At 70.3% G+C, this 115,343-nt stretch carries 104 protein-coding genes, 1 tRNA gene, 1 pseudogene and 1 riboswitch (1 of these 107 running past the window's edge); of the genes and pseudogenes, 52 read left to right on the forward strand and 54 right to left on the reverse strand.

All coding sequences use genetic code 11. From position 1 onward, the window contains the following. Both VF557_13465 and VF557_13470 read right to left on the reverse strand, forming a co-directional pair. Window positions 1-1,000 (reverse strand): inositol-3-phosphate synthase (locus tag VF557_13465; protein ID HEX8081213.1); only part of this gene is annotated, 1,000 nt, incomplete at its 3' end. 63 nt (window positions 1,001-1,063) lie between these two features. Beyond that, on the reverse strand, window positions 1,064-1,627 hold the full coding sequence (locus tag VF557_13470; GenBank protein HEX8081214.1) for a PadR family transcriptional regulator: 564 nt from the start codon (window positions 1,625-1,627) through the stop codon (window positions 1,064-1,066). 400 nt (window positions 1,628-2,027) lie between these two features. On the opposite strand from VF557_13470, the gene VF557_13475 reads away from it, so the two are divergent. From VF557_13475 to VF557_13485, 3 genes are all read left to right on the forward strand, one after another. After that, window positions 2,028-4,379 carry a transglycosylase domain-containing protein gene (locus tag VF557_13475; GenBank protein HEX8081215.1) on the forward strand — a complete coding sequence of 784 codons (2,352 nt, stop codon included), beginning with the start codon at window positions 2,028-2,030 and terminating at the stop codon, window positions 4,377-4,379. A gap of 78 nt (window positions 4,380-4,457) precedes the next feature. Further along, the gene (locus VF557_13480; protein ID HEX8081216.1) at window positions 4,458-5,972 is read left to right on the forward strand and encodes a glycosyltransferase 87 family protein; all 1,515 of its coding nucleotides are present in this window, start codon (window positions 4,458-4,460) and stop codon (window positions 5,970-5,972) included. Between the two features lie 163 nt (window positions 5,973-6,135). Beyond that, a complete protein-coding gene (locus tag VF557_13485) occupies window positions 6,136-7,893 on the forward strand; it encodes a proline--tRNA ligase (protein HEX8081217.1) in 1,758 nt (585 codons plus the stop codon). Window positions 7,894-7,937: 44 nt separating this feature from the next. Here VF557_13485 and VF557_13490 read toward each other — a convergent pair whose 3' ends face one another. The 3 genes from VF557_13490 to VF557_13500 are packed head-to-tail and all read right to left on the reverse strand — an operon-like array spanning window position 7,938 to window position 10,640. Beyond that, window positions 7,938-8,717, reverse strand: a complete 780-nt coding sequence (locus VF557_13490) for a deoxyribonuclease IV (protein HEX8081218.1) — start codon at window positions 8,715-8,717, stop codon at window positions 7,938-7,940. A gap of 52 nt (window positions 8,718-8,769) precedes the next feature. Further along, on the reverse strand, window positions 8,770-10,095 hold the full coding sequence (locus VF557_13495; protein HEX8081219.1) for a DUF4232 domain-containing protein: 1,326 nt from the start codon (window positions 10,093-10,095) through the stop codon (window positions 8,770-8,772). After that, window positions 10,092-10,640 carry a SigE family RNA polymerase sigma factor gene (locus VF557_13500; protein ID HEX8081220.1) on the reverse strand — a complete coding sequence of 183 codons (549 nt, stop codon included), beginning with the start codon at window positions 10,638-10,640 and terminating at the stop codon, window positions 10,092-10,094. The genes VF557_13495 and VF557_13500 overlap by 4 nt, the downstream gene beginning before the upstream one ends. Before the next feature lie 232 nt (window positions 10,641-10,872). Between VF557_13500 and VF557_13505 the strand changes: the two genes are divergently transcribed. The 7 genes and pseudogenes from VF557_13505 to VF557_13535 all read left to right on the forward strand — a co-directional run bounded on the left by VF557_13505 (window position 10,873) and on the right by VF557_13535 (window position 16,855). Beyond that, the gene (locus VF557_13505) at window positions 10,873-11,952 is read left to right on the forward strand and encodes a hypothetical protein (GenBank protein ID HEX8081221.1); all 1,080 of its coding nucleotides are present in this window, start codon (window positions 10,873-10,875) and stop codon (window positions 11,950-11,952) included. 201 nt (window positions 11,953-12,153) lie between these two features. Beyond that, window positions 12,154-12,432 (forward strand): annotated as a pseudogene (gene rpsF / locus VF557_13510) (30S ribosomal protein S6). 77 nt (window positions 12,433-12,509) lie between these two features. After that, window positions 12,510-12,998 (forward strand): single-stranded DNA-binding protein, encoded by a 489-nt coding sequence (locus VF557_13515; GenBank protein ID HEX8081222.1) that lies wholly within the window; start codon window positions 12,510-12,512, stop codon window positions 12,996-12,998. Between the two features lie 39 nt (window positions 12,999-13,037). Continuing rightward, entirely contained in the window at window positions 13,038-13,274 is a 237-nt protein-coding gene (gene rpsR / locus VF557_13520; GenBank protein HEX8081223.1) for a 30S ribosomal protein S18, read from the forward strand. A gap of 13 nt (window positions 13,275-13,287) precedes the next feature. Beyond that, on the forward strand, window positions 13,288-13,737 hold the full coding sequence (gene rplI / locus VF557_13525; GenBank protein ID HEX8081224.1) for a 50S ribosomal protein L9: 450 nt from the start codon (window positions 13,288-13,290) through the stop codon (window positions 13,735-13,737). A gap of 676 nt (window positions 13,738-14,413) precedes the next feature. Beyond that, a complete protein-coding gene (gene dnaB, locus VF557_13530) occupies window positions 14,414-15,805 on the forward strand; it encodes a replicative DNA helicase (GenBank protein HEX8081225.1) in 1,392 nt (463 codons plus the stop codon). A gap of 96 nt (window positions 15,806-15,901) precedes the next feature. Further along, entirely contained in the window at window positions 15,902-16,855 is a 954-nt protein-coding gene (locus VF557_13535) for a hypothetical protein (protein HEX8081226.1), read from the forward strand. 70 nt (window positions 16,856-16,925) lie between these two features. Here VF557_13535 and VF557_13540 read toward each other — a convergent pair whose 3' ends face one another. Both VF557_13540 and VF557_13545 read right to left on the reverse strand, forming a co-directional pair. Next, window positions 16,926-17,429: a GNAT family N-acetyltransferase gene (locus VF557_13540; protein HEX8081227.1), complete on the reverse strand. Its 504-nt coding sequence runs from the start codon at window positions 17,427-17,429 to the stop codon at window positions 16,926-16,928. 10 nt (window positions 17,430-17,439) lie between these two features. Next, window positions 17,440-17,703 carry a DUF1778 domain-containing protein gene (locus VF557_13545; GenBank protein HEX8081228.1) on the reverse strand — a complete coding sequence of 88 codons (264 nt, stop codon included), beginning with the start codon at window positions 17,701-17,703 and terminating at the stop codon, window positions 17,440-17,442. Window positions 17,704-17,834: 131 nt separating this feature from the next. Between VF557_13545 and VF557_13550 the strand changes: the two genes are divergently transcribed. Both VF557_13550 and VF557_13555 read left to right on the forward strand, forming a co-directional pair. After that, on the forward strand, window positions 17,835-18,482 hold the full coding sequence (locus VF557_13550; protein ID HEX8081229.1) for a nitroreductase family protein: 648 nt from the start codon (window positions 17,835-17,837) through the stop codon (window positions 18,480-18,482). 7 nt (window positions 18,483-18,489) lie between these two features. Continuing rightward, window positions 18,490-19,101: a GNAT family N-acetyltransferase gene (locus tag VF557_13555; GenBank protein ID HEX8081230.1), complete on the forward strand. Its 612-nt coding sequence runs from the start codon at window positions 18,490-18,492 to the stop codon at window positions 19,099-19,101. Here VF557_13555 and VF557_13560 read toward each other — a convergent pair. The 4 genes from VF557_13560 to VF557_13575 are packed head-to-tail and all read right to left on the reverse strand — an operon-like array spanning window position 19,060 to window position 25,315. Beyond that, window positions 19,060-22,224, reverse strand: coding sequence for a CHAT domain-containing protein (locus VF557_13560; GenBank protein ID HEX8081231.1), 3,165 nt, complete (start codon window positions 22,222-22,224; stop codon window positions 19,060-19,062). The two genes, VF557_13555 and VF557_13560, sit on opposite strands and share 42 nt — an antisense overlap. Continuing rightward, window positions 22,217-23,140, reverse strand: a complete 924-nt coding sequence (locus tag VF557_13565; protein HEX8081232.1) for a hypothetical protein — start codon at window positions 23,138-23,140, stop codon at window positions 22,217-22,219. The genes VF557_13560 and VF557_13565 overlap by 8 nt, the downstream gene beginning before the upstream one ends. Next, entirely contained in the window at window positions 23,133-24,044 is a 912-nt protein-coding gene (locus tag VF557_13570) for a MoxR family ATPase (GenBank protein ID HEX8081233.1), read from the reverse strand. Before VF557_13570 ends, VF557_13565 begins: the two co-directional genes overlap by 8 nt. After that, window positions 24,041-25,315 carry a toll/interleukin-1 receptor domain-containing protein gene (locus tag VF557_13575; GenBank protein HEX8081234.1) on the reverse strand — a complete coding sequence of 425 codons (1,275 nt, stop codon included), beginning with the start codon at window positions 25,313-25,315 and terminating at the stop codon, window positions 24,041-24,043. The genes VF557_13570 and VF557_13575 overlap by 4 nt, the downstream gene beginning before the upstream one ends. 176 nt (window positions 25,316-25,491) lie before the next feature. Between VF557_13575 and VF557_13580 the strand changes: the two genes are divergently transcribed. Further along, the gene (locus tag VF557_13580) at window positions 25,492-27,171 is read left to right on the forward strand and encodes a patatin-like phospholipase family protein (protein HEX8081235.1); all 1,680 of its coding nucleotides are present in this window, start codon (window positions 25,492-25,494) and stop codon (window positions 27,169-27,171) included. Window positions 27,172-27,183: 12 nt separating this feature from the next. Here the strand turns inward: VF557_13580 and VF557_13585 are convergent, their stop codons facing one another. From VF557_13585 to VF557_13595, 3 genes are all read right to left on the reverse strand, one after another. Beyond that, entirely contained in the window at window positions 27,184-29,163 is a 1,980-nt protein-coding gene (locus VF557_13585; protein HEX8081236.1) for a translation factor GTPase family protein, read from the reverse strand. A gap of 222 nt (window positions 29,164-29,385) precedes the next feature. Further along, window positions 29,386-29,967, reverse strand: coding sequence for a hypothetical protein (locus tag VF557_13590; GenBank protein ID HEX8081237.1), 582 nt, complete (start codon window positions 29,965-29,967; stop codon window positions 29,386-29,388). 327 nt (window positions 29,968-30,294) lie between these two features. Continuing rightward, window positions 30,295-31,185, reverse strand: a complete 891-nt coding sequence (locus VF557_13595; GenBank protein HEX8081238.1) for a TIGR01777 family oxidoreductase — start codon at window positions 31,183-31,185, stop codon at window positions 30,295-30,297. 87 nt (window positions 31,186-31,272) lie between these two features. On the opposite strand from VF557_13595, the gene VF557_13600 reads away from it, so the two are divergent. The 3 genes from VF557_13600 to VF557_13610 all read left to right on the forward strand — a co-directional run bounded on the left by VF557_13600 (window position 31,273) and on the right by VF557_13610 (window position 34,721). Continuing rightward, window positions 31,273-31,929, forward strand: a complete 657-nt coding sequence (locus tag VF557_13600) for a GNAT family N-acetyltransferase (GenBank protein HEX8081239.1) — start codon at window positions 31,273-31,275, stop codon at window positions 31,927-31,929. Window positions 31,930-32,160: 231 nt separating this feature from the next. Beyond that, window positions 32,161-33,435, forward strand: coding sequence for an ATP-grasp domain-containing protein (locus tag VF557_13605; protein HEX8081240.1), 1,275 nt, complete (start codon window positions 32,161-32,163; stop codon window positions 33,433-33,435). Continuing rightward, a complete protein-coding gene (locus VF557_13610) occupies window positions 33,432-34,721 on the forward strand; it encodes an MFS transporter (GenBank protein HEX8081241.1) in 1,290 nt (429 codons plus the stop codon). The genes VF557_13605 and VF557_13610 overlap by 4 nt, the downstream gene beginning before the upstream one ends. On the opposite strand, the gene metC is transcribed toward VF557_13610, so the two are convergent. The 4 genes from metC to VF557_13630 all read right to left on the reverse strand — a co-directional run bounded on the left by metC (window position 34,688) and on the right by VF557_13630 (window position 39,716). After that, window positions 34,688-35,896 (reverse strand): cystathionine beta-lyase, encoded by a 1,209-nt coding sequence (metC, locus tag VF557_13615; protein HEX8081242.1) that lies wholly within the window; start codon window positions 35,894-35,896, stop codon window positions 34,688-34,690. The genes VF557_13610 and metC overlap by 34 nt on opposite strands. A gap of 57 nt (window positions 35,897-35,953) precedes the next feature. Then, entirely contained in the window at window positions 35,954-37,153 is a 1,200-nt protein-coding gene (locus VF557_13620; protein ID HEX8081243.1) for a hypothetical protein, read from the reverse strand. A gap of 17 nt (window positions 37,154-37,170) precedes the next feature. Further along, a complete protein-coding gene (locus tag VF557_13625; GenBank protein HEX8081244.1) occupies window positions 37,171-38,436 on the reverse strand; it encodes a hypothetical protein in 1,266 nt (421 codons plus the stop codon). A gap of 110 nt (window positions 38,437-38,546) precedes the next feature. Further along, the gene (locus VF557_13630) at window positions 38,547-39,716 is read right to left on the reverse strand and encodes an ATP-grasp domain-containing protein (protein HEX8081245.1); all 1,170 of its coding nucleotides are present in this window, start codon (window positions 39,714-39,716) and stop codon (window positions 38,547-38,549) included. Window positions 39,717-40,049: 333 nt separating this feature from the next. Between VF557_13630 and VF557_13635 the strand changes: the two genes are divergently transcribed. Both VF557_13635 and dinB read left to right on the forward strand, forming a co-directional pair. Further along, window positions 40,050-41,033: an aminoglycoside phosphotransferase family protein gene (locus tag VF557_13635; protein HEX8081246.1), complete on the forward strand. Its 984-nt coding sequence runs from the start codon at window positions 40,050-40,052 to the stop codon at window positions 41,031-41,033. Between the two features lie 50 nt (window positions 41,034-41,083). Next, window positions 41,084-42,274 carry a DNA polymerase IV gene (gene dinB, locus VF557_13640; protein HEX8081247.1) on the forward strand — a complete coding sequence of 397 codons (1,191 nt, stop codon included), beginning with the start codon at window positions 41,084-41,086 and terminating at the stop codon, window positions 42,272-42,274. 117 nt (window positions 42,275-42,391) lie between these two features. Here the strand turns inward: dinB and VF557_13645 are convergent, their stop codons facing one another. Beyond that, complete coding sequence (locus VF557_13645) at window positions 42,392-43,327, reverse strand: HNH endonuclease (protein HEX8081248.1); 936 nt, start codon at window positions 43,325-43,327, stop codon at window positions 42,392-42,394. Window positions 43,328-43,579: 252 nt separating this feature from the next. Between VF557_13645 and VF557_13650 the strand changes: the two genes are divergently transcribed. Both VF557_13650 and VF557_13655 read left to right on the forward strand, forming a co-directional pair. Continuing rightward, window positions 43,580-44,146, forward strand: a complete 567-nt coding sequence (locus tag VF557_13650; protein ID HEX8081249.1) for a hypothetical protein — start codon at window positions 43,580-43,582, stop codon at window positions 44,144-44,146. A gap of 163 nt (window positions 44,147-44,309) precedes the next feature. Further along, complete coding sequence (locus VF557_13655) at window positions 44,310-45,965, forward strand: alpha-amylase family protein (protein ID HEX8081250.1); 1,656 nt, start codon at window positions 44,310-44,312, stop codon at window positions 45,963-45,965. Between the two features lie 45 nt (window positions 45,966-46,010). Here VF557_13655 and VF557_13660 read toward each other — a convergent pair whose 3' ends face one another. Genes VF557_13660 through VF557_13670 form a run of 3 tightly spaced genes read right to left on the reverse strand, consistent with a single transcriptional unit; the run spans window position 46,011 to window position 49,729 of the window. Further along, window positions 46,011-47,072, reverse strand: a complete 1,062-nt coding sequence (locus tag VF557_13660; protein HEX8081251.1) for an ABC transporter ATP-binding protein — start codon at window positions 47,070-47,072, stop codon at window positions 46,011-46,013. Further along, the gene (locus VF557_13665) at window positions 47,069-48,697 is read right to left on the reverse strand and encodes an iron ABC transporter permease (protein HEX8081252.1); all 1,629 of its coding nucleotides are present in this window, start codon (window positions 48,695-48,697) and stop codon (window positions 47,069-47,071) included. Before VF557_13665 ends, VF557_13660 begins: the two co-directional genes overlap by 4 nt. A gap of 9 nt (window positions 48,698-48,706) precedes the next feature. Next, on the reverse strand, window positions 48,707-49,729 hold the full coding sequence (locus VF557_13670; GenBank protein HEX8081253.1) for an iron ABC transporter substrate-binding protein: 1,023 nt from the start codon (window positions 49,727-49,729) through the stop codon (window positions 48,707-48,709). A gap of 195 nt (window positions 49,730-49,924) precedes the next feature. Between VF557_13670 and VF557_13675 the strand changes: the two genes are divergently transcribed. Both VF557_13675 and VF557_13680 read left to right on the forward strand, forming a co-directional pair. Next, window positions 49,925-50,473 carry a sigma-70 family RNA polymerase sigma factor gene (locus VF557_13675; GenBank protein ID HEX8081254.1) on the forward strand — a complete coding sequence of 183 codons (549 nt, stop codon included), beginning with the start codon at window positions 49,925-49,927 and terminating at the stop codon, window positions 50,471-50,473. Continuing rightward, window positions 50,470-51,720, forward strand: a complete 1,251-nt coding sequence (locus VF557_13680) for a hypothetical protein (protein ID HEX8081255.1) — start codon at window positions 50,470-50,472, stop codon at window positions 51,718-51,720. Before VF557_13675 ends, VF557_13680 begins: the two co-directional genes overlap by 4 nt. A 55-nt stretch (window positions 51,721-51,775) precedes the next feature. Here VF557_13680 and VF557_13685 read toward each other — a convergent pair whose 3' ends face one another. Beyond that, the gene (locus VF557_13685) at window positions 51,776-52,069 is read right to left on the reverse strand and encodes a hypothetical protein (protein HEX8081256.1); all 294 of its coding nucleotides are present in this window, start codon (window positions 52,067-52,069) and stop codon (window positions 51,776-51,778) included. A gap of 106 nt (window positions 52,070-52,175) precedes the next feature. On the opposite strand from VF557_13685, the gene VF557_13690 reads away from it, so the two are divergent. Next, window positions 52,176-52,670 carry a SigE family RNA polymerase sigma factor gene (locus VF557_13690; GenBank protein ID HEX8081257.1) on the forward strand — a complete coding sequence of 165 codons (495 nt, stop codon included), beginning with the start codon at window positions 52,176-52,178 and terminating at the stop codon, window positions 52,668-52,670. After that, on the forward strand, window positions 52,667-53,839 hold the full coding sequence (locus VF557_13695) for a hypothetical protein (GenBank protein ID HEX8081258.1): 1,173 nt from the start codon (window positions 52,667-52,669) through the stop codon (window positions 53,837-53,839). Before VF557_13690 ends, VF557_13695 begins: the two co-directional genes overlap by 4 nt. 42 nt (window positions 53,840-53,881) lie before the next feature. Here the strand turns inward: VF557_13695 and VF557_13700 are convergent, their stop codons facing one another. The 4 genes from VF557_13700 to VF557_13715 form a co-directional block, all read right to left on the reverse strand. After that, window positions 53,882-54,172, reverse strand: a complete 291-nt coding sequence (locus VF557_13700) for a hypothetical protein (protein HEX8081259.1) — start codon at window positions 54,170-54,172, stop codon at window positions 53,882-53,884. A gap of 118 nt (window positions 54,173-54,290) precedes the next feature. After that, window positions 54,291-54,749 carry a VOC family protein gene (locus VF557_13705; GenBank protein HEX8081260.1) on the reverse strand — a complete coding sequence of 153 codons (459 nt, stop codon included), beginning with the start codon at window positions 54,747-54,749 and terminating at the stop codon, window positions 54,291-54,293. Window positions 54,750-54,812: 63 nt separating this feature from the next. Next, complete coding sequence (locus tag VF557_13710) at window positions 54,813-55,310, reverse strand: GNAT family N-acetyltransferase (GenBank protein HEX8081261.1); 498 nt, start codon at window positions 55,308-55,310, stop codon at window positions 54,813-54,815. Window positions 55,311-55,313: 3 nt separating this feature from the next. Continuing rightward, window positions 55,314-55,718: a hypothetical protein gene (locus VF557_13715; GenBank protein HEX8081262.1), complete on the reverse strand. Its 405-nt coding sequence runs from the start codon at window positions 55,716-55,718 to the stop codon at window positions 55,314-55,316. On the opposite strand from VF557_13715, the gene VF557_13720 reads away from it, so the two are divergent. After that, a complete protein-coding gene (locus VF557_13720) occupies window positions 55,717-55,920 on the forward strand; it encodes a hypothetical protein (protein ID HEX8081263.1) in 204 nt (67 codons plus the stop codon). The genes VF557_13715 and VF557_13720 overlap by 2 nt on opposite strands. Window positions 55,921-56,066: 146 nt before the next feature. Beyond that, a complete protein-coding gene (locus VF557_13725) occupies window positions 56,067-56,606 on the forward strand; it encodes a methylated-DNA--[protein]-cysteine S-methyltransferase (GenBank protein ID HEX8081264.1) in 540 nt (179 codons plus the stop codon). Between the two features lie 31 nt (window positions 56,607-56,637). Here VF557_13725 and VF557_13730 read toward each other — a convergent pair whose 3' ends face one another. Continuing rightward, complete coding sequence (locus VF557_13730) at window positions 56,638-57,150, reverse strand: DUF309 domain-containing protein (protein ID HEX8081265.1); 513 nt, start codon at window positions 57,148-57,150, stop codon at window positions 56,638-56,640. 107 nt (window positions 57,151-57,257) lie between these two features. Between VF557_13730 and VF557_13735 the strand changes: the two genes are divergently transcribed. Beyond that, a complete protein-coding gene (locus VF557_13735; protein ID HEX8081266.1) occupies window positions 57,258-58,805 on the forward strand; it encodes a UDP-N-acetylglucosamine 1-carboxyvinyltransferase in 1,548 nt (515 codons plus the stop codon). A 79-nt stretch (window positions 58,806-58,884) separates the two neighbouring features. Further along, a complete protein-coding gene (locus tag VF557_13740; GenBank protein HEX8081267.1) occupies window positions 58,885-60,408 on the forward strand; it encodes a wax ester/triacylglycerol synthase family O-acyltransferase in 1,524 nt (507 codons plus the stop codon). Between the two features lie 61 nt (window positions 60,409-60,469). Here VF557_13740 and VF557_13745 read toward each other — a convergent pair whose 3' ends face one another. After that, window positions 60,470-61,006, reverse strand: a complete 537-nt coding sequence (locus VF557_13745) for a GNAT family N-acetyltransferase (GenBank protein ID HEX8081268.1) — start codon at window positions 61,004-61,006, stop codon at window positions 60,470-60,472. Window positions 61,007-61,098: 92 nt separating this feature from the next. Here VF557_13745 and VF557_13750 point away from each other — a divergent pair, with 92 nt between their 5' ends. Then, the gene (locus VF557_13750) at window positions 61,099-62,043 is read left to right on the forward strand and encodes an aminoglycoside phosphotransferase family protein (protein HEX8081269.1); all 945 of its coding nucleotides are present in this window, start codon (window positions 61,099-61,101) and stop codon (window positions 62,041-62,043) included. 92 nt (window positions 62,044-62,135) lie between these two features. Here the strand turns inward: VF557_13750 and VF557_13755 are convergent, their stop codons facing one another. Then, complete coding sequence (locus tag VF557_13755) at window positions 62,136-62,984, reverse strand: alpha/beta fold hydrolase (protein ID HEX8081270.1); 849 nt, start codon at window positions 62,982-62,984, stop codon at window positions 62,136-62,138. Between the two features lie 124 nt (window positions 62,985-63,108). On the opposite strand from VF557_13755, the gene VF557_13760 reads away from it, so the two are divergent. The 4 genes from VF557_13760 (at window position 63,109) to VF557_13775 (ending at window position 68,486) form a co-directional block, all read left to right on the forward strand. After that, window positions 63,109-63,474, forward strand: a complete 366-nt coding sequence (locus tag VF557_13760; GenBank protein ID HEX8081271.1) for a nuclear transport factor 2 family protein — start codon at window positions 63,109-63,111, stop codon at window positions 63,472-63,474. A 25-nt stretch (window positions 63,475-63,499) separates the two neighbouring features. Next, on the forward strand, window positions 63,500-65,005 hold the full coding sequence (locus VF557_13765; GenBank protein HEX8081272.1) for a TldD/PmbA family protein: 1,506 nt from the start codon (window positions 63,500-63,502) through the stop codon (window positions 65,003-65,005). After that, window positions 65,005-66,417: a metallopeptidase TldD-related protein gene (locus tag VF557_13770; protein HEX8081273.1), complete on the forward strand. Its 1,413-nt coding sequence runs from the start codon at window positions 65,005-65,007 to the stop codon at window positions 66,415-66,417. Before VF557_13765 ends, VF557_13770 begins: the two co-directional genes overlap by 1 nt. 245 nt (window positions 66,418-66,662) lie before the next feature. Further along, complete coding sequence (locus VF557_13775) at window positions 66,663-68,486, forward strand: phosphoenolpyruvate carboxykinase (GTP) (protein HEX8081274.1); 1,824 nt, start codon at window positions 66,663-66,665, stop codon at window positions 68,484-68,486. A 79-nt stretch (window positions 68,487-68,565) separates the two neighbouring features. On the opposite strand, the gene VF557_13780 is transcribed toward VF557_13775, so the two are convergent. From VF557_13780 to VF557_13800, 5 genes are read right to left on the reverse strand one after another with little or no spacing between them, the layout of a single operon-like run. Then, window positions 68,566-69,099, reverse strand: coding sequence for a tail fiber protein (locus VF557_13780; protein ID HEX8081275.1), 534 nt, complete (start codon window positions 69,097-69,099; stop codon window positions 68,566-68,568). A gap of 15 nt (window positions 69,100-69,114) precedes the next feature. Then, window positions 69,115-69,624, reverse strand: coding sequence for a tail fiber protein (locus VF557_13785; protein HEX8081276.1), 510 nt, complete (start codon window positions 69,622-69,624; stop codon window positions 69,115-69,117). A gap of 22 nt (window positions 69,625-69,646) precedes the next feature. Further along, entirely contained in the window at window positions 69,647-70,147 is a 501-nt protein-coding gene (locus VF557_13790; GenBank protein ID HEX8081277.1) for a tail fiber protein, read from the reverse strand. Window positions 70,148-70,156: 9 nt separating this feature from the next. Beyond that, on the reverse strand, window positions 70,157-70,522 hold the full coding sequence (locus tag VF557_13795) for a hypothetical protein (protein ID HEX8081278.1): 366 nt from the start codon (window positions 70,520-70,522) through the stop codon (window positions 70,157-70,159). Beyond that, window positions 70,519-71,049 (reverse strand): N-acetyltransferase, encoded by a 531-nt coding sequence (locus tag VF557_13800; GenBank protein HEX8081279.1) that lies wholly within the window; start codon window positions 71,047-71,049, stop codon window positions 70,519-70,521. The genes VF557_13795 and VF557_13800 overlap by 4 nt, the downstream gene beginning before the upstream one ends. A 373-nt stretch (window positions 71,050-71,422) precedes the next feature. Here VF557_13800 and VF557_13805 point away from each other — a divergent pair, with 373 nt between their 5' ends. Further along, window positions 71,423-76,948, forward strand: a complete 5,526-nt coding sequence (locus tag VF557_13805) for a putative Ig domain-containing protein (protein HEX8081280.1) — start codon at window positions 71,423-71,425, stop codon at window positions 76,946-76,948. Window positions 76,949-77,140: 192 nt separating this feature from the next. After that, the gene (locus VF557_13810; GenBank protein HEX8081281.1) at window positions 77,141-79,216 is read left to right on the forward strand and encodes an AAA family ATPase; all 2,076 of its coding nucleotides are present in this window, start codon (window positions 77,141-77,143) and stop codon (window positions 79,214-79,216) included. Here the strand turns inward: VF557_13810 and VF557_13815 are convergent. Further along, window positions 79,198-79,626 carry a CBS domain-containing protein gene (locus VF557_13815; protein HEX8081282.1) on the reverse strand — a complete coding sequence of 143 codons (429 nt, stop codon included), beginning with the start codon at window positions 79,624-79,626 and terminating at the stop codon, window positions 79,198-79,200. The two genes, VF557_13810 and VF557_13815, sit on opposite strands and share 19 nt — an antisense overlap. 355 nt (window positions 79,627-79,981) lie before the next feature. Between VF557_13815 and VF557_13820 the strand changes: the two genes are divergently transcribed. From VF557_13820 to VF557_13830, 3 genes are all read left to right on the forward strand, one after another. Beyond that, window positions 79,982-81,100, forward strand: coding sequence for a thiamine pyrophosphate-dependent dehydrogenase E1 component subunit alpha (locus tag VF557_13820; protein HEX8081283.1), 1,119 nt, complete (start codon window positions 79,982-79,984; stop codon window positions 81,098-81,100). After that, entirely contained in the window at window positions 81,100-82,074 is a 975-nt protein-coding gene (locus VF557_13825) for an alpha-ketoacid dehydrogenase subunit beta (GenBank protein HEX8081284.1), read from the forward strand. Before VF557_13820 ends, VF557_13825 begins: the two co-directional genes overlap by 1 nt. A gap of 91 nt (window positions 82,075-82,165) precedes the next feature. Next, window positions 82,166-83,605: a dihydrolipoamide acetyltransferase family protein gene (locus VF557_13830; GenBank protein HEX8081285.1), complete on the forward strand. Its 1,440-nt coding sequence runs from the start codon at window positions 82,166-82,168 to the stop codon at window positions 83,603-83,605. 84 nt (window positions 83,606-83,689) lie between these two features. Here VF557_13830 and VF557_13835 read toward each other — a convergent pair whose 3' ends face one another. Continuing rightward, a complete protein-coding gene (locus VF557_13835) occupies window positions 83,690-84,214 on the reverse strand; it encodes a glutathione peroxidase (protein ID HEX8081286.1) in 525 nt (174 codons plus the stop codon). Window positions 84,215-84,481: 267 nt separating this feature from the next. On the opposite strand from VF557_13835, the gene VF557_13840 reads away from it, so the two are divergent. Beyond that, window positions 84,482-84,628: a hypothetical protein gene (locus VF557_13840; protein HEX8081287.1), complete on the forward strand. Its 147-nt coding sequence runs from the start codon at window positions 84,482-84,484 to the stop codon at window positions 84,626-84,628. 171 nt (window positions 84,629-84,799) lie between these two features. Here the strand turns inward: VF557_13840 and VF557_13845 are convergent, their stop codons facing one another. Then, a complete protein-coding gene (locus VF557_13845) occupies window positions 84,800-85,522 on the reverse strand; it encodes an MOSC N-terminal beta barrel domain-containing protein (protein ID HEX8081288.1) in 723 nt (240 codons plus the stop codon). A 63-nt stretch (window positions 85,523-85,585) separates the two neighbouring features. Here VF557_13845 and VF557_13850 point away from each other — a divergent pair, with 63 nt between their 5' ends. Continuing rightward, window positions 85,586-87,388, forward strand: coding sequence for a thioredoxin-like domain-containing protein (locus VF557_13850; GenBank protein ID HEX8081289.1), 1,803 nt, complete (start codon window positions 85,586-85,588; stop codon window positions 87,386-87,388). Window positions 87,389-87,551: 163 nt separating this feature from the next. Here the strand turns inward: VF557_13850 and VF557_13855 are convergent, their stop codons facing one another. Both VF557_13855 and VF557_13860 read right to left on the reverse strand, forming a co-directional pair. Continuing rightward, window positions 87,552-88,370, reverse strand: a complete 819-nt coding sequence (locus tag VF557_13855; protein ID HEX8081290.1) for a tyrosine-protein phosphatase — start codon at window positions 88,368-88,370, stop codon at window positions 87,552-87,554. 63 nt (window positions 88,371-88,433) lie between these two features. Continuing rightward, a complete protein-coding gene (locus tag VF557_13860; GenBank protein ID HEX8081291.1) occupies window positions 88,434-90,353 on the reverse strand; it encodes an acyl-CoA dehydrogenase in 1,920 nt (639 codons plus the stop codon). Between the two features lie 201 nt (window positions 90,354-90,554). On the opposite strand from VF557_13860, the gene VF557_13865 reads away from it, so the two are divergent. Next, window positions 90,555-91,484, forward strand: a complete 930-nt coding sequence (locus tag VF557_13865) for a TIGR03560 family F420-dependent LLM class oxidoreductase (GenBank protein HEX8081292.1) — start codon at window positions 90,555-90,557, stop codon at window positions 91,482-91,484. A 695-nt stretch (window positions 91,485-92,179) separates the two neighbouring features. Here VF557_13865 and serA read toward each other — a convergent pair. Then, the gene (serA, locus tag VF557_13870; GenBank protein ID HEX8081293.1) at window positions 92,180-93,391 is read right to left on the reverse strand and encodes a phosphoglycerate dehydrogenase; all 1,212 of its coding nucleotides are present in this window, start codon (window positions 93,389-93,391) and stop codon (window positions 92,180-92,182) included. Between the two features lie 296 nt (window positions 93,392-93,687). Between serA and VF557_13875 the strand changes: the two genes are divergently transcribed. The 7 genes from VF557_13875 (at window position 93,688) to VF557_13905 (ending at window position 99,165) form a co-directional block, all read left to right on the forward strand. Beyond that, the gene (locus tag VF557_13875; protein ID HEX8081294.1) at window positions 93,688-94,167 is read left to right on the forward strand and encodes a MarR family transcriptional regulator; all 480 of its coding nucleotides are present in this window, start codon (window positions 93,688-93,690) and stop codon (window positions 94,165-94,167) included. A gap of 135 nt (window positions 94,168-94,302) precedes the next feature. Then, on the forward strand, window positions 94,303-95,517 hold the full coding sequence (locus tag VF557_13880; GenBank protein ID HEX8081295.1) for an ATP-binding protein: 1,215 nt from the start codon (window positions 94,303-94,305) through the stop codon (window positions 95,515-95,517). Window positions 95,518-95,709: 192 nt separating this feature from the next. Beyond that, window positions 95,710-95,979 carry a hypothetical protein gene (locus VF557_13885; GenBank protein ID HEX8081296.1) on the forward strand — a complete coding sequence of 90 codons (270 nt, stop codon included), beginning with the start codon at window positions 95,710-95,712 and terminating at the stop codon, window positions 95,977-95,979. A gap of 110 nt (window positions 95,980-96,089) precedes the next feature. Then, window positions 96,090-97,061, forward strand: a complete 972-nt coding sequence (locus VF557_13890) for a hypothetical protein (GenBank protein HEX8081297.1) — start codon at window positions 96,090-96,092, stop codon at window positions 97,059-97,061. Between the two features lie 122 nt (window positions 97,062-97,183). Beyond that, a riboswitch (cobalamin riboswitch) is annotated at window positions 97,184-97,258 on the forward strand. Between the two features lie 57 nt (window positions 97,259-97,315). Then, window positions 97,316-97,537 (forward strand): CbtB-domain containing protein, encoded by a 222-nt coding sequence (locus tag VF557_13895; GenBank protein ID HEX8081298.1) that lies wholly within the window; start codon window positions 97,316-97,318, stop codon window positions 97,535-97,537. A gap of 25 nt (window positions 97,538-97,562) precedes the next feature. Continuing rightward, window positions 97,563-98,387, forward strand: coding sequence for a CbtA family protein (locus tag VF557_13900; protein ID HEX8081299.1), 825 nt, complete (start codon window positions 97,563-97,565; stop codon window positions 98,385-98,387). A gap of 43 nt (window positions 98,388-98,430) precedes the next feature. Further along, the gene (locus VF557_13905) at window positions 98,431-99,165 is read left to right on the forward strand and encodes a (2Fe-2S)-binding protein (protein HEX8081300.1); all 735 of its coding nucleotides are present in this window, start codon (window positions 98,431-98,433) and stop codon (window positions 99,163-99,165) included. A gap of 16 nt (window positions 99,166-99,181) precedes the next feature. Here the strand turns inward: VF557_13905 and VF557_13910 are convergent. Both VF557_13910 and VF557_13915 read right to left on the reverse strand, forming a co-directional pair. Next, window positions 99,182-99,252: transfer RNA gene (locus VF557_13910), tRNA-Gly, on the reverse strand. A 77-nt stretch (window positions 99,253-99,329) separates the two neighbouring features. Then, the gene (locus VF557_13915; GenBank protein HEX8081301.1) at window positions 99,330-99,572 is read right to left on the reverse strand and encodes a helix-turn-helix transcriptional regulator; all 243 of its coding nucleotides are present in this window, start codon (window positions 99,570-99,572) and stop codon (window positions 99,330-99,332) included. Between the two features lie 323 nt (window positions 99,573-99,895). Between VF557_13915 and VF557_13920 the strand changes: the two genes are divergently transcribed. Next, entirely contained in the window at window positions 99,896-100,420 is a 525-nt protein-coding gene (locus tag VF557_13920; GenBank protein ID HEX8081302.1) for a hypothetical protein, read from the forward strand. Window positions 100,421-100,466: 46 nt separating this feature from the next. Beyond that, window positions 100,467-101,045, forward strand: a complete 579-nt coding sequence (gene dcd, locus VF557_13925; protein HEX8081303.1) for a dCTP deaminase — start codon at window positions 100,467-100,469, stop codon at window positions 101,043-101,045. Window positions 101,046-101,081: 36 nt separating this feature from the next. Here the strand turns inward: dcd and VF557_13930 are convergent, their stop codons facing one another. The 4 genes from VF557_13930 to VF557_13945 all read right to left on the reverse strand — a co-directional run bounded on the left by VF557_13930 (window position 101,082) and on the right by VF557_13945 (window position 104,249). Further along, window positions 101,082-101,831 carry a maleylpyruvate isomerase family mycothiol-dependent enzyme gene (locus VF557_13930; protein HEX8081304.1) on the reverse strand — a complete coding sequence of 250 codons (750 nt, stop codon included), beginning with the start codon at window positions 101,829-101,831 and terminating at the stop codon, window positions 101,082-101,084. Then, a complete protein-coding gene (locus VF557_13935; GenBank protein HEX8081305.1) occupies window positions 101,832-102,920 on the reverse strand; it encodes a branched-chain amino acid aminotransferase in 1,089 nt (362 codons plus the stop codon). A gap of 125 nt (window positions 102,921-103,045) precedes the next feature. Next, window positions 103,046-103,636, reverse strand: coding sequence for a TetR/AcrR family transcriptional regulator (locus VF557_13940; protein ID HEX8081306.1), 591 nt, complete (start codon window positions 103,634-103,636; stop codon window positions 103,046-103,048). Between the two features lie 124 nt (window positions 103,637-103,760). Further along, a complete protein-coding gene (locus VF557_13945) occupies window positions 103,761-104,249 on the reverse strand; it encodes a GNAT family N-acetyltransferase (GenBank protein HEX8081307.1) in 489 nt (162 codons plus the stop codon). 138 nt (window positions 104,250-104,387) lie between these two features. Here VF557_13945 and VF557_13950 point away from each other — a divergent pair, with 138 nt between their 5' ends. Beyond that, entirely contained in the window at window positions 104,388-105,014 is a 627-nt protein-coding gene (locus VF557_13950; protein ID HEX8081308.1) for a hypothetical protein, read from the forward strand. A gap of 22 nt (window positions 105,015-105,036) precedes the next feature. Here VF557_13950 and VF557_13955 read toward each other — a convergent pair whose 3' ends face one another. From VF557_13955 to VF557_13970, 4 genes are all read right to left on the reverse strand, one after another. Further along, window positions 105,037-106,431, reverse strand: coding sequence for a HAMP domain-containing sensor histidine kinase (locus VF557_13955; protein HEX8081309.1), 1,395 nt, complete (start codon window positions 106,429-106,431; stop codon window positions 105,037-105,039). Further along, complete coding sequence (locus VF557_13960; protein ID HEX8081310.1) at window positions 106,428-107,249, reverse strand: response regulator transcription factor; 822 nt, start codon at window positions 107,247-107,249, stop codon at window positions 106,428-106,430. Before VF557_13960 ends, VF557_13955 begins: the two co-directional genes overlap by 4 nt. Before the next feature lie 113 nt (window positions 107,250-107,362). Continuing rightward, on the reverse strand, window positions 107,363-107,800 hold the full coding sequence (locus tag VF557_13965; protein HEX8081311.1) for a nitroreductase family deazaflavin-dependent oxidoreductase: 438 nt from the start codon (window positions 107,798-107,800) through the stop codon (window positions 107,363-107,365). Between the two features lie 18 nt (window positions 107,801-107,818). Further along, on the reverse strand, window positions 107,819-109,747 hold the full coding sequence (locus VF557_13970) for a penicillin-binding transpeptidase domain-containing protein (protein ID HEX8081312.1): 1,929 nt from the start codon (window positions 109,745-109,747) through the stop codon (window positions 107,819-107,821). 26 nt (window positions 109,748-109,773) lie between these two features. Between VF557_13970 and VF557_13975 the strand changes: the two genes are divergently transcribed. Next, window positions 109,774-110,598 carry a sulfite exporter TauE/SafE family protein gene (locus tag VF557_13975; protein HEX8081313.1) on the forward strand — a complete coding sequence of 275 codons (825 nt, stop codon included), beginning with the start codon at window positions 109,774-109,776 and terminating at the stop codon, window positions 110,596-110,598. On the opposite strand, the gene VF557_13980 is transcribed toward VF557_13975, so the two are convergent. From VF557_13980 to VF557_13990, 3 genes are all read right to left on the reverse strand, one after another. Continuing rightward, window positions 110,524-111,507 (reverse strand): AAA family ATPase, encoded by a 984-nt coding sequence (locus VF557_13980; GenBank protein ID HEX8081314.1) that lies wholly within the window; start codon window positions 111,505-111,507, stop codon window positions 110,524-110,526. The genes VF557_13975 and VF557_13980 overlap by 75 nt on opposite strands. A gap of 96 nt (window positions 111,508-111,603) precedes the next feature. Continuing rightward, window positions 111,604-113,838, reverse strand: coding sequence for a (Fe-S)-binding protein (locus VF557_13985; protein ID HEX8081315.1), 2,235 nt, complete (start codon window positions 113,836-113,838; stop codon window positions 111,604-111,606). A gap of 110 nt (window positions 113,839-113,948) precedes the next feature. Next, window positions 113,949-115,343, reverse strand: partial view of a hypothetical protein gene (locus tag VF557_13990; GenBank protein ID HEX8081316.1) — the 3' portion only. 1,071 nt of this gene lie beyond the right edge of the window; only the last 1,395 of its 2,466 coding nucleotides appear in the window; its start codon lies off the right edge, out of view; it ends in the stop codon at window positions 113,949-113,951.

Raw genomic sequence — 115,343 nt, forward strand, 5'->3', positions numbered from 1 at the left:
TGGGGCCGCCGACGCCCCGGTCCATGGCGATCTTGGCCGCGCGCAGGGCGTCGATGATGATGCCGGCCGAGTTCGGTGAGTCCCAGACCTCGAGCTTGTACTCCAGGTTCAGCGGCACCTCGCCGAACGCGCGGCCCTCGAGCCGGACGTAGGCCCACTGGCGGTCATCGAGCCACTGGACGTAGTCCGACGGGCCGATGTGGACGTTGCGGGCGCCGAGGTCGTGCTGCATGTTCGAGGTGACGGCCTGGGTCTTGGAGATCTTCTTCGACTCCAGCCGGTCGCGCTCGAGCATGTTCTTGAAGTCCATGTTGCCGCCGACGTTGAGCTGGTAGGTGCGGTCCAGCACCACGCCGCGGTCCTCGAACAGCTTGGCCAGCACCCGGTGGGTGATGGTGGCTCCGACCTGGGACTTGATGTCGTCGCCGACGATCGGCACGCCGGCCTCTTCGAACTTGGCCGCCCACTCCGGGGTGCCGGCGATGAACACCGGCAGGGCGTTGACGAAGCCGACCTTGGCGTCGATGGCGCACTGGGCGTAGAACTTCGCGGCGTCCTCCGAACCCACCGGGAGGTAGCAGATCATCACGTCGACGGCCTGGTCCTTGAGGACCTTGACCACGTCCACCGGCTCGTAGTCGGACTCGTCGATGGTCAGGCGGTAGTACTTGCCCAAGCCGTCCAGGGTGGGCCCCCGCTGCACCGGCACGTCCAGCGGGGGGACGTCGCAGAGCTTGATGGTGTTGTTCTCCGAGGCGACGATGGCCTCGGACAGGTCGCGGCCGACCTTCTTGGCGTCGACGTCGAAGGCGGCGACGAAGTCGATGTCGCTGACGTGGTAGTCGCCGAACTTGACGTGCATCAGCCCGGGAACGTTCCCCGAGGGGTCGGCGTCACGGTAGAAGTGCACGCCCTGCACCAGCGATGCGGCACAGTTGCCGACGCCGACGATGGCGACGCGGATGCGACCGGCGGCCGACGTTGCGTTTTCCGAACCCATCGGGTTCCTCCTTGTTGTTAGGTGCTTGGCCTGGCTGGTGCTCAACTCGGCGCGGGCGGTAGGTCAGTGTTGAGTGGGGCCGGTGTTCGGGCTCCGGCGCTCGGTCTCGATCAACTCGGTCAGCCACCGGACTTCCCGGTCCGCCGATTCGAGCCCGTGCTCTTGCAACTGCAGGGTGTAGCGGTCCATTCGCTCCCGGGTCCTGGCCAGCGAGCTGCGCATGCCGTCGGCCTGCTCGGTCATCCGCTGCTTGCGACCCTCCAGGATCTGCAGCCGGATGTCGGAGCGGGTCTGGGCGAAGAAGGCCAGCCGGGTGCCGAAGCCCTCGTCGTCATAGGCGTCGGGTCCGACTTCGGCCAGCAGCTCGGCGAAGTGCTCCTTGCCCTCAGCGGTCAACCGGTAGACCCGCTTGCCGCGCCGGGACCGGCCGCTGAAGCCGCCGGCCGGCTCTTCCAGCGGCGCCTCCTCGTCGATCCAGCCGGCTTCCTGCAACCGCCGCAAGGACGGGTACAGCGAACCGTAGGAGAAGGCCCGGAACGCTCCCAGCAGGGTGGACAGCCGCTTGCGCAACTCGTAGCCGTGCATCGGAGCCTCGCTGAGCAGGCCCAGGATGGGGATCTCCAACATGGGTGTGTCCTCCCCTCCGAAGTTCGACGAACGCGCTGACCCTGCCGGCTGGCACTCTGGAAGTGCTGGCCGATATATCAGCACGATACATCAGGTTGAGATAGTGACTACACTGAGTCGGAGGTGAGTCGTCGCCCACACCCCCATGACCTGCCGCGGTTTCTGGGGCTTTTAGTGGGGCTTGGACGGCTCTGCCGGCGGCCGGCGCCCAAAAAGTGCCCGTACCCTGCGATGGGTGGCCCGGGAGGGTCGCGCGCCGAGCAGCCCGGCCGATTGGGTGAGGTAACCGGCCGGGCTGAGCGGCGCCGTTCGACTGCGGCGCCGTTCGACTGCGGCGCCGTTCGACTGCGGTGCTGTTCGACTGCTTGATATCGACGTAGTGCTGAGTGAGGAGTTCTTCGTGGCGGGTCCCTCCGCGCCTGGTCAGTCCCGGTCCGCCTCCGGCGGCGGCCCCAGACGCCCGGCTTCGAGCCCGGGCCAGCCGAGCGGTTGGAAGCGCCGGCGGGCGGCCAAGAAGCGCCGGCTGGCCAAGATGAGCACCCGCAAGCGGGTGCTGCGCCGGATCGGCCTGCTGCTGACCTGGTTGCTCGGCATCGTGGCGCTGCTGTCGACCGTGCTCGCGCTCAGCGTCTATTCCCTCGTCAAGGTGCCGAGCCCGCAGCAGCTCAAGACCAACCAGGCCGCCATCGTGCAGTACGCCGACGGCTCCACCATGGCCACCATCGACGGCGGCGAGAACCGGATCATCGTGCCGCTGTCCAAGGTCCCGGTGCACGTGCGCGACGCGGTGCTGGCCGCCGAGGACCGCGGCTTCTACTCCGAGCCCGGCGTGTCGGTGCGGGGCACCGTGCGGGCCGCCGTCAACGACGTCCGGGGCGGCCCCGTCCAGGGTGGCTCGACCATCACCCAGCAGTACGTGAAGAACGCCTACCTCAACTCCGACCAGACCCTGAGCCGCAAGCTCAAGGAGCTGGTGATCGCCCTGAAGATCAGCCGCCAGTTCTCCAAGGACGAGATCCTGGAGAGCTACCTGAACACCATCTACTTCGGCCGCGGCGCCTACGGCATCGAGGCCGCCGCCAAGGCCTACTTCGGGGTCTCCATCGACAAGGTCAACACCGCCCAGGGCGCGCTGCTGGCGACGGTGATCAAGTCGCCGGAGTACTACGACCCGGCGGTCACCCCGTCGGAGTCCAAGGGTCGCTGGGAGTACGTGGTGGACGGCATGGTCGGCACCGGCAAGCTGACCCAGGCGCAGGCCGACCGGTTGAAGTTCCCGACCACCATCAAGACCCGCAACACCAGCTCGGTGCTGGACGGCCCGCTCGGCCTGGTCTGGCGCCAGGTGAAGTCGGAGCTGGCCGCCGACGGCGTCGACCCGGCCAGCATCAACCCCCGGGGCCTGCGGATCCAGACCACCATCGACCGCGGCGCCCAGGTGGCCGCCCAGGAGGCCATCAAGGCCAACTACTCGAACCTGACGCCCAAGCAGCGCAACCTGCGCCCGGCCCTGGTCGCGGTCAATCCCGCCAGCGGCGCGGTGATCGCCTACTACGGCGGGCGCAACGGGGGCGGGCTGGACTACGCCCAGTCCTGGCGTCCGCCCGGCTCGAGCTTCAAGCCCTACGTGACGGCCACCGCGCTCACCCAGAACCTGCAGGGCGTCAAGCCGGCCTACACCATCCAGTCCGTCTTCGACGGCTCGTCGCCGCAGGTCATCGACAACCTGCCGTTCGCCAACGACCCGTCGGACCCCGACTTCGGCAATTACACCCTGCGCGAGGCGACCCGGCTGTCGCTGAACACCGTGTTCGGCAGGCTGACCTCGCTGGTGAAGCCGGCCAACGTGGTCAAGACCGCCCGGGCCGTGGGCATCCCGGCGGTGGAGTCGGCGTCCGGGGCCAACCCGGGCGCGCCGACCCTGATGCGCAACGGGAACCCCGACAACTACGTCGGCATCGGCAACTACCCGGTGCGGATCATGGACCAGGCCGTCGGCTTCGCCACGCTGGCCAACGGCGGGCTGTACCGGCCGGCCTACTTCATCGAGAAGATCACCGACAGCAAGGGCAACCTGGTCTACCAGCACAAGGACAAGGCCAAGCGGGTGCTGGACAAGCGGGTCGCCAACGACACCACCCTGACCATGCAGGAGGTGGCGCAGCGCTCGCAGATCGCGCCGTCCGACGGGCGACCGGTGGCAGCCAAGACCGGCACGGTCGGCATCCAGGACTCCGGCGACTCCAGTGACGGCTGGACGGTCGGGTTCACCCCGCAGGTCAGCGTGGCGTCCTGGGTGGGCTCGGACAAGGTCGAGCCGATCTATGACGCGAACGGCAACTCTGAGTACGGCCGCGGCATGGCCGGCCACACCTGGCAGGCATTTATGAACGGCTACCTCAGCGGCAAGCCGGTGCAGCCGCTGGCCACCACCCAGCAGATCGGGCTGCCGGCCCCGACGCCCACCACGGCGGCCACCTCCAGCGCCGCCCCGTCACCGACCGAGTCCAGCACGGCGCCGAGCACCAGCGCGCCGCCCACCACCAGCGCGCCGCCCACCACCAGCGCGCCGCCGCCCAGCACCTCGGCCGAGCCCACGCCCACGCCGAGCACCAGCTGCGGCCTGCCGGTCTGCCCGTCCACCTCGCCGTCCAGCCAGTCACCGGCTCCCAGCGCCAGCTCCAGCTCCAAGGCCGCCGGCCCGGCGGCGGTGACACCCGGCCCACCGACGGCCAGCTCCAGACGTCCGTGATCCTCCAGCGGTCCGGAATGGCCAGGTCGCCGGTGATCTCCGGGTGTGGGTGAGCGACAGCGTGCGAGGATCGTCGGCGTGACCGAGCTGAGCAGCCCCGCGGCCGGCGGCGCGCCGGGTCCGGACAAGGTTCCGCTGCCGCGCGAGGCGCCGCTGTCTCCGCTGTCCTGGGACGAGGTGCCGCCGCCGTCGCGGCAGGACCCGACGGCCGCCCGGGCCAGCGCCCTGGTGGGCGGCCCGCTGGGGCGCTACGCCCGCCTGGACTCCGGCTGGTGGACGCCGCTGCGGGCGCTGCTGGCGCTCGGGGCGTTCACGTTGCTGCTGGGCTACGCCGAGAAGTCGCCGTGCGCCGACGGCCAGTGGGTGGCGTCCAAGCAGTACACCCACGTCTGCTACTCCGACGTCATCCCGCTGTGGGGCGCGGAGGGCCTGTCCTCGGGCGCGGTGCCCTACCGCGACCACGCCGTGGAGTATCCGGTGCTCACCGGCGGCTTCATGTGGGTCACCGCCGAGCTGACCCGGGCCTGGAGCTCGCTCGCCGAGAGCGGGCTGCTGCCCGGCAGCAACCAGGGCGTGATGTTCGGCGTGCTGACCTGCGTGCTGCTGGCGATCTGCGGACTGTTCACCATCGCGGCGACCGCCGCGGCGGCGGGCCGGCGGCGGCAGTGGGACGCGGCGATCCTGGCGCTGAGCCCGCTGCTGGTCTTTCACGCCTTCTCCAACTGGGACCTGCTGGCGATGGCCTTCGCCTCCGCCGCGCTGTGGGCCTGGGCCCGCGAGCGACCGGTGGCGGCCGGGGTGCTGATCGGGCTGGGTGCGGCGGCCAAGCTGTATCCGGCGCTGCTGTTCGTGCCGCTGGCGCTGCTGGCCTACCGAACCCGCACCTGGCGGCCGGTGCTGTGGGCCGCGGTGGCAGCGGCCGGCGCCTGGTTGGCGGTGAACCTGCCGGTGGCGCTGACCTGGACGGCCGGCTGGAAGGAGTTCTACTCCTTCTCCGAATCCCGGCCGGCCGAGGCCAGCACGTTCTGGGCGATGCTCAAGCACTACTTCCCCAGCACCTTCGGCTCGGCCACCGACTCCGGCTGGTCACCGCCGGGCCTGGCGGTGGCGCTGTTCCTGCTGGCCGCGCTCGGCGCGATCGGCTGGCTGGCGTTGAGCGCGCCGGTCCGGCCCCGGCTGGCGCAGCTTGCCTTTCTGACGGTCACCGCCTTCCTGCTGACCACCAAGGTGTGGAGCCCGCAGTACTCGATCTGGCTGGTGCCGCTGCTGGCGCTGGCCCGGCCGCGCTGGCGCAGCGCGCTGCTCTGGCAGGCCACCGAGATCGCGGTCTGGATCGCCACCCTGCTCTGGCTGCTCGGCGGCAGCGACCCCAACAAGGCCCTGCCCTACGAGGGGCTGACCTGGGTGCTGCTGATCCGCGACGCCGCGCTGCTGGTGCTGGTGGCCCTGATCGTGCGTGACATCCGCCGTCCCGAGCTGGACGTGGTGCGCTCGGCCGGCGAGCCGGACCCCGGCGCCGGGGTGTTCGCCGCGGCGCCGGCGGACCGGCTGATCGGCGCCCGGGCTGCCTCGCCGACCCTGACCGGGCCGTGACCGCCGGGGCGTGAGCCGCCTTGCCGTGATCGGCGGGGCGTAATTGGCTCGGGCCGCCGGCGGGGCTTGGGTAACCTTGCCCTTCTCGGCTCGCTCATGCCGGACGAACGCGTCCGCCGGCCGGTGAGCCGCATCGACGGTTGGAGTTCTTGTGCTGCTGCGGATGTCCACGCTGTTCCTGCGCACCCTGCGCGACGACCCGGCCGACGCCGAGGTGCCCAGCCACCGGCTGCTGGTCCGCGGCGGCTACGTCCGGCGGGTGGCGCCGGGCATCTACTCCTGGCTGCCGCTGGGCATGGCGGTGCTGGCCAATGTCGAGAAGGTCGTGCGCGAGGAGATGGCCTCGATCGGCGCGCAGGAGGTGCACTTCCCGGCGCTGATCCCGCGCGAGATCTTCGAGGCCAGCGGGCGGTGGGCGGACTACGGCGACTCGCTGTTCCGGCTGAAGGACCGCAAGGGCGGGGACTACCTGCTCGGCCCGACGCATGAGGAGCTGTTCACGCTGCTGGTCAAGGGCGAGTACTCCTCCTACAAGGACTACCCGCTGGCGCTCTACCAGATCCAGACCAAGTACCGCGACGAGGCCCGGCCCCGGGCCGGGGTGCTGCGCGGCCGCGAGTTCATCATGAAGGACTCCTACTCCTTCGACCTGTCCGACGAGGGGCTCGAGCAGGCCTACCGGGCGCACCGCGACGCCTACGAGCGGATCTTCAGCCGGTTGGGCTTCGACTACCGGATCGTGTTCGCGATGTCCGGGGCGATGGGCGGCTCGGCGTCGGAGGAGTTCCTGGCGCCGACGCCCTCGGGCGAGGACACCTTCGTGCAGTGCACCTCGTGTGACTACGCGGCCAACACCGAGGCGGTCGAGATCGCCGGGCCGCCGGCGCAGGACGGCTCCCAGCAGCCGGCCAGCGTGGTGCTCGACACCCCGGACACGCCGACCATCGCCACGCTGGTGGACCGGCTGAACAGCCTGGACTGGGCCGAGTACGGGTTGCAGCCGGGACAGTTCAGTGCGGCCGACACCCTGAAGAACGTGGTGCTCAAGACCCGGCAGCCCGGCGCGGACCGCTGGGAGCTGCTGGTGGTGGGCGTGCCCGGTGACCGCGAGGTCGACCTCAAGCGGCTGTCCGGCCAGCTGGAGCCGGTCCAGGTCGAGCAGGCCGACGAGAAGGACCTGGCCGCCGAGCCGGAGCTGGTCAAGGGCTACATCGGACCGCAGCTGCTGGCCGACCTCAAGGTGCGCTACCTGGTCGACCCGCTGGTGGTGTCGGGCAGCGCCTGGGTCACCGGGGCCAACGAGGCCGGCAAGCACACCGCGTTCGTGGTGCGCGGGCGGGACTTCGACCCGGCCGGTGAGATCGGCGCGGTCGAGATCCGCGACGGTGACCGGTGCGCCCGCTGCGACTCGCCGCTGCAGATCGCCCGCGGCATCGAGCTGGGCCATGTCTTTCAGCTGGGGCGCAAGTTCGCGGAGGCGTTCGGGTTGACGGCGCTGGGGCCCGAGGGCAAGCCGGTGACGATCACGATGGGCTCCTACGGAGTCGGCATCACCCGGGCCGTGGCCGCGCTGGCCGAGCAGACCCACGACGAGGCCGGCCTGGTGTGGCCGCGGGTGGTGGCCCCGGCCGACGTGCAGGTGGTGCCCACCGGAAAGGACGTCGCCGCGGTGGCCGAGGCCGAGCGGATCGCCACCGAGCTGGTGTCACTGGGCGTACGGGTGCTGCTCGATGACCGCAAGGCCTCACCGGGGGTGAAGTTCAAGGACGCCGAGCTGCTCGGGGTGCCGACGATCCTGGTGGTCGGCCGGGGGCTGGACAACGGTGTGGTGGAGCTGCGCGACCGCAAGTCCGGCGAGCGGCGCGAGGTGCCGGTGGGTGACGCGGTGAGCGCCGTGCACGCCGAGGTGACGGCGGTCTGACCTCAGCCGGCCCGGGCGGTTCTGGCTCGGCCGGCCGGTGGGACTCAGCTGGCCTTGTTGCGCAGGAAGCTGATGTCCTCGGCCTGGCCATCGGCCGGCGTCTCGACCACCACGTCGCAGCCGGCGGCCCGCACGATGGCCGCGATCGCCTCGGGCTCGATGAAGCCGGTGCCGAAGTTGGCGTGCCGGTCGGCGCCGGAGTCGAAGGTGTCGCGGCTGTCGTTGGCGTGCACCAGGTCGATCCGGCCGGTGATGGCCTTGACCCGGTCGACGATGCCGGTCAGGTCCTCGCCGCCGGCGTGGGCGTGGCAGGTGTCCAGGCAGAAGCCCGGGTCGTACTCGCCGATCGCGTCCCACAGCTGGGCGATCCGGTCCAGGTGCCGGGCGATCGCGGAGGTGCCGCCGGCGGTGTTCTCGATCAGGATCGGCAGCGGGAAACCACCGCTGTCGGCCTGGTAGGCGAAGGTCTTGCGCCAGTTGTCGATGCCCACCGCCGGGTCGTCGTTGGCGCCCACGTGCCCGCCGTGCACGATCAGCGCCTTGGCGCCGATCGCGGCGGCCGCCGCGGCGTGCTGGCCCAGGATCTTGCGGCTCGGGACCCGGATCCGGTTGTTGGTGGTGGCCACGTTGATCACGTACGGCGAGTGCACGTAGACCGTCAGGCCGCTGGCCCGGATGGCCTCGGCGTGCGGATGCTCCTTGGGCGCCTTCCAGCCCTGCGGGTCGGCGAGGAAGAACTGAACCGCCGCGGCGTCGACCCGGGCGGCCGCGGCCAGCGGGTCGGCGGAGTCGACGTGGGCGCCGATGACGAGGTTGTCAGCCATGCTTGTCAGATTACGTCCGGCTCCCGACAGCAGTCATCACGGCGGTGCGAGGTCAGGGGTCGACGGGCTGTTGGCTGCCGGTGTCGCCGGCCACCACCGGATGCACCTGCAGGTCGCACACCAGGGCCTGGGGGCCGAAGGTGTCGGTGTCGGTGGCTCCCGGCGGGGCGAACAGCAGCTCGGCCTGCGGGTGACACCGGGAGCCCTCACGCTGCACGGTGCTCCATTCGATCACGGCCGACGCCGGGGTGGCGGAGCCGGACAGCACGACCCGCGGGGCCTCGCCGCCGGTCAGGCCGCCGAGCGGGCCGGCCGGGGTCCGGGCCGCGTCGGCCAGCAGCTGGCCTGCCGCGTCGACGATCCGCGCCACGGGGTAGCCGGTCAGCGTGCAGGGCTGCTCGCCGTTGTTGACATAGCTCAGCAGGACGCCGCGGACGTCACCGTCCGGACCGGCCACGGCCGAACCGGTCATCGCCAGCTGGTCACCGGCGCAGGTCGGCGCCGTGTCGACCCGCGGCCCGGCCACGAAGCGGGACTCGGCGGTGCTCCAGGTGAAGTCCTGGCTGAACCGCAGGCTGCGGCAGCACGGCGGGTCGGCCGGTGAGTAGCCCTTCTCGGTCAGGACGAGGCGCGAGCCCTCGACGTTGATCGCGGTGACCGTGATCGCGCGCGGGTCGCCGGGCTGGTAGGCCAATGTCTGCACCAGCTGCGGGCCCTGCGGGCTGTACCGGAACACCTCGACCGGCATCGGGTGGGAGCTGTCGCCGCCGAAGCAGGTCATGGTCAGCAACCACAGCGGGGCCGGTTCGCCGGGCACCGAGATGGTGGGGGCGCCCATGTCCCTGGGGTGGCCGGCCGTCAGGCCGTCCGGGCACAGCCCGGCGGTGTGCGGCAGCGCGGCGACCTTGAGTCCCAGGTACCAGTCCTGCGGCACGGGGGAGCCGGGCGCCGGGTTGGGCGGGGGGTCGGCGGGCCTGGGCCCGGTGCTGGACGGGGTCGTCCTGGTGGCGGGCGTGGGCTTGGCGGTGGGCTTGGCGGACGCGGTGGGCTTGGCCGACGGCGACGGAGCCGGCGAGATCGCGCTGGCGCTCGGGGTGGGCGAGGGCGAGGTCGAGCTGAGGGCGGGCGGGGTGCGGTCGGCGCCGTCCGAGCGCAGCAGCTTGGGGCCGGCTGTGACGCCGAGGGTCACCAGCAGCACGGCCGCCGCTGCCAGCATCGGGACCATCCAGGCCCGCAGGCCGCGTGGCTGCCCCGCCTCCGGCGGCAGGGCGCGGGTCGCCACCAGCACCCGGGCCTTGATCGGCGCGGCGGCCGGGGCGAGCCGGGCCTGGGTTCTGAGCTCGTCCCGGAGGGCGGTGTCGAGTTCGTCGGGCGTCATCGAATGGCTCCCTGCTGGTCGGACTGGCCGTCGTGGCCGGTGAGGGCGGCGTCGCCGCGCAGTGTGCTGAGCGCTCGGCTGATCAGGCTGCGCACCGTGGTGGCGCGGCAGCCCATCGTCTCGGCGATCTGCTGGTCGGACAGGTCATGGAAGTAGCGCAGCACCACGGCGGCCCGCTGCCGGGGCGGCAGCGTGCCCAGCACCCGGCGCAGCTGGTCGCGGTCATCGACCCGGAGCGCGAAGTCCTGGCCGGCGCGCCGCTCGGGCGCCCGGGCGGCGGTGAAGTCGGTGACCAGCTCAGCGGCCGCGGGGCGCCGCTGCTGGTTGAGGTAGCGGTTGATCAGCGACCGGCGGACGTAGGCGATCGGCGACTGCGCCTCGGCCACCTTGGACCACCGCGGGTACAGCGCCACCAGGGTGTCCTGGACCAGTTCCTCGGCGGCCTGCCGGTCCCGGGTGAGCAGGTAGGCGGTGGCGAGCAGCGAGTCGGTGCGGTCCTCCACGAACCGCGCGAAGTGGGCCGCCGCCCGCGCCAGGACCTCCATGTCTGTCAAGACACCCGAGCCGGGCGAAACATTGCTCGCCGGCGCGATTCGGCCGGCGATTCGCCGGCTCTTCCGGCCGGCCCGGCTGACCGGTGGTTGAGCGCGCGTGACCAATGGGAGCCCGCTTCGTTGAGTTCCTGGGACGGCGCCAACCGGGCGGGCACGCTAGGATGGCGCTTTTCGGACGTTCAGGACGCTACGCGGTACTCGCCGCCTCGCCTAGGGAGTGTTGATGAGCCTTCGTCGCATCGCCGGCGTCGCCGTCGCCGCCGCGATCGTGGCCTCCGGCGCCGGCCTGCTGCTGTCCGGCCCCAGCGGCGCGGTGACGCCCCCGACGCCGATCACGCTCGAGCCGACGGGGATGACCTCTCCCAACTGCCCGGCGGTGCCGCTGGGGGTCTATGACTCCATCGCGCTCAAGCCGGCGACGGTGGTGCAGTTCAAGCGGGGAGCGCTCCTTGCCGGCGCCACCAGCCAGAGCCTGACGATCAAGCCGGCCCCCAACTCCGCCGATCCCAACAGCACGGCCGTGATCGCCAAGGTGCCCACGACCGGCAGCACTCCTATCACGTTCAGCAGGGCGACGACCTACAGCCTTACCTGGCAGTCCAAGGCCGATGGCCCGCTCGGAGCCATCGCTGTCGGTGCCAGCCGTACCGGCAAGCTGGTTCTCAACGCCAACGCCCGGGGTTGCGTCATCGCGGTCCAGATCCCGGTGCCGAGCGTGTCGGCGTCGGCGGTGCCCAGCCCGATCATCAGCGGGATCAACGGCGCGATCGGCGGGGTGGTGAGCAGCGCCAACGGCGCGCTCGGACCGGTCAACAGCGCGCTGCCGACGCTTCCTCCGGCGCCGACGCTGCCGGGGGTCAACCCGCCGGTCCTCAGCCCGCCCGCGATCAACCCGCCGGGCGCCAGCGCGCCGGGTGGCGACCAGGGCCCGGGCACCAACTACAAGCCGACCGGACCGACGGTCGCCGACCGCACCGTGCCCAAGGGCTACGGCACCGGCAGCGGGCTGGGCGGGCTCTACGTCCCGGGCGGCGGCGACTCGGGCGCCGGCGGCTCGGCCACCGGCGGCTCGATCACCGCACCCGGCCAGCAGCCGGGCGCCGGCAACGCCCAGCCGGCCGGCTCGGCCCAGCGGCAGGCCAAGCCCGGCGGCTCTCCCGAGACCGTCGAGCTGGCCACGAGCCGGCCCCGGTCAGCCCTCGGCGCGCTGCCCACCCTCGCGGTGGTCCTGGCCATCCTGGCGCTGTCGGGCGCGACCGCGTTCTACGCCCGCACCTTCTTGCTGCAGCCGGCCCAGCGCTGACCTCGGCACCGGCCGGCCCAGCGCTGACCGGCCGATTTCCTTCGCCGGGCGCCAGCCGGTAACCTGTCAAGGTTGCTGTCTGGGCATCGAACGTCAGGTGTTCGCGCCCGCGACCTGCTCGGCAGGTGGCGAACAGACCGCGCACCCTCCTGCCACGGAACGTCCGTGGCCGCATAGTCCACAGGAGGCTGGGTTAATCCCATGCGCCATTACGAAGTCATGGTCATCCTCGACCCCGAACTCGACGAGCGGACCATCGCCCCGTCCCTTGACACCTTCCTCTCCGTCATCAAAAAGGGCGGCGGTTCGGTGGACAAGGTCGACGTCTGGGGCAAGCGCCGGTTGTCCTTCGAGATCAACAAGAAGTCCGAGGGCATCTACGCCGTCATCGACATCCACGCCGAGCCGGCCTCGGTGATCGAGCTCGACCGGCAGCTGAACCTCAACGAGTCGGTGCTGCGCACCAAGGTGCTGCGACCCAATCTGCAGAAGGCCAAGTCGAAGAAGGCCCAGGTCAAGGCTCAGGCCAAGAAGTCCGAAGCGAAGAGGTCAGCCTGATGGCCGGCGAGACGGTCATCACCGTCGTCGGCAACCTGACGGCTGACCCCGAGCTGCGGTTCACCCCGTCGGGCGCGGCGGTGGCCTCCTTCACGGTGGCCTCCACCCCGCGCAACTTCGACAAGAACACCAACGAGTGGAAGGACGGCGACGCGCTGTTCCTGCGCTGCTCGATCTGGCGCCAGGCGGCCGAGAACGTCGCCGAGTCCCTGCAGCGCGGCATGCGCGTGGTGGTGACCGGGCGGTTGAAGCAGCGCTCGTTCGAGACCCGCGAGGGTGAGAAGCGCACCGTCATCGAACTCGATGTCGACGAGGTCGGCCCGTCGCTGAAGTACGCCACGGCCAAGGTCAACCGCACCCAGCGCGGCTCGTCCGGCGGCGGCTTCGGCGCCGACAACTCCGGCTCGGCCCCGGCCGATGACCCGTGGGCCTCGTCCGGCCCGGCCGCCTCCTCCTCCGGCGGCTTCTCCGACGAACCGCCCTTCTAAAACCTCGCTCACTGATCTCACTACGGAGTCTTCAAGAAGATGGCCAAGCCACCGTTACGCAAGCCCAAGAAGAAGTCGAACCCGCTCAAGACCTCACGGATCGAGGCGATCGACTACAAGGACACCGCCATGCTGCGCAAGTTCATCTCCGACCGGGGCAAGATCCGCGCCCGGCGGGTGACCGGCGTCAGCACCCAACAGCAGCGCGAGATCGCCAAGGCGGTCAAGAACGCCCGCGAGATGGCGCTGCTGCCCTACACCTCGACCGCGCGCTAAGGCAGGACGAGATATGAAGATCATCCTGACTCGTGAGGTGACCGGCCTCGGCGTTCCCGGCGACATCGTCGAGGTGGCCGACGGCTACGGCCGCAACTACCTGGTGCCGCGTGGTTCGGCGATCAACTGGAGCAAGGGCGCCGAGAAGCAGATCACCCAGATCCGGCGCGCCCAGAACTCGCGGGAGATCCGCGGCCTGGACCACGCCAAGGAGATCAAGGCCCAGCTCGAGGGGCTGTCCGTCACGCTCAAGGCCCGCGCGGGCGAGGGCGGCCGGTTGTTCGGCTCGGTCACCCAGGCCGATGTCGCCGACGCCGTGAAGGCCGCCGGCGGCCCCACGGTGGACAAGAAGCGGGTGCACCTGCCCGGTCACATCAAGACCACCGGGGCGCACACCGTGACCATCGAGCTGCACCCTGACGTGGTGGCCAACGTGGCCGTGACGGTGGCGGGAAACAAGTAGCTCCCGGCCACGTCGGGCTGACCCGAGCCGGCTGTCGGCGCGGGCCTGCCCAGCACCTGATATTGCCCTGATCGAGGACCCGGAACCGCCGTTGCGCGGTCCGGGTCCTTGGCCTGCCCGGCTCGGCCGGCCGTTGGTCGGCGGTGTCTGAGGCGGTGTTTGAAGTGCTGTCTGAGGCACTGTCTGCGGCGGTGCCTGAGGCGCTGTCTGCGGCCCGATGGGCAGCTCGTCCAGATTCCTAGATCGACTCGCGCGGCCTGTGGATATGTGGTAGCCAAACGTGAGCGGGGTGTTACCGACTGAACACAGTTCGGTCCAGTAGTAAACCCGACGCACACAGTTGCCTGAGCGCTCACCTTCTTCAAAATTACTTTTCTTCCACAGGCTGAGCACAACCTAGCCCAATGATTACGGGCTCTCCGGCCTGCTCGGCGGAGTTATTCACAGGCCTGTCCCCAGCTCGTGAACAACTCCAGGCGGCGTTGCCCACACTGTCGTCCACAGGTGTGTGCACAGGCGTGATTGCCGTGGCGTCCCGGCCTCTCTAACGTCAGCGCGGGCTCGGCGCGAAAGGCGCGTGACGGGCGAGCCAGCCAGAACTGTCGGAGTGTTGCGGTCCAATCTGCACACGACCGATTAGCCGCCCGCCACGGGTTGGCAGACGATGGGTGACGGTGTGACTTCAGGTCCAGGGCTGCGCGCGATCGCGGGCGATCCGGATACGTCCGGCCCCAAGTTCGACCGCACCCCGCCGCAGGACATCGAGGCCGAGCAGTCCGTGCTCGGCGGCATGCTGCTGTCCAAGGACGCCATCGCCGACGTGATCGAGGTGCTGCGCGGCGGCGACTTCTACCGCCCGGCCCACCAGCTGATCTACGACGCGATCCTGGACCTGTACGGCCGCGGCGAGCCGGCCGACGCGGTCACCGTCGCCGCCGAGCTGAGCCGGTCCGGGGTGATCGGCCGGGTCGGCGGCCACCCGTACCTGCACACCCTGATCTCCGGGGTGCCGACGGCGGCCAACGCCGGCTACTACGCCGAGATCGTGGCCGAGCGCTCGATCCTGCGCAGGCTGGTCGAGGCCGGCACCCGGATCGTCCAGATGGGTTACGGGGCGGCCAGCGGCGAGGGGATGGCCGGCACCGTCGACGACGTGGTCGACCGCGCCCAGGCCGAGATCTACGAGGTCACCGAGCGGCGCACCACCGAGGACTACGTCCGGATCGAGGACCTACTCGAGGGCACCCTGGACGAGATGGACCGGATGACCTCCAACGGCGGGGTGGGCACCGGCATCCGGACCGGGTTCGAGCACCTGGACGAGATCACCCACGGCCTGCACCCGGGGCAGATGATCGTGGTGGCCGGCCGGCCGGGTTCGGGCAAGTCGACGTTGGCGATGGACTTCGCCCGGTCGGCGGCGATCAAGCAGCACGCCTCGACGGTGATCTTCTCGTTGGAGATGTCGAAGCAGGACATCATGATGCGGCTGTTCTCGGCCGAGGCGCGGGTGAAGCTGAATGACATCCGGTCCGGGCGGATGACCGATGAGGACTGGCGCAAGATCGCGCTGCGGTCCTCCGAGCTGGCCGAGGCGCCGCTGTTCATCGACGACTCGCCGAACCTGACCATGATGGAGATCCGGGCCAAGTCGCGCCGGCTCAAGCAGCGCCACGACCTGAAGCTGATCGTGATCGACTACATGCAGCTGATGACCTCGGGCAAGCGGGTGGAGTCGCGGCAGCAGGAGGTGTCGGAGTTCTCCCGGGCGATGAAGCTGATCGCCAAGGAGCTCGAGGTGCCGGTGGTGGCGCTGTCCCAGCTCAACCGCGGGCCCGAGCAGCGGACCGACAAGAAGCCGATGCTGTCTGACCTGCGCGAGTCGGGCTCGATCGAGCAGGACGCCGACGTGGTGCTGCTGGTGCACCGCGAGGACATGTACGAGCGCGAGTCACCACGGGCCGGCGAGGCCGACATCATCATCGCCAAGCACCGCAACGGGCCGACGGGGCAGGCGACGGTGGCCTTCCAGGGTCACCTGTCGCGCTTCGTGGACATGCCCTCGTGATTAGCAGCAATGCAAGTTTTGCGTAATTACTGCGTTAACACCTATGTACGGTTAAGGTAAGTCCCTGGCCCCATCACTATGCTCAGGGAGAACTCGATGTCGTTGCGCACATCTATCGCCGGCGTGGCGGTCGCCACCCTCGCGGTCGGCCTGACCGTCGCCGTCAGCCCGCTCACCGCGAGCCCGGCCGCCGCCGCGGAGATCTCCTGCTCGACTGCGGCCAGCAGCGGCTCGGGCCCGTTCTACCCAGGTCCCGATGCCTCGATCGCCTACGACCGGGCCTTCAGCCGCAGCTTTCCGTTGCCAGGCCTGGACACCCATATCCCCCAGGGCGTCGCCACCTGGCGAAACTGGGACGGTAAGGGCCACAACATGTTCCTGATGGCCTCCTATCACCCCGGTCAGAACGCGCGGATCTATGGCATCGCACCCGGTGGCGGCCTGGTCGGCACCGTGGAGATCGCAGACACGCACGCCGGCGGCATCGCCGTCGTGGGCAACTGGATCTACGTCCAGCACACCAGCACCAGCATCCGCAAGTACCGGACCTCTGACATCCGCCGGGGCATGAACCACCGCCGCGGCTACCTCTACGTCGCGTCGGTCGGTACGCCGCGCACCGTCTACGGGGCGTCCTTCATGACCGCGTCTGGCAATTACCTCTTCAGCGGCAAGTTCAACGAGGATGACCGGGACAGGATGTATGCCTACCGGGTGAACCGCAACGGCTCGCTCACCACGCTGAGGAACGGCGGCTATGAGGTGCCGAAGAAGACCCAGGGTGTCGCGGTGCTGGGTGATCGGTTCCTCTTCAGCACCAGTTACGGCCGGGGCGACCGCGGCAACATCTACGTGGTCAAGCGGGGCTACTCCAGCCTGGACACCGCCAGGCTCCGATGCTTCCGCGCGCCTAGCATGAACGAGGGCATGACGATCTACGGCAACTACGTCTACGTCGTGTTCGAGGGCGGCTCCTACGAGTATCGCAGCGACTCGCAGAACCCCATCACTCACGCTCACAGGGGAGATCTCAGCAAGCTGAGGATCTGAGGCGCGCCACCCGCAGCAGGAACGGCAGGGCCCGAAGCCATCTCGAAGCCGATCATCGCCTCGCGTTGTATTAATCCGCAGATAAGTCAGCGGCGATGCTCTTGAGCCGCCGCAGAAGGCGGACTGGCTCGGTGTCCGGCACCGGCGTGAAGCCGTACTTCTCGTAAAAGCCAACGGCGTTCTCGTCGAGCGCGTCGACCACCACGAATCGTGAGACGACTATCTCGCCGGCTCGCACGCACCGGGTCAGGGCGTCGAGCAGCAGCTCGCCACCCAGTCCCTGCCCATGCAGGCTGGCATCCAGAGCGAGCTTGGCCAGCAGGATCGGCGGCACCTCGGCAGGCAGCGAATGAGCCTGCTTTCTCGACAGGCTTCCACGGTGCAGAGCGTGACCAGTGAGCGTGAAGTAGGCGAGGATCTCGCCGTCGCCGACATGCCACACAAAGGTACGGCCGGTGTCTTGGAGTTGTCCCCGCCCAGCGGACTGGCGCAGCCAGCGGTCCAGCGGTTCCTTGCCGCTGTCAAATGAGGTGAGAATGTGCGAGTCGTTGAGTGGCTCAGAGGTGAAGTTCACAGCGCTGCGGCTAGGCCTGCTTTACGCGGCGAGGGCGTCGCGCCAACGTGCGCAGCGCCTCGTTCGGGGTGACGGGTTCGTCAAGTGCCGCGATGAGCTGGTCGAAGTAGTCCGCCGGGACCAGGGTGCGCGAGGCGAGCACCTCCTCGGCGCGAGCTTCCGCCGAGGAGATCACGAAGTCGGTCAAGGATTGGTCGGTTGCCGCAGCCGCAGCCCGAAGCCGATGCTCGGTGTCTGGTCGAACTCGAAAGTTGAGCCGAGCAGCCGTAGCCATGTTGAACTCCTAACCGTATGTACATCGTATGTACACGATGGCTCGTCGGAATGGCATAGTGCCCCACGTGGCATCCTCGGCGTAGTCAATGTGACCATCAGCTAGTCAGCCCGCTTTGCCAGAATGCAGGCATGGCCTTCACCATCCCGCTGAACCCGGACGAGCTGCTGACCACCACCCGGACCGTGCGCAAGCGGCTGGACCTGACCCGACCGGTTCCCGAAGAGCTCATCAAAGACTGCCTGCAGGTGGCGCTGCAGGCGCCGTCCGGCTCCAACCGGCAGGGTTGGCACTGGATCGTGGTGACCGACGCCGACCAGCGGCGCGCCATCGGCGAGATCTATCGCCGGTCCACCGAGCAGTACCTGGCCTCCGCGGGTGCGGCCGGCAGGCTGTTCGCCGACGATCCGGCGCGGGCGCCGGTGCAGCAACGGGTGAGTGACAGCATCGCCTACCTGGCCGATCACATGGCCGAGGCGCCGGTGCTGGTGCTGCCCTGCCTGAAAGTCGAAAGCCTGCCCACCGGAAACCAGGCCGGCCTCTGGGCGTCGCTGCTTCCCGCCGTCTGGAGCTTCATGCTGGCCGCTCGGGCCCGCGGGCTAGGCACCGCCTGGACCACCCTGCACCTGGTCTACGAGGACGAGGTCGCGGCGGTCCTCGGCCTGCCGGACGGTATCCGCCAGGCCGCGCTGATCCCGACCGCGTACTACACCGGAACGGACTTCCGGCCGGCCGCGCGCCAGCCACTGGACGAGGTTCTGCACTGGGATCGCTGGTGATCACTCGATGACCAGACAGGCAACACTGCGCACCCGCCGGCTCACCCTGGTGCCGCTGGCCGAGGAGCACCTGGACCACGAGGTCGAACTCGACTCCGACCCCGAGGTGATGCGCTATCTCGGCAACGGCAAGGTGCGCGCCCGGGACGAGGTGCAGCGCCACCACCGCCACCGGCTTGCCGTCGCCGACCTGGTGCCCGGGTTGGGCTTCTGGGCCGGCTTCCACGAGGGGCAGTTCGTCGGCTGGTGGCTGTTCAGCCCGCCGCAGCACGCCGACCAGGGGCCGGTCGAGGGCCAAGCCGAACTCGGCTACCGGCTGCTGCGCCGCTACTGGCGGCAGGGCCTGGCCAGCGAAGGCTCCCGCGAGCTGATCCGGCACGGCTTCGAAGACCTGGGGCTGCACCGGATCTTCGCCGAGACGATGGCGGTCAACGAAGCCTCCCGGGCGACCATGACCTCGATCGGGCTGCGGCACGTGCGCACCTTCCAGGGCGACTGGGACGAGCCGATCCCCGGCGCCGAGCACGGCGAGGTCGAGTACGCGATCACCCGAGATGAGTGGCTCGCCGGGCGAGCCTCAGGCGGAAGGAACCGCTCGGTCGCCGCGGACGACCAGTGATGGGTGACCGAAGAAACGGTAGGCCAAGGCGCCGATTCCGTCGGCGCCACGCCGGTACCCGCACCGCAGCCGTCGCAGCATCTCCGCCGGCGGTACCTCCTCTTCCAGGACGCCGGCGTAGAACCGGCTCGCGAACTCCGCAGCCGCCTCGTCCGAGACTTGCCACATCGCAGCGATGACCGCGGCGGCGCCGGCCCGGAGGAAGGCCGCCGCCAAGGCTGTTGACCCGGCGGTGTTGAGGACCACCAGCGGCGCCGAGGCTAACCGGACGTAAGTGAGTTCCCTTGAGGTCAAGCGGGAGCCGTCATCGAGTAACAGGCCGGGTTCGATGTCGTCGCCGCTTCTGACGCTGTGGCCGGTGAGGTGCAGGATGCCGATCCGGTCATCACCGCGCAGCGCGCCCAGCACGCCACCCAAGTCAGTGGGGAGCCGCCGCGCCCCGTAATGCTGCACCAGCTCCGCCGCCTCCGCTTCAGCGCCCCGGAGCGTCGACGATCTGCCTCCGCCGTAGCCAGGTCCGATCACCGCTATGTCGCCACCGACGGTCAGCTCGAGCGAGGAGACTCTGCCCGGCAACTGCGCCACCACGGCATGGCACCCCAGAAATGGCGGAAGAGAAATTTTCGACGGCAGGCGGGCTTCGGCCAGTTCCCACGGCACGTCCAGGTCGGACCGGAACGTGATCATGGGACGCCCACCGGACTCAGCGTCAACACTGGCCAGGTCGGACCAGAATTGTGCTGGGAACGCGGCCGCGATCTCCCGGGACACATCCTCGATGACCCCGGGCGGGAAGCTGGGAAAGGCGGTCCGCGCGAGTGTTCGGGCGAACTCGGCTGAGTCTCCCCTTGCCCTCGTCACTACCCGGGTCAGTCCGGCTGAGCCTCCCCTCGTGACGACCTGGGTCAGCTCGGCGCCGGCGTTGCCCAGAGTCCAACGAAGCTCGTCGCTGTCCGACCCCGGTTCCACTGTGACGATCAGGTGGATCGAGTCGGGCGTCGTAGGTACCTGCTGCTGCCTCCGCGCCGCCCGCTGGGCGGCCTCGGCTTCGACCGCGGCGAGCACCGGCGCGGCAAGTGCGGTGATCAGCTCCGGCAGGTGAGCCCGCTCGATCGGATAGACAGTCCTCGGGGGAGGCTCCATCTCCCTCGGTCGATCCCGCGACTCCGATGGGTGAGACGACCCTGGTTCGAAAAGGCCCCCGGACATGTAGGGCATGTAAGGCAGCACCTCGTCGCTCCCTAACGGCAAGGCCGCCGTGCCAATGGCGAGCCGGGCGGCCTCCAGGTCATCCATGGCCACCGAGTAATCGTTGAGGATCAGTCCGGCGCCCAGCCGGTCGCGCAGCATCCGCGCATACGCCTGCCACTGCTGCGTGAACCACGAGAAGTAGGCCTCGAACGAGGCCCAGCGCTCCCCGCTCGGCGACCACCCGACGCTGGTGTAATCCCGGCCCATCTCGTCGACAAGGAGACCGGTCTGGGGCTCTCGCGGCTCGACGGGCACCTGCGTGGGGTCGTCCTGGCCATCGAGATACCCGCGCACTGGACCCGCGAAGATCCACTCACACATGCCACGGACGTGGTGGAACGTCGCGGTGGCGACATCGGGCGCGTCCGGGTCCTCCTCCGGCGGCAGGTCGAAAAGCGCCTGCTCGGCCTGCTGATCCTCGACTTCGGCTCTATGGAAGAGCCGCACGTGAAAGGCCACCGCGACGGACTGGAGCACGTTCAACGCATGGCGCACGTCCAGGGTGTAGAGCCGTCGCGGATTCGCCACGATCCTGCCCACGGCGGCCGCGACCGTCCCCTCGGGGTCGTTGGTGTCCCCCAGCCATATGGGCACCTCAACCCCCCGCAGCGTGGGACGCATCACGTCCGCCAGGACTTCATTACCCAGGGGCGAGAAGTCGATCACTATCGCGGGGACTTCGCCCTCACCCACCCCGGTATGCGCGACGGCCCGGGCAAGGCCGCTCATGACGGCGTTGAGCGCCGGGCCTGACCGGCCGAGGTCGACCTGATCGCTGACCACGAGAATCTCGGGACGGGCATAGACGTCCGGCGGCTCACGGACCACCTGGACGGTCACCTCCGGAGCGCCATGGGCAGCGGTGACGCGGCGGGAGATCTCGCTGTCGCTCAGGCTCGTCCAGCCGGGCACCGTGCCGAACAGCGCGACGACCACTCGTCGTGAGCGTGTCGACTCGACGTGATAGCGCTGGCCCGAGATGGTCCGCAGCACGGCCCTGCCGGCCAGCCCGTCCAGAGCGGCGGCCAGGCCGGCGTCGGCCCGCACGACCGCGACATGCTCGTCGCCACCGGGGTCCTGCCAGCTGGCCTCCAGCGCGAGCGGGCGGGTGTGCGGCAGGGTCAGCACACCGGCGTCAGGGTCCGAGGGTGGGACGAAGCGCAGGCCGCCGGGGATAACCTGGACGCCGACCGTGGTCACCGGCAGGCTGAGCGGCGCCAGGTCCGCCAGCCCGTCCGGGAACCGGTCCCCGGCTAGGATCTCCGGAGCGATCACCCGGTCCACGTGCATCGCCACCGCGGCCAGCAGCCGCCGCCCGGCGTCGTGCGCCAGCGCGCTCGCAGGGAGCCTGCGGCGGGCCTGCAGGAACCAGCGGACCACCTCGGCGGCACGTTCGGGATGCAGCTTCAAGGTGGCCAGCGCGCGCTCGAAGGCGTCGCCGACGTCTGATGCGTCGCCGATCATCGACGACCAGATGATCCGCTCCTCGAGTCGGACCATGTCGGTGTGCTCCCGATGCGCGGCGACCACCAGCCGGCGGGCCGCCCCGGCCGTCGCACGGTGGGCCGGCCCGCCGAGCTGGCCACGCAACACCTCGAGCACCGCCGGGCGGAGCGTCAGCTGGCCGGCGGTGGCGACGTGGGCGAGGTCGCTGAACCACAGGTCCGCCTCGGTGCCGGCATGCCAGCCTCCAGCTGGATGGCCGCCGGCCTGCTCGGCCCGGACCCGGCCACCCAGCTCCAGGCGGAGCCGGCGCAGCAACGGTGGCTCGATGATCGTCGCCACGCTCGCCAGCCGGGCCAGTCCCACGATGTCGGGACGTCGCCTCTCCAGCGCCGCCAGGCCGGCTGCCTCGTCGGTCGGCTCAGTCACGGCCACGGCCCACCCGTGGCAGGTCGTCCCAGGCCACCAGCCGGATGGCGCGGGCAAGGTCGTCCGGCCAGGACCGCAGTCGGTGCGGGACGAGCGCGAGCACGTCGGCGTCGTGCTGCCGCGCCGCCTCCGCGAACTCCAGCCAGCGCAGCCGGCCGATCGCCGACGAGCCCGGCGCCCGGGCCGCGCCGAGCGTGGAGATCACCAGCACCGGACGGCCCGAGGCGAACAGCTCCTCCGGATCGACGGCGTCGTGGGGGCCGTGCTGATCGTGATCGACCCACTCCACGGTGGTGTTCGACTCCCCAACCACGTGCTCGACCTCGCCCACGAAGGCCCGCACGTCAGCCAGGTAGGGCAGCATGCTGGCGCCGACGTCGGCGACGATGGCGACGCCCCGCTGGGTGCTCGGCTCGACGACCCGCGGCAGCGTGACCAGCGGCTGCTGCTCGGCGATCGACTCGATGACCTGATCGAGGTCGATGTCGTCGGAGCGGTGGTCCCGGCGCACCAGCATGGTCATCGCCGCGCGCAGCAGGGTCGCGGGGATCGGCGGCTCGTACGGGACAGCGGCGGTCAGCGAGGTGATCGGCGCCAGCGGCGCGGCCGTGCTGCCGAACACGTCGACGGGCAGATCGCTGAGCGCCTCGACGAAGGTGCGCTGGTCCTGCGCCATCGGCAGGTCGTCATAGCCCGGCGGCAGCGTCGCCCATGCCGGCCCGGCCGGCTCGACGTCGACCGGCTGTTCGACCTGACCGGGCTCAGGCAGCGGGTCGTCCTCGGGCCCGGGCGCCGGCGCCCTGAGTCCCAGCAGCTCCACGAGCTCGTCGAGGTCCTCCGCCGCGGTCAGGGCAAGCTCGGCGGCGGCGGTGATCGCGTCGCCCCAGCCGACGGTGCCGCGATTCTCCTCAGACACGGTGCTCGCTTGCGGGCTTGGCACGGGTCTTGCGCAGTGCCGCCTCCTCGATCGCGTCCCACAGGTCGGTTCCGGGACCGTCGGCGGTCGGTGGCCGCTGCCCGTAGGCAAGGCATGCCTTGACCGTGTCGAGGTATTCGGCCATCGAGGGTGGCCGGCGGCGCTCGTGGGTGGCCGCCTTGCCGAGTTCGAGCGTGCGAGCCGCGATGTCGGCGTACAGGGTGTCCTGCCGCGCCCCGAAGTGTGAGGTCGCGACCGCCGTGAAGAAGCCGGGTTCGGTGTCTGCCAGTTCGAGCTGGATGCACCGGCGCAGGAACGCCGGAGGCATCGAGCGCTCGCCGTTGCTCGTGATGATGATGAGCAGGGGCGCCTGCGCCGTGATCGCGCCGTGGCCCGGCACGTTGATCACCGAACGCTCCAGCGGCTCCAGCAGGTCGTTGGGCAGGTCAGGCTCGGCCTTGTCGATCTCGTCGAGGAGGACGACCGTCCCGTGGCCGCTGCGCTCAGGTTTCGTCCGGTGGTCCTGGGCCCTGACCATCGCTCCCGCTGATTCCGGATTGAATGCCCACCACAGGACTCCGGGCACGGCGTAGTGGGCGGCGTCCTTCGCCTTGTGCTCCTGCGCGTCACTGAGCCGGGCGACGGCGTCGAAGCGGGCGCTGAGGTCCTCCAGCCGGGTTCGGGAGGTCACCGTCGTGGCGACGTAGGCCCAGTCGAGGCGCTCGGCGACATCGGCCGCGAGCGTCGACTTGCCCGAGCCCGGAACGCCGGTGATCAGCAATGGCCGCCTGGTCGCAAGGGCCACGTTCACGGCCAGCACGATCCGCTTGTCGTGATAGACGTAGGACTTCTTTCCCGGAACCGCGTCAGTGTCGGGACGGAACGGAGCGGCGTCGAAGTTCATGCTGAGTCTCCCTCCAGCGCCTGGATTGCCGCCAGGTAGTCGAAGTAGATCCGGCGCTCGTCCTGGGAGGTCAGAGTCGGGGTGACCGGAAGCAGTTGGGCAGGCAACGTCGGGGGCGCCGCACTCGCCTGGTGATGCACGAGAAAGGCCACCCGCGGGTAGGTCTCGTCCAAGAGCTCGAGAACCTCTTCGTCGATGGGACCAGGAACCCAGACGTAGAGGTCCGGGGTGCTCGTCGCGAGCAGTTCGTCGACGTCCTCATCGGTGAGCGACTGCGCCATGGCCGATCCGTGGCGCGCGCGCCAGCCGTCGCGCAGGTTCGCGCGGAGCTCCTCGAAGGCGCCGTGAGTGTTGGCTATCGCGAAATGCGGAGGTGGTTCCTGGGCCAGATGAGCCCGGCGGATGTAGCGCGGAACCGTGTAGCCCGGCCGTTCGGAGCACAGGCTGGCGTGCGCGTAGCCGCCCCGACTGCGGCGGCGGCGCAGCATCGCAGAGGCGCCCGCGGCGACCACCAGCGGCGAGAGCTCCTCCAGAATTCTCAGGCGTAGCGGATTCGGGAACGCCGTGCCGAAGTCCTTCATGAGATCGCGGGTCTCGGTCAGGCATTCCGAGCGCAGCATCGCCTCGATGATCGCGAGGGCCGCGAGGTTCTCTGCGTTGTCGGCGAGGTAGCCGGCGCGGGCCGACAAGCCGTCGGCCAGCTCGCGCAGCGCGGGCTGGGACGCCCGGTCGAGCAGCGGCGCCAGCTGGTTGGCGAGCTGGGCCGCGGGGGTCTCGCCGGGCCCGAGAAGGCCACGGTCGCGCAGGGCGGTCACGATGCTCGTGGCCACCTCGGTGACGCCCTTGCCACGGACGAACTGGATGCCGGGCAGGTTCACGACCTTCCACGACGTCTCGGCAAAGGCCTGCCGCTGGGCGGCCCGGGCCTGCCTGGCCCGCTCGAGGTCCGGCTCGTCGAGGAAGGACACCGGGACGAAGGCGAAGGCCTCGTCGTAGGAGTGCCGGAGGGACAGGAACAGGGCTTCGGCGTGCACCCATTGCGAGGCCAGCGCGGCCTCGTCGAGAAGCACCACGCCGCCGTGGCACACGTGCAGCATGAAGGCGATCCGCCGGCGCCAGTCATCCCCGCCCGTGATCTGCTCCTGGTCATAGAGGACCCGGATCCCCCCATGCGGCTCGGCCGCTTCCTCGATGCTCGCCGCAAGCTCGCGCAGGCGCTCCTTGCTGGCCGAGGAGGGCGAGCTGTGGCTGAGGAACAGCCGGTACACCATGACGACCCCCGCCCCGCGAAAGACCACGTCACTCGTAGCACCGGACAGCTGCCCGCAGCGGCGGTCTCGCCGATAAACATAGCGTTCGGCCGGCTCCGGCGCCGAGGCGACGCCGCCGGCCCGCTGAGCGGCTTTCGACCCTCGTCTGCCGGGCCGCGTTGTGGTTCGCTTGGGAGATGGCCGATGCACCCGAGGTCGTCGTCGCGAGTGGCCATATGGTGGACGCCGCGGACCGGAGCACGCCGCGTTTCCCCGCCGGCGAGGTCGAGCGGGTCACCCGGGAGGTCGCCGCGACGCTGCGCGGGTGGAACGTCGGGCCGTCCACGACCGTCGTCTGCGGCGGAGCGCGCGGCGCTGACATCATCGTGGCCGAGCAGGCGCGGGAGCTCGGCGCCCGGGTGCGGCTCTGTCTCGCCGCGCCTGCCGAGCAGTTCGAACAGACCTCGGTCGCCCTGCCCGGCACGGACTGGGTGGCCCGGTTCCGCGCGCTGTCCGCGATCGCCGACGTGGAGGTCGTGCCGCCGGCCTCTGATCCGGCAGATGACGTCTATTCCCGCACGAATCAACGACTGATCGAGATCACCAGGTCCTACGGCGGCCACCCGCACGCGGTGATCGTGTGGAACGGCGCGGAGGGCGACGGCCCCGGCGGCACCCGGAACTTCGTCCGGCAGCTCGCCGGGGGTGGCAGGACGGGCCCGGTTCACGTGATCGACCCGACGCCGCGTGCCTATGAGAGCAGGCAGAGCGCGCCCGGCCCGAAGAAGCTGCTCGCCCTGGACGGCGGAGGCATCCGCGGGGTCCTGTCACTGGAGATCCTGCGCTCGATGGAGGCCCAGCTGCGCCAGCGGCGCGGGAGCCCGGACCTGGTGCTAGCCGACTACTTCGACTACGTGGGCGGCACCAGCACCGGCGCGGTGATCGCGGCGGCGCTTGCGATGGGCCGCTCCGTCGCCGAGGTCCAGGACCGGTACATCTCCCTCGCGTCCACCGTCTTTCGAAAGCGTTTCCTGCCTTTCCGGCTCCGGTCGTTCTACCCCGATGACCAGCTTCGCTCGGAGTTGGAAGACTTCTTCGGGCCCGGGCGCACGCTGGGCGCTCCCGAGTTCCGATCGCTGGTCCTGCTGGTCCTGCACAACACGGTGACCGACTCTGCCTGGCCGCTGAGCAATTGCACCCAAGCCAAGTACAACCGGGCCGATCGCTGCCTTCAATCACCCTCTGACCGCAATCTGGACCTGTCCCTGACCGAGCTGCTGCGGGGCAGCACGGCCGCGCCGGTGTACTTCGCCCCGCAGACCATCCGGGTCGGGTCACACGAGTTCGTCTTTCAGGACGGCGGCCTCACCCCATTCAACAATCCCGCCCTGTTGATGTACGTCATGGCCACGCTTCCTGAATACGGATTGAACTGGCGCGCCGGACCGGAGGACCTGCTGGTGGTCTCGGTGGGCACCGGATCGGCCGCGTCCGTGCACCCCGGCCTGCGGCCGGGCAAGGTCTGGCTCGGGTTCAACGCCAAGAACTTCCCGTCGGTGTTCATGCGCGGCGCATCGGTCGGCCAGGACCTGCTTGCCCGCGCCTTCGGCAGCACCCGCGCGGGCGAGGAGATCGATCGGGAGTTCGGCGCCCGCCTGAACCCGGCGCCCGCTCCGGGTGGCAGCCGGTTCAGCTACGTCCGCTACGACGCCAACCTGTCAAAAGAGACGCTGCAGGAGTACGGAATAACATCCAGCCGAGCCCAGAAAACGATTCGGAAGCTCGACGCGGTAGGCGAAATGGCGCAGCTACGGGCCATCGGCGAAAAGGTCGGCCGGACGGTGGACGTGGCCGATCACTTCAGGGGATTCCTCTGAAACCAGCCGGGCTTACACCCGCCGCTGGACGTGCAGCAGGTAGACAGCCCGGTCCAGCGGGTTGGCGTCGGTCCGAGGCCGGCTCGGAAGCCCTTCAGCCAACTCGTAATGCGAGAAAGCCGATTCCAGCACGCCCTCGCCGCTAGTGAGACCAGGCAGCCGCTGCTGCAGCTCGTGCACCCGGGCCGCTGGGATAACCCCGGTCAGCAGGTACGTCCCGCCGTGCGCGGCAGGCGCCGACGGGACCGCCCGCAGCTGGCCGAGCACCGGCAGCACCGCGCCATAGCTGGCCGCCGGCAGCTCCAGCGTGAAGGTGTGCACCGGCTCGCACACCTGAGTGCCGGCCCGGCGCAGCGCGGTCATCAGCACCAGCGGCGTCAGGTTGCGGAAGTCACCCGCTGTGCTGGACATGCTCTTGTCGAAGCTGCCGTGCATGTGGCTCTGCCGCGGCCAGTACCCGGTGTGGGTCAGCACCACCACGCAATCGGGAATCTGCCAGCCGTACAGGCCCTGCCGCAGCGTCAGGTGCACCGTCTCCTCGATCGCCCGCATCAGGGCGTACGGCATCGACCCGAGCTCGACCTCCAGGCGGTACTGGACACCGGCGCCGACCGGGGCCGGCTCGACCCGCAGGCCGACCGTCGCCAGGAACGGGTTCGGCACGACGTCGATGAACTCCACCGCCGCGCCGCAGCCGACCAGGCGTTCGATGCAGATGACGGTCGTCTCGCGGAACCGGACCTCGACGTCGAATTCCCTTGTCAATGTTGCCGAAACCACCTCCTTCTGCACTTCGCCATACAGCGACACCGAGATCTCGCCGCGCAGGTCGTCCTGGCGCAACCCGATCAGTGGGTCCTGCTCGGCGAGCTGGGTCAGCGCGGCATGCAGCAAGCCCTTGTCAGCCGGATCCACCGGCGCCACCACGGTTTCCAGCGTCGGCGGCGCGAACACCTGACCACCGCCCGAAGCAACGGGCACCCCGATCGGGTCGCCGATCCGCGCGCCCGCCAGGCCCCACAGTTGGGCGATCTCACCGGCGACGACGCAGCCGCGCGGCTCCACCCCGGCCGAGGTGAAGACGCCGATGCCGGTGACCTTCTCCCGGATACCGCGCAACTCCACCCGGTCGCGCACCGCCAGCGCGCCGGCGAACAGCCGGACGTAGGCCACCTTCTCACCGGCCCGGACACGCTCGATCTTGAACACCGTGCCTGACAGCGGCCCGTCGACATCCCCGTCAGCCGCGGGCAGCAGCCGGGCGATGCCGGCCAGCAGCTCGGCCACTCCCGCCCCGGTGATCGCCGAGCCGAAGAACACCGGATGCACCAGGCCACGCCGGGTCCGGTCGGCGAGGGAGTCCAGCAGCCGGACGTAGGAGACCGCCGACTCGTCCTCGACGTAGGCAGAAAGCAACGCGTCGTCGTCGGAGCTCAGCAGGTCGAGCAGCCGCGCGCTGAACGCAGAATCATCCGCCCCGTACGGCTGAAAGTCCGCGCCACGGCTTCCGAGGCCGGTCACCGAGCCCATCGCTGTGATCCGGGGCGTCAACCGGTCGGCGATGCCGGCGAGCACGCCGTCGTCCCGGGCGCCGCGGCGGTCGATCTTGTTGACGAAGATCAGCGTCGGCACCCGCAGCCGGCGCAGCGCGCGCATCAGCACCAGGGTCTGCGGTTGCACGCCCTCCACCGCCGAGATCACCAGCACCGCCCCGTCGAGCACGCCGAGCACCCGCTCGACCTCGGCGATGAAGTCCGGATGCCCAGGTGTATCCAGCAGGTTGACGCTGACGTCGTCGATCACGAAGGACGCGACGGCCGCCCGGATGGTGATGCCGCGCTCGCGCTCCAGGGCCAGCGAGTCGGTGCGGGTGCTGCCGGCGTCCACGCTGCCGATCTCGTCAACAGCGCCGGTGTTGAACAGCAGTCGTTCGGTCAGGCTGGTCTTTCCGGCGTCAACATGCGCCACCACCCCGAGGTTCAATCTCTTCACAAAGCGCCATGCCCTCACGTCGGTTGACAGGTGTCAGCTGGGTGGACGTGAACGCTTGGCGCATCTGGGGGCTCCTTTGATCGGCGAAACAGGACGCCCGCATCGGGCGCAGCTCAGTGCAGCACCCATGCAGGAGCAAGGCAACCGAAATACTGGGGTGAAGTTCGACGCTAGCTGCGGTAGTAAGAACGTCCTGGTAACGAAGTCCGATGCCGCGCCTTATCAGAAGGATTCGTGGTACCGAGTGCTCCACTCAACGACGGCTCGCGCGCGCTGCCAGGTCTTGCTGGATGTGAGGCGTTGCGCTTCAGTGAGGGAGTCTCGGGCTTCTGAGTACTTCGTATAGCCCGTGCCCATGACGATGCCGATCGCCGCGACGATGAAGAGTGCGAGGAAGTGGGTGTCGGCGGCGGATCTGATTGAGTCGACTTCGTTGGACAGACCGATGTGCAGAGCCAGCAGGATGATCCATCCGGCTGCGAGTGTGCGGCCTGGCTCGGAGCCCTTTGCCCGATTCAAAGGAGTTCCCAGACGGCTTCGCCACGACCACCAACCTGCCACTGCGGTGCAGATACCGTGAACGACTAGAAGCGTGATTATTAATCGCCGGTGCGAGATCGGAGCCCACGCAAGCAGCGACGCCAAGCCGAGGTCGAGTGTTGCCACCGTGTAGATCGCTGCCCACTCGCTTGCCGTCGTCATCGTCAGGCCGACGGTGAACAAAGTCGCGCTTGCCAGGAGGAGCCACATCGCGAGGTCAATTCCCGGGCCGGTCAGCTGGCCGCACTGGTCCCGTTGCGTCAACCCAACGGCGTAACTAACTGCGGAACCGATGAAGCACGGTGTGGCAAGACTCTGCAGAATTCCGCCGAAGCGTATGACAAGGGGGTGAGGATGCGCTGGAGCCCTCCGCGCGCAATATGCGATCCAATACATGACCGCACCTATCGCGATCGTGATGATAAGAGTCGCCCACGAAAAATCTGCTGACGCCGACGCGCAGCCGTCGGCAGCGGCTGCACTCACCTCCCATGGTGAACCGGTCCATGGCACTGACACGGGGGCAACGCTCTCACAGACCTCAGCCTTAGCCTGGACGGCTTGCTGGTGTACTGAGCCTGGCTTGGCAGATCAGCGCAGCAGGTCGCGCAGCGCTTCCTCGATGTGCGGATGCCGGAACGAGAACCCCTCGGCCAGCAGCCGCTTCGGAACCGCGCGCCGGCCGGTCAGCGCCAGCGCAGGGTCTGATCGCAGGACGAGAGCGCCGAGCCGCACCGCGAAGGTCGGGGTGGGCGGCGCGGGCGGGCGGTGCACAGCGCGGCGCAGCGCCGCCATCAACTCGGCGTTGCGCACCGGGTTCGGAGAGCTGGCCACCAGGACGCCGGCGCCGCCTTCCAGCACCCGGCGCACGATGGCCAGCCAGTCCTCGATGTGCACCCAGCTCACCCACTGCCGGCCGTCGCCGATCCGCCCACCCAGCCCCCAGCGGGCCAGGCCGGCCAGCCGGTCCAGGGCAGGGGTGTCGCGATCGAGCACGATGCCGGTCCGAAGCAGCACCGCGCGGTCGGCGTTGACCTGCGCGGCCGCCGCCTCCCACGCCCTGGCCACCCCGGCCATCTGCGGCGGGCCGTCCGCCGGCGGGGAATCCTCGTCCAACAGCTGCTCGCCGGCATCGCCGTGGATCGCCAGGGTGGAGGCCTGGATCCACACCGGCAACGGGTCATCGAGAGCCGCGGCCGCGGCGGCCAGCGCCCGGGTCGGCTCCACCCTCGAGCTCGTCAGCAACGCGATCCCGGCCCGCGTCGGCGGCCGGTCGACCAGCTCGCCCGCCAAATTCACCAGCGCCGCACCCGGCAGCTCGGCCGCCCACGCGCCGACACCGCGGCCGTCCCAGCGCACCTGCCGGTGGCGGCCCGAGCCAGGCGAGCGGGTCAGGATGACCACCTCATGCCCCCTCGCCGCGAGGTCATCGGCCAGCCGACGTCCCAGCGCGCCGGTGCCGCCCGCGATCACGACCTTCACGTGGCGACGTTTCGGCTGACGAGGGCGGCGGGTCGTCGGTTCCTCACCCGGCTCATCATGCCTGGTCAGCCCATTACGATCGCTGACATGATCGGCGGCAACCCTCTTCTCAGGGACGCCGTCATCAGGGACGCCCGCGAGAGCGACGCCGCGGCCTGCGCGGCGATCTACCGGCCCTACGTCACCGACACCGCCATCTCGCTCGAGACCGAACCGCCGTCGCCGGCCGAGATGGCCGAGCGCATCGCCAGCGCCGTCCGCAGTCACGCCTGGCTGGTGCTGGAAGCTGAGGGAGCATCGCAGCGAGGCACGAGCGAGGAGCAGACCGAAGTGGCGACCGCTGAGGGAGCATCGCAGCGAGGCACGAGCGAGGAGCGGACCGACGTGGCGACCGTCGGCGGGCGGGTGGTCGGCTACGCCTACGGCGGGCCCTTCAGTCCCCGGGCGGGTTACCGGTTCTCCTGCGGGGTCAGCGTCTACCTCGAAGTCGGGCTGCGCCGCGGCGGCGCCGGCCGGGCCCTGTACGAGGCGCTGTTCGCCCGGTTGGCCGAGCGCGGCTACCGGATGCTGCTGGCCGGTATGACCCTGCCCAACGACGCGAGCGAGGGGCTGCACCGCGCGCTGGGATTCGAGCCCGCCGGGATCTACCGCCGGGTCGGCTGGAAGCACGGCAGCTGGCACGACGTCGCCTGGGTGCAGCGCGGAATCGGCGACCAGCGGGAACCACCCGCCGAACCACGCTGAACCGGCCCTGCCGAACCACGCTGAACCGGCTTGCCGAACCACGCCGAACCGGCCTGCGAACCACCCTGAAACCGGCGGCCGAACCCTGCCGCGGCCCTCTTCCGGCGGGCGTCACCGCTGGGTAGGATCGCTGGCACCCATGGCCCCTCGGGTGGTTCGAGTTGCCCAGGAGAACGCCTTGCACCACACGCTCTCGGCCGAGTTCCGAACCACACCGGCCAAGCCCGAATCATGACCGGGTTCGACCTGTCCGGGCTGGGTCCCGGCGCCATCGTCCTGGTCGGCTACAGCCGGACCCTGCTGGAGCCGCTGGCCGAGCGGGTGCCGGCCGGCGGCGTCCTGGTGATCGAGGATCCGGTGGTCGCGGCCAACCGTGAGGTCGCCAAGGCCACCGACGCCGATCCGCTGGTCGGGCGGCTGATGCTGACCGAGTACCAGGAACTGCCGAACATCGACGCGCTGGTCGCGGCCGAGCCGGCGCTGCGGGCGGCCCGGGCGGTACTGCCGGGCAGCGAGTACGCGGTCGAGCCGGCGGCCCGGCTGGCGGCCCTGCTGGGGTTGCCGGGGGCCGGCCCAGAAGCCGCCGCGGTGTTCCGGAACAAGGCCCGGCAACGCCGGACGGCCGCCGCGGCGGGACTGCGCAACCCCCGGTTCGCGGTGGTGTCCAGCGCCGCCGAGGCAGCTGCCTTCGTCGACGAGGTCGGCGTCCGGTGCGTGGTGAAGCCGACGGCCCGCCAGGCCAGCCTGGGCGTCCGGTTCGTCAACCCGCACACCGGTGAGGCGGCCGCCGCGTTCGAGCACGCCAGCGCGGTCGACGAGGCGAAGCTGGTTCCGGCCTCGGGAATCCGATCGGAGGTGATAGTCGAGGAAGCCATCTCCGGACCGGAGTACAGCGTCGAGATGCTGGTCCGCCAGGGCCGCCGGTGCTTCGCCAACGTGACGGCCAAGCAGCTGGTGCCCGGTGAGCACCCCGTGGAGCTCGGCCACACCGTGCCTGGGGCGCGCACCGGTGAGGACTACACCAGCCTGATCGAGTCCACCACCCGGCTGTTCACCGCGGCCGGCTTCGACACCGGCGTGCTGCACTGCGAGTGGATCGTCAGCGAGCAGTGCCCCGTCCTGGTCGAATGCGCCGCCCGGGTGCCCGGCGACGAGATCGCCACGCTGATCTCGCTGGCCTTCGACCGGTCCTTCGTGCTGGCCTACCTGACCCTGATGCTGGGCGCTGACCCGCAGCTGCCTGTCGAGCCGCCCTACGGCGCGACCGTCCGGTTCCTGACCACCGCGCCGGGAACGGTGACCGAGGTGGCCGGCGCCGAAGAGGCCGCGACGCTGCCCGGCGTCCAGCGGGTCAGGATCACCGCCCAGCCGGGTGACCGGATCGGGCCGATCCGGTCGTCCTGGGACCGGGTCGGTTATCTGGTGCTGCGGTCAGCCGATGCCGCGCAGGCACGTCAGGACGCCGACCGCGCCGCGAACGCGATCGTGGTCACCACGGCGTCATGAGTCTGGGGACCACCGGCAGCCCGCCGGCGCCGAGCCGGCACTGGGCGATGCGGGCCCTGCACGGCCAGCTGATCCCGGGGTCGAAGGCCGGCCGCCAGCTGTCGGTGGTGGCGCTGGTCGACGCCATCGGCTCGGGCATGTACCTCACCGGCTCGGCGCTGTACTTCGTCACCGTGGTGGGCCTGTCCCCGGCCCAGGTGGGCGCGGGCCTGTCCATCGGCGGCGTCGTGGGCCTGCTCGGCGGCGTCCCGGTGGGCATCCTGGCCGACCGGATCCCGGCGGGCCGGGTGCTGATCGGCATGCAGGTGCTGCGGGGCATCTGCTACACGGCGTTCTGCTTCGTCACTGACTTTCCGCTGTTCGCCCTCACCGCGGCGTTCATCGGCCTGACCGACGCCACCATCCCGCCGGTGCACCAGGCGGTGGTCAGCTCGTCGGTGCCGGCCGCCGACCGGGTCGACACGCTGGCCAAGATCCGGGCCGTCCGCAACATCGGGTTCAGCCTCGGCGCGGTGGTCGCCACCGTCTCCATCGGCACCGGGTCCCGGACGGCGTTCCTGATCCTGATCGGCGGCAACGCGCTGTCCTACTTCGTCGTCGCCGTCCTGCTGCGGCGGATCGGCATCCACCGGGTCACCGCCGGCCCCGGCGGGGTGGCCCGGCGCAAGCTCCGGCTGGTCGCCGACCCCCGCTACCTGGCCGCCGCCGCCCTCAATGGCGTGCTGGTCGTCCACATGACCCTGCTGGCCATCGCGTTCCCGCTCTGGTACACCGAGCACACCACCCTGCCGGCGGTGTTCGTCGGCGTGCTGGTCACCGTCAACACGGTGCTGGCCGTGCTGCTGCAGGCCCGGTTCGCCAGGACCAGCCAGACCTTGCCCGGCGCGGTGCGCGCGGCCCTGTGGGCCGGGCTGGCGCTGGCCGGCTTCGGCGTGGCCAGCCAGCTCGCGCACCTCACCGAGCGGGTCTGGGCGGTTCTGGCGCTGGCGACTCTCGCCATCCTGCTGCTGACGTTCGCCGAACTCTGGCAGGCCGGCAGCAGCTGGACGATCTCCTACGACCTGGCCGACCCGCACCGCCGGACGGAGTACCTGTCGACCTTCCAGCTCGGCAACTCCATGCAGTCCATCGTGGGGCCGTGGCTGATCACCAGCCTGCTGTTCCCGACGCCCAACGGCTGGCTCTACTTCGGCGCCGTCACCACCGCGGCCGGTGTGCTGACCGCGGTGGTGCTCAGACCGCTGCTAACTGCTCAGACCGCTGCCAGCTCAGAGCAGCAGTCCTGAGACAGCTGTCGAAGCCCCGCCGCCAGATCCCGCTTGAGGTCCTCGACGTCCTCGAGCCCGACGTGCACCCGCAGCACGATGCCGGGCTCCTGCCAGGAGCCGGGCAGCCGGTGCGCGGACGGGTCGGCCGGCACGATCAGGCTCTCGTACCCGCCCCAGCTGTGCCCCAGCCCGAACAGCCGCAGCCGCTCCAGCATGGCGTCCACCTCGGCCTTGCCGTACCAGGGGTTCAGCACGATGCTGAACAGCCCGGCGGCGCCTGAGAAGTCCCGGCGCCACAGCTCGTGCCCGGGGTCACCGGGCAGCGCCGGGTAGAGCACCTGGCTGACCTCGTCCTGCTCCTGCAGCCAGCGGGCCAGCTCCAGCGCCTGCTGGTGGTGCTGGCGCAGCCGGACCCCCAGGGTGCGGATGCCGCGCAGGCCCATGTAGACGTCGTCGGCGCCGGCGGTCTGGCCCAGCCGGATCGCGGCGCTGCGGACCGGGCCGTAGGTGTCCTCGGTGCAGACGATCGCGCCCAGGATGCTGTCGGCGTGACCGGTGAGGTACTTGGTCGCCGAGTGCACGACCACGTCGGCCCCCAGCTCCAGCGGCCGGCAGAACACCGGGGTGGCCCAGGTGTTGTCGACGATCGTGACGACGCCGCGGTCCCGGCACACGCTGGTGATCGCCGGCACGTCCTGGACCTCGAAGGTGGTCGAGCCGGGCGACTCCAGGTACACCAGGCGGGTGTTGGGGCGCAGCAGGTCGGCGATCCCGCCGGCGACGCGGGGGTCGTAGTACTCGGTCTCGATCCCGAAGGCGGCGAGCGAGTCGCAGAATCGCCGGCTGGAGGTGTAGACCGAGTCGCTCACCAGGATGTGGTCCCCTGCCTTGACGAAGGCCATCAGCGCGGTCGTGATGGCGGCCAGACCCGAGCAGGTCACCACCGCGGCGTAGCCGCCCTCGAGCTCGGTCAGCGCCAGCTCGAAGGCCCGGCTGGTGGGGGTGCCGAAGCGCCCGTACGTCGGCAGGTCCCGCCGCAGCGGGTCGGCCTGCGAGCGCTCCATGCTGGCGACGTCGGAGTAGAGGACCGTCGAGCTCCGGTAGACCGGCGGGTTGATGTAGCCCTCCTGCAGGTGCGGCTCCCATCCCGCGCGTACCAGGCGGGTTTCGAATGAGGTCTGCCGGTGGATCACGACACTGTCTCCGCTTCGAGCTTTAAGTTGGCCAGGTGGTCAACATGGGCCCGGTGATCAGGCTCCGACCGGCGCCCACCTGGCCTGTTCGTTGAACCAGGTGGCCACGGTCTCCATGTTCGCGGCTACGTCGTCTTCGGTCTGGCCGGCAACGACGTATCCCGCAAGGTAAAGACCCGACTTGACCCCTCCCTGATACACCTGGCCCGAACTTCCTGCCATGCTCACCTCCCGGACGCAGTCCGGCTCGCCCCCCATCGGCAGGTATTCCAGCAGGCCGCGGGACGGCGGGATCAGCAGCCCGCCGCCGGGGCGGTACTGAGGCGCCGGGAACGTGTTGGGCAGGCCGCACTCTGCGTAGAGCCACTCCTTGTCCAGCTCGATGCCGAAGCAGTACCTGACCATCGGGGGGATCATGCCGCCGCCGGTCCGGCTGGCGATCTCGCAGAACACCACCCGGTCATCGGGGGTGAGCCAGAGCTCGGTGTGGAAGGCGGTGTGGCGTGGCGTCGGAAGCTGCGCCAGCACCGACCTGGTGGCCGAGACCAGCCGCTCGAACAGCGGGTCCTCCGCCGCCAGCGAGTGGTGGGCCAGCCAGTCGTTGTTGCGGAACGCCAGGCAGTCGTTGACGTAGCGGAACGCGTGGATGAAGGCCACCTCGCCGTTGATCACCAGGCCGTCGATGTGGAACATCGGCCCTTCGATGAACTTCTCGATCTGGCTGACGCCCCGCCACGGGTGGCGGAGGTAGTTGTCGAGGTCGGTCTCGTCGTTGATGATGTTGGCGCCGAGCGAGCCCGACTCCGACACCGGCTTGATCACCACCGGGTAGCCGTGCTGCTCGATGAAATCCAGAGCGGTGTACGCCGAGTCCAGCGCGCTGTAGGCCGGGATCTCCACCGGCCCGCCGGCCAGGTGGTTCTTCATCAACACCTTGTCCCGAAAGGCCAGCGCGCTGGCGGTGTGCTGGCCCGGCAGGCCCAGTAGCTCGCGCAGCTGCGCGGCGCGCACCACGTCTGCCTCGGCGCGGGCGAACACGGCCTGCACCTGATGGCTCTGGGCCAGCCGCAGCGCGGTCTTGTCGACCAGCTGGTTGGTGTCGTAGTCGTCGAAGGCGTGGACGTGGGGCAGGTGGGCATAGCCCTCGGCGTACTCGCGGGGGGTCAGGATCACCGGCTCGAAGCCCGAGCCTGCCAGCCACTGGTCATACGGGGTCTTGGAGTAGGGCGTCTTGGCGAAGATCAGAACCGATGGCATCTTAAGACGGTCCTCTCTCAGCGGCTCTGCAGGACGGGCAGCCGGCGGCGCTCGGGAACCCGGGACACCAGCCCGACCTCCTCGGAGAGCTCGCGGGCGAAGCAGCCGTCCTTGTAGACGCCGGCCAGGCGCTTGCCGGTGAAGTCGTTGATCGCCTGGTGGTCGAACTGCGCGGTGTAGCTGACCTGCCGGTCCGGCCCGCTGAGCCTGCGCACCAGGATGCCCAGGTGCGGCTCGAAGGTGTTGACGCAGCCGACGATGTCACCGATCTTCTCCAGGCGCTCGCCGTCGGAGTCCGACAGCAGCTGCTCCTCGGCGGGGATGGCCGCGAACAGCTGGCGGCCGGCCCGGCACCATCCCACGTGGCCGGGAAAGCCCATCGCCTTGATGCCGAACGTGCCGAAGTCCTCGCTGACCGCGAGCTGGAAGCGCAGTTCCACGTTGTCGTGCAGCCACTTCAGGTCGCGGTAGGCCTGCTCGATCTCGGGGTGGTCCAGCTGCAGCTGCGGGTGCCGGCCGCCGTGGTCTGAGAAGTTGTTGAACCGCACCGTGTCGACGCCGAGCGCGTTGAAGTAATGGGCGTAGCGGACCAGCGACTCGCGGCCGTGGTTGTGCCGGCCGACCGTGACGCCGATGTTGACCCGGAACTCATCAGCCGGCTCGCCGGTGCGCTGGGCCGTCAGCCGCCGTTGCCGGTTGTAGTCCTGGATGCGGGCGAGCACCCGCTCGGTGTCCGCGCCGCTGAACACGCCCTTGATCGGGTAGCTGCCGTCGTCGATGACGGCCAGGTTCTCGTCGATCACGCCGTGGTAGGTGATGGAGATCGTGCCGTAGCCGCTCTCGCGCGCGAGGTCGAGCAGCTCGATGTAGTTGTCGGCCAGCAACGGCCGGCCGCTGGTCCAGGCGTCGCCCTTCTCCATGGTCTCGGTGGGTTTGTGGTCGGACTCCTGGCGGAACTCCCGGTTGTTGGCCGGGCCGTACATCCGCATGAACTCGCCGTCGTAGGCGAAGCTGTCGACGTAGCGCGGGTAGACCCGGTACCCCTGCGCCTCCAGGCTCGCCTTGATCAGCGGACCCTCGGCCATCTCGAAGGACTTGTTATAGACCTTCTCGTAGTTGACGAACCAGCAGTGGGCGCATTTCTGCCCGCAGGTGTTCCTGCCGACCTTGGTGTCGAGGTCGAGATAGATATGGATGTCCTCGGGACGGATCTCGGCGAACGGGACCGTGAACGGGGTGTCGCCGTGGAAGTCGTAAGCGATGGGGGCGTTGTCTACGAGCATGTCGTCCTCTGGAGTAGTTGTAGGGCTGGCGGTACGGGTGGTCTCTGGCGATGCCGGGGGTCCCTCGGATGCGAGTGGGTCCGGCGCCCGGTGACCCGGCGGACTGCGGGTTACCGGGCGGGTTGGGTCGTCACGATCGGCAGGGCCGTCAGCTCTGCCACGGCCAGCGCGCACTGTTCGGCGCTGTCTGCCGTCAGGACGGCGAAGCCCAACCGCTCCAGGGAGCTCTGCAGCGGCTTCACCGTCTCGCCGACCTGGGCCGAGATGGCCCAGTCGACGATGCTGCCGTGCGCCAGGGTGGGTTGACTGGCCACGGCGGTCACCTGCCCGGGTGGGGCGGTGAAGAACACGGTTGCGGCGGCGGGCGCGATGGCGGCCGTCCGCGGGGCGCCGCCGCCGACCGCCCAGCCCAGGGCCGAGCGGCGCCAGTCGACGCCGGTGGTGAGCTGGACGAGGTCGGCGATGCCGTCGCCGCCCATCCGGTTGTGGGTCTCGATGACGGTGACCTGGTCACCGTCGATCTTGAGTTCGGTGTGGCTGGGGCCGTCGGTCAGGCCGAGCGCGTCGAGCACCTCGGCCACGGCCCGCTCGACCAGCTGCCGCTGCCGCTCGGTCAGCGACGGGGCGGGCATGACATGGCTCAGCTCGACGAATCCGGTGGTGGTGCCCTTCTGGGCGATGCCCATCGTGGTGTGGCGCCCGCCGGCCGACAGCGACTCGACGCTGACCTCGAGTCCGCCGACGAACTGCTCGAGCAGGGTGGCGGCGGTGCGCCGGTGCGGCGGCAGGTCGGCCGGCCGGTGGATCAGCGCCACCTCGCTGCTGCCGCTGCCGTCGACCGGCTTGGCGATGACCGGGGTGTGCTCGGCGAACAGCCGGGCGATGGCGTCCGGGTCGTCCCCGGCGGCGAACGCGGGATTGAGGTGCGGGGCCTTGTGCGCGAGGACGCGGCGCATGATCAGCTTGTTGCGGATGGCCTGCACGACACTCAGCGCCGTGCCGGGGGTTCCCAGCCGCTCGGTGGCGGCCGCCGCCGGCTCCAGCCCCGGCTCGGTGAGCGAGACCACCGCCAGCGGCGACAGCGGCGCGAGCACCTCGTCGATGAACGTGGTGAAGGTGGCGGGCTCGCGGTAGTCCACGGTGAAGACGGTGGCGGCGCCGTTCTCGAGCTCGGGCGCGTCGGAGGCGCCCGGGTGCTGGACGTGGATGAGGTCCACCGGAAGCGTCGCGGCCGCCTGGGCCACCTTGGTGTTGGCGCCGAGAACGACAAGGCCGGTCATGACCGAACCCCCGTGCTGCCGTGCATGTGCTTGGCCCTGCGCTTTCTTCGATCCCGACGTCCGGGTCGGAACTGTTATCCGCGGACGACCGGTGCATCTCCTCCTCGTACGCAGGGGTAAGAACCCTCCGACGCCGGATTAATACATTCGATGGGAAAATTTTTAGCGCTCCGCGGAAGGGCTATCAAGAGAAAGCGTGACGGGACCGGACCAATCACCTCGACACCGCACCAGTGAACATGCGGTCAATGCCGTATTTATCTAGCCAATCCGCCAGCACGCCTTACCGAATCGTTACCCGGTGGTTGAGCATGATGAGGCAGAAGGAGACACGTGGAGTTTCGGCCGATCGAGCGTGCGGCAGGCGCCTTTCAGGAATCGGTGAGCGCCGAGCAGGTCCGGGCGATGTGCCGGCGGGCGTTCGGCGCCGGCGTCGACGTGACCTCGGCCACCGAGCTGGGCCTCGGCGCCTACAACAGCACCTACCGGGTGGAGCTTGACGGTCGCCGGCCGGTCATCCTGCGGGTAGCGCCCGAGCCCGCCCGGCAGTTTCGCATCGAGCGCGCGCTGATGCGCAACGAGCACGCCACCGCCCCCTACCTGGCCGGCCTCGGCGAGCTGACGCCGCGCACGCTCGCGGTCGACTTCACCCACCAGCTGCTCGGACGCGACTACCTCTTCCAGAGCCTGCTCGACGGGGTGCCGGCCCCCGACGGGCTCGCGGGGTACCCGCGGCCGGCCTGGGCGGGCTTCTACGGCCAGCTGGGCGGCATCGCCCGAACCGTGCACGAGGTGCGCGGCCGGCGGTTCGGCCCGGTAGCCGGCCCGGCGTATGACACCTGGAGCCAGGCGCTGGTCGGCTACTTCACCGACGCGGCGGCCGACCTGCGCGACGCCGGCCTGGACGCCGAGGACGTTCACCGGCTGGCCGACGCGGCCGCCCGACGCCACGCCGTGCTCGACGAGGTCAGCGAGCCCAGGCTGCTGCACGGTGATCTGTGGACCGTCAACGTGCTGCTCGACCCGGCCGCGGCGGCGCCGACGATCACCGGCCTGGTGGACTCCGACCGCGGCTGGTGGGGCGACCCGCTGGCCGACTGGACTATCTATCGCGCCCTCCAGCGCCAGGGGGCCGAGCGCGCGGCGTTCTTCGACAGCTACGGTCCGCTGCCTTCCTCCGGCGAGGACGAGCTGCGGGCGCGCTTCTACCTGGCCCGGCACCTGGTCGGCGTCCGGCTGGAGCGGCGCCGGCTGGCCGAACCGGGGCTGGCAGACACCTACGACGAGGTACGCGAGGTGCTCGCCACGCTCGCCTGACCGGCGCGGAAGAGCTACCTTTAATCGAACACTTGTGCGATTCTGTAGCGGTGGTTGTCGAACCGTCGATCCTGCACGCCGACCTGGACTCGTTCTACGCCTCGGTCGAGCAGCGCGATGACCCGCGGCTGCGCGGCCGTCCGGTGATCGTCGGCGGCGGTGTGGTGCTGGCTGCCAGTTACGAGGCCAAAGCCTGCGGCGTGCGCACCGCGATGGGCGGACGGCAAGCCCGGCAGCTGTGCCCGCAGGCGATCGTGGTGCCACCCCGGATGAGCGCGTACTCGGCCGCCAGCAAGGCGGTGTTCGAGGTCTTCGCCGACACCACGCCGCTGGTGGAGCCGATGTCGATCGATGAGGCCTTTCTCGACGTCCGCGGGCTGCGCAAGATCGCCGGCCCCGCGCCCGAGATCGCGGCGGGCCTCCGGCGGGCGGTGCGTGAGCGGGTCGGCCTGCCGATCACCGTCGGGGTGGCCCGCACCAAGTTCCTGGCCAAGGTCGCCAGCGCGGTCGCCAAGCCGGACGGCCTGCTGGTGGTGCCGGTCGACGGTGAGCTGGCCTTCCTCTACCCGCTGCCGGTGCAACGGCTGTGGGGCGTCGGCCGGGTCACCACCGAGAAGCTGCGCAATCGCGGGATCTCCACGGTCGCCGAGCTGGCCGCGGTGGACGAGCGGGCGCTGATGGCGATGCTCGGGGCGGCGTCCGGGCGGCACCTGCACGCGCTGGCCCACAACTCCGATCCCCGGCCGGTCACCGTCGGGCGCCGGCGCCGGTCCATCGGCGCGCAGGCCGCGCTCGGCCGCCGCCGGCTCTCACCCGCCGAGCTGGACGGCCGGCTGATCGTGCTGGTGGACCGGGTCTGCCGCAGGCTGCGCGGGGCCAACCGGGTCTGCCGGACCGTGGTGCTGCGGCTGCGCTTCGACGACTTCAACCGGGTCACCCGATCGCACACGCTGGCCGCGGCCACCGACGACACCGCGGTGCTGCTGACCGCGCTGCGCCGGTTGCTGCGGGCCAACGCCGGGCTGATCCGGGAGCAGGGCATCACGCTGATCGGGGTGACGCTGAGCAACCTGGACAACGCCGACGCCATCCAGCTGGAGCTGCCGTTCGAGCGCCGCAGCCCGCACAAGCTGGACTCGGTGGTGGATCGGGTCAAGGACCGCTACGGCAGCTCGGCCATCACCCGTGGGGTGCTGCTCAACGTCGATCCCGGGCTCACCGTCCCGCTGCTGCCGGACTGAGCGCTGCTGCCCGGCTGATGGGTCGGTTCTGACGGCCGGAGGCGATGGTTGGCCGCTGAGCAGGGCTTCGGTCGGCGTGTGGCCCTGCTGGGCGGCCAACGATCTTCCGCTAATCGGCTAGGAAGCCCGGAACACCTCATCGGCATGCCACTCGAGGAATTCCGGGTTCGGACGGTCATGGCGGCGCTCCGGCACGCTGATCGTTTGTCCGGCGCGAGCGTAGAACTGCTCGCCGTTTCCGAACTCCTCGCGCAACCGACGGCTGACCAGCAGGCGGTACTTGGGATCGACTCCCAGGTACCCACGATCGAACAGGGTGTGCACGTCAGATCGAAGCAGCAGGCCGTTGTCCAGGCGATGCTCCCCACCCACTGGCAACGGGCGGATGTGTGCCGCTTGCAAGACCGGTCGGATCTTGTCTCCGGTGATCGAGCAACGGCGGGAGTAGGCGTCCAAGACCTTCGCTTGAAACGCGTGTTGGCCAAGCCGGTACGGGGTCAGCCGCGGATCGCCGTACACCGGCCCCGGCCGGTGCCATGGCGGGACCTCGGCAGGGTTCGCCGGAGCGTCGAGCAGCCTTCTCATCACCGCTTCGAAATAGCTGGCCGTTGAGGACGTCGTGAGGTCGTAGGTCTTGCCTTGGACGATGTTGGAGGCAAAGTCGGGCGGCGGACCCACTGTGTCTTCCGGTGCAAAGAGTCGCGTGTCCCGTATGAAAACGCAGCCGATCTTCGGGTCGTCCTCCGGGGCGATCGGTTGGGCTCGGTAACGTCCCACCTGGATCCGCAATTCTTGCAGGCTCTCGGCACCGTTCCCTTCGCCGAAGAACTCCCAGGCCTCCGAGACGTGCAACGACGCGAACTCGCTGTAGAAACCACCACCCACAACCTGGTTGTGCGGAGAGTGGGTTTTGAAGAGGAAAGGTTCACCGGGTGTCAGCGCACCGAATCGGCGGTCGCCTCCCGGGCGCCAGAAATTCACTTCCTCAAGATGGGGCCGTGCGGCGAGGAACCGATACCACCGGGTATCAGTCACCCCGACGTAGGTCCTCACAGCGGCATTGTGTCGCTCAGGAAGCCCGCCACCAAGAGGCGGGAGAGCACATAGCGTGACCGCATGCCGGCACCGGCTGAATCGGGCCGCTACTCGCAGCCGATTCCGTCCAGGTCCGAATCCAGGCCGTAGGGGTCGTCGCCGGTCACAGAGACCGGTCCTTGCACGTAGCGAGGGCCGTTGCCTTTACCGCTGGCGCAATCGACGTCCGGGCCGGGTGGAATGCAGGGGTCATAGCCGCCGCAGTCCTCGGTGGGAGCGGGCGGCTGCGCTGCGGCGGACCGGGACGCTTCGGCGGCCGCTGATCGGGACGCTTCGGCTGCGGCAGCCGAGCGTGACGCGGCGGCAGATCGGGACGCGGACGCGCTGGCGGAAGCGGAGCGTGAGGCGACAGCGGAGCGAGAGGCCGCAGCGGAGCGGGAAGCGGCGGCCGAGCGCGATGTCGCCGCGCTGGCGGCAGCCCGGGACGCCGCAGCGGATTGGGATGCCGCAGCGGAGCGGGAAGCCGCGGCCGCCGAGCGGGACGCGACGGCTGACTGGGCCGCCTGCCCGGACGCCAGCGCCGCCCGGCTCGCCGCGGCGGCAGCTTCGGCCAGCGCCGCGCTGCTCGTGCCGGCACTCGGCGAGGGCGAGCTGGTGGCGGTCGCATGCAGCCCGTTCGGCGCCGTCCGGGCGTCCGAGGTTTGCTGCCGCGGAAGTGCCGCGACGACCAGCACGAAGGCGACGAAGGCGGCCGGAATCCAGAACCGGAGCGTGCGCCGGCCGGCCCACGCCTGTAAGGCGGCAAAGTTCACGAGAAGTCTCTCGACGGATGAATAATGACAATCCAAGGTAGCCGGGTTCAGGGCGTGAAGAGGTCGGCTTAACAAGTTTGTTACATAGACTTGTGAAGGGCCGCGCGCCGAACACGACGCCTCGAACTGCGGCGCTGCTGGTCTAATGGCACTCCCGTCACCGCTGCACCGGACCGAAGGGACTGCGGGTGTCTGAGCGCTGGTACAAGGAAGCGGTCATCTACTGCATCGAGGTCGACACCTATCAGGACTCCAACGGCGACGGCTGCGGAGACCTGCCCGGGCTGATCAGCCGGCTGGACTACCTCGCCCGGCTCGGCGTGACCTGCCTGTGGCTCAACCCGATCCACCCCTCGCCCAAGCGCGACGGCGGCTATGACATCAGCGACTACTACGGCGTCCACCCGCAGCTGGGCACCCTCGGCGACTTCGTGGAGCTGGCCACCCAGGCCCGCTCGCGGGGCATCCGGCTGGTGCTGGACCTGGTGGTCAACCACACCTCCGATCAGCACCCGTGGTTCCAGTCCGCGCGCAGCGACCCGAACTCCCCGTACCGCGACTTCTACGTCTGGACCGAGGACGAGCCGCCGGACCGCCGCCAGGGCATGGTGTTTCCCGGCGAGCAGACCGAGACCTGGACGATGGACGACGCGGCCAAGCTCTGGTACTACCACCGCTTCTACGAGTTCCAGCCCGACCTGAACTGGTCGAACCCCGCCGTGCGCGCCGAGATCAAGAAGGTGATGGGCTTCTGGCTGCAGCTGGGAGCGTCCGGCTTCCGGATCGACGCGGCGCCGTTCGTGATCGAGCAGACCACCCCCGGCGTCAACCCGGGCCCGATGGATTTCACCATCCTCGACGACTGGCGTCAGGACATCCAGTGGCGCAACGGCGAGGCGGTGCTGCTGTGCGAGGCCAACGTCGCCCCCGAGGACCTTCCCAAGTACTGCGCCGCGGCGCTGGACGGGCCCAACGACCGCGCCCACCTGATGTTCGCCTTCGGCCTCAACGCCAAACTGTGGCTGGCGCTGGCCCGCTGTGAGGCCGAGCCGCTGGTCGAGGCGCTGGGCAGCATGCCCAAGCTGGCGGCGATGGCCCAGTGGGCGACCTTCCTGCGCAATCATGACGAGCTCGATCTGAGCAAGCTGACCGACGAGCAGCGCAGCGACGTGATGGCGGCCTTCGCCCCCAAGCAGGACATGCGCATCTACGGCCGGGGCATCCGCCGCCGGCTGGCCTCGATGATGAACGGCGACCGGGCCCGGATCGAGCTGGCCTACGCGTTGCAGTTCAGCATGCCGGGCACCCCGGTGCTGCGTTACGGCGAGGAGATCGGGATGGGCGAGCAGCTGGCGCTGCCCGGCCGGCTCTCGGTCCGCACCCCGATGCAGTGGGACGACAGCCGGGCGGCCGGCTTCTCCACCGCCCCGGTCGCCGAGCTGATCAGGCCGGTGTCGACCCGGGGCGCCTACTCCGCCAAGCGGGTGAACGTCGAGGCCCAGCAGCTGGACCGGCAGTCGTTGCTGCGCTGGTTCGAGGAGCTGATCAGGGTGCTGCGGGAGTGCCCGGAGATCGGCGTGGGCGAGGTGAGCGTGATCGACCGGCCGTTGCCGCGCTCGGTGCTGGCGCACCGTTTCGACGCCCCGGAAGGCGCGATCCTGCTGTTGCACAACCTCGCCGCGACGCCGGTGACGCTGGACCTGAGCGGCATCGACACCGGCAAGAGGCCGCACGAGGTGCTGGCCGACGGCCGGTACGAGCCGCCGGCGAAGAACCTGGCGCACCTGGAGCTGAACGGCTGGGGCTACCGCTGGATCCGGCTGCGCCGCAGCTCCAAGGTCTGACCCAGCTCAGCCGGCCGGGAACCAGCTCAGCCGGCCGGAACCAGCTCAGTCGGCCGGGAACCAGCGCGCCGGGCCCCGTACCCGCAGCCCCACCTTGTCGCCGGTGGCGGGCGCGGCCGTCCCGGTGTGCCGCAGGCTGATCACGCTGGAGCGCGGCTCGTCCAGCCGGATCGTCACCATCGTGTCGTGGCCGTAGTAGTCGACGTCCTCCACGACGCCGAAGACGGCCAGGTCATCGCCGTCGGAGGAGGAGTCGGTGAGCTCGATCTGCTCCGGACGCAGCATCACGGTGCCGGTGCCGGTGCCGTCCCCGGTCGCCGGCGGCTGGATCGGCACGCTGCCCAGCGCGCACTCGGCGACCGAGCCGGCCAGCGCGCCCGCGAGAGTGACCGCGTCACCGACGAAGGCGGCCGTGGCCAGGTCCAGCGGCGCCTCGTAGATCTGGCGCGGCGGGCCGATCTGGGTCAACCGGCCGGCGCTCATCACGCCCACCTGGTCGGCGAACGACAGCGCCTCGGACTGGTCGTGGGTGACCAGCAGCGTGGTCACGCCCTGCTCGGCCAGCGCCTCGGCCACCGCGGCCCGGGTGCTGGCGCGCAGCCCGGCGTCCAGCGCGCTGAACGGCTCGTCCAGCAGCACCAGGGCCGGCCGCGGCGCCACCGCCCGGGCCAGGGACACCCGCTGCTGCTGGCCGCCGGAGAGCTGGTCGGGCCTGCGGTCGGCGTAGTCCGGGTCAAGGCTCACCAGCTCGAGCAGCTCGGTGATCCGGGCCCGGGACCGGCGCTCGGTGCGGGGCAGGCCGAAGGCGATGTTCTGGGCCACCGTCAGGTGCGGGAACAGCGCCCCGTCCTGCGCGACGTAGCCGAGCCCGCGCCGGTGCGGCGGCACCCAGACGCCGTCGCCGCAGACCTGCCGGTCCCCGATGAACACCGAGCCGGGGTCGGGGCGTTCGAAACCGGCGATCACCCGCAACAGCGTCGTCTTGCCGCATCCGGACGGCCCGACGATCGCGGTGGTGCCGCCGTCGGCGATGTCGAGGTCGATGCCCCTGAGCACCGGCACCGGGCCGTAGGCGCTGTGCACCCGGCGGACCGTCAGCGCGCTCACCGGCCGGCCATCCGGTGCGACTGCACCAGCAGGAACCACGACACCGGGACGGACAGCACGATCATCAGCATCGCGTACGGCGCCGCCCCGGCATAGTCGATCTCCGAACTGAGCGACCAGAACTCGGTGGCCAGCGTCCGGGTGCCGGTCGGCGCCAGCAGCAGCGTCGCGGTCAGCTCGGTGACCACCGCCATGAACACCAGGGCGGCGCCGGCCGCCAGAGCCGGCGCGAGCAGCGGCAGGGTGACCCGGCCGAACACCCGCGACGGCGGGCTGCCCAGCGCCTTGGCCGCCTCCTCGAGTTCGGGCGGCGCCTGCTCGATGCCGGCCCGCAGGCTGACCATCGCCCGGGGCAGGAACAGCAGGGCGTAGGCCACCACGATCAGCAGGGTGCTCTGGTAGATCGGCCGGGCATAGCGGATCGCCACGGTCACGAAGGCCAGCGCCACCACGATGCCGGGCATCGCGCTGGCGAGGTAGGTGCAGCGCTCCATCAGGGTCGAGCCCCAGCCGCGGTGGCGCACCGCCAGCCAGGCCACCGGCAGCGCGACCGCCGTCGTCAGCACCGCGGCGTACAGCCCCAGGGTGAGCGTGCTGAGCAGGGCCAGCGGCAGCTCCGGCGCCGTCCAGAGCGCGCCGCCGCCGAGCATCAGCCAGCGTCCGACGCTCACGAACGGCACCCCGATCGCCGCGCCGCAGACCGCCGCTGCCGCCAGCAGGGCCAGCGGCCTGGTCCGGCCCAGCCGGACCCGCGGGGCCGGCCGGGACGCGCCGGAGCCGAGCCGGGCATAGCGCCCCCGGCCGCGCAGCAGCACATCGAGGGTGAGCAGCAGCAGGCACAGGCTGACCAGCACGGTGGCCAGCATGGTGGCCGCGGCGCCGTTGAAGGTGGACTCGTACTGCTCCATGATCGCGGTGGTGAAGGTGGAGTAGCGGATCATCTGCAGCGCGCCGTACTCGGCCAGCAGGTGCAGTCCCACCAGCAGCGCGCCACCGAGGATGGCGGTGCGCAGTTGCGGCAGCACCACCCGGGACAGCACCCGGACCGGTGAGTGCCCGAGCGAGCGGGCCGACTCCTCCAGCGCCGGGTCCAGCCGCCGCAGTACCGCCGCCACCGGCAGGTACACGAACGGGAAGTAGGCGAGCGTGGTGATCAGGGTCGCGCCGCGCAGCCCCTCGATGGTGGGGAACAGCGACACCCAGCCGTAGCTGGTGACGAAGGCCGGTACCGCCAGCGGCATCGCGAACAGCACGGCCCACAACCGGCGCAGCGGCAGGTCGGTCCGCTCGACCAGCCAGGCGGCCGCCACCCCGATCAGCACGCTGCCGGTGACGGTGGTGGCCACCAGCGCCGTGGTGTGCCGCAGCAGCTCGCCGACCCGGGGGCGCACGATCAGGGCGTAGGCCTGGTCCCAGCCGGTGGCCACGGTCTGCACCAGGACGTAGCCCAGCGGGATCAGCGACAGCGCCGAGACCACCAAGGCCGCGATCAGCACCCCGACCGGCGCCCGGCGGCTCAGACCAGGCCGGCCCACCCTGCCCCGGACGCCACCGCGGACCGGCAGGCCGGGGCGCTGCCGGTCCGCGGTGATCGCGGCGTCGGGTGGGGACAGGGCGGTGGGCACGGGGCGATGCTAGAGAAGCCCGGCCTTGGTCATCATCTCGACGACCTCGGGTCCGTTGAGCTTGGCCTCGTCGATGTCGGGCTCGTCCAGTTCGGTCAGCGGCTTGAGCGCGGCGTTGGCCGCGACGCCGCTGCCGACCGGGTACTCGAACGAGGTGCCGTTCTGCAGCACCTGCTGGCCGGTCTTGCCGGTGACGAACTTCAGGAACTGCTGCGCGGCCTCGGCGTTGTCGCTGGACTTCAGCACGCCACCGCCGGACAGGCTCACGAAGGCGCCCGGGTCCTGGTTGCCGAAGAAGTGCAGCTTGGTGTTCTTGCTGTTCTCCTTGGTCTTGGACTGGTCGCCGGCGAAGTAGTAGTGGTAGATGATGCCGCCGTCGATCTGGCCGGCGTTGACCGCCTTCATCACCGCGATGTTGCCCTTGTACTGCTTGAAGTTGGTCTTCATGGCGTCCAGCCAGGACTGGGTGGCCTCGGCGCCCTCGAGCTCGAGCATCGCGCTGACGATGGCCTGGAAGTCAGCGCCGGACGGCGAGGCGCCCCACTTGCCCTTCCACTTCGGATCGGCCAGATCCATCATCGACTTCGGCAGCTGCGCCTCGGTCAGCTTGCTGTTGTGGACGAACACCGTCGAGCGGGCGGCGATGCCGACCCACTTGCCGGTGGACGGCTGGTACTGGCTCGGCACCTGGGCCAGCGTGGCGTCGTCGATGTCGGCGAACAGGCCGGCGTTCTCGACGACCGTCATGGCCGGGGAGTTCTCGGTGAGGAAGACGTCGGCCGGGGAGTCCTCGCCCTCCTGCTTGATCTGGTTTGCCATCTCGAAGTCGTCGCCCTGGCGCATCTCGACCTTGATGCCGGACTCCTTGGTGAAGGCGTCGATCCACTCCTTGGTGAGCGACTCGTGCTGGGCGTTGTAGACGGTCAGCGTGTCGCTGCCGCCGGCGTCGTTGTCCGAACCGCAGCCGGTCAGCGCGAGTGCCGTGGCAACCACCGAGGCGGCCAGGGCGACCCGCTTCGTACGAGACTTCATGAACAACCCTCCAGGTTAGGTAAGGGTAACCTTACATACCCGGAGGAACGCTGGTCCATGGGGGTTGGCCGCTTCGTGGGTCATGTCGATCGACCTGATCGCCACCCGTGCAACAAATCCTGCCGTCATGCGTCCATAGCTGACATAGCGCACTAGCGTTGCCGGCGACGAGGTGGATCTGATGGACGCGACCGCATGACGGGCTCGATCACCGGCCGGCCGGCCGTTGACCGGCCGGTGTCTGATCTGATGGCCGACGGCCACTTCGACGCGCTCTACCGGGCCCAGTGGTGGCCGATGATCCGGCTGGCCCAGGGGCTCGTCGATGACGTCAGCTCCGCTGAGGACGTGGTGCAGGACGCCTTCGCCGGCCTGTACCGCAGCACGACAGCGCTCGCCGAACCCGGTGCGGCGGTGCGCTACCTGCGGGTCAGCGTGGTCAACGGGGCCCGCTCGGCGCTGCGCCGACGCCGCACGGTCCGGACCTGGCTGGGCCAGGCGCGTGCGGATGAGCACGCGCCGGCCGCCGACGAGCGGTCGCTGCGCTCGGCTGAGCAGGAGGCGGCCCGCCGGGCGCTGGTGGTCCTGCCCGCCAGGCAGCGCGAGGTGTTGACCCTGCGCTTCCTGGCCGACCTCAGCGACTCCGAGATCGCCGACGCGACCGGCATGTCAGCCGGGCACGTGCGCTCTGCCGCCAGCCGCGGCCTGGCCACCTTGCGCGCCACCCTTGGAGGGCAGTTGTGAACGACCTCGACACCACCATCAAGGACCTGATCAACTCCGCCGTCGATCGCGAACTCGAGGCCCCCCGCGCGGTGCCGCCGCTGGACCGGTCCCGGTTGGCTGAGCGGCCTTCGGCCCATCCGGTGGCCCGGTGGAGCGTCCCGGTGCTGGCCGCCGTGGTGGCGGCGCTGCTGGCGGTGGGGACGCTTGTGACAATCGGTTTCGAACGCGACAAGCCTTCCAGCCCGCCCGGGAACTCGCCCAGCCCGGCGCCGTCAGCGTCGGCGTCGGTGTCGAAATCCATCAGTCCGGACCGGGAAGCGGCAGCTCGCGCGTACTCCCAGGCGTTGGCCGGCGCCCGGGAGGCGAGCGAGGTCGCCGGCGTCTCGGTGGGGCCGGTGTCGGCCCAGGAAGCCGTCCAGTACAAGGACTCCGGCTTGTGGTCCATGCCCGTTCCTGTTCCCAAGCCGCCAGCATTGGGCAAGCTCTACCCGATCACCGTCAGGTACGTGGTAGGGCCCGTCAGCAAGCCGGCATCCGTCGCGCCGGACCGGCTGGCTTCGGTCGTGTCGAGCGACCTGCACGACGGCGCCTCCGGAAGCTGCCCCCAGCCCTTCGTGGCCCGGCCGGGGCACACCTACCTGATCCATTGCCGAGTGGATCTCCAGGCCGGCACCGTCGGCAAGGCGACGTTCGTCGATCGAGAACTCACCGGAACGACGAGTGCCACGTTCAACCTCAACGGCCCGCCGGTCGGGAAACCACCCAGCAAGGTGGTGTTGCCGCCGTGGCCGTCGGTGTCACCGGCATTGTCGAACTGCGTCGGCCCGGAGCCGGATCCGGAGAACTTTCCCACCTACGCCGAGGCAGCGGCCGGCGCCCGGGAGGCGAGCGAGACAGCTGGGGTGTGGGTCGGTCCGGTGTCAGAACAGGACGCCGCCCTACACCGGGACGGGGTCAATGCCGGCCCGACGATCGACGATTCCGCCGGTTCAGGTGGTTTCCCTGACAAGCCGGTGCCGGGCAAGAGGTACCGGTTCACCGTGAAGTACGTCGCGCATTCCGCCGCTCCGGATACCGTCCTGTGGCTGTCCTTCCAACGCGTCGCCTCCGGGAGCTGCCCGAAGCCGTTCCTGATCCAACCGAACCACACGTACCTGCTCCGCTGCGAGGTGACCTTTCTGGCCGCCGGGGGCAGCAGCATGTGGGCTGCGATGCGATCTCCCGCCGGAGGATCGGAGGCGCAACAGCTGACCCGGCCTTACTAGTCGACTCGTCCCTGCGAGCCGCGCTGGCCGTGAGGTGGTTCGGCGCAGCGGGACGCTAGTTGCCGCGGACGTCGGCGGCGCGCAGGGCCAATTCCATGAAGGCGTCGCCCCGGCGCTGATCGCTGGTGCGGTGCTCGAAACGGCCGTGGGCCATGGCTTCGGCGTCCATCAGGATCAGCTCGGCCTCGACCCGCATCAGGGCCCGGATCAGTGGGCAGTTCACCGGCAGATCCATGTTCAGCCGGCCTAGCTGCACTGGCCGCGAGGTAGTCCGCCGCGCGGGAATCGGGGCGTTCGACAGCATCGCGGTGCGTGCAACAAAACTGGTGGTGATGCGTCCATAGCTCACTAACGTTGCGAAGCGAAGAGGTGGCCCTGATGGACTTCTCGGGCTCGAGCGCGTGATGGGCTCGATCACGGGCCGGTCGCGCGCGGACCGGCGGGCGCCTGCGCCGGTGGGCGGGTTTGACTTCGACGAGCTTTACCGCACCCAGTGGTGGCCGATGATCCGGCTGGCCCAGGGGCTCGTCGATGACGTCAGCTCGGCCGAGGACGTGGTGCAGGACGCCTTCGCCGGCCTGTACCGCAGCACGGCGACGCTCGCCGAACCCGGTGCGGCGGTGCGCTACCTGCGGGTCAGCGTGGTCAACGGGGCCCGCTCGGCGCTGCGCCGGCGTCGGACGGTGCGGACCTGGCTGGGGCAGCGTCGCGAGGACGAGCACGCCCCGCCGGCTGACGAACCGTCGCTGCGCTCAGCCGATCAGCAGGCGGCCCGCCGGGCGCTGGCGGTCCTGCCCGCCAGGCAGCGCGAGGTGTTGACCCTGCGCTTCCTGGCCGACCTCAGCGACTCTGAGATCGCCGACGCGACCGGCATGTCGCCCGGGCACGTCCGCTCGGCGGCCAGCCGCGGCCTGGCCACCTTGCGCGCCACCCTCGGAGGGCACTCGTGAACGACACCGACACCACCATCCTGGACGCCCGCATCAAGGACCTGGTCAACTCCGCCGTCGACGTCGAGCTCACCGGCCACCGCTCGGCGCCGCCGCTGGACCTGTCACGGCTGGCCGAGCGGCCTTCGCCCCATCCGGTGGCTGCCTGGAGCGTCCCGCTGCTGGCCGCCACCGTGGCCGCGCTGCTGGCAATCGGCACCATGCTGATCATCAGCTCCGACCGCGACCGGCGATCAGACCCAGACTCCACCAGCCCGACGCCCTCGATCTCGAAGTCCATCGACCCGGGCCCGAATGACTCGGTGACCTGGTGCCCCCATCCAGGCCCGAGGTACGCGACTCCAACCACCCTCGCTGACGTGCCCGACGCCCCGGAGGCGACCGAGGTGCCTGGGGTCTCGGTCGGGCCGGTGTCAGCCGAGGACGCCGCCTCCACGTACGCGGGCCAGTCGGTCAAGTTCACCGGCTCCGCGGGCCCGTTCGTCCGTGACTTCCGCGACCTGAAGCCGGTGCCGGGCAAGAGTTATTCGTTCACCCTGAAATACGTCGTGCCGGAGGCGGAGCGTTCGGTGTCCGCCCTACTGATAGTGCTGCGGGACGTCGCCGCGGGAAGCTGCCCCAGGCCCTTCCTGGTCCGACCGGGTCACACCTACCTGATCCGCTGCGAAATGACCTTCCTGCCTGAGTCAGCCGGTCAGCTGGTAATCACTACGATTGGCTCCAGCGGATGGGGTGAGATGGTGTTGCCGCTCAGCGGCGAAGTGGGGGACTTGGCTGGCATCCCGGAGGCAAGCAAGGTGGCTGGGGTCTCGGTCGGACCGGTGTCAGAGCAGGACGACGCCGACCTCGACAGTCATCTCGGCCAGCCGTATGTCAGGGATTTCAACGGTGTGAAGGACTACTCAGGCAAGCCGACACCGGGCAAGAGTTATCCGTTCACCGTGAAGTACGTCGTGTCTCGCTTCCAGTATCCGGTCTCCGTCGTGTCGATGACATTTCAGGACGTAGCCTCCGGAAGCTGTCCCGAGCCCTTCCTGGCCCGAGCGGATCACACGTACCTGATCCGCTGCCGGATCACCTTCCGCGCCGGCGCAGCCGGCAAGCTCACACTGGTCTCTCGAACTCCGGCGTTCACCCGCGATTTTGGGCACCTGGTGAAGCTTCCGTGACCCCCACGTCCCGACTGCGAGTACAGCCGGCCGATGCGACTGCTAGTTGCCGGGGATGTCGGCGGCGCGCAGGGCCAGTGCCATGAAGGCGTCGGCCCGGCGCTGATCGCTGGTGCGGTGCTCGAAACGGCCGTGGGCCATGGCTTCGGCGTCCATCAGGATCAGCTCGGCCTCGACCCGCATCAGGGCCCGGATCAGCGGGCAGTTCACCGGCAGATCCATGTTCAGCCGGACCACTCCGTCGGCCGCTGGTGACAGCTTGGCCTCCAGGAGCGCCGCGATCAGTTCCTCGCGCCGTTCTCCCGCCACGAGGTCCGCACCATAGTTGTTCATGCCGGCGAGCCTAGGCCGCTGGGACGGTAAAAAGCACCGAATTGACCAACGCAAGAGCTGACCGAGAGGGTTGTTCACGGCCCCGGCGCCTGCCACCCTGACGTGGCGCCAGGAATCGTCAGTGCAGGCAGAATTCGTTGCCCTCCGGGTCCTGCATCACGATTCCGACATGCTCCAGGCCGTCCTGGTCGAGCACGCTCAGCTGCCGGGCGCCGGCCTTGACCAGCCGGTCCGCCTCGGCCCGGACCCGGCGCCGCCGCTCGTCGAGCGGGGCGCGGCGGCCGCCCCCGACGTCGAGGTCCAGGTGCAGCCGGTTCTTGGCCAGCTTGGCCTCGGGCACGATCTGGAACCAGAGCCGCGGCCCCCGGCCGGCCGGGTCGATGACCGAGTCGCAGTAGTCGCCGTCGGGGCCGTCCTCGAGCTCGTCCTCGGGCACCCCGATGCCGCGCAGGTAGCCGTACCAGCTGTCGTAGCCGGCCGGCGGCGGCTCGGGCACGTAGTGCAGCGCCTCGCACCAGAACCGCGCCAGCCGGGCCGGCTCCGCGCAATCGATGGTGACCTGGAACTCGGTGGCCATGGACGTCCTCGATTCAGGGCTGGGTTCGGTCCGGCCGGCGGAACTCGATTCAGGTGGTGCTGCTCAGTCCGATGGCGATGCGTCCGGCGGCATGTCGTAGGTGAGGTATCCGGTCCGGCCGGCCAGCCGGTCATAGGTGGAGCGGGCGGTCAGGTTGGTCTCGGAGGTTATCCAGCGGATCACGTCCCATCCGTGCCGGCTCGCCAGCGCACGCAGCTCGGCCAGCAGCGCGTCCACCGCCCCGGTTCCGCGTGCCGCCGGCTCGACGTAGAGATCGTCGAGGTAGCAGCCGACCGAGCCGTGCAGGGGCCGCGCGAACGGCCGGTAGTGCGCCAGCCCGGCAGGCGGCAGATCGAGCCCCGGTCGCACCACGAGGGCCTGCACCCCGTGGGCTCCGTCCTGCAGCCACGCCCACACCCGGTCCAGCTTCTGCCGCGGCATCGCCACCTCGTAGAAGTCGCCGTAGCCGCGGTAGAGCTGTTCCCAGACCGGCCGGTCGGCCGGCCGCAGCGGGGTGACCAGCCAGCCGGCCGGCGGGCCGGCGGGGCGTGCGGCATTCACGGGCTAGTACGCGTGCAGATGGCCGCAGCTGGGCAGGCCGAACTCGTCGAGATAGGCCTTCAGGACGCCGCTGTGGTTCGACGCCGTCGCCAGGTCGTCGGCGTCGGCCTGCACCGCCGCCGCGTCCCGGGCCCGGGCGTGGGCGATCATCCGCTCGACGATCGGCTTGGCCTCCGCGTAGTCGGCTCGCTCGAGGGCGAGCCAGTTCTTCTCCAGCTCGGCCCGCAGCGCGAACGGCTTCATCACCCGCTGCGCCTGGGAGATCAGGACCGGCGTCAGCCGCAGCGTTCCACTCAGATTGAGGACGAGGGTGTCGAAGTCGGTGAGGCTGGCGGGGGTCGGCAGTGCCTGGCGTTGGGCGTCGATGGCCGAGCACACCGCGTTCATCTTGATCAAGAAGTTCGGCATGGAGATCACATCTGTCGGCGATCCGGCCGAGGTCGAGGCGAAGGCCGGCGCGCTCGGGCCGATCACGCCGCTGCTGGACGGCGAAGCGGAAGCGGACGGCGAGGCCGAACCGGACGGTGATCCGGCCGGCGCGGCCGACTGCCCGGCCGAATCGCCGCAACCGATCAGGACCGAGCCGGCCAGTCCGAGCAGGGCCAGCTGAGCCAGCAGGGCACGCCGACGTGCCGGGCCGGTCCTTCTCATGTCGCACTCTTCTCTGGGTCGCACCGAACAATCATGCACTGTGGCCGGCCACGGGCTCGCCACAGCGAGATCTCAACCGGATGACACCCTAAGCTGGCAACCATCATGACCGCCGCCGGTTTCACCCTCTTCGACACCGCGATCGGCTGTTGCGCGCTCGGCTGGAGCGAGGCCGGGATCGTGGACGTGAACCTGCCGGAGGCGAGCCCCGAGCGGACACGCCACCGGATCGCCGGCCGGCTGCCCGGCGCCCGTGAGCAGCAGCCGCCGGCGCCGGTGCGCCAGACGATCGAGCGGGTCACGGCGCTGTTCGACGGCTCGGGCGATGACCTGGCCGACGTGGAGCTCGACCTGTCCGGCGTCGGGGACTTCCACCGCGACGTCTACCGGGTGACCCGCGGCATCCGGCCCGGCACGACGCTGTCCTACGGCGCGATCGCCACCGAGCTGCGGCTGCCGGGCGCGGCCCGCGCGGTCGGCCGGGCACTGGGGCACAACCCCTGCCCGATCATCGTGCCGTGCCACCGGGTGCTGGCCGCCGACGGTTCGATGCACGGCTTCTCGGCCAACGGCGGGGTGGCCACCAAGCGCCGGATGCTGCAGCTGGAAGGCGCGCTGCCGGCCGACGAGCCGACCCTGTTCTGAGTGCGGGCTCTGCGCGGTTCCGCGCGGTCCCTCAGCTGCCGCCGGGGTCCGGCGTGGTCAGCCGCGGCGGCCGCAGCCTCGCCTCGTCGCCCGCCGCGCCCGCAGCGGGTTCGGCGCTCGCCGCCGACCAGGCCAGCAGGCCTGGCACGTCGACGCGGTGCGGCGGCCGGTCCCGATAGCCGGCGAGATTGGCCGCGCCCCGGGCGATCAACCTCAGCGCGCCGGCCTGGTTGCCGCGGGCGGCGTGGGTCAGCCCCACCGCCAGCTGAGCCAGGCCGCGCCACAGCTCGCGCTCGGCGGTCGGAGCGGCCTTCCAGGCGTCCTCGAGCACCTCATGCGCCTCGAAGGGCCGGCCGGCGTCCAGTAGCAGCTGAGCCTGGGCCAGCGCCTGCTCCGGGGACCGCGCTAGGTTCTCGACCTGGCGGGTGACCCCTTCGGCGCCGTAGCGCAGTGGCCTGCCCAGCGCGTCGCGGGGGCGGGCGTTGAGGGGCCGGCCACGCTCGTCACGGTCCCGGTCGGCGGGGCGGTCATCCTGCTCGCTCACCGTGGAATCCTGTCACGGATCTGGGCCTGCCGGTCGGCTTGAAGGGTTGAGCGAGCCTTCCGCGAGCCAGTGATTTCCAACCTCATATATGAGATATCGTCGCTGGCATGGTTGATGAAGTCGGTGCCGCGAAGGACTACGCCCGTCAGGTGGGGACGCTGATCCGCGATTCCCGGAAGAACCGCGGCTGGACGCAGGCCCAACTGGCCGAGACCCTGGGGACGTCGCAGAGCGCGATCAACCGGATCGAGCAGGGCAACCAGAACCTCAGCCTGGAGCTGCTGACCCGGATCAGCCAGGCCCTGGACTCCGAGATCGTCTCGATCGGCCGCGCCCGGCCGCCGCACCTGAGGGTCGAGGGCGGCCGGCAGCTGTCCGGCAGCATCGACGTCAAGACCAGCAAGAACGCCGGCGTCGGGCTGCTCTGCGCCTCGCTGCTCAACGAGGGGCGCACGGTGCTGCGCAAGGTGGCCCGGATCGAGGAGGTGCACCGGATCCTCGAGGTGCTCAACAGCATCGGGGTCCGCACCCGCTGGCTCAACGCCGACAACGACCTCGAGATCGTGCCGCCGGCCCGGCTCAACCTGGCCGGCATGAACCTCGAGGCCGCCCGCCGCACCCGCAGCATCATCATGTTCCTGGCGCCGCTGATGCACTTCGAGAAGTCCTTCGAGCTGCCCTACGCCGGTGGCTGCGCGCTGGGCACCAGGACCGTCGAGCCGCACATGACCGCGCTGCGGCCCTTCGGCGTGCAGGTCGAGGCCGCCGCGGGCGCCTACCGGGTCGAGGTCGACCCGTCCGTGGTGCCGGCCCGGCCGATCGTGCTGACCGAGCGCGGTGACACCGTCACCGAGAACGCCCTGATGGCGGCCGCCCGCCGGGTCGGCGTCACCGTGATCCGCAATGCCAGCCCGAACTACATGGTGCAGGACCTGTGCTTCTTTCTCACCGAACTGGGCGTGCGGGTCGAGGGAATCGGCACCACCACCCTCACGGTGCACGGTGTCCCCGAGATCCGCCGCGATGTCGACTACTCGCCGTCGGAGGACCCGATCGAGGCGATGAGCCTGGTGACGGCCGCGATCGTGACGGGGTCCGAGATCACCATCAACCGGGTGCCGATCGAGTTCATGGAGATCGAGCTGTCACTGCTGGAGGAGATGGGGCTGCGCTACGTCAGCAGCCCCGAGTACCCGGCCGCCAACGGGCGGACCCGGCTGATCGACCTGACCGTGCTGCCCTCCACGCTGCACGCGCCGCTGGACAAGATCCACCCGATGCCGTTTCCGGGCCTGAACATCGACAACCTGCCGTTCTTCGCGCTGATCGCCGCCACCGCCCAGGGCTCGACCCTGATCCACGACTGGGTCTATGACAACCGCGCGCTGTACCTCACCGAGCTGACCAAGCTCGGCGCGAAGGTGACCCTGATGGACCCGCACCGGATCTATGTCGAGGGGCCCACCCACTGGTCGGGCACCGAGGTGATCTGCCCGCCGGCGCTGCGGCCGGCCGTCGTGGTGCTGCTGGCGATGCTGGCGGCCAAGGGCACCTCGTTGCTGCGCAACGTCTACGTCATCGACCGGGGCTACGAGCAGTTGGCAGAGCGGTTGAACCTGCTCGGGGCCAGCATCCAGCCGTTCCGCGACGTCTGACCCGCCACCCGACGCTGCTGGCGCGGCCGGCCCGAGGACCGCGTTTCGCATCCACCGGCATCGGTGACAGGATCGCAGCGTGCTGCTGCCGATGTCACCGACGGACTCGGTGTTCCTCTCCGTCGAGTCCCCGCAGACACCGATGCACGTCGGCGGCCTGGAGCTGTTCGAGCCGGCCGCTGACTCCGGCAGCGCCAGCGAGATCTTCGAGCAGCTGAGCTCCGGCGACGACGTGGCGCCGCTGTTCAAGAAACGGGCCCGCCGCTCGCTTGCCAGCGCGGGCCAGTGGGCCTGGGAAGAGGACCGGCAGTTCGACCTGCGCCACCACGTCCGGCACAACTCGCTGCCGCAGCCCGGCCGGGTGCTGGAGCTGCTGGCGCTGTGCTCGCGGCTGCACGGCACCCTGCTGGACCGGCAACGCCCGCTGTGGGAGCTGCACTTCATCGAGGGCCTGGCCGACGGCCGGTTCGCGCTCTACCTCAAGGTGCACCACGCGCTGCTGGACGGGTTGTCGGCCCAGCGGTTGCTGCAGCGGATCCTGACCAAGGACCCGGCCACCCGCGACCTGCCGCCGCCCTGGGCCAACCGCCCGGCTCCCGTGCGCCCGGCCGCGCCGGCGAGGCCGGACGGACCGGCCCAGCCGGACGGACCCGCTCAGCAGGACGGACCCGCGAGGCAGGACGAGCCCGCGAGGCAGGACGAGCCCGCGAGGCAGGACGGGCCCGCGAGGCAGGACGAGCCCGCGAGGCAGGACGGGCCCGCCCAGCCGAGTCCGGAAGAAGTGGTGGCCAACCTGCTGCGCGCCACCCGGGCCGTCGCCGCCGACGTGGCGGGCATCCCGGCGGCGCTGGCGCGCACCGTCAACCGCGGCCTGCAGGCCCAGGGCGCGCCGATCTCGTTCGCGGCCCCCCGGTCGATGCTCAACGTGCCGATCTCGGGTTCGCGCCGGTTCGCCGCCCAGTCCTGGCCGCTGGAACGGATCCACCGGATCCGCCGGGGCGCCGGCTGCACCGTCAACGACGTGGTGCTCGCCACCTGCTCGGGCGCGCTACGCACCTACCTGAGCAGCTTCGACGCCCTCCCCGAGTCGCCGCTGATCGCGATGGTGCCGGTGGCGCTGCGGGTCCGGGACCGGCACCGGGAATCGGGCAACGCCCTCGGCGCGGTGATGTGCGACCTCGGGACTCACCTCGCCGAGCCGGCTGACCGGTTGGACACGGTGCGGCGCTCGATGAAGGAGGGCAAGCAGGCGCTGTCGGAGCTGACCCCGCTGCAGATCGTGGCGATGACCGGCCTGGGCATGAGCCCGCTGATGCTGCAGTCGATTCCCGGCTACGCCGAGCTGCTCCGGCCGCCGTTCAACCTGATCATCTCCAACGTGCCGGGCCCGCGTGCCCCGCTCTACCTCAACGGCGCCCGGCTGGCCGGCATCTACCCGCTGTCCATCCCCTATCACGGGCAGGCGTTGAACATCACCTGCACCAGCTACGCCGACGAGCTGTCCTTCGGCCTGACCGGCTGCCGGCGCACCGTCCCGCACCTGCAGCGGATGCTCGGCTACCTCGAGGACGAGCTGACCGCGCTGGAGCAGGCGGTCGGCTGAGTCCGGTCCGCCCCGCTCAACCGCTCGCCGCTCAGGCGTCGGCCGCTCAACCGTCGGCCGCTCAGTCGCCGTGATCGCCGGCAGGGCCGTCGGTGGGCAGCCGGGACCAGAGCTGGATGTCGGAACGGATGCCCTGCTTGAAGTGGGCGGACCGGAGCACGCCCTCGAAGGTGTAACCGGCCCGGGCGGCCACCAGCTGCGAGGCCACGTGGTTCACGTCCATGAGCACGGTGGCCCGCAGCACCTGACGCTCGGTGAAGGCCCAGTCCGTCAGCTGGCGCAGCATCTCGGTGGCCACGCCCCGGCCCCGGGCCGCCCGGGTGACCATGCAGCCCAGCTCCATCTCGCGGGCTTCGGCGTCGATGTGCGGGGCTATGGCGATCCCGAGGAACGTCCCGTCGGGAGCCACCGCCGCGAACACCTCCATGGTGCCGTTCTGCCGGCCGATGAGGCAGCGGTCGAACCACTCGGTGGCGTAGCCGGGTGGCGGGGGATCAGGCAGCCGGGTGAACCTCAACACGTCCGGATCGTCGAGGAACTGCTCGAAGTCGGCGAGGTGGTCTTCGGTCATCAGTTCCAGCCGCAGCAGCTCGCTCATGTCCGCGATTGTGTCCCATCCGGGGCCTGCTTCCGATCCGGCCTGCCGGATTTCTGGCTCAGAGCAGCCGGTCGCCCGTGGCATCATCAGCTGTGCCCGCGGCGGAACCGACCATTGCCGAGCGGCTCGAGAGGGTCGTGGCCGAGCTGCTCGGCGTTGCGGTCACCGCCGTGCGTCCGCTGCAGCCCGAGGCCTCGACCGGGCGCGCGTTCGCGATAACGCTGGACGACGGTCGGGCAGTCGTGGCCAAGCTCTCCCAGCCCGGCCACTCCGTCGCCCCGATGGCGCGCAACCTCGAGGTGCTGGGTGGGCTGGGGGTGCCGGCGCCGCGGGTGCTGGGCGCCGGATCGTGGGACGGCGACCCGCCGCGCGAGGTGTTGGTCATGTCGAGGTTGCCCGGACGGGACCTGCGCCAGGTGCTGCCGGTGATGACCAGGGACCAGCTCAGCGTGCTGGCCCGGGAGGTGATCGGCATCCAGGGCGTGGTGGCCGGCCTGCCGGTGCACGGCGACTGCGGCTATGTCGCGATCGGTGAGCCGGGCCGGCGCAGCTGGCTGGACATGGTCCGCCATCCCAACAGCCACCGCTACGCCGACCCGCTGCCACCCGACACCGTTCCGCTCGCGCCGCGGTTGTGGCAGCTGATCGACGCGGCAGCCGAACGCCTGGCCCGGGTGCGGCCGGTGTGCTTTCTCGATGACCTGACGACGAAGAACGTGCTGATCGACGGTGGCCGGCTCTCGGGGGTAGTGGATTTCGACTGGATCTGCCAGGGCGATCCTCGCTTCCACCTCGGTCTCACGGCGGCCGCGGTGGTCACGGTCGAGCACGCGCGCTGGGGCGGGCACTACGTGAGCGAACTCGTCCGCGCCGCCGGCCTGGCCGCCGAGGACCAGCGGTTCATCGACCTCTACACCGCGCTGTTCCTCATCAACTTCCTCGGCGCGGAGAGTCCCCACCGTCCGGGCCCCTGGCGGGCCCGGGCGGCGCAGGTCGCGCACGCGGCGCTCGATCGCGCGACGGCCTTCTTCGGTTGAGCCGCGACGGCCTCTCTTCGGTTGAGTTCAGCCCCTCTTCGGCGGAGTCCTCCTTCGAGTGCTGAGTCCTTCTCCGGTCGAGATCGGGCCGGTCAGCCGTTGTCGGCGATGAACTCGCGCAGCAGCCCGGCGAACCGCTCGGGCTCGGCCAGGTGCGGAAAGTGCCCGGCCCGTTCGAAGATCTCGACCCGGCAGCCGGGGAAGCCGGTCTGCGCGGTGACCGCATGCCAGGACGGGATGATCCGGTCCTTGGCGCCCCAGACCAGCATCGTCGGCACCGCGCCGGTCATCGGCAGGTGATCCCAGGCCGTCACGGTCTGCCCGCCCGGGTCGATGACCGAGCGGACGGTCGCCAGGAAGGCGCGCCGGCTCTCCGCCCCGTTCAGGTCGCCCAGCCCCCGCCAGGCCTCGCTCACGTCAGCGCTTGCCCTGACGCCCAGCCGGCCCAGGCCGCCGGCGACCGTGGCGGTCCGCCGGCGCAGCCAGCCCGAGGCGATCACCGGCAGCACCAGCTCGGCGCCGGGCAGCGCGGCCGCTCGCAGCAGCAGGCTCAACTCGCGCCCGAGCCCGCCGCTGCTGACCAGCACCAGCCGCCGCACCCGCTCGGGGAACAGGTAGCCGAACTGCATGGCGATGCCGCCGCCGAGCGAATGCCCGACCAGCGTCACCTCCCCGATCTCCAACCGGTCCAGCAGGTCGCGCAGGGTCGCGGCGTGCGCGCCCAGGGAGTAGTCACCGACCGGCTTGGCCGAGGCGCCGTGGCCGAACAGGTCCGGTGCGATCAGCCGGCGCTCGGCTGCCAGGGTCAGCATCAGCTGCGTCCAGTGCTGGTGCGAGCCCAGCAGGCCGTGGACGAACAGCACCGCGGGCCCGGCGCCGACGTCGGCGTAGCTGAGCGGGTGGCCGTGCAGTCGGACCGTACGGGGCAACACCGCGGTCATCTTTCGGCTCCCATCCACGCTATGTTACCGATGCGTAACTTACGCTACCGTAGCTGGCTCGGTCGGCGGCGGCAATGGCTGTACTTGCTGTGACAATCAGGAGGAACCCAACGTGGAGGCGGCCGTGCCCGATCTTTCCCGGACGATCACCGACTACATCGCCAGCTGGAACGAGACCGACCCGCACCGGCGTGCCGAGCTGATCGCGGCGGTCTGGCGCGAGGACGGCCGCTATGTCGACTCGATGACCGAGGCGCTGGGCAGGCAGCAGATCGGGGCGATGATCGCCGGAGTCCAGCAGCAGGTCCCCGACAGCGCCTTCAGCCTGATCGGAGAGGTCCAACCGCACCACGACGTCGCCAGGTTCCGCTGGCAGCTCGGCCCGGCCGGCGGCCCGCCGCTGCTCACCGGTCTCGACGTCGCGATCTTCGACGCCGACGGCCGCCTGCGCCAGCTGATCGGATTCTGGGACCAGCAGCCGCAAGGCTGAATCCGGGCGGCTCTACTATCGGTCCATGGCCAGCATCGACGCCGCGTTCCTCGCCCTGCCAGCCGCCAGCCTCGCCGACGCGGCGCTGAGCCGAGCCCGCGAGCTCGGCGCCTCGCATGCCGACTTCCGGCTGGAACGCATTCGGGTCGCGTCGCTGACCCTGCGCGACGGCCGGCTCGACGCCAGCACCGACGACGAGGACCTCGGCCTGGCGGTCCGGGTCGTGCACGAGGGCGCCTGGGGTTTCGCCAGCGGCATCGACCGCACGCCCGAGGCCGCCGCCCGGCTGGCCGAGCAGGCGGTGGCCACCGCCAAGCTGAGCCGGGTGCTCAGCTCCGATCCGGTGGAGCTGGCCGCCGAGCCGGTTTACCCCGATGCCAGCTGGGTGTCCGCCTACGACATCAACCCCTTCGAGGTGGCTCAGGCCGATCGGCTCGCCAGGCTCTCCGAGCTGTCGGAGCGGCTGCGCAGCGCGGACGGGGTCGACCACGTCGACGTCAACCTGATCCAGGTGCTGGAGAACAAGTTCTACGCCGACACCGCCGGCACGCTCACCACCCAGCAACGGGTGCGGCTGCATCCGGAGTTCACCGCCGTGCAGGTCGACCGGGCCAACGGCGGGTTCTCCTCGATGCGCTCGCTGGCCCCGCCGGCCGGGCGCGGCTGGGAGTACCTGACCGGAACCGGGTGGGACTTCGACGCCGAGCTGGCCGAACTGCCCGAGCTGCTCGCCGAGCATGTCAAGGCGCCCGCGGTGCAGCCCGGCCGCTACGACCTGGTCATCGACCCGTCCAATCTGTGGCTCACCATTCACGAGTCGATCGGCCACGCCACCGAGCTGGACCGGGCGCTGGGCTACGAGGCGGCCTATGCCGGAACCTCGTTCGCCACCTTCGACAAGCTCGGCAGCTTTCAGTACGGCAGCCCGATCATGAACGTGACCGGTGATCGCACCGTGCGCCACGGCCTGTCCAGCGTCGGCTACGACGACGAGGGGGTGGCCACCGGCGACTTCGACATCATCACCGACGGCGTCCTGGTCGGGTACCAGCTGAACCGGCAGATGGCGGCGGCCAAGGGACTGGGCCGCTCCAACGGCTGCGCCTTCGCCGACTCCTCGGGTCACATTCCCCTGCAGCGGATGGCCAACGTGTCACTGCAACCGAGCCCGGAGGGTGGCTCCACCCAGGACCTGATCGGCGGCGTCGAGCGGGGCATCTACGTGGTGGGCGACAAGTCCTGGTCGATCGACATGCAGCGTTACAACTTCCAGTTCACCGGCCAGCGGTTCTTCAAGATCTCCAACGGCCGGCTGGCCGGCCAGCTGCGCGATGTCGCCTACCAGGCCAGCACCCCGGAGTTCTGGGGTTCGATGGCGGCCACCGGCGGGCCGCAGACCTACGTGCTGGGCGGCGCCTTCAACTGCGGCAAGGGCCAGCCCGGCCAGGTGGCCGCGGTGTCGCACGGCTGCCCGTCAGCGCTGTTCAGCAACGTCAACGTCCTCAACACCGTCAGCGAAGGTGGCCGATGATGACCAGCACCACCGAAGCCGGCGCGATGGCCATCCAGCAGCTGGTGGAACAGGCCCTGGCGCTGTCCACCATGACCGGTTGCCTGGTGATCGGTGAGGAGCTGACCGGCGCGAACCTGCGCTGGGCGGGCAACAGCCTCACCACCAACGGCCAGATGCATTCCCGCAAGCTCACCGTGATCTCCATCTTCGACGGCGAGCAGGGCACCACGGCCGGAGTGGTGTCGCGCGCCATCACCGGCGCCGACGAGCTGGCCGCGTTGGTGGCGGCCAGCGAGGCGGCTGCCCGGGCCGCCTCGCCGGCTGATGACGTCGCGCCGCTGATCGAGCCCTACTCCCACTCCGACGACTGGGACGCGCCGGCCGCGGTCACCGGCATCGAGGTGTTCAGCGATTTCGCACCGGCCCTGGGCCGGGCCTTCGCGGCCGCCGAACAGGCCGACCAGTTGCTCTACGGCTACGCCGAGCACCTGATGGCCTCGTACTTCCTGGCCTCCTCCACCGGCCTGCGCCGCCGGCACGACCAGCCCAGCGGACGGCTGGAGATGAACGCCAAGTCCCGGGACCTGACCCGGACGGCCTGGGCCGGCGCGCAGACCCGCGACTGGAGCGACATCGACGTCGAGGCGATGACCGCGGACCTGGCCAAGCGACTGGACTGGTCCGCGACCCGGATCGACCTGCCGGCCGGCCGGTACGAGACGTTGCTGCCGCCTTCGGCGATGGCCGACCTGATGGTCTACCTGTACTGGCACGCCACCGCCCGCGACGCCGAGGAGGGGCGCAGCGTCTTCGCGGCCAGCGACGGCAAGACCCGGATCGGACAGGTGCTGGCCCCGCTCGGCATCACCCTGTGCTCGGACCCGGCGGAGCCGGGCATGCAGGCGCCGGGGTTCCAGCTGACCACCGTGGGCGGTGAGGAGTCGGTCTTCGACAACGGGGCGCCGGCGGCGGCCATCCGCTGGATCGACGACGGCGTGCTGGCGAACCTGCAGCGCACCCGGAACTGGGCCGAGCGCACCGGCCAGCCCTACGTGCCTTTCGTGGACAACCTGATCATGACCGGCCCGGACGGCGACGGCGGGAAGTCGCTGGACGAGCTGATCGCCGGCACCCGGCGCGGCCTGCTGCTGACCTGCCTGTGGTACATCCGGACGGTCGATCCGCAGACCCTGCTGGTGACCGGCCTGACCCGCGACGGGGTGTACCTGATCGAAGACGGCACGGTGCGCGGCGTGGTCAACAACTTCCGGTTCAACGAGTCTCCGGTCGACCTGCTGAGCCGGATCACCGAAGTGGGACGGACCGAGCGGACGTTGCCCCGGGAGTGGAGCGATTACTTCACCCGGGTCGCCATGCCGGCCGTCCGGGTGCCGGACTTCTACCTCTCCACTGTGAGCCAGGCCTCATAGCCGCCGGTGTGAGCTGGGCCATGCAGGGTTGGACAGCCCTTGGCGTAATGCCTGCTTTATAGGTAATTCTGCGCCCGATAAGTTCGTCTCTGCGCCCTTGTGACCGGGGCCGCAGCCTTCGAACGGGCTTGTAAGCGCTGCCGCTCGTTACTCTTTGATCACTGCCCGGTAGGACTGTGGCGCGAATCCGTCGCCCGTCCTGGGGCGCCCCGCCAGTCACCGTCGACTGACAAGGAGTCCTGATCATGACGAGCACCGTTCTCCGCCTGGATACCGCCCCCACCGACCACCCCGGCCTGCTGCGCTGGGTGCGCGACACCGCCGAGCTGACCGAGCCGGATCAGATCGTGTGGTGTGACGGATCGGCCGAGGAGTGGAACCGGCTCACCGAGCAGCTCGTCGCGGCCGGCACCCTGACCCGGCTCGACGACGCCAAGAAGCCCAACTCCTTCTACGCCGCCTCCGACCCCACCGACGTCGCCCGGGTCGAGGACCGGACCTTCATCTGCTCGCAGAACCCCGCCGACTGCGGTCCCACCAACAACTGGATGGACCCGGGCGACATGAAGGCGCTGCTCACCGAGCGGTTCCGCGGTTCGATGCGCGGCCGCACCATGTACGTCATCCCGTACTGCATGGGACCGCTGACGGCCGACAAGCCGATGCTGGGCGTCGAGCTCACCGACTCGGCCTACGTGGTCGTCTCGATGCACATCATGACCCGGATGGGTTCCCAGGCCCTGGAGCTGTTCGTCAAGGACGGCGTGAACCAGCCCTACGTGGCCGGCCTTCACTCGCTCGGCGCGCCGCTGGCGCCGGGTGAGGCAGACGTCGCCTGGCCGTCCAACGACACCAAGTACATCGTGCACTTCCCCGAGGACCGGCTGATCTGGTCCTACGGCTCCGGTTACGGCGGCAACGCCCTGCTCGGCAAGAAGTGCCACTCGCTGCGGATCGCCTCGGCGCAGGCGCGCAACGAGGGCTGGCTGGCCGAGCACATGTTGATCCTGAAGCTGACCAGCCCGCAGCAGAAGTCCTACTTCGTGGCCGCGGCGTTCCCGTCGGCGTGCGGCAAGACCAACCTGGCGATGCTCGACCCGACGCTGCCCGGTTGGAAGGTCGAGACCATCGGCGACGACATCGCCTGGATCCGGTTCGGCGAGGACGGCCGGATGTATGCCGTCAACCCCGAGAACGGCTTCTTCGGGGTGGCCCCGGGCACCGACTGGCACACCAACCCCAACGCGATGCGCACGATCGCCAAGGGCAATTCGCTGTTCACCAACGTCGCGCTCACCGATGACGGCGACATCTGGTGGGAGGGCATGGGCGAGCCGCCGGCGCACCTGACCGACTGGAAGGGCCGCGACTGGGAGCCCGGCTCGTCCGAGGCAGCCTCACATCCCAACTCCCGGTACTGCACGCCGATCGAGCAGTGCGAGACCAAGGCGCCCGAGTGGGACGACCCGCGGGGCGTCCCGCTGGACGCGATCTTCTTCGGCGGCCGGCGCAAGGACACCATCCCGCTGGTGACTGAGGCGCGGGACTGGCAGCACGGCGTGTTCATGGGCGCCACCCTGTCCTCGGAGACCACCGCGGCCGCCGCCGGCAAGGTGGGCGTGGTGCGCCGGGACCCGATGGCCATGCTGCCCTTCATCGGCTATCACGCCGGGGACTACTTCGCGCACTGGATCGAGGTCGGCAAGAGCGCCGACGCCGTCAAGCTGCCCAAGATCTTCTACGTCAACTGGTTCCGCCGGGACGCCGACGGCGGGTTCCTGTGGCCCGGGTTCGGCGAGAACATCCGGGTGCTGAAGTGGGCGATCGAGCGGATCGAGGGCCGGGCTGCCGCCCTGGACACCCCGATCGGCCGGGTCCCGACCCCGGACGCCCTGGATGTGGACGGCCTGGAGCTGACCGAGGAGCAGTTGAGCCAGGCGCTGGCCGTCGACGCCGAGCAGTGGCGCTCGGAGATCCCGGCCATCGAGGAGTGGTTCGACAAGATCGGGGACAAGGTGCCGTCCTCGCTGCGCGACGAGCTGGCCTCGCTCAAGCTCCGGCTGGGCTGAGCCGCTGGCCGAGCATCGCGAGCACGACGAACGCCCGAGGAGTCGGCTGGCTCCCCGGGCGTTCTGTTGTCCGGCTGCGCTACGGGCGCTGCGGGAAGATCCCCTCCAGCGCGATGATGAAGGTGACGGTCAGGTAGGGCGGCATGTTGTTGTGCGGCTGGTTGCCGCCGGTCGGCAGCACTGCCTGTCCGTTCATCAGCAGGTTGGGGGCCGGTCCGGTCGAGTAGAGCGCGTCACCTGAGCGGCCGGTGCGGGCCTGTGCCCAGGTGTTGTTGGTCGGCTTGGTGTCGTCGCCGGCGCCGTCGAAGGACAGGGCGGTGTGGGTGTGCATCGCCATCTCGGCGTTGATCAGGGTGACGGCCGGAGTGCCGCCGATCTCGCCGAGGGAGCGCGGCGACAGGCCTGCCCCCTGGCCCTGCTGCATCGGAGAGGCGCCCTGCAGGTTGGGCAGGCCGAAGGTGACCCGGCCGTCACCGCCGTAGGTGACGCCCAGCAGCGCGAACAGCGCGGTGTTCTGCGAGATCGACATCAGCTGGCCGTTGCACAGCGCCCAGCCCCTGGGTGCGAAGTTGCCGCCGAAGATCCTGATTTCGGCGAGGAAAGGATCAGTCACGATGTGGCTCCGTCGCTAGTTTCGGCTGGGGAAGATGCCCACGAGGGCAATGACAAAGTTCAGTACCAGGTACGGCGGCGTGTTCTCGTGCGGCTGGCTGCCACCGACTTTCGATACCGCCAGGGGATTCATCGGCGTGTTGGGAGCGGACGCGAAGGCATCCGTCGGAGCGGTCGCCCAGATACCGCCGCGGGGGCTGATGCCCGGAGCGGACGCCGCCGTCTGGCCCCCCGGCGGGTGCACGTGGGCCGGCATCTCGTTGACGGTCAGGGTGTGCGCGAACTCGCCGGCGGCCTGGCCGACGTTGTAGCTGCCCTGGTTGATGCCCTGATGGACCGGCACCCGGGCCTGCAGGTTGGGCAGCGCGAAGTTGGTGACTCCGTTGCCGCCGTACATGGTGCCCAGGATGGAGAACAGCGCCTGGTTCTGGTTGATGGGCAGCAACTGGCCGTTGCAGAATGCCCAGCCCCTGGGCGGATAGGTGAAGGAGACGATCTTGATCTCAGCGATGTATGGGTCACTCATAGCGGTTCACTCCGTCTCGACGTCAGCTCTGGGGCGGGTAGATGCCCTCGTACGCGATGATGAAATTGATCACCTGGTACGGAGACATGTTGTTGTGCGGCTGGTTCCCGCCCGCGGGCGTCAGCGCATTCGCAGCCATCGGGTCCGGCGGCGGTGTCTGGGTGCTGTACATGGTGTTGGCGTAACTTGCCCAGAACTGGCCGTTCGGTGACGTCGTGGTCGCGGCCGTGTTGGCCACCGGCGCGTGCGTGTGGGCCGGCAACTGGTTGGTGGTCAGGGTCACCGTCTCGGCGCCGCCCGTCTGGCCCAGTACGAAGCTGGGGCCCACGTGCATCGGCATTCGGGACTGCAGGTTGGGCAGCGCGAAGTTCGTCTGGCCGTCGCCGCCGTAGATGGTGCCGATCAGGTTGTACAGCGCGTCGAACTGCGAGATGGGCAGGCTCTGGCCCTGGCACAGTAACCAGCCCACCGGGGCGAAGTTGCCCCCGAACATTCGGATCTCGCCGATGTAGGGATCACTCATGGCACATTCTCATCCTCCGTCGATGGGGTTGAAGACGGCGTGGAACTCCGCGCCGTCCGGTGTGGTGCGTACGGGGACCAGGAAGATCGGCGCCGGCTCGAAGTCCTGCCTGCTCAGCAGGTAGGTGCCCTGCTCGCGGGGCGCGTCCGGGCCGGCCCGGAACAGCAGGTTGAACGATCGCGACGCGCCCGGGACCGAGCTGCGGGCGCACTCGGTCAGCACGGCCTCGCAGACCCCCGCGGCTTCACCGGCTTCGCCAGGATCGGCAGGACCGGCGTCGGCAGGATCGGCAGCGGCAGGATCGGCGTAGCGCATCGTGAAGGACTGGCCCACCCGAGGCTCGAAGTCCTCGAAGCCCAGGGATCGCGCGCTCATCGCGCGCCGGCTTGCCGCACGGCGGCCTCGGGACAGTACCGCAGTTCGAGGTAGCCGTTGCCGAGGTCGCCGGGCTCGCTGGCCAGGACTGTCGGTTCGGGTACGAAGCCGAAGGCGCGGTACAGCTCGAGGGCGGCGGTGTTCTGGTGCCAGACCGAGAGCCGGACGGGCTTGCCGGCAGCCGCGGCCCGGGCGCAGACCTCGCCGAGCACCGCTCGGGCCACGCCCTGGCGCCGGTGCTCGGCCAGCACGGCGATGTCCAGCACTCGAAGCTGCTCGGGGGTGTCACTGAGCCAGCAGTTGCCGAGCACGACCTCGTCGCGCCAGATCAGGTACTCAGCGCCGCCGGGATACATCCGGTACTGGGCCTGCCTGGCATGGAACTGCATCCGGATCAGGCTGGCGAGAGCGCCGGGCTCCAGACCCAGCTGTTCGAAGCCGGCGCAGTGCGCCTCGGCGAAGATTCGCAGCAGCAGGGCCTCGTCGGAGCCCCCGGCCGGCCGCAGTGTGAAGGTGGGATCGGTCACAAAGTCGCCTCATCGTCAGCGGCGCTCAACGTGAAATTACTGACGGCCATTCAGCGCCTCCTCAGCTCAAAATCGGCTGAATTTTCGGCCACACGGGGGGTCTGGCCAGCTAATTCTTAGCAGTGCAAGAGGCTTTATAACACAAAGATCACTGGCAGATGGGGATTTTTATGTCGGGTTTTGCCAGGGAATGCTAGGCTCTGGCGTTAAAGTTCTGTAGCCCACCGGCTTTCTTATTCCGTTCCAACTGGATACAGTTCGGACGCCCGTTGACTTTTGCTGACGCATGCGTTACCGAGCGTGGTCGACCACCTCCACTTTCTTATTTACAGCGAGGTAACACTCGCTACGGGGAATCGAAGGACATACACCCATGCGCATTCGCTCGTCATCGCTTCCCCGTCTGCTCGCCCGCGCCGCCCTGGCGCTGGGCCTGGCAGTGGCCGGTCAGGCGGTGTTCATGCCAACGGCCTCCGCGGCCAACCTGACCGTGACCTCGACAGCAGACGTGGCGACCAACTTCGGGGCCTGCGGCAATCCGGCCCAGACCACGTCGAGCGGAAGCCTGCGCGAAGCGGTCTGCGCGGCCAACAACGCCGGAGCCACCTCCTCCACGATCACCGTGGCGGCGGGCACGTACGCACTGGCCAACGGCGAGCTTCAGATGGGCAAGGTGTCGGGTAGCAACATCACCCTCAACGGCGCCGGGCAGGCCAGCACGATCATCGACGCCAACGGCCTGAGCCGGGTGTTCAACCTCGACCCGAACCTGGTCGGCGGTGTCACCACCAGCATCTCCGGTGTCACCATCACCGACGGCGCCGACAGCGTCTTCGGCGGCGCCGGCATCATCGCCGGCGCGACGGGCATGCCCACCGGCGACACCCTCACCATCAGCAACTCGACGATCAGCAACAACCACGCCAGCGGCGGGAGCAACACCGGCGGCGGCGTGCAGTTCGCCGGCGGCAACCTGACGATCACGAACTCGACCATCAGCAACAACACCACGAACGGCGCCCAGGGCTCCGGGGTGTGGTACCGCGCCGAGGGGACGGCGAGCGGCGAGGGGCTCACGATCAGCGGCACGACGTTCAGCGGCAACAACGTCAGCACCTCGAGCGTCAGGGTCGGCGGCGCGCTCTCGGTCGAGATCCAGCGGGCCTCGCCGGCCAACTTCAACGTCAGCAACTCCCGGTTCATCAGCAACACCGTGACCGGCTCCGCCACCGGCACCCCGGTGGGCGGGGCGATCTGGGCTCCGTCCGGCGTCCTGAACGTGACCGAGTCGACCTTCACGGGCAACTCCGTGTCCGGCGGGCTCACCCCGTCCGGCGGCGCTGTCGCGGTCTCCGGCGCAACGGCGACCCTGCAGTACAACCGGTTCACCGGCAACGTCGGCGCCAACGGCCAGGCGTTGTACGTCAGCGGCGGTTCCGCGAACGCCGCCAACAACTGGTGGGGTTGCAACACCGGCCCGGGCACCGCCGGCTGTGACACCGTGGCAGGCACCGCGACCGTCTCGCCGCGGCTGGTGTTGACCGCCACCGCGAGCCCGGCCACCGTGGTGGGCCCGAACGCCACCTCGACCATCACCGCCGCGCTCACCACGAACTCCCTCGGCTCGGCCATCGGCGCCGCGTCGCTGGACGCCTTCGCCGGCCTGCCGGTGAGCTGGAGCAACCCGCTGCCCAGTGGCGCCACGGTCGCGGCCGCGAGCACGAACCTCAGTTCCGGCTCGGCCAGCACCACCTACAACTCCCAGGCCACCAGCGGTCCCGGCAGTGTGATCGCCACCCTCGACAACGGCAGCGCCACCTCCACCGTCACGGTCAACCGCGCGCCGGCCATCACCAGCACGAACGCCGTGACCTTCACCCGCGGCACGGCCGGCTCGTTCACGGTGACCACCAGTGGCTACCCGGCGCCGGCGATCGGCCGGACCGGCACGGTGCCGCCGGGCATGACCTTCGTCGACAACGGCAACGGCACCGCGACCCTGTCCGGCACGCCGACCACCGGTGGCAGCTACCCGCTCAGCCTGACCGCGTCCAACGGGGTCAACCCGAACGCCACCCAGACCCTGACCGTCACGGTCAACGCGTCGCCGGCCTTCACCAGCGCGACCAGCACCACTTTCACGGTGGGCACGGCCGGCTCGTTCACGGTGACCACCAGCGGCTTCCCGACGCCGAGCATCAGCCGGACCGGCACGCTGCCCAGCGGGCTCAGCTTCGTCGACAACGGCAACGGCACCGCGACCCTGAGCGGGACGCCGGCGGCCGGTTCGGGCGGGGCGTATTCGCTCAACCTGACCGCGGCCAACGGGGTGAACCCGAACGGCACCCAGACCCTGACCGTCAACGTCAACCAGGCGCCGGCCATCACCACCAACCCGTCGAGCCAGTCGGTCAACCCGGGGGCGTCGGTGACGTTCACCGCGGCGGCCTCGGGCTTCCCGACCCCGACCGTGCAGTGGCAGCGTTCGGTGGGTGGCGGCAGCTTCGCCAACATCATCGGCGCGACCAGCCCGAGCTACACCTTCACGGTGGCGGCCGGTGACAACGGCAACCAGTACCGCGCGGTGTTCACCAACGTGGTCAGCTCGGCCACCAGCACCGCGGCCACTCTCACGGTGAGCAGCGCGCCGACGATCAGCAGCGCCAACAGCACCGCGTTCAGCGTGGGCACGGCCGGCTCCTTCACCGTGACCACCAGCGGGTTCCCGAACCCGACGCTGACCACCACCGGCACCCTGCCGGCGTGGCTGAGCTTCACCGACAACGGCGACGGCACCGCCACCCTGGCCGGCACCCCGCCGGCCGGCAGCGGCGGGACGTACAGCTTCACCATCAACGCCGACAACGGCACCAGCCCGTCGGACAGCCAGGCGTTCACGCTGACGGTCAACGAGTCGCCGACCATCACCAGCGCTGACAACGCCACCTTCCAGGCCGGCGCGGCCGGCAACTTCCTGGTGACCACGGCTGCCGGCTTCCCGGTGGCCACCACGCTGAGCAAGACCGGCGCGTTGCCGGCCGGCGTTACGTTCACCGACAACGGCAGTGGTGGCGCGACCATCGCGGGCACGCCGGCCGCCGGCACCGCGGGGACGTACCCGATCACCATCACCGCCACCAACGGGGCCAGCCCGGCGGCGACCCAGAGCTTCACGCTGACGGTCGTGGAGTCCCCGGTGATCACCAGCGCCGACCACGCCACCTTCACGGTGGGCACGGCCGGGTCGTTCTCGGTGACCACCTCGGGCGCGGCGGGCACCACGGTGTCCTACACCGGCACCCTGCCCAGCGGCGTGAGCTTCACCCCGTCGGGCACCGGGGCTTCCATCGCGGGCACGCCGGCCGCCAACACCGGCGGCACGTACCCGATCACCATCACCGCCAGCGACGGTGTCACTCCTGACACCACCCAGAACTTCACGCTGACGGTCAACCAGCCGCCGACCATCACCAGCGCCGATCACGACAGCTTCAGCCTGGGCGTGGCCGGCTCGTTCACGGTGACCACGGCTCCCGGTGTTCCGGCCACCACCACCATCACGCGCACCGGGACGTTGCCGGCCGGCGTGACGTTCACCGACAACGGCGACGGCACCGCCACCATCGGCGGGACGCCGACCGCGGCCGGGACGTTCCCGATCACCATCACCGCCAGCAACGGCGTGGCCCCGAATGACACCCAGTCGTTCACGCTGACGGTCAACCAGGCGCCGAGCATCACCAGCGCTGACCACACCACCTTCGAGGTGGGCACGGCGGGCAGCTTCACCGTGACCACCAGCCCGGCGGCCGACACGGTGACCAGCACCGGAACCCTGCCGTCCGGGGTGAGCTTCACCGACAACGGTGACGGCACCGCCACCCTGGCCGGCACGCCGGCGGCTGGCGCCGGCGGCGTCTACAACCTGACGCTGCGGGCCACCAACGCCACCGGGTTCTCCACCCAGTCCTTCACCCTGACCGTCCACGAGCTGGCCAGCATCACCAGCGCTGACCACGCGACGTTCACCATCGGCTCGGCGGGCAGCTTCACCGTGACCACCACGGCCGGCTACCCGACGGCGACCACGCTGTCGCGGACCGGGACCCTGCCGTCCGGGGTGAGCTTCACCGACAACGGCGACGGCACCGCCACCCTGGCCGGCACGCCGGCGGCCGGCACCACCGGCAGCTACCCGCTGACCATCAGCGCCACCAACGCGGCGGGCGCGGACCAGCAGTCGTTCACCCTCACGGTGGTGCCGCCCAACGCCTCGCCGGTGATCACCAGCGATGACCACGTGACGTTCGAGTTCGGCACGGCGGGCACCTTCACGGTGACCACCACGGCCGGTTACCCGACGGCCACCACCCTGTCGCGGACCGGAACGCTGCCGGGCGGCGTGACGTTCACCGACAACGGCAACGGCACCGCCACCCTGGCCGGCACCCCGACGGCGGCCGGCTCCTTCGCGCTGACCATCACGGCCAGCAACGGGGCCAGCACCGACGCCACCCAGGCGTTCACGCTGACGGTCACCAAGCTGCCGGTCATCACCAGCGGCAACGCGGCGACGTTCGCGATCGGCTCGGCGGGCAGCTTCACCGTGACCACCACGGCCGGCTACCCGGCGGCGACCTCGCTGTCCCAGACCGGGGCACTGCCGGCCGGGGTGAGCTTCACCGACAACGGCGACGGCACGGCCACCCTGGCCGGCACGCCGGCGGCCGGCACCACCGGCAGCTACCCGCTGACCTTCACGGCCGGCAACTCCGCCGGCTCGACCCAGCAGGCGTTCACGCTCACGGTGAACCCGGCCAATGCCTCGCCGGTGATCACCAGCGCTGACAACGCCACCTTCCGGATGGGCACCGCCGGAACCTTCACGGTGACCACCACGGCCGGCTTCCCGACGGCCACCACCATCACCAAGACCGGTTCGCTGCCGGCCGGGGTGAGCTTCACCGACAACGGTGACGGCACGGCCACCATCGCCGGCACCGCGACCGTCGCCGGCGTGTTCACGATCACCATCACCGCCAGCAACGGGGCCACGGCCAACGCGACGCAGAGCTTCACGCTCACCGTCACCAAGCCGCCGGCCATCACCAGCGCCAACACCACCACCTTCACCACGGGGCTGGCCGGGTCGTTCACCGTCACCACCACTGCCGGGGTGCCGGCAGCGACCACCATCACCCACACCGGCGCGCTGCCGGCCGGGGTGACGTTCACCGACAACGGCAACGGCACCGCCACCATCGCCGGAACCCCGACGGTGTCGGTCAGCACCAACTACCCGATCGTGATCACCGCCAGCAACGGCATCACACCCAATGCGAGCCAGAACTTCACGCTGAAGGTGTCGGCGGTGCCCGCGGTGGCCCTGCCGGCCTCCAAGCCGAAGGCGGCCGGCAAGTTGGGTGGTGTGCCGTCGAAGGTCTTCGTCAACCAGGTGATCACGGTCACCGGCACCGGCTACAAGCCGGGGGCGCCGATCGAGCTCGGCTGGTACTACAGCAGCAGCGGCAAGACGACGAAGCTGACGGTGCTCGCCCGTGGATACGCTGACGCCGCCGGCAAGTTCAGCATTCCGATCACGGTGGCCAACAACACCGGCTCCAAGACGCTGATGTCGGCTGGCATCGGGTCGGACGGCAAGGCGCGCTACCTCAGCGCCGAGACGGTGGTCAACCCGCCGCTGAGCAGCGGCACGGGAACGACCACTCCGATCGCCGGTGCGAGCACCGGTGGCGGGGGGACGAGCACCGGTGGCGGCGGGCTGGCCTACACCGGCCTCGCCACCAACCAGCGCGCCTCGGCTGCCTCAGCCGGAGCGCTGGCCCTGACCGGGCTGGCTCTGATGCTGTGGAGCCGCCGTCGCCGCAGCGAGAGCTAGACCCCAAGGCAGGGTTGAACCTGTCTGATTGAGCCGGTGATCGACCCGGCCCGTGATCCACGGGCCGGGTCGATGCCGTTTCGGGTGGATGCCGTTTCGGGTGGAAGTCGTTCAGGTGGAAAGTCGTTCGGGTGGAAGTCGGCAGGCATCCGGCGGAAAACCGGTTGCGCACAGGTCTAGCGTTGACCAATCGTGAGTGACGATCCGCTGCTGCTTGCCGAACGAAGACACCTGCACGAGTCGCTGGCCTGCCTGGAGCAGATGCGCGAGGCCGCGATGAGGATCGCCGACTACGGCGTGGACGCCCTGGCCAGCGAGAGCCTGGGCCGGCTGCGCGCTGACCGGCTCGACCAGCTGTCGGTCGACGGCTCGGCGCCGCCGTTCTTCGGACGCACCGACCGCGACCCCGACAGCCAGCATCCGGCCGGCGAGGTGTTCCACATCGGGCGCCGGCACATCCGCGACAGCTCCGGCGACCCGATGGTGATCGACTGGCGGGCCCCGATCGCCCGGCCGTTCTACCGGGCCAGCACCGCTGACCGGCAGGGTGTCCGGTTGCGGCGGCGGTTCGGCTTCGCCGACGGCCGGTTGACTTCGTTCGAGGACGAGCACCTGGACGCCGGCGAGGAGCTGGGGCTGGCCTCGGACCTGCTGCGCGATGAGATCGAGCGGCCCCGGGTCGGCCCGATGCGCGACATCGTGGCCACCATCCAGCCCGACCAGGACGAGCTGGTGCGGGCTGACCTGGACACCTCGCTGTGCATCCAGGGCGCGCCCGGCACCGGCAAGACCGCGGTCGGGCTGCACCGGGCGGCCTACCTGCTCTACAGCTATCCCGAGCGGCTGCGCCGGTCCGGGGTGCTGGTGGTCGGGCCGAACTCGGCGTTCCTGCGCTACATCGCCCAGGTGCTGCCGGCCCTGGGCGAGAACGGCATCCAGCAGAGCACCGTCGACCAGCTGGTGTCGAGCCTGCCGGCCGCCGCCGCTGACCCGGTGCTGGTGGCGATCCTCAAGGGCGACGCCCGGATGGCCGAGCTGCTGCGGCGGGCGGTGTTCAGCTTCATCGCCAAGCCGACCGAGGACCTGGTGCCGATCGTCGGCACCCGCCGGTACCGGATTCCGGTGGAGCGGTTGCGCCGCTATGTCGATGACGCCCGCCGCAGCATGGCCGCCGGCGAGCTGCGCTGGGACAGCGCCCGCGAGCGGCTGCGGCAACTGCTGGCCCAGGACGTCCGGCGCCAGCGCGAGGACGCCGGCGGCGCCCCGTCGGACGCCGAGACCGCCAAGGTGGCCCGCAGCCCTCAGGTACGCGAGTTCCTGGACGCGGTCTGGCCGGCGCTGGACCCGCGCGCCGTGCTGGTCAGGCTCTACACCGAGCCGGAGTTCGCTCGCCGCTGCGCCGGTGACCGGCTGAGCGCCGAGGAGCTCGACCTGCTCAGCTGGACGCGGCAACCGGGCTCCGCTGGGCAGGCAGTTCCGCAGCCCGCCAGGCCGGGCGCGAAGCAGGCCAGGGCGACCAGGTACGCGAGGTTCTCACCGGCGGACCTGGTGCTGCTCGACGAGCTGGCCGGGCTGATCACCGGCGTCGACGGCTTCGTCCATGTCGTGGTCGACGAGGCCCAGGACCTGTCGCCGATGCAGTGCCGCGCGGTGGCTCGCCGGTGCCCGCTCGGCTCGCTGACCGTGCTGGGTGACCAGGCCCAGACCACCACGCCCTGGGCGGCCGGCTCCTGGCCGCTGGCGCTGGCCCACCTCGGCCACCCGGGGGCCCAGATCAGGCCGCTGACGATCGGCTACCGGGTGCCGGCCGAGGTGCTCGAAGTCGCCAACCGGTTGTTGCCGCACATCGCGGCCGACGTTCCGCCCGCGTCCTCGGTGCGGACCGGCGAGCAGGCGTTGAGCTACACCGCGGACCTGACCGGTGCGGTGCGGCGTTGCCTGGCCGCCGAGGGGTCGATCGCGGTGATCGTGCCCGACGCCCGGGTGCCCGGGGTGCTGAGCGAGCTGGCCGCGGCCGGGATCACCGCCGCCGGGTTGGAATCCGAGGCTGCCGGCCGGGTCACGGTGGTGCCGGCGACGGCGGCCAAGGGCCTGGAGTTCGACTCGGTGGTGCTGCTGGAGCCGGCCGAGATCGTGGCCGCCGAGCCGAGCCGGCTGGCCGGGCTGCGCCGGCTCTATGTCTGCTGGACCAGGGCGGTGTCCCGGCTGGCCGTGGTGCACACCGAGCCTTTGCCGGCCGAACTGGCCGGTCAGCCCCGGGTGATGTAGCTCTCGAGCTGGCCGCGGGTCTGCTCCAGTTCGGCGATCCTGGCCGCCACCACGTCCCCGATGGTGACGATGCCGGCCAGCTCGTCCTCGGCCAGCACCGGCATGTGCCGGATCCGCCGATCGGTCATCGCCGCGGCGACGTCGTCCAGCTTCTCCTGGGGGCCGCAGCTGACCAGCGGGGCACTCATCAGCTCCGAGACCGGCAGCTCCAGCACCTGGGGTCCGGTCCGGTGCAGCCGGCGCACCACGTCGCGCTCGGAGGCGATGCCGACCGGCTGGCCGTCCTCGACCACGATCAGCGCGCCGATCTTGTGCTCGGTCAGGCTGGCCACCAGTTCTGACACGGTCGCGTTGGAGGAGATGGTGACGACGTTCGAACCCTTGCGCCGCAAGATATCCGCGATGAGCATCTGGCCTCCTGGTTGGTCGCTGGCTGGCCCCGGCACAGACGCTAGTGGAGTACCGGCAGCCTTGAAAGGTTTCTGCTGGCCCTACTCTGCCCGCTGGCGCGGACCCGTACCGATGAGTGCTTGCCCCATGGGTTACCGCTGAGTAGTCCCAGTTGCCCACAGGGGCCGGGCAGTTCATGCGACTATGAGGGGCACACGCAGTCGCCACGGGGTGCTCGCCACCGCTGAGCTTGCCCGGGGCCAGACTCGCCAGCAATTACACATCGTTGGTCTGGCCGGCACCCCAGCTGGACCAAGCAAGCAGACGGCACCCCCGGTGATCCCGTGGCCGGTGCTCGAGACGCGAGGAGACCTGATGTCGCTGCACGGACATGTCCCCCCGGAGCCGGATCTGGTCCAGCTCCTGACTCCCGAAGGCGTCCGGGTGTCGCATCCGGACTTCCCGCTCTCGATCACCGATGACGAGATCACCGCGCTGTACCGCGATCTGGTGCTGGTCCGCCGCTTCGACGCCGAGGCCACCGCGCTGCAGCGCCAGGGTGAGCTGGGGCTGTGGGCGTCCTGCCTCGGCCAGGAAGCCGCCCAGGTGGGCGTCGGACGGGCGCTGCGCACCCAGGACATGGCATTTCCGACCTACCGCGAGCACGGGGTGGCCTGGTGCCGCGACGTCGACCCGGTGGCCCTGCTGGAGATGTTCCGCGGCGTCAACCACGGCGGCTGGAACCCCAACGACAACAACTTCAACCTGTACACGATCGTGCTGGGCGCCCAGACCCTGCACGCGGTCGGCTACGCGATGGGCGTGGTCCGCGACGGCGCGGTCGGCTCCGGCGAGCCCGACCGCGACACCGCCGTGCTGGCCTTCTTCGGTGACGGCGCCTCCAGCCAGGGCGACGTGAACGAGGCCTTCATCTGGGCTGCCGCGGCGAACCTGCCGGTGGTGTTCTACTGCCAGAACAACCAGTGGGCGATCTCGGAGTCCGTCGAGCGGCAGAGCCGGGTGCCGCTGTACCAGCGCGCGTCCGGTTTCGGCTTCCCGGGCATCCGGGTGGACGGCAACGACGTGCTGGCCTGCCTGGCGGTCAGCCGGATGGCGCTGGACGAGGCACGCTCGGGCCAGGGCCCCACGCTGATCGAGGCCTACACCTACCGGATGGGCGCGCACACCACCTCCGACGATCCGACCCGCTACCGGCTCACCGACGAGCTGGAGACCTGGCGGCTGCGCGATCCCATCGAGCGGGTGCGCGCCTACCTGGTGCGCGAGGCGGGCGTCGGGCAGGACTTCTTCGACGCGCTGGACGCGGAGTCCGAGGCGCTGGCCGTGCGCACCCGGCAGGCGTGCCGCACGCTGGAGGACCCCAGCCCGCTGTCCCCGTTCGACTATGTCTTCGTCGAGAAGACCCAGGACCTGGCAGAGCAGCAGGTCAACTATGCCGACTACCTCAACTCCTTCGAGGGGGCTGGTCACTGATGAGCACCATGAGCATGGCCGCCGCGCTGAACGCCGCGCTGCGCAACCGGATGGAAGCCGACCCCAAGGTGCTGGTGATGGGTCTGGACGTCGGCAAGCTCGGCGGCGTCTTCCGGATCACCGACGGCCTGCAGAAGGACTTCGGCGAGGATCGGGTCATCGACGCGCCGCTGGGCGAGTCCGGCATCATCGGCTCGGCGGTCGGGCTGGCGATGCGGGGCTACCGGCCGGTCTGTGAGATCCAGTTCGACGGCTTCGTCTATCCGGCCTTCGACCAGATCGTGTCCCAGCTGGCCAAGTTCCACAACCGGTCCCTCGGCATGGTCAAGATGCCGGTCACCATCCGGATCCCCTACGGCGGCGGCATCGGCGCGGTCGAGCACCACTCCGAGTCGCCGGAGGCCTACTTCGCCCACACCGCCGGGTTGAAGGTGGTCACCTGCTCCAACCCCTCCGACGCCTACTGGATGCTGCGCCAGTCCATCGAGTGCGATGACCCGGTGATCTTCTTCGAGCCCAAGCGCCGGTACTGGGCCAAGGGCGACGTCGACACCGAGGCCACGCCGGCCGCTCTGGACAAGGCGCACGTGATCCGGCCCGGCCGCGACGCCACGCTGGTCGCCTACGGCCCGATGATCGCCACCGCGCTGGACGCCGCTCGTGCCGCAGCCGAGGACGGTTCCGAGCTCGAGGTGATCGACCTGCGCTCGCTCTCGCCGCTGGACACCGACACCGTCGTCCAGTCGGTCCAGAAGACCGGCCGGCTGGTGATCGTGCACGAGGCCTCGGTGACGCTGGGGATGGGCGCTGAGATCGCGGCCCGGGTGCAGGAGCGGGCCTTCTACTCACTCGAGGCCCCGATCCTGCGGGTCGGCGGCTTCGACACCCCGTACCCGGCCAGCCGGATCGAGGAGGAATGGCTGCCCGACGTCGACCGGATCCTCGACGCCGTGGACCGCGCCCTGGCCTTCTAGGCTCACCTGGCCTGACCCCGGTGGGCCTGACCCGCTGGGCCGGACCTACCACTGCCCGCTCACTGAGTTGATCTGTAGGAGAACCGCAATCGTGGCTGAGCTGAAGCAATTCAAACTTCCCGACGTGGGTGAAGGGTTGACCGAGGCCGACATCCTGCGCTGGGACGTCAAGGTCGGTGATCCGGTTGTCGTCAACCAGGTGCTGGTCGAGGTGGAGACCGCCAAGGCCGCGGTGGAACTGCCCTCGCCCTATGCCGGGGTGGTCCACGAGATCCACTTCGAGGAGGGCGTCACCGTCGACGTCGGCCAGCCGATCATCACCCTCAGGGTGGGCAGCGGGGAGCTGACCGGTGAGCCGGCCGGCAGCCGTCCGCCGTCGTCCGCCGCCGAGACCCCGGACATCCCCGAGACCCCGGTCGGCGGAGGCGCTGAGGACATGATCCCGACGCCACCACCGGACGGCGGGGTCAACGGCACGCCGACGGGCGCTGCCGAAGCCGGTGGCCAGCGGGAGGCCGTGCTGGTCGGCTACGGCGTCTCCGGTGAGCGCGGCCGGCGGCGCAAGCGCGCGCACCCCTCCTCGGGGACGCCGGCGCCCACCGCCCACGAGGCGTTCAACGTGGTTCCCGGCCCGGCCGTGGCCACCGCGGTGGTGAGCCCGCACCGTGCGGTGCTGGCCAAGCCGCCGGTCCGCAAGCTCGCCAAGACCCTGGGCGTCGACCTCGGCGCCGTGGTGGCGACCGGGCCGAACGGCACCATCTCGCGCGCCGACGTCGAGCAGGCCGTCAACACCCCGGTCGCAGCCACCGCCGTGCCGGCCCGCGAGGCCGAGACCCGGATCGCGATCAAGGGCGTGCGCAAGCACACCGCCGCGGCGATGGTGGCCTCGGCCTTCACCGCGCCGCACGTCACCGAGTTCATCACCGTCGACGTCAGCGAGATGATGGAGCTGCGCAAGCGGATCGGCGCCCGGCCCGAGTTCGCCGGCGTCAAGGTCTCGCCGCTGCTGTTCGTCGCCCGCGCGGTGCTGTGGGCCGCCAAGCGCACCCCGATCATCAACTCCACCTGGGACGAGGCGGCCGGCGAGATCGTGGTCAAGCACTACGTCAACCTGGGCATCGCGGCGGCTACCGACCGGGGCCTGATCGTGCCCAACATCAAGAACGCCGAGTCGATGTCGTTGCTGGAGCTGGCCGAGGCCATGGGCACGCTCACCGACACCGCCCGGGCCGGCAGGACCACGCCGGCCGACATGAGCGGCGGCACCTTCACCATCACCAACGTCGGGGTGTTCGGCGTCGACACCGGCACGCCGATCCTGAACCCGGGCGAGGCCGCGATCCTGGCCTTCGGCGCGATCCGCCGGCAGCCGTGGGTGGTGGGCAGCGGCGACGACGAGCGCATCGAGCCGCGCTGGGTGACCCAGCTCGCGGTGTCCTTCGACCACCGCTCGGTGGACGGCCAGCAGGGTTCGCAGTTCCTCGCCGACGTCGCGGCGGTGCTGCGCGACCCGGGGCTGGCGCTGCTCTAGCGGCGCTGCTCTTGCGGCGCTGTTCAGCGGCCTGCTCTTGCGGCCCTGCTCAGCGGCGAGGCCGACTCAGCGGCCGGGCCGCCGTCAGCTCGGCAGGGTGGCCTCGATGGCTTTGACCACGTCGTCGGACTCCGGCGTGGTGGTCGGGGCGAACCTGGCCACCACCTGGCCGTCCGGGCTGATCAGGAACTTCTCGAAGTTCCACCGGATGTCACCGGTGTAGCCCTGGGCGTCGGGCACGCCGACGAGTTCGGTGTACAGCGGATGCCGGTCGGCGCCGTTGACCTTGACCTTCTCCGTCAGCGGGAAGCTGACCCCGTAGGTGGTCGAGCAGAACTCTGCGATCTGCTCACTACTGCCCGGTTCCTGGCCGGCGAACTGGTTGCAGGGCACCCCGAGGACGGTGAAGCCGCGCTCGCCGTACTGGCGCTGCAACCGCTCCAGCCCCTCGTACTGCGGGGTGAGGCCACACCGTGAGGCGACGTTGACCACCAGGGTGGCCACCCCCGGCCGCGGCGCGAGGTTGGCGGGCGCGTCAGCGGAGTCCGGGTTGCCCTGCTCGGTCGGCGAGGTTGTCAGCGGGGCTATCCGCACATCTGAGATCGACATGCGGGCAAGCCTAGCCAGGCTGGCGGCCCGATGGTCCGTCCGGCCGCTGGCCAGTGCTGGCCAAGGAATATCTGGCAGCGGATAGCGTTAGGTAGAACGTAGGCATCAGGTTGGATCTGTTAGGGAGATCTGATAAGATGACTAACAGATCGAGGCAGTAAGACCCAGCTGGACGAACGAAGCCCGACGTACGATCGCCCGCCCAGCCAGCCCCGATGAACGACAGCGACGTCACTCATCAGGCCGCAAGGCAGTAGGGAGCTCGAAATGGACATCAAGCGGAAGCTGCGCGCTCGGCGGGCATACCGGCAGTACTCGCGTGCGCTGGTCAACGCGTCACCGACCATGCGCAATGAACTGCTGGCGATGGCAGCCCACCAGAACTACCACGGGCAGCAGTCCTACAACGTCTGACCGCGCCCAGGCCGCTAACCCCGCGGCCGGCAGTATGACACCAGAGGCCCGTCGGCCATCCTTGACCAGGATGGCGACGGGCCTTCGCCGTCGCGTCAGCCCAGCACGGCGGCGTCAGCCCGGCACGGCGACGTCAGCCCGGCACCGCGACGTCAGCCCGGCACCGCGACGTCAGCCCAGCACGGCGGCGTCGCCCTGGCGCACCGTCCCGCCGTGCAGCACCTCGACCTTGAGCCCGAACAGCAGCTGGCGTTCCCGTCCTAGCAGCTTCAGGATCCGGCCGTCGGCGCCGAGCTCGCCCTGGGGCAGGTCCACCATCACGCAGCGCGGCATGCCGGTGCCGAGCCGCACCACCACGTCGGCGCCGAGACGCAGCTCACGACCGGCCCAGTCGTCCTCGACGAAACCGTCATCCGGCGTCTCCACGACCAGGTTGGGGCGAAACCGGGCCACCTCGACAGTCTCGCCGAGCAGCTCGGACAGCCCGCGCAGCGCCGCGGTGGTGACCAGGTGCAGCCCCGACTCGTCGTGGTGGCGCACGCCAGGCTCCTGGCCCAGCCGCAGCGGCCTGCGCAGCGCGGCGCTGAGCAGCTCCGAAGCCTGCGGCTCGTCAGCGGAGAACCGAAGCCCTGCCGGCGACTCGATCAGCGGCGCCGGCCCGGCCAGCCCGTCCAGGGTGGCCCGGTAGTCCAGCAGCCCCTCGACCCGCCGGAACCGCCGGCTCGACTTGCCGCTTCCGACGCCACCGTCCGGAGTGAAAACCGCCCACTGCCGGTCCCCGACGATGCCCTGCTCATCGATCTGTGCCACGGCGAGCTGCTCACCGCGCATCGACTTCACCGGGTAGCGGGCCAGCAACGAGACGACGCCGATCTGGCCGTTCGTTGATCCCATCCGCACAGCGTGTCATGCGGGCCCGACTGTGGTTCGACAGAGCCGCGCGGCAGACTGAACGGCGTGACAACGGCGAAGCAGGCGCGGGTACGGGCGCCGGAATTCCCCTCGGGCAGCTGGTTCAACGTGGCCGCCCCGCTGAGCCTGCGGGAGCTGCGGGGCAAGATCGTGCTGCTGGACTTCTGGACGTTCTGCTGCGCCAACTGCCTGCACGTGATCGAGGAGTTGCACGCCCTGGAGCGTGACTTCGGCGACGAGCTGGTCATCATCGGCGTGCACTCACCCAAGTTCGAGCACGAGAAGTCCGACACGGCGGTGGCCGCGGCGACCGAGCGCTACGCGGTCACGCATCCGGTGTTCAACGATCCCGAGCTGCACCTGTGGCAGCAGTACGCCGTGCGGGCCTGGCCGACGCTGGTGCTGATCGACCCGGGCGGCTACGTGGTCGCCCAGGCGGCCGGTGAGGGGCAGTCAAGCGGGCTCGCCCTGATCATCGAGGACCTGATCGAGCGCTACGACGCGACCGGCTCATTGCGCCGCGGCGACAATCCCTACCGGCCGCCCGAGCCCAGCGGCGGCGAGCTGCGGTTCCCGGCCAAGGCGATCCGGCTGGGTGAGGCGTTGCTGATCGCTGACAGCGGGCACCACCAGCTGGTCGAGACCGAGCTGGACGGCGTCACCGTCCGGCGCCGGATCGGCTCCGGCGAGCGCGGCCGGGACGGCCAGCGGCTGGCCGAGCCGAACGGGCTCACCGAACTGCCTGCCGAGCTGGCCGCGGCGGTGGGCTTCGACATCGTGGTGGCCGACACCGCCAACCACCAGCTGCGCGGTGTCCGGTCGGCCGACGCCGCCATCACGCACACCGTGGACCTGGTCGCCGGCCTGGCCGGGACCGCCACCGTGACCGGCCCGGTGCCGCCGGTGCTCTCACCCTGGGACGTGGCCTGGTGGCCGGCGATCGGGCAGGTGGTGATTGCCGCGGCCGGCGTGCACCTGCTGCTGGGCTGGCAGCCCAGCACCGGAGCGGTCAGCATCCTGGCCGGAACCACTGTCGAGGGATTGAAGGACGGCCCGGCGACCGACGGCTGGCTGGCCCAGCCGTCCGGGCTGGCCGTGCAGGGGGACCGGGTCTGGTTCGCCGACTCGGAGAACTCGGCGCTGCGCTACCTCGACACCGCCGGCCAGCTGCACACCGCCGTCGGCGAGGGCCTGTTCGACTTCGGCCACCGCGACGGCCCGGCGAGTCAGGCGCGGTTGCAGCACCCGCTGGGGCTGGCCGTCCTGGACGACGGCTCGATCGCGATCGCCGACACCTACAACGGCGCGATCCGCCGCTATGACCCGGCCACCGGTGAGGTCAGCACGCTGGCAGCAGAGCTGGCCGAGCCGTCCGGGCTGGTGCTGGTGGACGGCGAGCTGGTGGTGGTGGAGTCCGGCGCCCACCAGCTGGTCCGCCCGATCACCGCCGGCCGGCTGGGCCAGGTGCTCGGCGCCGCGCTGCAGACCCGCCGCCCCGTCACCGAGCTGGCGGCCGGAAAGGTCGAGCTGACAGTGGGTTTCACGCCGCCGCCCGGCCGCAAGCTGGACGAGCGGTACGGGCCCTCGACGCAGCTGACGGTCAGCTCCTCACCGCCCGATCTGCTGGTCTCCGGCGCCGGCTCGGCGGCCGAGCTGGCCCGGACCCTGGTGCTGGCCGGCCCACCCGGTCGCGAGGGCGTCCTGCACGTCACCGCGCAGGCCGCCTCGTGTGACTCCGACCCGGCCACCGAGCATCCGGCCTGCCACCTGGCCAGGCAGGACTGGGGAGTGCCGATCCGGCTCAGCCAGGACGGCAGCTCGGCGCTGGAGCTGACGCTGCTCGGCTGACGGGGCCCCGGCTGTCGGGTGCCCGGCCGGCGATGTTCCGCTGGGCGGAGGCTGAGCATCGCGCCGGCTGAGCACCGCGCCTAGCGGGCTCCTGGGCGATGCGTATCGACTTCGGTCGCCCAGGCGATCAAAACTGATACGGGTCCGTCGGCGGCGATGACCGTCAGTGGTCGCCGTCGAGCAGCTTGGCCCGCAGCCGCTGGGTCTCGGCGTCGGTCCAGCCGTGCCGGGCCAGCCAGGCCAGCACCCCGCCGAGGTCGGTGTCGATCGCCTCGAGCACCGCCATCATCACCGCGGCCGAGGCCGGCGGGATCTTGTCCGGCTGCCCGACCTCGAAGCCGTAGAGATCGCTGCGCGCCAGGTGGTCGACGATCGCCGCGATCTGGGACTGGGTGTGGGCGTAGTCGGCGGCGATCACCTCGCGGGTGACCCCGGCGACGGTGAGGGCCAGCGCCACCACGACCCCGGTGCGGTCCTTGCCCGCGGCGCAGTGCACCAGGGTGGCGCCGTCCGGCTCGGCGATCGCGCGCAGCGCCGCCAGGATCGAGTCCGGCCGCTGCTCCAGGTAGCGCAGGTAGGCAGCGACCACCGGGCTGTGCTCGGTGGCGAACCGCTCGCCCTGCCAGGGCAGTGCCGGATTCGGTGGCTCGGCCCGCGGGCCGGCGGGCAGCTCGGCATGGTCGATTGAGCCGGTGGTGTCGGGATAGAGCGACAGGTGGTGCACCACCACGTCAGGCTGGGCGTGCAGCGCGCCGGGCCCGTCCCGGTCGACCTCGACGTCGGTACGCAGGTCCACCACCCGGCGCACCCCGAGGTCACCGACCAGATGGCTGACGTCGGCGTCGGTGAGGTGCCCCAGGCTGGCCGAGCGGATCAGCACCCCGGCCCGGATCGCGCCACCCTCGGCAGTGGGCAGGCCCCCGACGTCGCGGGCGTTGACAGCGCCCTGCAGGGGGATCCAGTTCGCCGCGCCGACCGTCATCCGCCCACCCTAACCAACCGGTTCACCCCTGTTGACAGCTCGTCGAGCAGCTTCGGAGCCAGGTTAGAAGGCGTCCTCGGCAAGGTCCATGATCGCGTTGTCGGTGGCCTCGACCACCTTGCGCCGTGCCACCAGCTCAGGCAGCACGGTGGTGGCGAAGAACCGGGCGACTGCCAGCTTGCCCTCGTAGAAGGACTTGTCCGAGGCGCTCAAGGCGCCCGAGGTGTCGCTGCCGTCCAGCTTGGCCAGGGCGACGGTGGCCTGCCGCAGCAGCAGCCAGCCGATCGCCAGGTCACCGCAGGACATCAGCAGCCGGGTGGTGTTCTGCCCGACCTTGTAGAGGTTGCGGATGTCGTCCTGGGCCGAGGTCAGTTGAGCGATCATCGCCGCGACCATCGTGCCCACCTCGGTCAGCGCCCGGCCGACGGCCTCGCGCTCGACCTTGAGCCGGCCCTCCTCGGCGATCGACTCCAGCAGCGCCTGGATCTCGGCCGACAGCGCGCTCAGGCCGACGCCCTTGTCACGCACGATCTTGCGGAAGAAGAAGTCCTGACCCTGGATCGCGGTGGTGCCCTCGTACAGCGAGTCGATCTTGTTGTCCCGGATGTACTGCTCGAGCGGGTAGTCCTGCAGGTAACCCGAACCGCCGAACACCTGCAGCGCCTGGCCCAGCTGCTCGTACGAACGCTCCGAGCCGACACCCTTGACGATCGGCAGCAACAGGTCGTTGAGCCGCTCGTCGGTGCTGTCCTCCTGGCGGCCCGAGCGCTCCGGCCGGCCGCCGGTCCCGTCGGCCAACCCGCCGGCGGGCACCTGATCGCGTGAGGCGCCGGCCTGGTACTCGGCGACCTGGATCCGCTCCTGGACGCTGGCCGTGTAGAGCGCGAGCGCCCGCAGCCCCTCGGCGTAGGCCTTCTGCAGCATCAGCTGCCGGCGCACGTCCGGGTGGTGGATGATCGTGACCCGCGGGGCGGTCTTGTCGGTGGCCCGGGTCAGGTCCGCGGACTGGACCCGGGTCTTGGCGTAGTCCAGGGCGGCCAGGTAGCCGGCCGACAGCTCGGAGTAGGCCTTGGTGCCCACCATCATCCGGGCGTGCTCGATCACCTTGAACATCTGGGCGATGCCGTCGTGCACCTCGCCGAGCAGCCAGCCCTTGGCCGGCGTCCGCTCACCGAAGGTGACCTCGCAGGTGGTGGAGACCTTCAGCCCCATCTTGTGCTCGACGTTGGTGACCACCGCCCCGTTTCGGGCGCCCAGCTCGCCGGTGTCCCAGTCGAAGTCGTACTTCGGCACGATGAACAGCGACAGGCCCTTGGTGCCGGGTCCGGCGCCCTCCGGGCGGGCCAGCACGTAGTGAATGATGTTGTCGGCCATGTCGTGCTCGGCCGAGGTGATGAAGCGCTTGACGCCCTCGATGTGCCAGCTGCCGTCGTCCTGCCGGATGGCCTTGGAGCGGCCCGCGCCGACGTCGGAGCCGGCGTCCGGCTCAGTCAGCACCATGGTCGCGCCCCAGCGCTTGTCGATGATCAGCTGGCCGATCTTGCGCTGCTCGGGGGTGCCGACCTGGTCGATGATGTTGGCGAAGGCCGGGCCGCAGTTGAACATCCAGATGGCCGGGTTGGCGCCCAGCACCAGTTCGGCGATCGACCAGACCAGTGACCGGGGAGCCAGGGTGCCGCCCAGCGAGGGCAGGGTCTCCAGCCGCCACCATTCGGCGTCCTGCCAGATGGCGTAGGACTTCTTGAACGACTCGGGCATCTTCACCGAGTTGGTCGCCGGGTCGAACACCGGCGGATTGCGGTCGGAGTCGATGTAGGACTCGGCCAGCGGCCCCTCGGCCAGGGTCCGGACCTCGTGGAGGATGCCGCGGGCGGTGTCTGCGTCAAGCTCGTCGAACGGCCCGACGCCCAGCCGGTCGCCGGTTCCGAGCACCTCGAAGAGGTTGAACTCGATGTCGCGCAGATTGCTCTTGTAGTGGCCCATCGCGGTGGTTCTCCTTGTTACTGGTCAGTAGCGTCAAGAGTATTACTGGCGAGTAGGTGTCGCAAGTGATTCGCGGTCGAACGCTGATACTCGCCCGATCTGCCAGTTTCGCCGTTGATGCCACCAGCCGCTTGCTCCGGCTTGCCATGCGGCTGGGGGCGGGATGACTTCCCCGGGCAGAGCGGCGCTAGCCTCGATCACATGCGACTCTGCGTGTTCACCGAACCCCAGCAAGGCGGCACCTACGATGACCTGCTGCAGGTGGCCCAGGCTGCCGAGTCGCTGGGATTCGACGGCTTCTTCCGCTCCGACCATTACCTGCGGATGGGCGAGGGGTCCGGCCTGCCCGGACCGACCGACGCCTGGACGACACTGGCCGGCCTGGCTCGCGAGACCAGCCGGCTGCGGCTGGGCACCCTGGTCAGTCCGGCCACCTTTCGCCAGCCCGGACCGCTGGCCATCACCGTCGCCCAGATCGATCAGATGAGCGGCGGCCGGGTGGAGCTGGGCTTCGGCGCCGGCTGGTTCGAGGCCGAGCACCGCGCCTACGGCATCGCCTTCGGCGACGTCGAGACCCGCTACGACGTCTTCGCCGAGCAGTTGGCCATCATCGACGGCCTCTGGCAGACACCGGTCGGGCAGCGGTTTGACTTCGCCGGCAAGCACTACCAGGTGCAGGACTCGCCGGCACTGCCCAAGCCGGTGCAGCACCCCCGGCTGCCGATCATTCTCGGCGGGGCGGCGCGGAAGCGGTCGGCGGCGCTGGCCGCCGCCCACGCCGATGAGTACAACAGCGCCTTCCAGCCGGTCGCCGAGAGCGAGCAGGTCTTCGACCGGGTCCGGACGGCTGTGGCCGCGGCCGGCCGTGCTGCCGACTCGATGGCCTACTCGGTGGCCCAGGTCATCTGCGTGGGCCGCACCGACGCCGAGCTGCGGCAGCGGGCCCACGTGCTGGGGCGTGAGCTGGACGAGCTGCGCGCCAACGGGCTGGCCGGCAGCCCCGGTGAGGTGGTCGACAAGCTCGGCGGGTTCGCCGGCGTCGGCGCCAGCCGGGCCTACCTGCAGCTGATGGACCTGAGCGACCTTGACCAGCTCGAGCTCATCGCCGCCGAGGTCGCTCCGCAGCTGTGAGGGTCGCGCCGCAGCTGTAGCAGCGGTGGCCGGGGCGCCGCCCACGGTGATCGCGTCGTGATCGCTCGCGGACTTCGAGCGCTCGTCGATGGGGAGTCAGATAACCGGGTCAACAAACGCGCGCGGAATCATGAAAACACCGACCGCCCCGCTAGATGTCTGTTATTTTCTCAGGGCAAAGTGGTTCCCTCGGAGCAGAATCGAGTGATTTGTAGATGGCTAACAATCGTGTTCGAGTGGCAGTCAGCGCGGCGGGTCTTGTCGCCGGCGGCATCGTCGCCATGGCTGGCGCCGCACCCGCGGCGGCGTTGCCGACCGGCTGCTCTATCGCGGACTACACGTATTCGGCCTCGGCCTCGTGTAGCAGCGGCAGCGGGCAGTTCCGGATCGTTACGACCTGCGAGTCTCCCCAAGGCTCGCGGGGTACTTATTACGGTGCCTGGGTCGGGGCGGGCTATACGTCGGTCGTCAACTGCCCGATCACTAGTGGTCAGCAGTGGTACTCAATTTCGTCTTACATCGCAAAGCGTTGAGCCGTTCGGTATAGCTTGGCGCCCCAAGCACGCTGGCACTGACGACTAGCTCACCCATTCCCCAGTTGCCTCGTGCGGCTGGAGGGGAGGCCCCGCTTCGGCGGGGCCTCTGCTTTTGTCAGGTCACCACGTGCTCGGCGGTGCCAGGTACGGGCCCTCTGCTCACACCAGGACGCGGAGCCTGATCGTCTCGGGCATCGCCCGGATCTGGTTCACGATGGCCTGGGTGGTGCCGCTGGCGCTGTCGGTGACCAGGTAGCCGACGTCGCCGCGGGTGCCCAGCAGCTGGGCCTCGATGTTCACCTCGTGCTCGGCCAGGATGCCGTTGACCCGCGCCAGCACACCCGGCACGTTGCGGTGCAGGTGCACCAGCCGCAGGGTGCCCTGGCGGCGGGGCAGTCCCAGGCCGGGCAGGTTCACCGACAGCGCGGTGGAGCCCTCGGTGACCAGGTCCAGGAACTTCATGGCGACGAACTGGCCGATGTCCTGCTGGGCCTCTTCGGTGGAGCCGCCGATGTGCGGCGTCAGGATCACGTTCGGCAGCCCGCGCAGCTCGGAGACGAACTCATCGCCGCGGCCCTTGGGCTCGACCGGGAAGACGTCCACCGCCGCACCTGCGATGTGGCCGCTCTCGATGGCCTTGCGCAGGGCCGCGTAGTCGACTACGAAGCCACGGGACAGGTTGAGAAAGAGGCTGCCCTCGCGCATGGCGGCGAACTCCGCCGCGCCGAAGATGTGCTTGTTCTCCGGCCGCCCGTCGACGTGCAGGGTGACGACGTCGGAGTCGTGCAGCAGCTCCTTGAGGCTGTTGCTGCGGTGGGCGTTGCCCAGCGCGAGCCGGTCGGCGGTGTCATAGAACAGCACCCGCATGCCCAGGTTCTCGGCCAGCACGGACAGCTGGGTGCCGATGTTGCCGTAGCCGATGATGCCCAGGGTGCGGCCGCGGACCTCGTGCGCGCCGTCGGCGGACTTGTCCCAGACGCCGGCATGCATCAGCTCGTTCTTCTCGGTCAACCGGCGGGTCAGGGCGATCAGCTCGGCGATCGCCAGCTCGACCACGCTGCGGGTGTTGGAGAACGGGGCGTTGAACACTGTCACGCCGTGCTCGGTGGCCGACAGCAGGTCGATCTGGTTGGTGCCGATGCAGAAGGCGCCGATGGCCAGCAGGCCCGGGGCCGCGCTGAGCACCTTGTCGGTGATCTGGGTCTTGGACCGGATGCCGAGCAGGTGCACCCCGTCGAGGGCCTCGATCAGCTCGGCCTCGTCCAGCGCCCGGTCCAGGCTGGTCACCTCGAAGCCGGCCGACTGCAGCCGCTCGGCGGCCTCGGGATGGATCTGCTCGAGCAGCAGTACGCGAAGGGGGCTGGCGTGCACTTCTCACCTCTTGGGAACCGCCCCTGGCCGGCAGCGGGCAGGGAGCCGCACGGCAGGGGCCTGGCCTCTCGCGGGGGCCGTTGACGAGCGTTGACGGGGGCTGGACGGCAGTGTCGGGCAGTGCTGCGAGCGACGTTGCTCGCCAAGGTGCTGAGTCTAGTCGCCGCCGGCAAGGGCTTCCGGAATCACGCTGTCGGCCGAAGGCCGGGCGCTGAGCGCCGCGGGATGGATATGGTGAGAGCTAGCCGGCGCCGCGCAACCCGCTGACGGCGCCGAGCGGGGCCCGAATGAGGGACATGACAACGACACGCTGGCTCAACGCCGACGAGCAGGTCGCCTGGCGATCTTTCGTGGACGGCTTCCGCGCGCTGATCGACGTCCTGGACCGGCAGCTGCAGGCCGACAACAACCTGCCGCACACCTATTTCGAAGTCCTGATCCCGCTCTCGGAAGCCGAGGACCGGACGTTGCGGATGAGCGAGCTCGCCGAGGCCGCCCGCTCCTCGCGCAGCCGGTTGTCACATGCGGTCGCCCGGCTGGAGGAGCGCGGCTGGGTGCGCCGGCTGAACTGCCCGACCGACCGCCGCGGCCAGCTGGCCCAGCTCACCGACGAGGGCTTCGCCGCCGTGGAAGCCGCCGCCCCCGGCCACGTCGAGGCGGTCCGCAAGTACCTCATCGACCGGCTCAGCCCCGAGCAGCTCAAGGTGATGGGTGAGATCGGCGAGCTGCTGCTGGCCAGCACCAGCGAGAGCGATCTGCCGCCCAGGCCCGGTTAGATCGGCCCGGATGAGATAGGGCTCGGTTGAGATCGACCGGGTGAGGTAGGCGCGGTTGAGACAGGCCACGCGACACGATCACGCAGTATCGGTCAATCTCAGGCCTGGGCTAGAGAACCGGATACGGTCCAAGCCATGGATCCGGTGCGCAATCCCTATGCCCCCGGCGCGGGGCAGCGGCCGCCCGAACTGGCCGGCCGGGACGCCGAACTGCTCGCCTTCGACGTGGTGCTGGAACGGGTAGCTAATGGCCGGGCGGAGCGTTCCATCGTGCTGACCGGCCTGCGTGGCGTGGGCAAGACCGTCCTGCTCAACGCCCTGCGCTCAGCCGCCGTGCGGGCCGGCTGGGGCACCGGAAAGCTCGAGGCCCGGCCGGAGCAGTCGCTGCGCCGGCCGCTGGCCGCGGCCCTGCACGTGGCGATCCGCGAACTCGGCGGGGCGCATCCGGGCGCCGCCGAGCACGTCCTGGGGGTGCTGCGGTCCTTCGCGCAGAAGGACTCGCCCGGCGCCAAGCTGCGCGAGCGCTGGCAGCCCGGCATCGAGGCGGTCGCCGTGCCCGGCCGGGCGGACTCCGGTGACATCGAGATCGACCTCGTCGAGTTGTTCGGCGACGTCGCGGGACTGGCCGCTGACGCCGGCCGGGGTATCGCGATCTTCATCGACGAGATGCAGGACCTGGCCCCCGACGACGTCTCCGCGCTGTGCGCGGCCTGCCACGAGCTGAGCCAGAACGGGCTGCCGCTGGTGGTAGTCGGCGCCGGCCTGCCGCACCTGCCGGCGGTGCTGTCGGCGAGCAAGTCCTACAGCGAGCGGCTGTTCCGCTATGCCCGCATCGACCGGCTGGACCGCGCCGCGGCCGACCGGGCGCTGCGATCACCGGCCCGCGACGAGGGCGCGGACTTCACCGCCGAGGGCCTGGCCGCCATGTATGAGATCACCGCCGGCTACCCGTACTTCATCCAGGCCTACGGAAAGGCGGTGTGGGACATCGCGCCGACCTCGCCGATCACCGCCGCCGACGTCCGGGTCGCCGCGCCCGAAGCCGAGGCCGAGTTGGCGGTGGGCTTCTTCGGATCCCGGTTGGAGCGGGCCACGCCGGCCGAGCGGGAGTACCTGCACGGCATGGCGGCCACCGCCTCGGCCGAGCAGGGCGCCGTCGCGCTGCCCGCCGAGCCCGAGTCGGTGCCGACCGCGGCGGTCGCCCAGTACCTCGGCCGCAAACCGCAGTCGCTGTCCCCGGCCCGGGACGCGCTGCTGAAGAAGGGGCTGATCTACTCCGGTGGCCGCGGCCAGATCGCCTTCACAGTGCCGCATTTCGGGCGTTACCTGCGCGCCCAGCACATCGACTGAGCCACCGCGCGCGCTTGCGTTCTCTATCGGTGTATAGGGATCGCTAAGGCCATCTTCGAAAAACGCTAGTCAGTCCTAGTCATCGCTAGCCCAGTCGCTGACGCCGGGAGCGTGGTCGCTGGCGGGTTACGCCTCGGTTGCAGTTCGAACTCGGAGCTTCTGTACAGCGGTCAGCGGGCCGAACCTGGGATGGTGACACTCAGTGCTGTCCCGTGGCGAACTCGTCGCGCGCCCCAAGCGGGCGCGGCGGTCAGCCCGGCCGAGGCACCGGCCACCGAGCCTGATCAGGCAGGCGCCTCGGCGCGGGAACAGCGCCGCTTCGCCCGCGCCGACCGCGCCGGCACCGCCGCGGCGGCTAACGATCGCTTTCTGGACGTGGTCGTGATCGTGTCCGTCGTGGTCTTCGTGGTGCTGGTCATGGGATTCGGCATGCTCGTCCTGCAGAACGCCCTGCAGAGCTGACTCGCGCGGTCGCTCCACCAGGGCCGGCACAGTCACCTTCGAGCCTCTGCCAGGATGGCGGCTGCCAGCTTTGCCCGCGGTAGCCCTACCGCCGAACGAGGTGAGACTTCGTGGTTCAGCCGCCTTACGGTGGAGTTCAACCGCCTTACGGCGGGATCCCGCCGGTCAGTCCGTACTACCGCGCGATGGCTCCCAAGCCCGGCTGCATTCCGCTGCGCCCGCTGGACGTCGGCGAGATCCTCACCGGCGCCCTGGACGCGATCAGGCGCAACGCCCGCATCGTGCTCGGGCTGTCGGCGGCCGCCGCGGTGATCCAGGCGGTGATCGCGCTGATCGTCCAGCGCTATGCCAACCTGGAGGGCGGCCGGGCGATCGACCAGAGCGACCCGGCCAATCCGCAGGTGTACTGGGGCCAGCTCGCCAAGGTGCTGGGCAACACCCTGGGGTTGTCGCTGCTAGGCAGCATCTTCGCCGCCGTGCTGACCGGGATGATCGTGGTGGTGGTGACCGAGGACGTGGTAGGCCGGCGGGCCGGCCTGGAGCTGGTGTGGTCGAAGGTGCGCTCCAGGATCTGGCGCTTGATCCTGCTGTCGCTGCTGGTGGGCGTGCTGTCGGCCGTGGGCCTGGTGCTGTGCCTGGCCCCCGGAATCTGGCTGTGGGGCATCTGGGCGGTCGCGGTGCCGGCGCTGATCATCGAGAACCGCGGCATCGGGCAGGCGCTGCGGCGGTCCCAGAACCTGGTTCGCGGCACGTTCTGGCGGGTCTGGGGGATCCGGGCGCTCGGCTTCGGCATCACCCTGGCGCTGGGCGGCGTGGTGAGCGCGGTGGTGGGCGCCATCGCCGGTGCGGTCACCGGCGACCAACCGGCCAGCCTGCTGGGAACCGGCGCGGGCTCGCTGTCGTGGGCCTACCTGCTGATCTCCGCGGTCGGCACCGCGCTGGTGGTGGCCCTCACCGCGCCGTTCCAGGCCAGCCTCGACTCGCTGCTCTACGTGGACCTGCGGATGCGCAAGGAGCAGCTGGCGCTGGACTTGCAGCAGGCCGCCGCCGTCCGGCAGCCGCCGCCGGCCCGGTACTCCTAGCCAGGCGCCTCGGCCCGTCAGCCGGGCACCCGGGGCACCGGTGTGACATCGGCTGGCAGCACCGTGTCCGGTTGACGCGGGACCAACTCGAACGTTAGCGTCCGCGATGCGTGATGGCGTGCGGAAGCCGGTGAGATCCCGGCACGGTCGCGCCACTGTGAGTCGGTCATCCAAGGGTGGCCGGCGAGTCAGGATGCTTCGCCATCGCGACGCCCCAACGACAAGGGACGCAGAATCCCTGAAGGAGGCACCACATGAGCAGCACTTCCACCTCGCCCACCGCCACCGCCGCCACCCCGGTCGTCGTACCGGCCACCGTGGCCGCGCTGTGGCTGGTCGGCGCCTTCTTCCTGGCGTTGGCGATGTACCTCCTGATCGGCGTCGATCAGGGCGCGGTCTCGGTGTTCGGCCAGAACAGCTACATCCACGAGTTCGTGCACGACAGCCGCCACCTGCTCGGGTTCCCCTGCCACTGACCACCTCGGTCGCGGACAACTCGACATGGAGAAGGACCTCATCGCTCGCGGCGCCCTGTGCGGCGCGATCGCCGGGCTGCTGACGTTCGTGTTCGGCCGGATCTTCGCCGAACCGCACCTTCAGAAGGCCATCGATTACGAGGCCGGCCGCCACGCCGCCCAGGAGCTGCTCGACAAGAGCGCCGCGCCGCACGAGCATTCCGAGCTGTTCACCCGCACCATCCAGGCCAACGTCGGCATGGGTGTCGGCATGATCGCCTTCGGTATCGGCATGGGCGTGCTGTTCGCGCTGGTCTACGCGGTCTGCCTCGGCCGGGTCGGCCGGCTGCGGCCCCGCCCGCTGGCGCTGCTGGTCGCCGCCGCGGGTTTTGTCGGGCTCTACCTGGTGCCGTTCCTGCGCTATCCCGCCAACCCGCCCGCGGTCGGCCTGGAAGACTCCATCGCCCAGCGCACCAGCATGTACCTGCTGATGGTGCTGTGCTCGGTGGTGTTCCTGGCGCTGGCCGTCTGGCTCGGTCAGCGGCTGAGGGCCCGCTTCGGCAACTGGAACGCCAGCCTGCTGGCCGGCGCTGCGTTCGTCCTCGCGATCGGCATCGTGATGGCGGTGCTGCCCTCCTTCGGCCAGCCCGGCTCGGCCTACGAGACGCCGCTACCGCTCACCGACGCCAGCGGCGCGATCCGCTACCCCGGCTTCCCCGCCGACGTGCTGTTCTACTTCCGGCTCTACTCGGTCGCCGGTCAACTGCTGCTGTGGACGGCGATCGGGCTGCTGTTCGCGCCGATGGCCGACCGGCTGCTGAGCCCGGCCACCGTCGGGGCCAACCGGACCGACGCCGAGGCCCGGGCATGACCGCCCGCCCGCGTCGCTGAACTCCGACGCCCGGCGGCCGGCGGTGACCCACGGCGCTGTGCTGGCCGAACTCGCCAGGCTGGGGCCGTTCTTCGCCCTGGAGGCGCATCCAGCAGGGTCCGCGCCGCAGGCGGGGTGGCGCCCGCTGGAGGAGCTGCTGCGCCAGCCGGGGGCGCTGGAGGCACGGGTCGCGGCGGTGCGTGCCGCCCTGGCCCAAGCCGGCGGACTGCAACCCGGCGACGTCGAGCCGCGAGTCGCCGTCTCGTTGACCCAGCTGGGCCTGGCTGCCCGGTTGATCTGCCCGGCGCTGGGCGTGGCGGTGCTCACCGGCCGGCTGCTGCCGGTGGAACCTGGCCTGCTGCGCTGGCGGCCGGGGACCGGCGCGATAGGTCTGTCGTTGCGCGCCGACGCCGTGCCGCCGGCGGGCAGCGCGGCCACCAGCCTGGCGACGCTGGCCGACGCCCTGGCCGATACGGTGCTGGGCGGCCCGGTACGCGAGCTGATCGAGGGCAGCACGAAGCTCGGGGTGTCGCCGCAGGTGCTCTGGGGCAACGTAGCCTCGGCTCTCAACGGCACCCGGGCGCTGATCGACGCCGCTGAGCCCGCCCTGCTCGGGCGCACCGAGGAACTCGTGAGCAGGCTGCTGAGCCGGCCACCGTTGCAGGACACCCACCAGGGCAGCGCCGCGACGGGCTTCCGCCGCCGCAGCTGCTGCCTGGTGTACCGGCTGTCGCCCACGCAGGCTCCGGTGTGCGGAGACTGCGTGCTGGTGGTGTGAGATCCGGGCTGATCGGAGCGGGTGACGGGAATCGAACCCGCGCCGTCTGCTTGGGAAGCAGAAACTCTGCCATTGAGCTACACCCGCGTGCGCTACCGCCGCAATCGCATCATCATGGTAGCGAACCGAACTCTCCGGTCCAGCCGGTCACCCGCCCCAACCCGTCAGGCCGAATGGCTCAGTTGCATCCAATCGGCGTCGGTGTCCGGCGCGAACAGGACACCGGGCCCGCAGTCGAAGACCCGCTCGATCGCCCGGGCCGTCCCGAGCGAGCAGGTGGTGCGCCGGCCGGTGAACAGGTGGTTCACGGTGGCGTGACCCAGGCCGGCGGCGCGTGCGAGTTGCCGCTCGGACAGGCCCGCGGCGTCCAGGAAGTCGATCAGCGTCTGGCGACTACGAAGCTGCATCGGTTCTCACCTCTGCCCACACCGAAAAGCTGAAACCAATCCGTTTGTCATGTTTCCCCCTCGTGCAGATGGCTCAGAAGTGACATCCGTCGCGCGGATGCACCGCGGAAGTCGATGCGTTGATCCGTGGAAGCCCTGGCCAGCACAATGACAAACCGGACTAGGCAGTTCGTCTATTGTTCGTCTATACTGTCTATAGTCGCTAGCGACCAGCGACGTGATAGTAATCAGGACAACTCGGTACGAGCAAGAGCTGTTCTTTGTTAAGCGTCCCCTCTACGCTGTCGTTGCTATTCAGCAGACGATGAAGGAACCCGCCGCTATTGAGCACGCTGTCCGAGTACTTGAACGAGCACTTACCGACCGGTTGGCAGAAGCCACAGTTGGTGGAGGCGCTCAGCGGCACGCTCGACCGGGCGACGGTCTACCGGTACCTGGCCGGAAGTCACCCGCGAAGTCCGGCCGAGGCAGTGCTCGAGGCGTTCGCCGCGGTGCTTCCCGGAGTGTCGGTCGTCGAGCTGCGGGCGGCGGCCAACCTGTCGACCGGCGCCGAGGAACCGTGGATTCCGCCGGTCGAGGCGAACCGGCTCAGCTACGCGCAGCGGCGAGCGCTGGAGGCGTTCATCAAAGCGACGGTGGGCCCGGTCGACGACTTCGACGAGGCCGTGAATCCGGAGACAGCGGTGGGTGATCCCCCCAGCGGCCCGGCGTTGACCGAGCAGGAGCGGGCCGAGGTCGAAAGCTACGTCCGCCGGCTGCACGCCTCGGGGCGTAAGGATCTCGCCGACCGGGTGGCGGCCTCGCTGGAGACCAACTCGAACGTCGACACCGCCAAGCGCCCGGGCTGACGCCTGACGTCGCGAGCGCGACAGCGGGTTCGGTACTGTCCGCGCCATGCTGTTGAGCGATCGCGACATCCGGGCCGAGATCAAGGCAGGCCGGCTGCGGTTGCAGCCATGGGACCCTGAACTCGTCCAGCCGTCCTCGATCGACGTCCGGCTGGACCGGTACTTCCGGGTCTTCAACAACTCCCAGTACACCCACATCGACCCCGCGCTGCAGCAGGACGAGCTGACCTCGCTGGTGGAACCGGCCGGCGACGAGCCGTTCGTGCTGCATCCCGGCGAATTCGTGCTCGGCTCGACGCTCGAGATCGTCACCCTGCCCGACGACCTGGCCAGCCGCCTGGAGGGCAAGTCCTCGCTCGGCAGGCTGGGACTGATCACCCATGCCACCGCGGGCTTCATCGACCCGGGGTTCTCCGGGCACATCACCCTGGAGCTGTCCAACGTGGCCAACCTGCCGATCACCCTGTGGCCTGGCATGAAGATCGGCCAGCTCTGCGTGTTCCGGTTGTCCTCACCGGCCGAGCATCCCTACGGCAGCGAGCGTTACGGCTCGCGCTACCAGGGCCAGCGAGGGCCGACCCCGAGCCGGTCCTATCGCAACTTCACCCGGTGGCCGACCGCCTGAGCAGGACGGCCCCAGCCTGCGGCCCGTCCGCGAGGGCTACGGCGCCGAGTCGCGTGTGGACCGGACGGTGAAGTCCTGCCGCCACCGGTCGGCCAGCGTCAGGTCACCGCGCAGGGCCACGTCGTCATCATCGGCCCGGTTCCACACCCACCGGTAGAGATCACTCGCCAGACCGAACACGCTCAGGTCGGCGTCGTCCACGGCCGCCGGCTGGCAGCTCAGCAGGTCCGGGCCGACACTCAGCGTCCAGGACGCGTTGGAGTCCAGCGGCGTCAGCGAGATCATCTGGTTTCCGGGCAGGCCACCGCGGTCAAAGCGCGCGGCCGGGCCGGTGAGCAACTCCTCGATGCCGTCGACCGCGAACTCCGGCGCGAAGTCCGCGACGCCGAAGCCGGCCGCCAGCTCAACGTCGACCCGGTGGATGGCGGTCTCGTGCGCCAGCCGGCGAGCCCAGAACAGCTTGGCCGACCGGGCCGGCGTCATGGTCCAGATCGCCGCGGAGTCCGACACCGACCGCAGCTGGCTCAGCACGTCACGCAGCCCGGCCTCATAGACCTCGAACAGCTCGCTCTGGTCGGGTGCGCTGAACTCGAAGGCGTTCGGCTGGCCACCGTGCAGGATCGAGCTCGCCCAGTGGTGCACCTTGGTGATGTGCCCCAGGAGCCGGGCAAGGTCCCAGCCGGGACAGGACGGCACGGCGGCACGCGGCGACGGCTGGCGCGCGGAATCCCGCAACAGCCGGCCCTGCCGCTCCAGTTCGTCGAGGTACTGCTCGAATTCCAACACTCAGCTGAGCCGGTGCATCCAGCCGTGCGGGTCGGGGGCCTGCCCGGTCTGCACGTCGAGCAGCGCCTTGCGCAGCCGCATGCTCACCGGTCCCGGCCCGCCGTCGCCGACCGTCCACTCGGCATCGGCGCTCTTGACGTGACCGACGGGGGTGATCACCGCGGCGGTGCCGCAGGCGAAGACCTCGGTCAGCTCGCCGCTGGCATTACCGGCCCGCCAGTCCTCGGTCGAGACAACCGCCTCATCCGTGCTGTAACCCAGGTCCTGGGCAATGGTGAGCAGCGACTCCCGGGTGATGCCGGGCAGCAGCGTGCCGGTCAGCTTCGGGGTCACCAGCCGGGCGTCGGCGCCGCTGCCATAGACGAAGTACAGGTTCATGCCGCCCATCTCCTCGACGTAGCGGTGCTCCACGGCGTCGAGCCAGACGACCTGGTCGCAGCCCTGCTCGGCAGCCTGCGCCTGGGCCGCCAGCGAGGCGGCGTAGTTGCCGGCGCACTTGGCGTCGCCGGTGCCCCCCGGGGCGGCCCGGCTGTACTCGGTCGAGAGCCACACGGTCACCGGCTTGACGCCACTGGAGAAGTACGGCCCGGCGGGCGAGGCGATCAGCAGGTAGGAGTAGGCGTTGGCCGCCCGGACGCCCAGCGCGGCCTCGGTGGCCATCATGAACGGCCGCAGGTACAGCGAGGCATCCGGAGCGTCGCTGACCCAGGCCTGGTCGATGTCCACCAGAGCCCGGACGGACTCCAGGAACAGCTCGGCGGGCAGTTCGGGCATCGCCAGCCGCTGGGCCGAACGGGCCATTCTGGCGGCGTTGGCCTCCGGCCGGAACGTCGCGATCGAGCCGTCCGGCTGGCGGTAGGCCTTGAGTCCCTCGAAGATCAGCTGGCCGTAGTGCAGGGCGCTGGTGGCCGGGTCGAGGGACAGCGGGCCGTAGGGCAGCACCGCGCCCGGCCCCCAGCCGTCGGCAGGAGTCCAGTCGATTCTGACCATGTGGTCGGTGCGGAACTGGCCGAAGCCAGGGTTGGCCAACGCGGCAGCCCGCTCGGCCTCGGGAAGCGGGTTGGGGTTGCGCTGCACGGTGAAGGACATAGTTAGACATCCTAATGACCCGTTCGCACGCCGTCATCCTGACGCGGGCGGCAGAGCCGATCAGGCCTGCGACCGCGACCGCGCAAGCCGGCGACCGGCGCGACGCTGGGGCGGCCGGCGCCGCGCTAGCCGGCGGCCAACACCGCGGGCAGGGTGGCGGTGAGCACCCGCAGCAACTCCTCCTTGGACAGCTGCGGATCGGCCGCCCAGCTCAGCACCGCCTCCTCCACCATCGCCGACCAGCCACGGGCCAGCAACCGGACGGTCGGGCTGTCCTGCACCCCGTAGGCCCCGAGGTTGTCGGTGATCCGGGCGGTCAGCGCGGCCCGGGTCCGGTCGAAGATCTCCAGCATCGCCTCGTCACCGCCGGCGGCGCCGCGGACGAGGGAGATGTAGGCCTGCGGGTTGGCCAGCACGTAGTCGATGTACCGGGTCAGCGACAACCTCAACCGGGCGGTCGGCTCGTGTGACGGGTCGGACCTGGTGCGGGCCAGCAGGTCATCGGCGGCCCGCTGAACCACCGCTCGGTGAAAGTCCTGCTTGTTCTTGAAGTAATGGAACAGCAGGCCCCGGGAGATGCCGGCTTCTTCGGCCAGGGCGTCGACAGACAGCTCTTCCAGCGTCCGGGTAGCCAGCATCCTGACGCCGAGGTCGAGCAACTGCTCCCGGCGCGCGTCCGGACTCAACCGGATCCGTTTGGACGTAGTCGTTGTCATCGGCAACCGTGCCCCACCAGCACCATGGGATTATCTTATGGACGTTGTCCATCCCTGGGATTATCTGGGCTTTCGGCCTGTTCGGGCCGCTCACGACCTATCTCCGGAACGGGATGCGGGGCGGTCACGCCTGGGGCGACAACTGGCCGCGACGGCGCATCGGCAGATGGCTGATGCCGTCTTCGAGGTACTCCGCGCCGGCGGGCTCGAAGCCGAAGCGCTGGTACCAGCCCGCCAGCGGCGACTGCGCGTCCAGCACCACCTCGATACCGGCCGGCAGATCACCGGCCGAGGCGGCGTCGGAGTCCAGGAAGTCCAGCGCCCGGCGCATCAGGACGGTGGCGATCCCGCTGGCCCTGGCTTGCCGGGCGGTGGCGACCCGGCCGATCCGGGCGGTGCCTCGATCCTCACGCAGGATGCGCAGGGTGGCGATCACGGCGCCGTCCTCGGTGGCCCACAGCCAGCGGGTGCCCGGCTCCAGGTCCCGGCCGTCCAGCTCGAGGAACGGACACTGCTGCTCCACCACGAAGACGTCCACCCGAAGCTGGAGAATCCGGTAGAGGGTGCCGGCGTCCAGGTCGACCGGCTCGGCCAGGTGCAGCTCGAGGCTCACCCCGCCAGCGTAGCCAGCCGGTTGGATCGGCCCACGCGAGCCCGAACACAACCCTGACAATTCTCTGTTTGGCGGCAAACCTTGACGTGGCACTGTCGGCAGGGTCCACTCATCCCAGCTGGCGATCAGGGAGATCACATGTTGAAGAAGATGGCGCTCGCGGCATCGGCCGCGGTCGTGGTGCTCGGAGCCGGCACGGCCGCGCTCGCCACCTCGACCAGCGCCCCCACCAAGCCCGGTACCCCCGGTACGACCAGCGCCCCGGCCAAGCCCAGTACCCCCGGTGCGACCAGCGCCCCCACCAAACCCGGTAACCCGGCCAAGCCCGGCACGTCCGGCCTCGCTCCGGGCGCCGCGGCGCCGGACAAGGCGCGAGGACCCAAGGCCCGCAAGCTCGCGCTCAAGGCGCTGGGGCGGGCCCTGCACGCCCAGTGGGTCACCCCCGACGGCGACAGCGAGAACACCTTCGTGACCCACAACGCGATTCGCGGTGAGGTCACGGCGGTCTCGGCCACCTCGATCACCGTCAAGGCGCTGGACGGCGTCACCCAGACCTATGCGATCACCGGCGACACCAAGGTGCACCTCCGCAAGGGCCTGCCGAGCCTGGGCAAGGGCAAGAGCGGCGAGCGGGGCAACCGCGGCGGCCTCGGCAACGGCCCGGCCGGAACGATCAGCGACGTGCGCACCGGCGACCAGGTGGCCGTCACCGGCATCGGAACCACCAGCCTGACCGCTCAGCACGTGGTGGACGCGACGCCGTAGTCTCACCGGCCGACCCGGGAGCTCAGCCGGCCGGCAGCCGCACCGTGAAGCGGGCCCCGCCCTCCGGGGCGCGGCCGGCTTCGATGGTGGCGCCGAGCCGGCTGACCAGGCCCGCGACGATGGCCAGGCCCAGCCCGGTGCCGACCTGCCGCAGCCCCCGGTAACGCTCGTAGAGCGCCGAGCGCTCGAAGGCGACCGCGAAGTCGGCCTCGGCCAGGCCCGGACCGCCGTCCCGCACCTCGGCCACCACCACCGGCCGCTGGTCCGGGGCCTGCTCGGCCCGCGCCGCCAGCACGATCGGGGCGCCGGCCGGGGTTACCCGCAGCGCGTTCTCGAGCAGGCCGTCGAGCACCTGCCGCAGCCGCGCCGGGTCCGTCCGGATGACGCAACGTCCCGCCCGGGCGGTCGCGTCCAGCTGCAGTTCGAACCGGACGCCGACCGCCGCGCACCGCCCGGACCAGACCTGGCCGGCGGCCCGGCACAGCTCCAGGACATCGACGTCGCGGAGTTCGATGCGAAACTGCTGGGCGTCCAGCCGGGCCAGATCCAGCAGGTCGGCCACCAGCCGGTCGAGCCGCAGCGACTCGGTGAGCACGATGGACCCGACCTCGGCGGCCTGCTCGGGTGCCACCACCCCGTCGGCCAGCGACTCGGCGTAGCCGGTGATCGCGGTGAGCGGCGTGCGCAGCTCGTGCGACACCGACAGCAGGAACTCCCGCTGGCGGGCTTCCGAATGCGACAGCGCGGCGGCCAGCGAGTTCAGCGCCACCCCCACCTCGGCCACCTCGGCGGGACCTTGGGCCAGCACCGCCACGTCCCGGTGACCGGCGGCCAGCGCGTGGGCGGCCTCGGCGGTCCGGCGCAGCGGCCGGGAGATCCGGAGTGCCACCAGCAGGCCCAGCAGCGCCGCCAGGCCGACCGCGATCAGCAGCGCCCAGACGATCTGCCGGATGGCACGGTCAGCGGCCGCGGTGGCCTCAGAGCGTCGCTGCACCAGCGCGATGCCGCCGGACCGGCTGCCACGCGCCTCGATCAGCACCAGCTGCCCCTGGATCCGCCGCTGGGCCGACAGCGATCCGCTGACCAGCACCGTGCGGACGTTGGCATCGGTCAGCACCACCCTCAGCAGCGGGCTGTTGGTGCGCACGTTTCCGGCGCTGTCGATCGACGCCGACTGGATGCCCAAGGTGCGCAGGCTGGCCTGGACCCGGGCCTGGTTGTCCCGGGCGTTGGAGCCCTGGTCGGCGGCCACCCGGGCCACGTCGGCGAAGTCGCCCAAGGTCTCCCGGGCAGCGGCCGTGTTGGACCGCTGCACCAGGTTGATCGCCAGCAACCCGGCCAGCAGGGCGGTGATCACCGCGACCCCGACCGCCAGCGCCGAGATGCGCTGGGCGAGGGTGGTGGGCGGCAGCCTCACCGGGGTCCGGCCTGACCCGGTGTGGGGCTGGGCTGGGTGGGGCTGGGCCGGGTGGGACTGGACTGGGTGGGACTGGGCCGGGTGGGACTGGGCTGGCGGAAGCTGGGCGGTGTCCGGCTCGGCTCGACGGCGTAGCCGACCCCGCGCACGGTCCGGATCGGGCTCGCGTCGCCAAGCTTGGCGCGGACCTGCGCGATGTGCACGTCGACGGTGCGAGCCCCGGCGACCGCGGAGTAGCCCCACACCTCGCTGAGAAGTTGCTCCCGCCCGAAAACCCGGCCGGGCCGGCGCATCAGGTAGGCCAGCAGGTCGAACTCGGTGGCGGTCAGGTTGATCTCGTGGTCACCGGCGTGCACCCGCCGTGCGGCCGGGTCCAGCCGGATCGAGCCGACCTGCAGCGTGACGGGAGCCTCATCGACCGGCTGGGTCCGGCGCAGCACCGAGCCCACCCGGGCCACCAGCTCGCGGGGCGAGAACGGCTTGGTGATGTAGTCATCGGCGCCGAGTTCCAGCCCGACGATCCGGTCCACCTCGTCGTCGCGGGCGGTCACGAACAGCACCGGCGTCCAGTCCTGGGCTGCCCGCAGCCGGCGGCAGACCTCGATGCCGTCGATCCCGGGCAGCCCGACGTCCAGGATGACCGCTGCCGGGCCGAACCGGCTGACCGCGGCCAGCCCGGCCTCGCCGTCGCGTTCGAGCCGGACGGCGAAGCCGGCTGCTGCCAGGTTCAGCCGGATCAGCTCGGCGATGGCCGGCTCGTCCTCGATCACCAGAATCAGCCCGCGGGCGCTCGCGCGGCTGGGCAGGTCGGTCGGCACAGCGGAACTGTACGAGGCTCCGGCCTCGACCAGGTCACCTGCAGATCAGGATCAGGTACGAGTCCGAAGGTTTCGCGGCAGGAACCGGACCGGGCAGCCGCGCGGGCCGAGGGCTAGACCGGGTCGAGCACGACGACCGGGATCGGCCGGTCGGTCTTGGTCTGGTACTCCTCGTACTCCGGCCAGAGCTGGCACATCATCTTCCAGAGTTCCGGCTTCTCCGAGTCATCAGCCGTCCGGGCGATGGCGACGAGGTCCTCGGCGCCGACCCGCAGGGCGACCTCGGGGTTCTCGGTCAGGTTCAGGTACCAGGCCGGATGTTTGTCGTCACCGGCCGCGGAGGCGACCACGACGTAGGAGGAGCCGGATTTGCCGTAGATCAGGGCAGTGCGGCGCAGCTTGCCGCTCTTACGGCCCTTGGTGGTGAGCAGCAGGGTCTGAACGCCGTGCCACTCGTGCCCCTCCCGGCCGTCGGTCTCCACGTAACGCTGGGTGTGCTCGGCGACCCAACCCACGGGACTGTCGTAGACGTGCGCATCGTTGGTGGTCATGAATCCACCGTACAAAACTCAGGGCAACTTGGTGAAGAACTGTTCGGTCAACGGAACCGCCCCGGTGGTCGAGTCCTCACCGCCGTAGATGAACACCGCGATCGCCAGGTCGCCCCGGACGCCGGCGAACCAGGAGTGGCTCTTGGGCGGGGTGTCGGTTCCGAACTCCGCGGTGCCGGTCTTGCCCCGGAGCTGGCCGGGCAGGTCGTTCAGCGCGTGACCGGTGGCGCCCGGCATGGCGACGACAGCCCGCATCAGCGCGTTCAGCTCGGTTCGCACCCTGGCGTCCAGCGCCGGGCCCGGCGCGGCCTGCTGGCCGGCGACCAGGGACGGCGCCACGGAGGCGCCCGTGGCGGCGGCGCCTGCCATCGAGGCCATCAGCAGCGGGCTGACCAGCACCTTGCCCTGGCCGATCGCCTCGGCGGCCTGCTCGGTCCCGGTGGCGGTGGCCGGGATCGATCCGGAGAACGCCGGCACCGGCAGCTTCCAGTCGCCTCCCAACCCGAGCCGGCCGGCGGTCTCGGCCAGGGCGCCGGGCGGCAGCTTCATCCCCAGGTCGATCGCGGTGGTGTTGCAGGAGTAGCCGAACGCCGCGGTCAGCGGGATCCGGCCGTGCTCGACCTCGTCGTGGTTCTGGAAGGTCCGGCCGCTGACCGTGATGGTGGGCGGGCAGTCCACCGCGGTGCCGGCGGTCAGGGCCGGATCGGCCTGCAACGCCGCGGCGTAGGTGGCGATCTTGAAGGTGGAACCGGCCGGGTACTGCCCGGTCAGGGCGATGTTGCCGGGAGCGCTGGCGCTGTTGGCCACTGCCAGGACCCTGCCGGTGGACGGTTGCAGCGCCACGATCGAGGCCGGTCGTGACTCGGCGTCCAGGGTGGCGTCGGCGGCTGCCTGGACGGCGCGCTCCAACGTCAGCCGGACCGGCTTGCCGGCCACCGGCGGGGCCACCGTGCCGAGCTTGGCGCCCAGGGTCGCGTCGGCGTCGCTGGCCGAGTAGACGTCGACGCCCGGGGTGCCGCGCAGTTGCGGGTCCAGCGCTCGCTGCAGGCCGGACAGCCCGACGAGGTCATCGGCCTGGACCTGCCCCCGCGAGTCCTCGATGATCTCGGCGGTGGCCGCCCCCACGCTGCCCAGCAGCGGCCTGGCGAAGTTCGGGCTGGGCGGCAGCAGCCGGCTCTCGGACTGGAACTGGGTGCCGGGCAGGTTGTAGATCTGGGGCTTGACCTGCTCGTAGGCCGGCCGGCGCAGCGTGATGATCGGAACGAACTGGGTCTTGCCCGCCGCGGCCACGGCGCTGCTTATCTCACCGGCGGTGGTCTGCAGCTGCGGCACCGCCGCCAGCCGGGCCGCCAGGCTGCTCAGGTCCTGGACGGCGGACGGGTTGACGCCCACGGTGACCACCGGAGTCGGCCGGAACAGCGGGGCGCCGCTGCTGTCCTGCAGGGCGGCCCGGACCGGCTGGCTGCGCTTGAGCGCCAGGTGCGAGCCGTCGGCAAGTCGGGGGTGGATGGCGCTGGCAGCCCAGCTCACCCGCCAGTCCTCGGCCTGCTTCACCATCGTCAGCGTGCCGGTGTAGCGCCACGGCGTGCTCAGTCCGGGTAGCTGCCAGCTGGCCTCGTAGTTCGCGGTGGCCGATCCCGGCTGCCGTTCGGTGAGTCCGGTGACCCGCAGACTGCCCCGCAGCCCGCTACCGAATTCGGACAGCCTGGCCAGGCTCCTGGTGATCGCGGCCGTCGCGGTGGCTGCGTCGGTGGTGCGCTGGCCGGCGGCGGCGACGTCAGCTGCGCCGAGGGCATCCAGGTAGGCCTGCGCCGCCCGCTGCTCCGCAGGGACCTTCTTCGCCTGGGTGCAGCCGGTCAGTGCCAAGGCGGCGATGATCAACGCGACCAGCCCTGCCAGCCATCGCGACCGGGGCGGTCGCCGGGTTCGGGGGGCGCGGGTGAGCATGACTCGATTCAACCAAAGTCAGCTGAGTGCCCGCCGCACGCGGGCTGGGGACCGGTCGGTCCCGGCCGGGCGACTACGGTGGCCGGGTGACAGGGATCGGCGCCGCCACGGCCGTAGCGCTGGCCGGCGTCGCCGCCGGAACGATCAACACCGTGGTGGGTTCCGGCACGCTGATCACCTTTCCGGTGCTGATCTCCCTCGGGGTGCCGCCGGTGACAGCCAACGTCAGCAACACCATCGGACTGGTGCCCGGCACCTTCAGCGGCGCCTACGGCTACCGCCGGGAGCTGGCCGGCCAGCGTGACCGGCTGCTGCGGCTGGGCTCGGCGTCCCTGGCGGGTGGGATCGTCGGCGCGCTGCTGCTGCTGGTGCTGCCGGCCAGCGTGTTCCGGGCGGTGGTGCCGGTCCTGATCGTGCTGGCGCTGGTGCTGGTGATCGCCCAGCCCCGGTTGGCCCGCCGCTTCGTGGAGCAGTCGCACCCGAACACCCAGGGCCGGCATCCGATCCTGCTGTGGGTCCTGGTGCTGCTGACCGGGGTCTACGGGGGGTACTTCGGCGCCGCTCAGGGGGTGCTGCTGGTCGCGATCATGGGCGCCCTGCTGGACCACGACCTGCAGCGGGTCAACGGTGTGAAGAACGTCCTGTCCGGTGTGGTGAACGCGGTCGCCGGCCTTCTGTTCGTGCTGCTGGCCGACCCCAACTGGGTGTACGTGGCCCTGATCGCGGTCGGCTCGACCATCGGCGGCCAGCTCGGGGCGGTGGTGGGGCGCCGGCTCTCACCGGCTGTGCTGCGCGCGGTGATCGTGGTGGTCGGGTTGGCCGCCCTGACCAAGTTCCTGCTCTTCCCCTGACCGGAGTTCAGCCAGCACCGTCGCGACGGTGTCGGCCAGCGGTTGCCGGGAGTCGAGGATCACCGCACCTGGCCACACCGGAAACAGCGCCAGCCGGCGCGTGACGTCGGCCCAGTCGCCGCCCTGATGCCAGCCCGGAATGCCTCGGTCGCGGGTGGCCAGACGCTTCCGGTGCACCGCCGGGTCATCGCAGACGGTCACGAAGGCAGTGAGCGATGTTCCGGCCGCGGCCGCCAGGGTGCTCCACCGTCGCCGCACCAGTTCGTCCTCGACCGGCGCGTCGAGGATCGCCGACTGCCCGAGCGACAGTTGCCGCAGCGCCAGGGTGGTCAGCAGCTCGTACCCGATGTCGAACGGCTGGTCGAGATGGCGACCACCGAACGGCGTCAGCGCGCCGAGCAGCCAGTCCATGGCGAACACCGGGATTCCCGACTCGCGGCCGACCGCGTCGGCGAGGGTGCTCTTGCCGGTGCCTGGGACACCGGCGAACACGATCAACTGTCCCGGCCGTTCGACGCTCATCTGCCAGCCGGTGAAGTCCATCGGCAAGCGGGGGGTGAGGCCGTCCGGCACCTCTGCCTGCAGCGAGGTGCTGAGGATGCGGTGCGGCGGGTTCGGGTCCACCGTGCAGGTGAGCCAGTAGCGCGCACCGTCGGTGTGGTTACCCAGCCTCGCGCGTGCGGTGTGGTCACCTGCCTCGACAGCCGTGAGGTGGAGTGGTGCGAAGTCGCCGGCGCGCTGCCCGGTCAGCTCGGCGTAGTCGGTCGGCGCGATCGCCTCGAGAAAACCGGCATCCAGCACGTCCGCGGCGTCATGGCCCCAGCCCGCTGCCGCGTTGAGCCCGTCCAGGACCCATTCGAGCCGTTGCAACGCCATGGTTCGCGCCACGCCGGTCACGGTGAAGGTCATTTCCGCACTGTAGGCGCCCAGCACTGTAGGCGCACAGCACTGTAGGCGCACAGCACTGTAGGCGCACAGCGCGGACCGGCGCGCTGCCCGGTGCGGTCAGGACGCCGGCTCGACCTGTTCGACTACAGCCGGACGCCCCATCGACTGCTGCAGGATCTGGGCCACGTCGAGCACTTGGACGCGCCCGGAGGCAGAGCCGTCGGCCTGCTTGCTGGTCACCGCGTCCGAGAGCATCACCATGCAGAACGGGCAGGCCGTCGAGATCAGGTCGGGGTCCAGGCCCAGCGCCTCGTCGGTGCGCTCAACGTTGATCCGCTTGCCGATCTTCTCCTCCATCCAGAACCGCGCGCCGCCGGCGCCGCAGCAGAAGCCCCGGTCCTTGCAGCGGTGCATCTCCTCGGACCGCAGCTGCGGGATTGCGCCGAGCACCTCGCGCGGCGGGGTGTAGACCTTGTTGTGCCGGCCGAGGTAGCACGGGTCGTGGTAGGTGACCTTCTTGTCGACCGGCTCGACCGGGGTCAACCGCCCGTCGGCGACCAGCTTGCCGAGCAGTTGGGTGTGGTGCACCACCTCGTACTCACCGCCGAGCTGCGGGTACTCGTTGGCGATGGTGTTGAAGCAGTGCGGGCAGGTGGCCACGATCTTCAGCGGCCGCCCGTCGGGCTTGATCGAGTTGAGCTTCTCGACGTTCTCGGCCCCCAGCATCTGGAACACGAACTCGTTGCCGAGCCGGCGGGCCGAGTCGCCGGTGCAGGTCTCGTTCGAGCCGAGGATGGCGAACTCGACCCCGGCCACGTTGAGCAGTTCGGCGAAGGCCTTGGTGACCTTCTTGGACCGGTCCTCCAGCGCGCCGGCGCAGCCCACCCAGAACAGGTACTCGACCTCGGCGGGCAGCGGCTCGCCGGGCGAGACCCGCCGGACCTCGAAGCCCAGGCCCTCGGTCCACTCCTCGCGGTTCTTGGCGGGCAGGCCCCACGGGTTGCCCTTGTTCTCCAGGTTGCGCAGCATGGTGCCGGCCTCGGACGGGAACGAGGACTCGATCAGCACCTGGTAGCGGCGCATGTCGACGATGTGGTCGATGTGCTCGATGTCGACCGGGCACTGCTCGACGCACGCCCCGCAGGTGGTGCAGGACCACAGCACGTCCGGGTCGATCACGCCGTGTGAGGCGAGGTCGCCGACCAGCGGCCGGGTGACCTGCTCGATGCCGGAGCCTTCCACCCGGGGGTAGCCGGCCTCGGGCACGTGGGTGCCGTGCGAGCCGCCCTCGGCCGCGGGGGTGGCGAAGTTCGGCACCGCGTCGTCGGGGACCGACTTGCCGCCGATCAGGTACGGGGCCTTGGCGAACAGGTGGTCGCGCAGGTCCATGATCACCAGCTTGGGCGACAGCGGCTTGCCGGTGTTCCAGGCCGGGCACTGGGACTGGCAGCGGCCGCACTCGGTGCAGGTCGCGAAGTCCAGGTAGGCCTTCCAGCTGAAGTCCTCGACCTTGCCCTTGCCGAACACGGTGTCCTCGGACAGGTTCTCGACATCGAGGAAGTCGATGGTCTTGCCCTGGGCGTCGGTGACCGGGGGCAGCGCGCCGAGCGCCTTGGGCAGCCGCTTGAAGTACACGTTGATCGGGGCGGTGGCGATGTGCAGGTGCTTGGAGTAGGTGACGATGATCAGGAACGCCAGGACGACCGCCACCTGCGCCAGCAGGAAGATGGTGGCGAGGCCGGTGTTGTAGTCGCCCTCGCCCAGCGCCTTCGCGGTCAGGTACGAGGCGAAGGTCCACTTGGACTCCCCGAACGGGAACTCGCCGGCATTCATCTGGGCGCCGCGCAGCAGGAACAGCGTCAGGATGACCAGCGTGATCATGCCCAGGATCGTCCAGGCCGGGCCGGTGTGCGAGCCGTAGAAGCGCGAGTCCCGCTGCTTGCGTTTTGGAGCGTTGCGGATGCGCAGCACCGCGAAGGTGGCCAACCCGGCTAGCACCGCGACCGCGAAGAAGTCCTCGAGGAAGCCCAGCACCTGCCACTTGCCGATGATCGGGATGTGGAAGTCACGGTCGATCAGCAGCGCGCCGTAGGCCTCCAGGATGGTCAGGTTCAGGATCAGGAAGCCCCAGAAGGTGAAGAAGTGCGCCAGGCCGGGGACCGACCACTTCAGCAGCCGGGTCTGGCCCAGCACCTCTTCGGCGTCGTTGGCCGCGCGGACGCCGGCGTTCTTGCCACGCCCCGGAGCGGCTGTGCCGGAGCGGATCAGTCGTACCAGCCAGAGGATCCGCCAACCCGCTATCGCCGCGGTAGCCGCGGTCATGAGCACGGTCAGGGTAATGCGCAGTGCCACTGCGGCCTCCAGCGTCGTCGGCTTAGCGTCGTCAAGCGTGACCGGCCCAGGATACCCAGGGTTACCAGCGGGTAACCACGTCAGCCGGACGCCGAATGGGTCACAACGGCTCAGAGCATGTCGGCGATCACCCGGCGCGCGCTGCGAAGGTTCGCCAGCCGGCTTTCCCAGGTGACACCGAGCGTCAGCAGCAGCACCCCTAGCGTGCCGATCACCACCCAGCGGGGCAGCCCGAGCGCGTACGGCGAGAGCTCGGTTATCACCAACAGCGCCAGTTCGGCGGCGCCGATCACCAGCGGGGCCTGCAGCTTGAGCCGCGCGCCGACCAGCAGGCTCAGCAGCGCGATCACACCCAGCGCCAGCGCCCGCCACGACAGCGGTTCGCGCAACGCCGGCGCCACCAGCGGGACGGTGAGGATCAGCAGCCCCGGACCTAGGACGAGCCAGGACGGCGAGGTCGGCTCGCGCCGTGCGACCTGCACGCCGAAGAGAAGCGCCAGCAGCCCGACCGGCGTGGAGTAGAGCTCGGGCGCGTGCATCGAATGCACGCCCGCCTCGATCCAACCTGCGACGATCACCGCCGACACCGCCGGCCAGAACCACCAGCGGCGGATCGGTGACCGCGCCGCGACCACGCCCAGCACCGCGGCACATCCGAGCAGGCCGGCCACGGTCGGCGTCCACCGTTCGGGCGTGCCCAGCGAGAACCCGGCGGCGATGAGAACGAACAGCTGCGCGACGGCGGCCAGCTCGCAGGCCTGCCGCAGAGCCGGGACGTCGCGGGCGAGCCACCGGCCGGCGGCCAGCGCCGCGCCGGCCCCCGCCGCGAAGGCGAGGATGGTGGTCGGCTCCGAGGCCAGTGCCGTAACCAGCGCCAGCGCCAGCAGCAGCCCCGGTATCGCCAGCAGCCAGCCGTCGCGCCGGGCCAGCAGGACGCCCGCGAGCGCCAGCAGCAGCCATCCGAGAGTGGCCACCAGCAGCGGCGGGTGGACGTTCAGCCAGATCGCGAGCGCGGCAGGACCAGCCACCGCGGCGATCCACCGCTCCTGGGCGGCGCTCCACCGTTGCGTCCAGTCCTTCAGCAGCGGCCGGACCAGCAGCGCTGTCGCCGTGGCCGCCGCGAGCAGGACCAGCGACGGCAGCACCTCGATCACCGGTTGGCCCGCGTCCAGCAGCGCATCCATGGGGCGCCGCCGCCAGATCGGGCCGCCCAGGTCGGTCGAGGCCGAGATGCCGGCGAATGCCGCCCGCAGCAACACCAACACGCTCACCGTGCCGGCGCCGCCCAGCACCAGCAGAACGGCCCGGCTCCAGAGCGGATGCCGCACCAGGCTGAGCAGGGCCAGACCCAGCAGCACGCCGGCCAGTGCGGAGACTCCTGAGAGGTAGTGCTCGCCGATGAGCCACGCCGTCCCGGCAGCCAACCCGAGGCCGGCCACCGCGGCGGCCAACCGCAGCAGGGGCACTCGCAGCACCGCCGGGACGGCCGCCGCGCAGAGTGCCAG

This window comes from Jatrophihabitans sp. (assembly GCA_036389035.1).
Classification (GTDB): Bacteria; Actinomycetota; Actinomycetes; order Mycobacteriales; family Jatrophihabitantaceae; genus Jatrophihabitans_A.

Coding starts and splice junctions, on each gene's coding strand:
- VF557_13545 (HEX8081228.1), bottom strand. CDS start 17,703: ATGGCTACGGCTGCTCGGCTCAACTTTCGAGTTCGACCAGACACCGAG.
- VF557_13715 (HEX8081262.1), bottom strand. CDS start 55,718: ATGCCGAACTTCTTGATCAAGATGAACGCGGTGTGCTCGGCCATCGAC.
- VF557_13815 (HEX8081282.1), bottom strand. CDS start 79,626: ATGCTCATCGCGGATATCTTGCGGCGCAAGGGTTCGAACGTCGTCACC.
- VF557_13745 (HEX8081268.1), bottom strand. CDS start 61,006: ATGAGCGAGCTGCTGCGGCTGGAACTGATGACCGAAGACCACCTCGCC.
- VF557_13505 (HEX8081221.1), top strand. CDS start 10,873: ATGAGCCTTCGTCGCATCGCCGGCGTCGCCGTCGCCGCCGCGATCGTG.
- rplI (HEX8081224.1), top strand. CDS start 13,288: ATGAAGATCATCCTGACTCGTGAGGTGACCGGCCTCGGCGTTCCCGGC.
- VF557_13670 (HEX8081253.1), bottom strand. CDS start 49,729: ATGAAGTCTCGTACGAAGCGGGTCGCCCTGGCCGCCTCGGTGGTTGCC.
- VF557_13535 (HEX8081226.1), top strand. CDS start 15,902: ATGTCGTTGCGCACATCTATCGCCGGCGTGGCGGTCGCCACCCTCGCG.
- VF557_13785 (HEX8081276.1), bottom strand. CDS start 69,624: ATGAGTGACCCATACATCGCTGAGATCAAGATCGTCTCCTTCACCTAT.
- VF557_13895 (HEX8081298.1), top strand. CDS start 97,316: ATGAGCAGCACTTCCACCTCGCCCACCGCCACCGCCGCCACCCCGGTC.
- VF557_13485 (HEX8081217.1), top strand. CDS start 6,136: ATGTCCACGCTGTTCCTGCGCACCCTGCGCGACGACCCGGCCGACGCC.
- VF557_13865 (HEX8081292.1), top strand. CDS start 90,555: ATGCGACTCTGCGTGTTCACCGAACCCCAGCAAGGCGGCACCTACGAT.
- VF557_13770 (HEX8081273.1), top strand. CDS start 65,005: ATGACCAGCACCACCGAAGCCGGCGCGATGGCCATCCAGCAGCTGGTG.
- VF557_13950 (HEX8081308.1), top strand. CDS start 104,388: ATGTTGAAGAAGATGGCGCTCGCGGCATCGGCCGCGGTCGTGGTGCTC.
- VF557_13940 (HEX8081306.1), bottom strand. CDS start 103,636: ATGACAACGACTACGTCCAAACGGATCCGGTTGAGTCCGGACGCGCGC.
- VF557_13855 (HEX8081290.1), bottom strand. CDS start 88,370: ATGACGGTCGGCGCGGCGAACTGGATCCCCCTGCAGGGCGCTGTCAAC.
- VF557_13575 (HEX8081234.1), bottom strand. CDS start 25,315: ATGGTGTACCGGCTGTTCCTCAGCCACAGCTCGCCCTCCTCGGCCAGC.
- VF557_13700 (HEX8081259.1), bottom strand. CDS start 54,172: ATGAACAACTATGGTGCGGACCTCGTGGCGGGAGAACGGCGCGAGGAA.
- VF557_13935 (HEX8081305.1), bottom strand. CDS start 102,920: ATGTCCTTCACCGTGCAGCGCAACCCCAACCCGCTTCCCGAGGCCGAG.
- VF557_13825 (HEX8081284.1), top strand. CDS start 81,100: ATGAGCACCATGAGCATGGCCGCCGCGCTGAACGCCGCGCTGCGCAAC.
- VF557_13900 (HEX8081299.1), top strand. CDS start 97,563: ATGGAGAAGGACCTCATCGCTCGCGGCGCCCTGTGCGGCGCGATCGCC.
- VF557_13755 (HEX8081270.1), bottom strand. CDS start 62,984: ATGACCGCGGTGTTGCCCCGTACGGTCCGACTGCACGGCCACCCGCTC.
- VF557_13705 (HEX8081260.1), bottom strand. CDS start 54,749: ATGGCCACCGAGTTCCAGGTCACCATCGATTGCGCGGAGCCGGCCCGG.
- VF557_13630 (HEX8081245.1), bottom strand. CDS start 39,716: ATGACCGGCCTTGTCGTTCTCGGCGCCAACACCAAGGTGGCCCAGGCG.
- VF557_13970 (HEX8081312.1), bottom strand. CDS start 109,747: ATGCTCACCCGCGCCCCCCGAACCCGGCGACCGCCCCGGTCGCGATGG.
- VF557_13840 (HEX8081287.1), top strand. CDS start 84,482: ATGGACATCAAGCGGAAGCTGCGCGCTCGGCGGGCATACCGGCAGTAC.
- VF557_13470 (HEX8081214.1), bottom strand. CDS start 1,627: ATGTTGGAGATCCCCATCCTGGGCCTGCTCAGCGAGGCTCCGATGCAC.
- VF557_13605 (HEX8081240.1), top strand. CDS start 32,161: ATGACCGGGTTCGACCTGTCCGGGCTGGGTCCCGGCGCCATCGTCCTG.
- VF557_13555 (HEX8081230.1), top strand. CDS start 18,490: ATGACCAGACAGGCAACACTGCGCACCCGCCGGCTCACCCTGGTGCCG.
- VF557_13835 (HEX8081286.1), bottom strand. CDS start 84,214: ATGTCGATCTCAGATGTGCGGATAGCCCCGCTGACAACCTCGCCGACC.
- VF557_13735 (HEX8081266.1), top strand. CDS start 57,258: ATGGTTGATGAAGTCGGTGCCGCGAAGGACTACGCCCGTCAGGTGGGG.
- VF557_13490 (HEX8081218.1), bottom strand. CDS start 8,717: ATGGCTGACAACCTCGTCATCGGCGCCCACGTCGACTCCGCCGACCCG.
- VF557_13965 (HEX8081311.1), bottom strand. CDS start 107,800: ATGACCACCAACGATGCGCACGTCTACGACAGTCCCGTGGGTTGGGTC.
- VF557_13495 (HEX8081219.1), bottom strand. CDS start 10,095: ATGACGCCCGACGAACTCGACACCGCCCTCCGGGACGAGCTCAGAACC.
- VF557_13580 (HEX8081235.1), top strand. CDS start 25,492: ATGGCCGATGCACCCGAGGTCGTCGTCGCGAGTGGCCATATGGTGGAC.
- VF557_13775 (HEX8081274.1), top strand. CDS start 66,663: ATGACGAGCACCGTTCTCCGCCTGGATACCGCCCCCACCGACCACCCC.
- VF557_13875 (HEX8081294.1), top strand. CDS start 93,688: ATGACAACGACACGCTGGCTCAACGCCGACGAGCAGGTCGCCTGGCGA.
- VF557_13765 (HEX8081272.1), top strand. CDS start 63,500: ATGGCCAGCATCGACGCCGCGTTCCTCGCCCTGCCAGCCGCCAGCCTC.
- VF557_13820 (HEX8081283.1), top strand. CDS start 79,982: ATGTCGCTGCACGGACATGTCCCCCCGGAGCCGGATCTGGTCCAGCTC.
- VF557_13600 (HEX8081239.1), top strand. CDS start 31,273: ATGATCGGCGGCAACCCTCTTCTCAGGGACGCCGTCATCAGGGACGCC.
- VF557_13515 (HEX8081222.1), top strand. CDS start 12,510: ATGGCCGGCGAGACGGTCATCACCGTCGTCGGCAACCTGACGGCTGAC.
- VF557_13625 (HEX8081244.1), bottom strand. CDS start 38,436: ATGCTCGTAGACAACGCCCCCATCGCTTACGACTTCCACGGCGACACC.
- VF557_13725 (HEX8081264.1), top strand. CDS start 56,067: ATGACCGCCGCCGGTTTCACCCTCTTCGACACCGCGATCGGCTGTTGC.
- VF557_13805 (HEX8081280.1), top strand. CDS start 71,423: ATGCGCATTCGCTCGTCATCGCTTCCCCGTCTGCTCGCCCGCGCCGCC.
- VF557_13620 (HEX8081243.1), bottom strand. CDS start 37,153: ATGCCATCGGTTCTGATCTTCGCCAAGACGCCCTACTCCAAGACCCCG.
- rpsR (HEX8081223.1), top strand. CDS start 13,038: ATGGCCAAGCCACCGTTACGCAAGCCCAAGAAGAAGTCGAACCCGCTC.
- VF557_13675 (HEX8081254.1), top strand. CDS start 49,925: ATGACGGGCTCGATCACCGGCCGGCCGGCCGTTGACCGGCCGGTGTCT.
- VF557_13500 (HEX8081220.1), bottom strand. CDS start 10,640: ATGGAGGTCCTGGCGCGGGCGGCGGCCCACTTCGCGCGGTTCGTGGAG.
- VF557_13915 (HEX8081301.1), bottom strand. CDS start 99,572: ATGCAGCTTCGTAGTCGCCAGACGCTGATCGACTTCCTGGACGCCGCG.
- VF557_13880 (HEX8081295.1), top strand. CDS start 94,303: ATGGATCCGGTGCGCAATCCCTATGCCCCCGGCGCGGGGCAGCGGCCG.
- VF557_13980 (HEX8081314.1), bottom strand. CDS start 111,507: ATGACCTTCACCGTGACCGGCGTGGCGCGAACCATGGCGTTGCAACGG.
- VF557_13550 (HEX8081229.1), top strand. CDS start 17,835: ATGGCCTTCACCATCCCGCTGAACCCGGACGAGCTGCTGACCACCACC.
- VF557_13720 (HEX8081263.1), top strand. CDS start 55,717: ATGGAGATCACATCTGTCGGCGATCCGGCCGAGGTCGAGGCGAAGGCC.
- VF557_13845 (HEX8081288.1), bottom strand. CDS start 85,522: ATGGGATCAACGAACGGCCAGATCGGCGTCGTCTCGTTGCTGGCCCGC.
- dcd (HEX8081303.1), top strand. CDS start 100,467: ATGCTGTTGAGCGATCGCGACATCCGGGCCGAGATCAAGGCAGGCCGG.
- VF557_13610 (HEX8081241.1), top strand. CDS start 33,432: ATGAGTCTGGGGACCACCGGCAGCCCGCCGGCGCCGAGCCGGCACTGG.
- VF557_13795 (HEX8081278.1), bottom strand. CDS start 70,522: ATGAGCGCGCGATCCCTGGGCTTCGAGGACTTCGAGCCTCGGGTGGGC.
- VF557_13790 (HEX8081277.1), bottom strand. CDS start 70,147: ATGAGTGATCCCTACATCGGCGAGATCCGAATGTTCGGGGGCAACTTC.
- VF557_13860 (HEX8081291.1), bottom strand. CDS start 90,353: ATGGGCCACTACAAGAGCAATCTGCGCGACATCGAGTTCAACCTCTTC.
- VF557_13570 (HEX8081233.1), bottom strand. CDS start 24,044: ATGAACTTCGACGCCGCTCCGTTCCGTCCCGACACTGACGCGGTTCCG.